The sequence below is a fragment of the Streptosporangium nanhuense genome, assembly GCF_059358815.1.
The window spans coordinates 173,014-287,848 of sequence record NZ_JCADBG010000001.1 but is presented as its reverse complement, the minus strand read 5'-3'; the positions used below and the strand labels follow the sequence as shown (position 1 = coordinate 287,848).

Genomic DNA, 114,835 nt, shown 5'->3' with positions numbered 1-114,835 from the left:
CGCGAGGACCTCCCGGGAGCCGACGTCGAGCCCGTCGGTGAAGTGGGCGCGGAAGAGGGCGTAGAGCGCCTCCTCCCCCTTGCCCTGCTCCCCGGCGAGCTGGATGAGACGGTGCGCGTCGAAGGTGTTGGCCTGGATCGAGTGGTCGAAGTCCAGCGCCAGCCCGTCCTCGGCGGCGACCCCGGTCACCCGGTCGAACATCTGGGCGGCCTGCGCGGCCCCGCCGAACTTCGCCGCGGCCCACTTGAGCGTGAGCTCGCCGTCGGACTTCGCGTCCGGCGCGAGCTGGAACGGCCTGAACTCGACCTCCACCTCCCCGCCCTTGGCCCGGTAGCGCTCCACGGCGCGGGCGAAGCGGGTGTGGCCGATGTAGCACCACGGGCAGACGACGTCTGAGTAGATTTCAACCTTCACACCACGCTGCAACCGGCGCGGGGACCCACTGATTCCTTCCGCGCTCAGGGACGTGGAGACGGACACGGAGGCGTGGAACACCGGACGGCGCCCGTCGCCCGGCCTCCGAAAGGTCAGTACGGCAGCAGCCTTCCCGACGGGCTCCGCAGGTCCAGCGCGGCTCGGGCCGAACGGCGCGAGCGCCTGCGGATTCGCATCTGGCGCTTCGCCCGGGACTCCTGCCGGATGCGCGTACGGGCGTGACCCGCCGATTCCTGTGATGTGCCGTCGTACGGGCGGCGCGGATGGTCCATGGCGTCTACGTCCCCCATGTCCTCTCTGCCCTCCCTGAGGAGAGGCTTTCCTGTCGTGGCCGGTGAGCCGGGTCGCGGGGAGGTTCCTTTTCGGCCTTCTCAGGCCGCGGTGCCGTCTGGACGGGTGGGCACGGCCAGCTCGAACCAGCTGACCTTCCCGGCGGGCGTGCGCTCGCTGCCCCACCGGTCGGAGAGCAGGTCGAGCAGTTGCATCCCGCGTCCCCTCTCGTCGTCCCCGTGGGGTACGCGCGCGCTGGGCAGGGCGGGGTTGGCGTCGTTCACCTCGCAACGCAACGTCCCGTCCCGATAGGAGACGGCGAGCCGGATCGGCCCCCAGGCGTGGCACAGCGCGTTGGTGACGAGCTCGCTGACGAGCAACCGGGCGATCTCGCCCTGCTCGCCGATCCCCCACTCGGCCAGCTGGTCGCGGACGAGCAGCCGGGCCCTGGGCACCGAGGCCGGGACGGCGAAGATCTGCCAGGACGCCGCCCTGCCGTCGGGGCGAGGGAGCGGGACGGCGGCCACGCAGACGGCGGCCACGCAGAGGGAGAGAGCGGTGAACGGTCTCATGCCGCCTTCCCCCGAGGATCGTGACGAGCGGGAGCACCACGTCCGCCGGGCAGAGGTGTCCCGGTGTCCTGGAAGACCACCACACCGTCGCGGAGCCCCCATCCCCGTTCGGGATGAGAGATCACGAGACGGGCCGCCTCACGATCGAGGGCGTCCACGGACGGACGGGCGGGCGGGTGCTGACACACGGTCCTGCTCCGATCTTGATTGGCTACGGAGGGGAACCTCCTGGAACCCCCCGGCGAGCGATCGTCCTCATCCGCTCGTCTCCGGCTCGTCGACGACGGGACCGGCTCCCTTTTCCGAAGGCGACGGCCTTCGCGCGCCCGCGCCCACGTTTACCCCAGCGCGGCCGATTCCGATAGTGAACGGAAGCCCTGTCGACGATCGCACTCATTCGTTCGATGACCTGCGCGTGACGCGGGACCCCTGTCACGCTTCCTCGAACGAGCTACGGTGTTGATTTATAACCACTTATATGTTGATTCATCTTTGTTTACACCCGTATATGTTGAAGGTCGATAGAGATAGCCCCTTGTCCTGGTAGAGCGTTCTTTGCGGTATGGATTCGCCCTGTGCCAGGTAAAAACAGGCGGCGAAGAGGAGTCCCGGGCGATCCAAGGGGCCGGTGCCGTGACGGCCACCACCGGGCCGGCCGGGATCGGCGATCCCCTTACGGACCCTGACACGCAGCGCGAGCACGGTCGACGGGCCAGAGGGAACACGGGGTGTGACCGACATCCCAAGGACGGCTACGGGGTGTAGACGACGGACCAGGGGCGGGGCGTGGGCGATGGGGACGTCACGGGCGCCGCCTGCGACGTGCCGGCGGTGGCGTCCTGGGCGAGGATCCCGGCCGCCAGGGCGGCGAACCTGGCCGCCGCCGGGTGGGCCGACCGCTCCGGCCAGGCGACACAGATCCCTCGCCGGAGCGGGGCACCGGCCAGGGGGCGCCAGGCCAGCCGGGGCTCCCTTCGGGCCATCGCCTCCTGCTCGAACGCCACCCCGTGCCCGGCCAGCACGAGCCCGAGCAGGAACTCCGGGTTGCGGGCGTGCTGGAGGCGTACGGGCGAGAAGCCTTCCGCGCGGCAGACGTCGAGCATGCGGTCGTACCACGCCGGAGAGGTCTCGCGCGGGAAGACGACCAGGTCGTGCCCGGCGAGGTCGGCCAGCGCGATCTCCCACGGCCCCCGTCGAGGTCGTGCCGCCAGCAGGGGGGAGGAACGGGGCAGCACCACGCCCAGCGGGATCTCCACGACGGGCCCGCACCGCAGGCCGGGAACGTCGACGGGGTGGTGCACGAGGCCCGCGTCGAGCTGGGCGGAGGTCAGGCGGCGCAGCTGTTCCGGAGCGGTCAACTCGTGGAGCTCCAGCTGTAGCCCCGGCGTCTCCTCGGTGACGTGCCGCAGCAGGGCGTGCAGCGTCAGGGCCGGGATCTCCGGGGGGACCCCGACCCGGAGGATGCCCAGCTCACCGTCACCGGCCTGGCGCATCGTCGCCCGCAGGCGCTCCTCGCCGGCCAGGAACCGGCCGGCCTCCCCGACGAGGAGCCGGCCCGCCATCGTGAGCTCGATCTGCCTGCGCGAGCGGTCGAACAGCTCGGCACCGAGCTCGCGCTCCAGCCTCTGGATCGACTGGCTGAGCGGCGGCTGCGCGATGCCCAGCACCTCGGCGGCGCGGCCGAAGTGCAATTCTTCCGCGACGACGAGGAAATGTCGCAGATGTCGGGAGAGGTCCACGGCGTCACGATAGGCGATGAGCGATCGTCCGCAGGGTCACGGGGTCACGGGGTCACGGGGTCACGGGGTCACGGGATCGCCGGGCCGAGAGATCGCGGGTTCACGGGTCACGGGATCGCCGGGCCGAGAGGTCACAGAGGCCGGGGTCACGAGGTCGCAGGGGCAAAAGGTCACGGAGTCTCGGAGTCACGGGGGCGTGGAGGTGCGGGGGCGTGGAGGTGCGGGGCTACCGCACGTCACGGACTCGCAGATCCACGGATCCGCGCGTTCGCGGACCCACGGGTTCGCGGACCCACGGGTTCGCGGCGGGTCCTCGGCGCGTCACGAGCCGGCGGCGGGGCTGGATAGCGTTGCGGGCATGTCGGCAGAGGAACGGATAACGGAGATCTTCGCGGCGGCCGGGGTGGAGGGGTGCCTGCACGCGCTGGACGTCACCGGGGGCCGCGAGCTCGCCGTGCGCGCCGACGAGCAGGTCGTGATCGCCTCGATCTTCAAGGTGCTCCTGGTCCTGGAGTTCGCCCGCCAGGCGGCGGCCGGCCAGCTCGACCCGGCCGAGCGCGTCCTGGTGACGGCCGAGGACAGGCTGGGCGGGTGGGGGACCGCCGGGTGCGCGGACGACCTGGAGATGTCGCTGCGCGATCTCGCCCACTTCGCCATGCAGGTCAGCGACAACACCGCCGCCGACCTGCTGATGCGAAGGATCGGCCTGGACACCGTACGGATGCTGGCGGCGGAGCTGGGGCTGGCGCGCACGCGCGTGATCGGCGGGCCCAGGCAGGTGCTGGAGTCGATGCTCGCGGACGTGGGGGCGCGGGACGACGCCGAGTTCGCGCGGATCTTCCCGGCACTGCCCCCCGAGCGGGTACGGGCACTGCGGGTCCTCGACCCCGATCACACAACCTCCAGCACGGCGCGCGACATGACCCGGCTGCTCGGGCTGATCTGGCGGGACGAGGCCGGGCCGCCGGAGGCGTGCGCCGCCGTCCGCGACTACATGGCACGGCAGATCTTCTGGACCCGGATCGCCTCGGGCTTCCCGCCGGGGACGCGGGTGGCCGCCAAGACGGGGACGCTGCCCGGCCTGCACATGGAGGCCGGGGTCGTCGAGCACCCCTCCGGCGAGAGCTACGCGGTGGCGGTGTTCACCCGGACCGGGCAGCTGCCCACCCGGCGCATCGACGTCGACCTGGCGATCGGCCAGGCCGCGCGAACCGCCGTCGACGCGCTCCGGGCCGGGTAGGCCCCGCGCTCCCGGCAGTCCCGTCCCTCCGCACGCCCGGCGAGACGCCCGTCGAGTTCCCTCTCCCCGCGTAGCGGGTGGGTTCCGCCTCCCCTCGTGCCACACGCACCCCCGCCCAGCTGCTCTGATACGCGTTCGCCTATGGGAGACGACGGTCGTGGATCTTGGACGCGGGCGGTCCGGTGGTGGTTGGGTCCTCAGCGGGCCGTACGCGGCCGGCGGTCGTCACCCGCGCAACCGGTGACGACCGCGTGTTCATCCGTACTGAAGCACTGAATCCGTACTTAAGCACTGAATCCGTACTAAATCCGTGCTGCATCCATACCAAGGGGGAGACATGTCCCGATTCGATCGAAGAGGTTTCCTGCGCACCGCGACGGCGGGGGCGGCGGGGGCGGCGCTGGCGGGGGCCGCGCCGGCTCCGGCGACCGCCGGGGCCGCGACCGCGCGTCCGGGCGGGACGAGGACCGCCGCGACGTTCCGCTGGCTCGGCACGTCGGGCTGGCGCGTGGACGCGGGGTCGTCGACGCTCCTCGTCGACCCGTACGTGACGCGGTTCGACACCGGCCTGGCGGCGGGCGCGTTCAAGCCCACGACAGCGCTCAAGGTCGACACCGGGGCTGTCGGCAGGCACACGGGCACCCCGAAGGTGGTGCTGGTGACGCACGCGCACTGGGACCACTTCAACGACGTCCCGCACATCGCGACGTCGACCCGGGCGCGGGTGGTCGGCACCGCCACCACGTGCAACCTGGCACTGGCCTTCGACGTGGAGAAGAACCTGCTCAGCCCGGTGAAGGGCGGGGAGGTCCTGGACTTCGGCGACTACGTCGTCGAGGTGGTGGCGTCGCTGCACAGCCGTAACGCTGACTACTCCATGGTCTTCCCCGGCGTCCGGCTGACCAGGCCGGAACGCAGGCCGGAGAACATCTCCGAGCTGCCCGAGGGCGACACCCTGGCGTTCCAGGTGACGGTCAAGGGCGGCCCGTCGGTCTTCTTCATGGGCGGCAGCGACTTCGTCGAGCGCAACCTCACCGGTCTCGCCCCGGACGTCGCGATGATCCCCACCACCTCGTCGTCGTCCACGTACGACTACGTGCCGCGCCTGCTGCGGGCCCTGGACATGCCGCGCGTGGTCGTACCGGTGCACTGGGACAACTTCGAGGTGGAGCTGCGCAACCCCCCGCAGGCCGACGAGAAGTCGAGGAAGAGCCTCGCCGAGTTCGTCGCGGCGGTGCGCAGGGTCAGCCCCGGGACAAAGGTCGTGATCCCGGACTATCTGACACCGCACACCTTCGGCTGACACCCGCGCTCACGGCCCGCGTCACAGGGCGCGCCGGCGGTCCGCTCTAGGGGGCGGAGGCGATCTCCCCGAGGCGGGCGGCAAGGTGGTCGGGCTCGCCGTCGACCAGGGCGGACACCCCGCGCCACCAGGCGAACCACTCGCCGCTGCGCCACATCCAGTCGATGCGTTCGATGGAGGCGACGACGTCGCCCTTGACGCGCCACACCTCACCGGCCTGCTCGGCGGAGGCGCCGTGGCGCAACGCCCAGGAGTGCAGGATCGCGGCGGCCTCGGCGTCGACCGGTTGCTCGTACGGGTCGGGGTGCTCGTCCAGCCGGTGGGGGCCGAGCCCGGCGGCGACGCCCCAGCTCCACTGGGCCTCGGCGGGACGGGAGTATCGGAGGGAGTCGAAGTCGAGGTTGGAGCCGAGCGTGCCGGCCCCGTCGTCGGCGCGGCGCAGGACCACCGCGTCGAGACGGCCTCCCGCGTCGAAGGAGACCACGACCCGCTGGCCGGGGCGCGCGTCCCTGGGCAGCTCGACCCGGTCCTCGGCCTGCCAGGAGTTGAGGTCGGTGACCGCGGCCGGACGGCCCCAGGTCTCGTCGGCCGCGTCGTCGGCGATCCAGGCGGCGAGCATCTCAAGGACGGTCAGATCGGTCCACGGTTCGATCGCCGTGGCGGTCTGGAGCACCTCCTCGGGCGCGGGCAGCTTGCCCCCGCGCTCCTGCCGCCACCACTCCTCGCCGAGTTCGCGGGTGCCGACCAGCAGGGCGGCCACCGCGGCGAGTTCGGTGGATCTGCGGGTGAGGGGGGCGCCGCGTGCGAGCTCGACGGAACGCGCGACGCGGTCGGCGCCCAGCGCCGCCTTCGCCTCGCCCAGCAGCAGGGCGGCGTCCGGCCGCTCCTCTCCCAACAGCTCGCGGATCAGTCGTCTGGCCTCGGTCCTGGCATCCTCCGCACGTGCATCACGCATACCGACACGGTACGCCGGGAGATCCTTAGGCGCGAGCGTCACCGGGGCGGCACGGCCGTGCCGTCGTCCCGTGGCGTCTCGGCGAGATGCGCCGCCCTTCCCACCAGGTAGGCGGCCACCGCCGCCGTCACCACCTGGTAGACGGCGACGAGCAGCAGGGTTCCGGCGGTCGTCCAGTGGGGGTGACGCAGCCACATGGCGAGCAGGACGAGGTGGAGGCCGAGAACCTGGGGTTTGGTCGCCGCGTGCATGCGCGCCAGGGTGCCGGGAAACCGGACCAGCCCCACCCCGGCCGCGAACGCCAGCCCCGCCCCCAGCAGCAGGCACGCCCCGGCGGCGACGTCCGGCGCGGTCAACGGGCACGTCCCGAGAAGAACCTCACCAGCGAGACCGAGCCGACGAACCCCAGCAGGGACAGCACCAGCAGCACGGGCAGCGCCGAGTACTCCCGGTACGTCGCCGCCTCCGCCCCGATCGCGCACATGACGACGGCGGTGAGCACGTCCAGCGCGACGGCCCGGTCCAGCATCGTGGGGCCGCGAACCAGGCGGTAGAGCGTCATCACCGCGGCGGCGACGAGCAGCACCAGAACGGTCAGGTATGTCACCGTCACCGCGACTCCCCCTCGCGTGTCCTCGTCATCACAGTTCCCCCCGATACGTCATGGTCACCACGCCTCTCCCCCTCTGCACCACGGCCACCGCGCCCCCGCACGTCGCCCGGTACGTCACCGTCATCGCAGCTCCTCCCGGTCGGCGTGGGTGCCGAAGGCGGTCACGATGCGGCCCTCCAGTCGCGTCACGTCCTCCCGGGTGACCCGGGTGACGGTCGGCTCGTCACCCGGGATGCCGAGCACGTGGAGCACCAGCAGCCTCCGCCGGACGTTCGCCTCCAGCACCAGGCTGCCCGGCAGCGCCGACAACGCCACCGTCATCAGCACGGCCATCGTCTCCGACGAGGAGCGCAGCCCGACCTCGACGATCTGGACCGGGGGCGGCGGTCCCGGGCGCAGCGCCCAGAAGGCGACCCGGAGACTGGAGACCACCAGGTCCCACGCGAAGCGGGCGGCGAACAGGAGGATCCCGACGGGGTGGAGCCGGATGCCGGAATCCTGGACCGGCAGCGGCAGCAGCCACACGACGACCAGCCCGGCCAGCAGGCCGCCGAGCACGTTGCCCACGCTGAGATCCCCCCAGAGCAGCAGCCAGACCGCCGTCAGCCAGGCCACCAGCGGCAGTGGCACGGGCCTGCCCAGCACCCGGGGCACCGGGAGCGTCGGGCCCGGCCCCCTCACCGCTCACCGCCGAGCACCGCGGAGAGGTACGGCTCGCGGGCCAGCAGCTCGCCCGCGGCCCGCTCGGCCAGGGCGGACAGCGGCCCGGCCAGCACGGTGTACGACAGGGCCAGCACCACCAGCGCCGCCGTGGCGGCGAGCATCGGCGCCGGCATGGTGACACCGGTGACGACGGCCTCGCCGGTGATCCCCCCGGTGCCCCCCACCCCGCTCTCCCGGCCTTCCGCCTCTTCCGTACCGGCCCCGCCGTTCCCCTCCGCGGGCGTTTCCGCGGGCGGCGCCCCCCAGAAGGCCCTGCTCCAGGTCGTGGCCACCGCGTACAGGGTGAGCAGGCTGGTCAGCAGCCCTCCCGCGACCAGGACCAGGGCCATCGGACGGCCGTCCGCCACCCCCGCCTGGATCAGCCCGAGCTTGCCCAGGAAGCCGGACATCGGCGGTATCCCCGCCAGGTTCATCGCCGGCACGAAGAACAGCACCGCGATCGCCGGGGCCGGCCCCGCCAGGCCGCCGAGCCGGTTCAGGGCGGTGGTGCCGGTACGACGCTCGATCATGCCGGTCACCAGGAACAGGCTCGTCTGCACGGTGATGTGGTGGGCGACGTAGAAGACGGCGCCCGCCATGCCCGCGACGGTGAAGAGGGCGACCCCGAACACCATGTAGCCGATGTGGCTGACCAGGGTGAAGGAGAGCATGCGCTTGATGTCGGTCTGCGCCACCGCTCCGAACACGCCGACCAGCATGGTCAGCAGCGCCGCCCACATCAGCAGGCCGCTCACCGGGCCGCCGGGGAACAGCAGCGCCTCCAGCCGGATGATCGAGTAGATGCCGACCTTGGTGAGCAGCCCCGCGAAGAGCGCCGTCGCGGGGGCGGGCGCGGTCGGGTACGAGTCGGGCAGCCACGCCGACATCGGGAAGATCGCGGCCTTGACCACGAAGACCAGCAGCAGCGTCAGCTCGACCAGCAGCCTGATGTGCTGCGGCAGCACCGAGAACCGCTCGGCCAGCTGCGCCATCGACACGGTCCCGGTCGCGGCGTAGGCGACCGCGATCGCGACGAGGAACAGCAGCGACGACGCCAGCCCCACCACCGTGTAGGTGGCGCCCGCCCGGATGCGGGCCTCGGTCCCGCCGAAGGTCAGCAGCACGTACGAGCCGCCGAGCAGCATCTCGAACCCGACGAAGAGGTTGAACAGGTCACCGGAGAGGAAGGCGTCCGACACCCCGGCGACCATGATCAGGTAAGCCGGATGGAAGATCGACAGCGGGGCCCTGTGCTCCTGGTCGGCCCGGGACTGGGAAATCGAGTAGACCATCACGCAGAGCGTCACCGCGGAGGAGACCGCCAGCATCAGCGTGGAGAGCCTGTCGGCGACGAGCGCGATGCCGATCGGCGCGCCCCAGCCTCCGGCGTGGGCCACCAGCGGTCCGTCCCGGTCGGCGGCCGGAAGCAGGAGCAGCGACACGAGAAGCACCACCGCGAGCGTGCCCACGCTGATGAGCGCCTGGAGCCGTACCAGCTTGCGGCCGATGGCCAGCTTGAGCCCGGCGGCCAGCAGCGGCAGCACCACGGGCACCGGGATCAGCGCCTCCACCGGCACCCCCTCCCCCAGCCCCTCATGACCCGCCCGCTCATGACCCGCCCGCCGCCCGAAGCCTCCCCGCCCCTCGCGAAACGCCCACCGCCCGAGACCTCCACACCCCTCGCGAAACGCCCACCGCCCGAGGCCTCCCCGCCCCTCGCGAGACGTGTCACCGCGCGTTCCCCTCCCGCATCGCGCGGGACGCGATCCCGCATCAGTCCTCCCCCTCCAGGTCGGTGTCGTCCTGCGCCCTGGCCTGCCGTGCCCGGTCGGCGCGGATCGCGGCGCGCATCTGCCTGCGGGCGTCGCTCACACGGGCGCGGAGCCGCCTGCGGATCTCGTGCTCGCGCGCGGCCTGCTCCCGCTCCCTGCGGGCGAACTCGGCGCGCATCTCCCGTACGCGTTCCCTGCGCTCCTCCTTGGAGAGGTCCTCCGCGCGCTGCGCCTCGGCGAAACGCTCGGCGAGCTGTTCGGCGGACAGTCCCTCGTTCTTGTGCTCCTGCAACCAGCGGCCCAGGTCGACGTTGACGTCGAGGATCCGCTGCTCCAGTTCCGCGGCCTCCCTGCGTTCCCGCTCGTGGCGGGCCTCCCGTAGCCGGGCGAGCTCGGCGCGCTGCTCCCTGACCAGCCTCCGGTACGTCTCCAGGCGGTCGAGCACCTCCTGGCTCAGCTCGCCACGCCTGGCCCGCAGCCGCACCCGGCGGTCCTCGGTGTCGTCCTGCACCTCGTCGGCACCGGTGAGCTGCCAGGAACGGTGGACCATCGCGAGCAGGAAGGCCGTGACGCCCAGCGTGATGACGATGGCGGTGAGCACCATGGCCTGCGGCAGCGGGTCGGCCATCCGCTCCGGGGCGGACGTGCCCAGGATCGGCGGCCTTCCCGGCGGCCCGCTCGCGGTGAGGATCAGCAGGTTCACCCCGTTGCCGAGCAGGATGACCCCGGCCAGCAGCCGGACCAGGCTCCTCTCCAGCAGCAGCGTGACCCCGGCGGCCACGAGCGTGCCGGCCACCAGCAGGGGCAGCAGCGGGGCGGTCACCGGTCCTCCCCCTCGTCGATCCGCCGGTCCAGCTCGGCCCCCAGGCTGCGCAGGGCGTCCTGCACCATGCCGACCACCGTGACGTAGACCCCGACGTCGAACAGCAGCACGGTCGACAGGTGAAGGCCGCCGACGAGCGGGACGCTCAGGTCCGCGGCGAGCATGTCCAGCGGCCCGGCGCCGGCGAGCATCCCCCAGAACGCGGTCACCGTGCACAGCAGCAGCCCCAGGCCGATCAGCACCCCGGCGGTGATCCGCGCGGCGGCGGCCAGCTCGTACCGGCCTCCGGCGAAATAGCGCATGACCAGCGCGAGACCGGCCACCATGCCCCCGGCGAACCCCCCGCCCACCGCGCCGTGCCCGGTGAACAACAGGAAGACCGAGACCACCATCACCGTGTGGAAGGTCAGCCGGGCCACCAGCTCGAAGATGACCGCCCGCTGTCCCGGGGGCAGGGTGGCCGCCAGCCAGTACGTCCGGGAGTCGTCGCCGCTCCCCTCCCGCGGGGCCCGCAGCGCGTACGAGTGGCTGCGCAGGAAGACCAGGCCGGTCATGCCGAGGGTGAGGACGACGAGCACGGAGGTCTCCCCCATGGTGTCCCAGGCCCTGATGTCGACCAGGATCGCGCTGACGACGTTGGCGGCCCCGGCCTCCCTCGCGGCCGGGACCATCATCGTGCCGACCGGCGTCGCCTGCCGCGCGTTCATCGCGAGCATCCCCGCCCCGGCCACCACCGCGCCGCTCACGCAGCCGAGGGCGAGCCGCGCCCCGAACGGCACCCGGGGCCGATCCTCCCGGGGGCCGAGGGGAAGCCTGCGCAGCACCAGCACGAACACGACCAGGCTCAGCGTCTCGACGAGGAACTGGGTCAGGGCCAGGTCGGGAGAGCCGTGCACGAGGAACAGCAGCGCCGTGCCGTACCCGGTCAGGCCCGCCACCAGCACCAGCACGACGTGCGAGCGCACCCTGAGCGCGACGGCGGCCGTGGCCATGAGGAGCACGCCGACGACGGGCTGCTCGAAACGCTCCCAGAGCACGACGTCCGGGCGGAGGCCGGGCAGGGGCCCGTACAGCAGCGAGAAGGCCGCGACCCCCGCCAGGGACACGAACGCGATCATGAGGTAGTCGGGCAGCGAGCCGCGCTGGACGACGCCGGTCAGCTGCAGGGAGAAGCGGCCCAGCGCGCGCACCAGGGCCCAGTAGGCCCGGCCGGAGTCCATCACGTGCAGCGCCATCGCCACCCGCACCAGCGCTTCCCTGACCCGGAAGAGGAGCGCGCCCCCCGCCAGCGCGGCGGCCGACAGCAGCAGCGGCACCGGGGCGCCGCTCCACAGCGCGAGGTGGGTGCCGTGGCCGGGACCGGGGAAGGTGCCGGTGTAGCCCTCCATCGCCTCGCCGTACCACCCGGCGAGCGGGGCGACGGCGAGCCCGAGCGCCGACAGCAGCGCGGGCGGCAGGAACATCGCGGCGCCGGTACGGCGCACCGGCACCGGCTCCCGGCCGGGTTCGCTCCCGAAGGCGCCCCACAGGAAACGCGCGCTGTACCCGGCGGTGAGCGCGGAACCGAGGACGACCCCCGCGAGGACCACCGTGTCGGCGGTCCGCCCGGTCAGCAGCGACTCGAAGGCGGCCTCCTTGCCGACGAACCCCAGGAACGGCGGGATGCCCGCCATCGAGGCGGCGGCCCCGGTCGCGGTCGCGAACAGCCACGGCGCCGAGCGCCGCAGGCCGCTCAGCTCGCGCAGGTCACGGGTGCCGGTGGAGCGGTCGACGACACCGACGACCAGGAAGAGGGACGCCTTGAACAACGCGTGCGCGAGCAGCATCCCGACCCCGGCGATCGCGGTGTCACGGGTGGCCGCGCCGAACAGCACGGTCAGGAACCCCAGCTGGCTCACCGTGCCGTAGGCGAGCAGCTTCTTGAGGTCGTACTCGCGCAGTGCCCGCCAGGCGCCGAGCAGCATGGTGAGCAGGCCCAGGGGTACGGCCGTCCAGCGCCACGCGGGGAGGTCCCCGAAGGCCGGGCCCAGGCGGGCGAGCAGGTAGACGCCCGCCTTCACCATCGCCGCGGCGTGCAGGTAGGCCGAGACCGGCGTCGGCGCGGCCATCGCGGCGGGCAGCCACATGCTGAACGGGAAGATCGCCGACTTCGACAGCGCGCCGACCAGGACCAGCACCACCGCCACCGGGACCAGTCCCCCGGCCGGAGGGTCCGCGACGATCCGCGAGACGCGGTACGTCCCCGCGGCCTCGCCGAGGACGACCATGCCGCCCAGCATCGCCAGCCCGCCGAGCGTGGTGACGGTCAGCGCCTGCATGGCGGCCCTGCGGCCGGTCCTGCTCGCGGGGTCGTGGCCGATCAGCAGGTAGGAGAAGACCGTGGTCAGCTCCCAGAACACGTACAGCAGCAGGAGGTCGTCGGCGACCACCAGCCCGAGCATCGCCCCCGCGAAGGCCACGAGCACCCCGGCGAACCGGCCGAGCCCCTCGGCGGTGGCGGCGAAGTAGCGCGAGCAGTACAGCACGACCAGCGCGCCCACGCCGGTGACCAGCGCCATCATGAGCATGGCCGGCGCGTCGGCGCGGAAGGACAGCCCCAGGCCGAGAACGGGTGCCCAGTCGTGGTGCGACTCGACCGGCACCCCGGCCAGGGCGATCCGGAACGTGTAGACGAACCCGCAGGCGGGCGGTACGGCGAGCAGGAGGAAGGCGTCCCGGCCGAAGCGGCGCACCAGCGCCGGGGCGAGCACCGCCGCCACGGCGTGCAGGATCAGCAGCGGCTCCATGTCCCCCCGGGCACCCGTCGTGGTCGACGTATCCCAAAATGCCGGGAGGCACACGTTTCACCGGTCAAGCACGCGGGCCGCTTGACCCGAACACCGCCGGTTCTTCACCGAGGCGTGATCAGCTCCTCGGGGATCGCCCCCTCGGGGATCGCCCTCTCGGGGATCGGCCCCTCGAACCGGCGAGCCCGGTCACCGCTTCCCGCCGCGGAACACCGTCACCGCTTCCCACCGCAGGTCCCAGTCACCGTTTTCCATCGCGGAACGCCGTCACCGCTTCCCGTCGCGGAACGCCGTCACCGCTTCCCGCCGGTCCGGCCGAGCAGCCAGCCGATCACCGCGCTGCCGAGCGCGACGCCCGCGCCCATCCCGAACGCGGCGAGAAGCGACCAGGCGGGCACCCCGGGCCTGGGCCGCTTGGCCGGGCGCTCGAAGACGTGCGCGGATCCGGCCTGGCCGGCCGCGGCCGACGATCCCGGCGCGGCGACCCCGGTGACCTCGGCGAGTGCGGCGAGCGACGTGTCACCGCCCGCCGCGATCCGGGTGAGCACGCCGTCAGCGTCAGCGGCGGCGGGAACGGGCGCGGGAACCTCCCCGGAGGTGAGGTGACTCTCCACGGCGGAGAAGAACTCCCCCGCGGTCTTCCTCGCGACCGACCCCAGCATCCGCTGGCCGACCCCGCCGATCATGCCGCCGATCACGGCCTCGGCGTCGTAGTCGACCCGGGTGCCGCCCTCGACCTCGCTGAGGCGGATCTCCACGGTGGCGTCCACGGTGCCGGGGGCGCCCTGGCCCCGGGCCCTGAGCACGAACCGTTCCGGCGCCTCGGGCTCCGACAGGGCGACCTCGCCCTGGTAGACGCCCTTGATGGAGGCCACCCCCGCGGTGACGGTCATCCGGTAGGTGTCCGGCCCCGTCTCCTCCAGGCGCTCGCACCCGGGGATCGTGCGTACGAGCACGGCCGGGTTCTGGAGCGCTGACCACACACGATCTCTGTCGATGCCGAGCACGGCACTGCCTGCGAGCTTCACACCAAGCACCCTAGGCAATCGCCGGGCGGGCGGATAACAGCAACATCTGCCCGCCGCCCGGACCCGCCCTTGTCAGTGCTGCCCCAGTGCTGTCCCGGTGCTGTCCCGGTGCTGTCCCGGTGTGCTGGCCCGGTGTGCTGGCCCGGTGCACGAACCGAACTCCGGCGTCTGCCGGGACGCGAAACGGGCGGGACAGCGCGGATCAACCGGCCGCGGGACTTCCGGACCGCAGGGGTACCCCCACGTCGTGCAGGTGACGCAACGCCTGCGCGTACGAGCTGACGATCCCGGACTCCAGGTAGTCGACCCCCAGCTCCTCGCAGTACGCCCGGACGATCGGCTGGGCGCGGCGCAGGTTGGGCATCGGCATGCTCGGGAAGAGGTGGTGCTCGATCTGGTAGTTGAGCCCGCCGAGCACGACGTCCAGGACCACGCCGCCGCGCACGTTTCGCGAGGTCAGCACCTGGCGCCGGAGGAAGTCGAGCTTGTCCTCGCCCCTGAGCATCGGCATGCCCTTGTGGTTGGGCGCGAAGGTGCAGCCCAGGTAGACGCCGAAGATCGCCTGATGCACGAGGAGGAAGACCACGGCCTTGACGGGCGACAGCACCGCGAACAGCGCGCCCAGGTACAGCACGGCGTGCACGGCCAGCATCGACGCCTCCACGGCCCGGTTCTTCGTCGTCGGGCGCATCAGCGCCCGGACGCTGGACACGTGGAGGTTGAACCCCTCGAACGTGAGCAGCGGGAAGAACAGGAACGCCTGCCAGCGGCCCACGAACCTGGGCAGCCCCTTGCTCGCGGCGGCCTGCTCGCGCGACCAGAGCAGGAAGTCGGGGTTGACGTCGGGGTCGTGGTCCTCGTGGTTGGGATTGGCGTGATGGCGGGTGTGCTTGTCCATCCACCAGCCGTAGCTCATGCCGATGGCGAGGTTCCCGGCCACCAGCCCGGCCATCTCGCTGGAGCGGCGGGAACGGAAGACCTGGCGGTGGGCCAGGTCGTGGGCGACCAGTCCGATCTGGGCGAACACCACCGCGAGGAAGACCGCCACCAGCAGCTGGTACCACGAGTCACCGAGGGCGAAGAAGGCCGCCCAGCCGCCGACGAAGGACGCCGCGACCAGGCCGAGCCGCGCGGCGTAGTAACCGGGGCGCCGGTCGAGCAGTCCCGCCTGGGCGATCCGGCGCGACAGGCGGGCGAAGTCACTGCCCCGCTCCCCGTCCCCTGGAGCGGCGGTCTCGGGGGCGTCGTTTCCGGGGGTGACGTTCGCAGAAGCGGACGCGGTTGAGTTGGTCACGGTTCTCCTCGATGGGCCGGATCACTCGACATGATCACGTCAGCCGGTGACGCCACAGATCGGCGTCAACCAAACAGGACGACCATCCCAGGATCCCGTGGCCGTCGTGATCCCAAACCCCCGCTCACACCCCAGGTTGTGGTAGTGCTGACCCTACCCCGGCAGATGCCACGATTCAGGAATAATCGCAAGACAGCCACCGTCTCACCCCTCTTGTCCATCTCGGCCCGCTAGGTCGGACTCCCGGCTGCTGGCAGGATGGTCGCCCATGGCATCGGGGACATGTTGGACGATCAGGACAGCGGCGGCGACGGCTCTGATGGTGAGCGCCGGGTGCGCCACGGGCCTCGACGGTGGAGCGGGCCGGGCCGGTGACGGCGCCACCCCCGCGCCGGGCGCCTCCAGCGCGTCGAAGGCCCCCTCGGGCGCGGGTGACCGGGCGGCGAGGCCGGCCGGACCTCCCGGGGTGACGCCCCGGCCGGGCGAGGTGGGCAGGTTCCCCCGCCCCGGCGACGGCCTGCCCCCGGTGATCAGCTCCATCCCCACCAGGCGGAAGGTCGTCTTCCTCACCATCGACGACGGCTGGGAGCAGGACCCCGGCTTCGTGGCGCAGGTGCGCGACCAGCGGATCCCGGTGGCGGCCTTCGTCACCCGCGACGCCGTGGAGGCCAGGGGCGCGGCCGACCCGACCGCCCAGGGCGGCGAATTCCTGGGCGCGGGCAAGTGGAGGTACGTGCGCGACCTGCGCGACGCGGGGGCGACGATCGAGAACCACACGCTCACCCACCCGAACCTCCCCACGCTCGGCTACGAGGGCCAGAAGGCCGAGATCTGCGGCATCTCCAAGCTGATCCGCAGGCACACCGGCACCGCGCCCACCCTGTTCCGCCCGCCGTTCGGCAACCACAACACCCTGACCCGCAGGGCGGCCAAGGCCTGCGGCATCGACGCGCTCCTGCTCTGGACCGCGACCGTGCAGCCGGGCGGGAAGATCGCCTACCAGGTGCCCGACAAGAAGCTCCGCCCCGGCGACATCCTGCTGCTGCACTTCCGCCCCAACCTCGCGCGCGACTTCAGGATCCTCGTCGCGAAGATCAAGCGCCGGGGCTTCGAGATCGGCAACCTCGACGCCTACCTCAGGACGGCGACCCGCTGACGCGATGACCGGCCCGCCCCTCCGAACACCGGGCAGCCGGACGGCCCGCCCCCTGTGCGGGGGGCGGGCCGTCCGGGGATATGTGGTCACTCACTCTCGGCGGTGTAGAGGTACTCCCAGTCGCCGCACCGGGTGGGGTAGGAGCTGTGCTGGCCGATCTGGCAGACCTTGACGCGGACGCTGTCGACCTTGTGCTTGCTGAAGGCGAAGTGCTTGGCGCCGCCGGCGCCGCAGTAGGTGTAGGACTTGCCGTCGTACCACTGGTTGCCGCCGTCGCCGAAGTGGTGGACCGCGAACTTCACGTAGGCGCACTTGCCGCCCTGCTTGTACGTGCGGTGGTCGAGGTCGTACAGCTTGCCCTTGACGTCGACCCGGTTCCGCTTCTGCTGGTGGTCCCACTCGACACCGATCCAGCCGCGGCTCTTGGCCCGGTGGTTGGACGAGAAGTAGGACCCCCAGTTCTCGCTGTAGTCGTAGCCGTAGCCGGTCGCGGCGGTGGCCGCCGCCGGGGCCGCCGTGGTCGCGGCGTGCGCGGTGGCGGGCGCGGCGAGCGCGATCGCGCCGAGGGCGGCCGCGGCGAGCAGGCCGGTGGTGATGCGCTTGATCATGGTTTCTCCCCTTGTCTCCCCGAACCGGCCCTTGCCGATTTCCCCCTGGAGTGACTCATTTGTAGAGGGAGCGGCTTGCAGACCCCCATACCGCTCCTTACGGAGCGCTTGCGAGCCGTTTGCAGTGACTTGACCCGGTCGCCCGGCAGGTCCGGGGGCCGGACGGGAGCCGGACGGGAAGTCGTACGGGAGCCGGACGGGAGCCGGACGGGAAGTCGTACGGGAGCCGGACGGGAGCCGGACGGGAAGTCGTACGGGAGAGGAAAGGGGTGACGGCGGGTCCGCCGCCCGGCGTACCCGGAAATCACTCCGGAGACGGACGCCCGGGAAGGGTGCCCGGACCACCATGGAGTCACGCCCCGGGGGAAGGCGGGCGCGGGGGGCGCCCGGCGCGACGGACGGGTGTCCTTCGGGAGGGGCATCCGGGGAGGGATCCTCGGACGCCCCTTCGGGAGGGGGCCTCCGGACGGGGATCCCCGGTGGCGTGCGGGAGAGCCGGCGCCGCGGGCCACGGAAGACGATCTCGGTCCGGCGGAGAGGTGCGGTCTCCCACCGGGCCGTGTGACGAAGATCGCAGTAGCTCGCGGCGCCCCTCCCACCCATTGCTCTACAAGTCGTAGTACTACTAGAAGTAGAACTACAGGCCGTAGAGCACAAGGCCCGCGAAGGGAACGCGAGGGACGATGGACGCGCTAGACCTGGCCCGGTGGCAGTTCGGGGTGACCACCGTGTACCACTTCCTGTTCGTGCCCCTGACGATCGGTCTCGGCGTCTTCGTGGCCGGGCTGCAGACCGCGTGGCACCGCACCGGCAAGGAGCACTACCTGCGGCTCACGAAGTTCTTCGGGAAGCTCTTCCTGATCAACTTCGCGATGGGCGTGGTGACCGGCATCGTGCAGGAGTTCCAGTTCGGCATGAACTGGAGCGAGTACTCGATCTTCGTGGGCGACGTCTTCGGCGCCCCGCTGGCGCTGGAGGCATTGCTCGCGTTCTTCCTGGAGTCGACCTTCATCGGCCTGTGGATCTTCGGCTGGGACCGGCTTCCCAAGCGCGTCCACCTGGCCACCATCTGGGCCGCGGTCATCGGGTCCAACCTCTCGGCGTACTTCATCCTCGCCGCCAACGCCTGGATGAAGCACCCGGTCGGGTACGAGGTGGTCGACGGCAAGGCCAGGATGACGGACCTGTGGGCGGTGCTCACCAACTCCACCGCGCTCGCCCAGGTGCCCCACGTGATCGCGGGGGCCTTCGTCGTGGCGGGCGGCTTCGTGCTGGCGGTCTGCGGCTACCACCTCCTGCGCGAACGCCGCGCCAGTGGGACCGGCAAGAGCAGCGGGACCGGCGGCGCGAGCATCTGGCGGACCCCGATGCGGGCCGCGCTGCTGATGACGGCGATCGCCGGGGCCCTGGTCGCGGGCAGCGGCGACATGTCGGCCAAGCTGCTGTACGAGCAGCAGCCCATGAAGCTCGCCGCGGCCGAGGGCCTCAGGCACGACACCGCCGGCGCGCCGTTCTCCCCCGTCCCCGGGCTGGAGGTGCCCATGCTGCTCAGCTTCCTGGCCACCGACGACCCGAACGCCGTGGTCCAGGGCACCGAGGACCTGCAGGCCCGGTACGAGGAGCGGTTCGGCCCCGGCGACTACCGCCCCAACCTGCCGGTGGTCTTCTGGTCCTTCCGCGTGATGATCGTCTTCGGCCTGTCCACGGTGGGCCTGTCGGTGCTCGGCCTCTGGCTGACCCGCCGCAGGCGCCGTGGCACCCTCCGTACCCCACGTGAGGTCCCCGCCTGGTTCGCCAGGATCTGCGTGCTCGCGCTGCCGCTGCCGACCATCGCGATGATCTCCGGCTGGCTGCTCAGCGAGATCGGCCGCCAGCCGTGGACCGTCCAGGGCGAGCTGCTCACGGCCGCGAGCGTCTCGCCCGGCGTCAGCCTGGCCGAGGTCGCCGTCTCGCTCGCGGTCTTCACCGCGCTGTACGGCGTGCTCGCGCTGGCCGAGGCGGTACTGCTCACGCGCCACGTCAAGGCGGGCCCCGAGCCCGTCGCCCCCGCCGCTCCCCGCACGCCGCCCTCCCGCGACGGCGACGGCCACGAGAGCGCGGACCCCCGGCTCCAGCCGACCCTCATGTACTGAAGGCGACGACGATGGAACTCACCACCTTCTGGTTCGCGGTCATCGCGTTCCTGTGGACCGGCTACTTCGTGCTGGAGGGCTTCGACTTCGGCGTGGGCATGCTGGCACCGGCACTGGCCGGGAACGAGGCCGAACGCAAGCAGGTCCTGGGCACGATCGGCCCGGTCTGGGACGGCAACGAGGTCTGGCTGATCACCGCGGTCGGCGCCATGTTCGCCGCCTTCCCCGCCTGGTACGCCGGGCTGCTCAGCGAGTTCTACCTGCCGATCGTGCTGGTCCTCGTCGGGCTGATCGTGCGCGGCGTCGGCCTGGAGTGGCGCGGCAAGGTCCGGCACGCCTCCGACCGCGCCTGGTGCGACCTGGGCGTGCTGGTCGGCAGCGCGCTGCCCGCGTTCCTGTGGGGCGCCGTCTTCGCCGACCTGCTGCGGGGCAGCGCGACGGCCGCCCTGGTCGGCGGGGTGTTCTCGCTGTCGGTGTGCGTGCTGCACGGGGCGGTGTTCGTCGCGCTCAAGACCACCGGGCCGGTGCGCGCCCGCGCCAGGCGCGCCGCGATGATCGCCTCCGCGGTGGCGCTGCCCGCCGCCGTGGCGGCCCTGTCGCACATCCCCGTCGCGGGTACGGCGGTCGGCGCCTGGTCGGCGGCCCCCTGGCTGTGGGCGGGCGCGCTCGCCTCGATGGCCGCCCTGGCCGCGGCGGTCGCGCTGACCTGGCGCGGCCGGGAGGGCTGGGCGTTCGCCGCCACGGCCTCGTCCATCGCGCTGGGCTCGGCCGCCCTGTTCGGCGCCCTGTGGCCCGCCCCGCTCCCCGGCCTCACCGTCGCCGAGGCCGCCTCCGGCCCGTACACGCTGGGGGTGCTGACCTGGATCGGCCTGATCGCGCTGCCGTTCGTGCTCGGCTACCAGGCCTGGTCGTACTGGGTCTTCCGCAGGCGCCTGGTCGCCGAGGTCTCCTGAGAACGCCGGCCGCCTCGCCGCCCGTCAGTGCGCGCCCAGCCGGGCGAGCGGCTCGACGAGCTCCCTCTCCTCGTAGGACAGGTGCGACAGGAGCGAGTCGGTCAGCAGGTCCATGGCGGCCCGCAGGGCCTTGTGGCCGTCAGGTTCGGAGACGAAGGCGACCAGTGCCCGGTCGACGCCTTCGAGGACCTCGTGGATGACGTGGTGCTCCTGCTCCAGGCGGTCGACGACGGGCTTCAGCCTGGGGTCCGCGCGGCGCAGGTGAGGGAAGAGGCTCTGGTCCTCGATGGTGTGGTGGGTCGTGACGACCCGGCAGTAGGACTCGCAGTACACGCCGACCGTCCAGTTGTTCTGGCGCATCGTCATCGTGTTGATGTGCGAGCGCGCGATGCCGGGATCCATCGCTCCGGCGGTGACCTCCTCGACGAGCCGCCGGATCTCGGCCAGTTCCTGGCGGAGGTGGTCGTGGACGTCGATGAGGTGGCGTCCGGACGCCTGCTCCTTCGGGGTGTAGGTGCGGGCCGGGTCGGGGGCCGGGCCGGTGGGACGGGCGCTCTCGTCCCACACCCGGACCTCGGAGAGCCGGACCCCGTCGTCCGGGGTCGGCGTGACCCCCAGCGCGGGGATCCCGCCCCCGGTGCGGGCGGGCTCGACGGCGTCCGGCGAGGTGGCCGGTGAGGTGACTACCGAGGCGCTCCGCGCGTCGGTCCCCGTACCCGCCTCTACCGCCCGGGACGGGTCCTCGGTGGCGCGCGCGCTCGCGGCGCGCTCGGCCTCCACCAGCTCGCGTACGCCGGGGACGACCTCGGCGGCGAAACGCCGGATGTCGTCGGGGTCGTCGCTCGCGAGGATGTAGGCGCTCATCCCCTGCTCCAGGGTGAGCTCGGCGAGCTGCTCGACCCAGACGCTCGCCGGTCCCCGCAGGAAGGAGTCGCCGGAGCCGGTGAAGGTCCCGGCGATGTTGTACAGGCGCCGGACGTCGGCCGGTGAGCGCCCCGCGCCGAGAGCGGCCTCGTCGATGATCGCGTTCATGGCCGGGAGCTCGTCCAGGGCGGCGTAGGCGTTGCTGGGCAGCCAGCCGTCCGCGAGCCGCCCGGTCAGGCCGAGCATGCGCTTCTTGTAGGCCCCCAGCCAGATGCCGACGTCGTGAACGGGTGCCGGACCGGGGTGCGCCCCCCAGACGCGGTGGTGGCGGCCGTCCACCCGCACGGCTCCGCCCTCCTCCGCCCAGATGGCCCTGATGACCTGGATGCCCTCCTCCAGCGCGTCGACCCCCTGGGCGGCGGTCAGCCTGGGGCCGCCGATGGCGGCGATGGCGTCCCGGAAGCCGCCCGCGCCGAGCCCGAGCTCGACGCGGCCACCGCTGAGGATGTCCAGGGTCGCCACGCTGCGGGCGAGCACCGCGGGCGGGCGCAGGGGCAGGTTCGCCACGTTCGGCGACACCCGCACCGTCGAGGTGACGGCCGCGATCACCGACAGCAGCGTCCACGTGTCCAGGAACCGTGCCTGGTACGGATGGTCCTGCACGGTCACCAGGTCCAGACCGGCCTGGTCGGTGAGCCTTGCGAGCGCGACGACCCTCTCGGCCTGGTCGGCCGCCGGGGTCAGGAAGGTCCCGAACAGCAGCTCGTGCCCGTAGTCGGCCATGTCTCTCCTCGGTGCGTCATCTCGGATACCCGGATGCCAGGACGTGCGAACGCGTGGCGCCGCGACAGTGCGGCAGGACAGATCGTATGCAAAGCAGATGAATTGTCAAACAGAAGGTCTTTCAGGCGGCCGATCCTGGTAATCTCGGGACATGCCCGTCACCCCACGTTCCGGCGCCGAGACCCCGGACGCCCTGGACACCGACCTGGGCTGGACGCTCGGAGTGGTCTTCCGCTCCTATGTCAGGACCGCGAACGCGCTGGTCAACCACCTCCCCGGCGGCCCGCGCGGCTACCAGGTGCTCGTCGCCGCGGTCCAGGGGCTCCCCGGCGGCCAGGGCGCGCTGGCGCAGCGCCTCGGCGTCGACAAGACGGTCATGACCTACCTGCTCGACGACCTGGAGAAGGCCGGCCTGGTCGAGCGCCGCCCCGATCCCGCCGACCGGCGCAACAAGCGCGTCGTCGCCACCGAGCTGGGCAGGGAGACCTGGACCGACACCCAGTCCCGGCTCGAACACGCCGAGGAGCACGTGCTGGCCCCGCTGGACCCTGCCGACCGCCCGGTGTTCAGGGAGCTGCTGCGGAAGCTGGCCGTCCGCGCCAACAGCCTGGACCCCGAGCACGACACCTGCCGGCTCGTCGAGGAGCTCGACCCCGACGGCGTCCCTCCCAAACCGCGGCGCTCGGCGCGCGGCTGAGCGCCCGGCCTCCGGCGCCTGACGGGCCCGACCGGCCTATCGGCCCGACCGGCCCGACCGGCCCGGCCGATTGACCGGTTCAACCGGCCTGAACGGTTCAACCGACCCGACCAGCCCGACCGGTTCGACCGGTTCGACCGGTTCGACGACCTAGCCGGCGCGCAGCCCGCTGGCGTCCATCAGCACCGACGCGGTGGTGACGGCCAGTCCCTCCACCCCGCCCCCCCGCACCACCGCGCGGGCGGCCAGCCCGTCGAACACGACCGTCAGCTGGTTCGCCAGCGTCTCGGGGTCGTCCGCGCCGCCGAGCGCGGCCTGCCGCGCGAAGAAGTCGGTCAGCGCCTGCTTGTGCGCGCGGGCCACCAGGGCCGCCGGGTGGGCCGGGTCCTTGAGCTCGGTGGCGGTGCCGACGAACGGGCAGCCCCGGAAGCCCGGATCTCCGGCCAGCGCCTCCAGCCGCTCGAAGACGTGCACGATCCGCTCACGCGGGCCCAGCGTGGCCGCCTCACCCGGGAAGTAGTCCGCGAGGATGTCCGCCCCGGACAGCGCCAGGCTCTCCGCGACCAGCTCGTCCTTGGTCTCGAAGAGCTGGTACATCGACCGCTTCGAGACCCCGGCCGCCCGGCAGAGCCGCTCGACACCGGTCGCGGTGATGCCCTCCCGGTAGAAGAGGTCCGCCGCGGCGCGCAGCAACCGGTCGCGAGGGGTGGCCTTCAGGATCGTGCTCACCCTTGAAGGGTACCTTCCGATTTGGCGTTGGAAACCGATCGGTTTACCATGACGGAAACCGATCGGTTTCCAACGCATGGAGGCTCACATGAAGGTCCAAGACGCCGTGGTGCTCGTCACCGGCGGTAACCGCGGAGTCGGGAAGGCCCTGGTCGAGGAGGCCCTGGCACGCGGCGCGCGCAAGGTGTACGCCGCCGCCCGGGACACGAGGACCGTCTCCACCCCGAACGCCGTACCCCTGGAACTGGACGTCACCGACCCCGAGTCGGTCGCCGCCGCCGCCGGGCGGGCCTCCGACGTGAGCATCCTGATCAACAACGCCGGCGTGGACCTCGGCATCGGCGACATCCTCACCCACGACCTCGACGACGTCCGCCGCGAGTACGAGGTGAACTTCTTCGGCCCGCTGCGGCTCATGCGCGCCTTCGCCCCGATCATCATCGGCAACGGCGGCGGTCACATCCAGAACGTCAACTCGGCCCTGGGCCTCCTCGTCGCGCCCGGTTTCGGGTCGTACACCTCGTACGCGTCGACCAAGGCCGCGCTGCTGATGGCGACCAACGGCCTGCGCGACACGCTCCCCGCACGGGGTGTGGAGCTGTCCAGCCTCCACATGGGCTTCACCGACACCGACATCCTGCGGGACCCGGCCGTGCAGAAGAACCCGGCCTCCGAGATCGCACGGAAGGCGTTCGACGGCATCGAGGCCGGAGCGGCGGAGATCCTCGCGGACCCGGTCAGCGTGCAGGTCAAGGCGGCGGCCGCCCTGGACCCCGCGCAGATCTTCTCCCCGGCCGCCGCCTGAGGCGTTCCCCGGCGCCCGCCGCGGATTGACCTCAAGAAGACTTGAGGTTGAAGGATGACCTCCATGGACATCGGAGTGATCCTGCCCTCCCTCGCCGTGCAACGGGAGCAGCGGCTCGACCTGGGCACCGCCGCGCGGCACGCGGAGCGGGCGGGACTGGACGGCGTCTGGCACGGCGACCACCTGGCCACCGGGGCCGCCTCGCTGGACTGCGCCGTGGCGCTGGCCGTCGCGGCGGGGGCGACGACGCGGATCCGGATCGGGGCGAGCGTGTTCGTCCCGGCGATCCGTCCCCTGGCGTGGGTTTCCAAGCAGATCGCGAGCCTCCAGCACGTCTCGGGCGGGCGGCTGGTGCTGGGCGTCGGGTCCGGCGGCGGCGCCGGGCAGTGGGCGGCGGCCGGGGTGCCGTACGGCGAGCGCGGCAGGCGGACCGACACCGCGCTGGAACTGCTCCCGCGCCTGCTGGCCGGGGAGAGCGTCACGCTGGTGGACGAGGCGGCGGAGGTACGGCTCGAACCGGCCGTGACGCCCCCGCCGATCTGGGTCGGCAACGCGTCGGCGGTGGCCGTGCGGCGGGCGGCCCGGCACGGGGACGGCTGGTTCCCCTCGATGGTCCCCCCGGCGGCGGTCGCCTCGGGAAGGACCGTGCTGATCGAGCTCGCCGCCGCCCGCGGACGCCCGGAGCCGGTCGTCGCCGTCGGCGCCACCGGCGTCCTCGGCTCGGCCCCGGGCCTGCCCACCCGCGCCTCCATCGCCTCGGGCGTCACCGGGTACGGCATCCCGCTGGAGGAGGCGATGGAACTGCCCGTCACCGGGGAGCCCGCACGGGCGGCCGAACGGCTGGCCGCCTACCGCGAGGCCGGGGCGCGTCACGTGGTCCTGGGGTTCGCCGGAGGCGACTGGCGCGAGCAGTGCGACCTGCTGGCCGAGGTCCGCGCCCTCCTGTCCTGACCGCCGGAGCGCCCCGGCACCCGCCTTTCCTCCGAAAGCAGGCCCTCGAAAACAGGCCCTCCTCGCGAGAAGGCCCGTGACGGCACGCGTCACCCGCGGGAGGTGTCCCGCCGCCAGGATAGATTCGGGTCAGGCATCACCGGGGCCGACCCGGGCACCGGCCCGGCCGCCTCCCTCGCAATGGACGGACGGCTGCGATGAGCGCGCGTTTCGAGGAGATCGACTGGCGTCCGACGCCGATCGGCGCCATCAGCCTGCGGCGCAGGCGCGAGCCCTCGCTCGGCGTCGACGTCTACGAGATCAAGCTCGACGACGACTTCCTCATGTCGAGCCTGTTCACGGTGGCCGAGATCGAGCTCGCCCGGCTCGGGCTGGCGGCGCTGCCGGGCACGGACCTCGACGTCGCCGTGGGCGGGCTCGGGCTCGGATACACCGCCCAGGCTGTGCTGGAGGACTCCCGCGTGCGCTCGCTCGTCGTGATCGACACGCTCGGCGAGGTGATCGAGTGGCATCGGCGGGAGGTGCTGCCGGTCGGGGCCCGGCTGATGGCGGATCCCCGCTGCCGCCTGGTGCACGGTGACTTCTTCGCGATGGTCGCCGCCGGCCCGGGTCTCGACCCCGAGATCCCGGACCGGCGCTTCCACGCCGTCCTGGTGGACATCGACCACACGCCGCGCCACGTGCTGCACCCGAGCCACGCCGCCCTCTACACCCCCGAGGGCCTGCGCGGGCTCGCCGGGCGCCTCCATCCGGGCGGCGTCTTCGCCCTGTGGTCGGACGACCCGCCGGACCCGGACTTCGGCGCCGTGCTCGCGGAGGTCTTCGCGACCTCGCGGGCGCACGTCGTCACCTTCCCCAACCCCCTGCGGGGCGGCGAGTCGGCCAACACCGTCTACGTCGCGACGACCGCCACCTGACGCCCCGGTACCCGGCCGCCCGGCGGGCGGGCGTGGGCGTCAGCCGGGCTGGTCGCTGTCCTTGTGCGCGCCCCAGCCGTGCCAGCACTCGACCTCGATCCAGGCGCTGACCCGGCTGCGGTTCCGATCCGGATACTCCTTCCCGAGATACTGGCGGGCCAGCCGGTCGATGTCGGTCAGGTCCCTGTCCTCGCGCATCTCGGCGACACGCCCGACGATGCTGACGTGGGTGTACCAGTCCTTCTCGTCGAGCACGGTGAGGGAGACCCGGGGGTCGTCGCGCAGGTGCTCCAGGCGCTTGCGGCCCTCGTCCATGTTGACCAGGATCCGGCCGTCGTCCCAGAGATACCAGGTGGCCGTGGACACCGGCTGGCCGTCGGGCCGGAGCGTGGTGATGACGGCGTGGTTCGGCTTCTTGAGCATGGCGACTGCTTCCTCGGGAAGCGGCGGCTTCGACATGATCGCTCCTCTTCGCCTCGGCGTCCCCTGTGGTGAAGGCGGCGCGTGCGGTTCACGAGATGTCCTTCCACGGTGTCACATCCCGGATGGTGACAGCCCGGCGACCCTACGTAAGTGCCCGCCGCGTCTCCCGCGTCCGCTCCGGATCGGTCCGGCAGCGGGGTCCGGAGGCCGGGACGCCCGTCCCGGGGAGAAGCCGGCCGCCGACATCGAGCGGTTGCGGCCGCGCCTGCCCGAGGGCCGCCGCCCGCGCGCGTGACCTCCGGCACCGCTCGCCCCTGTAGTGCTCTCACCACATCACCGGTGCTCAATACCGCCTGACCGCAACGGAACGTGGAACGCCACCTTTGCGGACCACCCGACCGAATCGGTTCCCAGGTCGGGGCGGGGAGTTCACTATCAGGGGATTGGCGTCGAACTACCGGCTGGAGGAGCCCTATGCCGACGACGCCGCTCGTCCCGGGGGATCCGCAGCAGCTCGGTGAGTACTGGCTGGCCGGGCGACTGGGCGCGGGCGGGCAGGGAGTCGTGTACGAGGCCTACGACCCCACAGGCCGTCGGGTGGCGATCAAGGTGCTCCGGGCCGACTTCAGTGGCCGGTCCGCCCTGCGGGAGAGGTTCGCCAAGGAGCTCGCCGCGGCGCGCAGGGTGGCGGCGTTCTGCACGGCCAGGGTGATCACCGCGGAGCTCGACGGGACGCAGCCGTACATCGTCAGCGAGTACGTGGAGGGGCCCAGCCTGCGGGAAGCCGTCAAGCTGCTGGGCGGATACGGCCCCGACCAGCTGTACCGCCTGGCGACCGGGATCGCGACGGCGCTGACCGTCATCCATCGGGCGGGCGTGGTGCACCGGGACCTGACCCCGAACAACGTCCTGCTGAGCCAGGACGGCCTGCGAGTGATCGATTTCGGCATCGCCCGCATCCAGGACGTGACCGCCTCGACCGCCGGACGCCCCGTCGGCACCCCGGCGTTCATGGCCCCGGAACGCCTGAGCGGTGAGAACGGCGAGGCGGCCGTGGACATGTGGGCCTGGGGCGCGGTGCTGCTGTTCGCCGCGACAGGGCGCCCTCCCTTCCGCGGCGACAACCCGGCGGCGATCGCACACCGCGTGCTGAGCGGCGAGCCGGACTTCTCCGTGCTGAAGGAACCGCTCCGCGCTCTCGTCGTGGCCGCGATGGCGAAGGACCCGCGGGACCGCCCGGACGCCCGGACGGTGCTGCTCGCCCTCGTCGGCGGGCCGGGCGGGCCGGGAGACCCGCTGGCGGAGGGCAGCCTCATGTCCAGGGGTTTCCACCGGCCCCCGGGGCAGTCCGAGCCCTCGCTGGTGGAGCGGGCCGAGCGGGTCTACAGCCGCCTGCTTCCCGCCGACCAGCCCGTCGTACCCCGGATCCTCCTCCGCCTGGTACTGCCCGGCGAGACCGCCGACAGCGCGCTCAGGAAGGCGAACACCCGCGACGTCCTCGACGGCACCATCCCCCGGCCGACGGTGGAGCGGGTGCTGTCGGGATTCGCCCGGGAGGAACTGCTCGTTCACGACGGGCGGACCATCGCCCTGGCCAGTGCCGCCCTATTGCGCGCCTGGCCGCGCATGCGGGAGTGGATCGACACCGACCGGGAGGGGTTGCGCGTTCACAGCCTGCTCGACGAGGCCGTCAAGCTCTGGGAGGCCAATGGCCGCAAGCCCGGCGACCTCTACCGGGGCACCGCCCTGGAGAAAGCGTCGCGCTGGGCGGAGACCGGGCACCTGCTCACCCTCAACCTGCTGGAACGGGACTTCCTCAAGGCTTCGGCGGCCCTGGCGCGGATCCAGGCCAGACGGCGCAACCGGGTCGTCGGAGCCATCGCCGGCCTGCTGTCCGTCGCGCTCCTCGCCGGGGGGATCGCGGTGATCCAGAACACCCGGCGCCGCGACGTCGCGGCGGCCGGGCAGGCACTCGACCAGGCGGAGGCCCGCAGGACCACCGACCCGGTCACGGCGATGCTGCTGAGCGTCGCCGCCTGGGAGCTGTCGCCCTCGGCGCAGGCGAGGGCGGCGCTCCACAGCTCGCTGACGCGGCGGGAGCGGAACGTGCTCCAGGAGCCGTCGGCCACCGGGAACGCCCAGCACGACCTCAGCGGCGACGGCGGGACGCTGGTCGTCGTGGACCGGGGACGGGCGACCCTCTGGGACGTGACCGCGCGCCGCGTCGTCAAGGTCATCGGCGGCGTGACCGGCAGGGTGCGGACGATCGCCCTCAGTCCGGACGGGAAACGGCTCGCCGTCGCGGGGGAGCGGGACATACGGCTGTGGGACGTACGGACGGGAAGGCGTCTCGACGCGTTCGGCGGGCCGGCCCACCGGCTTCGCTTCAGTCCCGGCCGGAACCTGTTGTTCGCCTTCACCCTCGACGGCCGGAGCCAGATATGGGACCTCACGGCCCTGGTCCCGATCATGGACGAGCCCCTGGACCCGCTCGACGTCGAGTTCTCGCCCGACGAGGCCCTGGCGGCACTGACGTTCACCGACGGGCACTACGAGCTGTGGGACAGGCAGCGCGGGCGGTTCCTCCGCAGGCCGGGAGACCTCGTCGCCTTCGGGCCCGGCGGCGGGACCCTCGCGGTGAGCCAGGACGGCGACATCCGGATCTGGGACCTGGTCGCGGAGCGGTGGCGCGGGAAACGGATGGGCGGCGACCGGACGGAACGGCTGAGCCTCAGTCCCGAGGGCGGCTACCTGGCCGCCTACGACGGGAAGGACATCGTCCTGTGGTCACCGGATCACGAGGAGATCCTGAGTTACCCGGCGGGCCCGGTGGAAGGCGATTTGAAGTTCGGCCCGGGGAATCGCACGCTCGGCTATCTGGGGCCCAGCGGGGCGGTGACCGTACTGGACATCGCCGATCTGACCCGTCCCGGACCGTTCGCCACCGGGGTGGAGGCGGGAGCGTTCGCCCCGGACGCACGCCTGGTGGCCGTGCGACGGCGCGGGATCGAACTGTGGGACGTGAAGAGCCGGACCAGGGTCGCGGCCCTGGGGGGCCCGGCCTCGCCACCGGTCGCCCTGGCGTTCGGCGCCGACGGCCGCACGCTGGCCGTGGCGACGTCCTACCCGGCGCGGGTGGCCCTGTGGGACGTCGCCACGGCGAGGCGGAAACGGACGCTGACCGTGAGAGGCGCCGAGGAGATCGACGGGCTCGCCTTCCACGACGACGGCCGCACGCTGCTGATCTCCCCGCTCAGCCCTCAGGACGGCAGGATGAACGCTCAGCTCTGGGACTCCGAGAGGGGAAGACGGACCGGCGATCTCGGCCACGTCGGGGGCTGGACGATGGCCTTTCGCCCCGGCGGCGACACGGTCGCGATCAACGGGCTGGACAGCGCCGTCGTGCGGATCTCACCGAGAAAGATCACGTCCAAGCCGTTCGGCGCCGCCCCCGACGGGGTCCGCGCGCTCGGCTTCAGCCCGGACGGCAAGATCGTCGTCACCGGGTACGCGGAGGAGGGCGTGCACCTGTGGGACGCGGCCGGCCTGCGGCGGATCGCACGCCTGCCGCTGGTGCGGGGAGAGTTCGAAGAGATCAACGTGGCCGCGTTCAGCCCGGACGGCCGGACCCTCGCCGTCGCCGGCCGCAGCGGCGCGATCTGGCTCTGGGACCTCGACGGGCCGACGCCTCTCGGCTGGCCGTCCTCCCGGCACGCGGGCCACGTCCTCGCTCTCGCCTTCAGCCCGGACGGCGACACGCTGCACAGCCTCGGCCAGGACGGGACCCTGCGGGAGCATCCGCTGGATCCCGGGCACCTTGTCGCCGCGGTCTGCGCCAGGGCCGCCGGCACCCTGTCCCAGCACGACTGGGAGGCCCTCATCCCCGGTGCGCCGTACCGGGAGATCTGCTGAACCACCACAGGAAAGGACGGTCCGATGCAGGAGAACGTCAACATCGATCCCGACCCGGTCATCGTGGGCGACGACCGGGTCGAGGTCACCTTCGAGCTCGCGGCTCCCGAAGAGACGGCGGTGAGTGGTCTGCTGCGGCGCCCGGACGGCACGGTGGCGGGGCTCGAATTCAACCGCCAGCCATCGCCCTGCAACTGGGGGACGCGGCATTTCCTCGGCCCGGACGGCCCGTTCGGCGTCTGGAAGATCGAGGTGACGACCGAGGAGGGGCCCGTCACCCAGGAGTTCCACGTCGAGAAGCGGGGGGTGCGACCGGAGAGCCGTTTCCCCGAATTCGACGTCCAGCCGCGGGTGGTTGAGGAGGACGATGACGGCCAGGTGACCGTCACCGGGCTCCTGGAGATCGCCGAACACCCGGAGAGAGCGGAGAGATGGGAGCCGTTCCCCGGCCAGACCGTCCAGATCCAGTTCCGCGAGGAGGACTCGTGTGCCTGGCGGCATGTCACCGACGTGCTGACGGGCGACCGGGGTGAGTTCGCGGTGCGCGCCACGGCGGAGGGGTCCGGCGAATGGCGCGCGGCGTACGCGAGTTCGGATCGCGCGAGCGGCTCCAAGAGCAGGTCCGTGCGAACGTGCAAGGTCAGAAGCACCAAGATAGAACCTTACTCAATAACCAGGGACGGTGAAGTTCTCAAGCACACCGGCCGGCTGATCGCAATAAGAAGGTCGGACGACACGAAAGACAACCACCCTCAAAATAGGGCGATCAAAGCTTATTTGAATGGAAAAGATGCCAATAGGGGAGACATGAACGCCGACCAAAAAGGAAATTTTTTCTTCACAACAAATGTAAAGGCAGGAAAGTGGACGGTTAAATTCGCCGGGGATCCCTGTTACAAGAAATCGCAAAAAAGCAGGAGATGGCCAACCTGACAGCTGAGAACCGGTGCCGGTGATCGCGCGGATTCTCCTCGCCCCGGCTCCGGGATGACACTCGGCCCGTACAGAAGGCGGGCATGTCTCCCGGCACCGGCGGCAAGTCCGGCGGTGTGGATGTCATCGCCGGGCTCGACGGGCGGGCCGGGCCCCGCTCCGGGTCAGGAAGGAGACAAGGGCCCGCGCCTGAAGGCGTTGAGCGTGGTGGCGGTGAGGGCGAGGGCGAGGCCGATGACGGGGGCGGCGGGGACGCCGAGGAGGGCCAGGGCGGTGGCCGTGACACCGGCGGGGACCCACATCCAGGCGGGGATCACGCGAGGTGTGCCGCCCCGGCGGCGGCGCCAGGCCTCGGCGGCCATCGGGACGACGAGCGGGGGCAGGGCGGCGGCCAGCGCCGAGAGCCAGGGCAGGAGATAGAGGTCGAACCGCAGGACGGCCAGCAGCGTGCCGGGGACGGCGACGGCGAGGACGGCCGCGGTCCTGGACAGCCCCGGCACGACCGACCTGACGGCCAGGGCGCCGGAGTAGGTGGTGGTCAGGCTGGGGGCGAAGACCGCCGCGGTGACGAAGAGGTTGCCGAACGCCGCGATGTCACCGGTGCCCGCCAGCGTCGCGACCACGTCGGGCGAGCCGGTGCGCAACCACACCCCGGCCCCGGCCAGGGTGGCCAGCGACGCGGGGACGACCAGCAGCGCCACGCACACCAGCAGGTCCCGCCGCCCGGCGAGGCCGTGGCTGAAGTCCGGTGCCCGCAGCGCGAAGACGGCGACGTACCCGACCAGGACCGACACGTCCGGCAGGATGCCGCGGACGTCGGCGGTGACCGGCAGCACGGGCGGGCTCAGCCTGACCACGCACACCGCCACCAGCGCGAGCGCCGCCAGCGTGGTGACGACCGCGATCCGGTTGCCTGCCCGGCCGGAGGCGTAGGAGGCGGCCAGGACTGCGGCGGCCAGCAGCACCGCGCCCACCGGTCCCGGCAGGGAGGTCACAGTGCCGAGCGAGGCGCCGCCCAGCCCCACGTTGAAGCCGTTCCAGCCGATCATGGCCAGGGTGAGCAGGACGCCCACCGCGGTGCGGGCGGCCGGGGAGAGGTAGGTGGGCGCGACGTCCGTCAGCGTGCCGCCCTCGGTGCGGGACGAGCCCAGGCCCAGCATGCCCTGGCCGTACAGGAGCGCGGCCATGAGCGCGGCGCCGAGCAGGACGGCGACGATCGGCACCGCGCCGCCGTGGCGGTCGGCCATCGCCGCCCCCATGGTGAGGGTCGCCGGCGCGGCGCCCAGCCCGAGCCAGGCCCCGGCCGCCCCGGTCCAGCGGCGACCGGACCGGCCCGGGGACGACGGGACCGGCGGGGAGGACGACGTCATGCCGGGGTGGTGTCGGCCTTGACCGGCGTCCCCCCTGCCGCGCCCCCCGGCGTTCCAGGCGGGCCCTCCGCACTCCCCGGTGTCCCGGTCGGGCCTTTCGCACCCTCCGGCGTCCCGGTCGGGCCTTTCGCACCCTCCGGCGTTCCCGGCGAACCCTCCGCACTCCCCGGTGTCCCGGTCGGGCCCTGCGGCGTCCCTTCCCCGTCCCCCGGTGTCCCGGCCGGGCCGGTGGCCGGTTTCCTGGCGGCGCTGCCGCCGAGGTAGAGGGCTCCCAGGCGGGGGTCCTCGACCAGTTCCGCGGCCGGTCCGGAGATGTGCACCCGGCCTAGGTCCAGCACGCAGCCGATGTCGGCCATCTCCAGGGCGCGGCGGGCGTTCTGCTCGACCAGCAGGACGGCGACCCCGGTCCGGCGCATCAGGTCGATCTGCTCGAAGACGGTCGAGGTCGTCTTGGGGTCCAGGCCCATCGACGGCTCGTCCAGCAGGATCACCTCGGGCTCCAGCATGAGCGCGCGGGCGAACTCCACCTGTTTCTGCTGGCCGCCGGAGAGCAGGCCCGCGATGCTCGTCCAGCGCTCGCCGACCACCGGGAAGATCTCCTTGACCTCCTCGACGCGCCGTTTGAGCCGAGCCTTGTCCCGGACGGTGTAGCCGCCCAGACGCACGTTCTCCTCGACCGTCATCTCGCGGAACACGCTGTGCCCCTGGAGCACGTGGGCCATCCCCCGGCCCAGGAGGTCTTGGGGCGAGGCGCCGGTGACGTCCCGTCCGCCGAGCAGCACCGAGCCCGAGCGCGGGGCGAGCAGCCCGCTGGCCACCTTGAGCACCGTCGACTTGCCCGCCCCGTTCGGCCCGACCAGGCAGACCACCTCGCCCTCGCGGACCGTGACCGACAGCCCGCGCAGCACCAGCGCCGCCCTGCCGTACCCGGCCTCGACGTCGCGCAGTTCGAGCACGGTCTCCTTCGCAGCAGGCATTCCAGACACGTCAGACACCGAGGTAGGCCTCCAGCACTCGGGGGTCGTTCTGCACGACCGCCGGGGGGCCCGCGGCGATGGGGGCGCCGCGGTCGAAGACGATCACGTGGTCGCACATCCCCATGACCATGTCCATGTTGTGCTCGACGACGAGGAACGTCCGTCCCTCCTGGTTGAGCTCGCGGACGAGGGTGATGATCCGCTCGATCAGCGCCGGGTTGACCCCTCCGGCGGGCTCGTCGAGCAGCACCAGCTCGGGGTCGCCCATGAAGACGGCCGCGAGCTCCAGCAGCTTCTGCTGCCCGTACGAGAGGTTGCGCGCCTCGGCCCGCTCCAGGTGGTCGATGCCGACCCGGCGCAGCCAGTGGCGGGCCCGCTCGACCTCCCCCCTGTCGTGGCTGCCGGCCAGCAGCTCGCGCAGGCGGGTACGGCGCACCGCCACCAGCATGTTCTCCAGCACGGTCATCCGGGGGAAGACCCGGCAGAGCTGGAAGGTGCGCCCCAGCCCGGCGTGCGCGATGCGGTGCGGCGAGTAGCGGGTGATCTCCCTGTCCCCGTAGAGGGTCCGCCCGGAGTCGGGCCGGATCATCCCGGTGACCAGGTTGAAGAAGGTCGTCTTGCCGGAGCCGTTCGGCCCGATCAATCCGTTGATCTTGCCGTGCACCAGCTCGACCGTCGCGCCGTTCACCGCGGTCACGCCGCCGAACGCCTTGGTCAGGCCCTCGGTGCGCAGCGAGGTGCCCGGTGAGGTACGCGGTGAGGCGCCCGGTGACGTGTTCGGTGAGGTGCTCGGCGGCGTGTTCGGTGACGTGCTCATCGGACCGCCTCCTGCATCTCCGCCCGCTGCGCGGCGGTCTCCTCGCGGATCGAGGCCTCCGGGGGTTTTCTCAGCCGCAGCAGCCTCGCGGCGGCCGGGATGATCCCCTCGGGCATGAACAGGACCACGAGCACCAGCAGCAGGCCGGTCGCGGTCAGGTGGATCTGCGACTCGCCGAGCGCGACCAGGAAGTACTCCCCGGCGGGGGCCACGATGAGCGCGCCGAGCAGCGGGCCGAACAGGTAGCGGACCCCGCCGAGCAGGCTCATCAGCACCATGTAGGAGCCGATCAGGATCGAGAAGACGAAGATCGGGTCGAGGCTGCGGAACCAGACGGCGTACAGGCCGCCGGCCAGGGCCACGAACAGCGCCGACAGCCCGTAGGCGGCGACCTTGAACGCGACCGTCGGCACGCCGAGCGACTCGGCCTTGTCCTCGTCCTCGCGGATGGCCCGCAGGCCGCTGCCGAACCGGGAGCGGTCGACGAACCACCAGGTCAGCAGGGCCAGGACGAGCAGGAGTAGGAAGATGTAGAAGAACACCAGGTGCGTCTCGCCGCGGTTGAGCTCGCGGAACTGAGCGGGCACCCGCAGGCCGGTGGAGCCACCGGTCAGCGACCGCCAGCCCTGGACCAGCAGGTTCATCATGGAGACCAGGGCAATGGAGACGATCACGAAGGAGGCCCCGCGCACCCGGACCGCCGCGATGCCGACCAGCACGGCGAACAGCGAGACCACGACGGCCGAGGCCAGCAGCGCGAGGACCCAGTTCCACTCGGCCCGGGTGATCAGCAGGCCGGTGCCGTACGCGCCGAGCCCGAAGAACGCCGAGTGGCCGAGGGAGACGTACCCGGTGAACCCGCCGAGCAGGTTCCACGAGGTGGCCATCACCGCGTACATCACGGTGAGCACGCCGGCGTAGAGGAGGTAGGTGTTGGGCGCCAGCCACGGGTAGGCCAGGGTGAGGAGCGCCCCGAGCGCCAGCAACCCGGCCTTCGTCCGGGAGCCCGCCTTAGAACCGTTGCGCAAGGCGACCTCCGAAGAACCCCTGGGGACGCACGACGAGGGTCAGGAAGAGGAAGACGTAGAACATCATCGTGGCCCAGGTGGCGTCGACGGTGACCAGCACCAGGCTCTCGATGACGCCGAGCATGAGCGCGGCGGCCGCAGCCCCCTGCACGCTGCCCAGGCCGCCGACGACGATGATCGCCATCAGCTTGCCGATCCAGGCCCAGTGCGCGGCCGGGAAGAACGGCGTGATCAGGGCGAGCACGGCGCCGCCGACCGCCGCGGTGGCCAGGCCCAGCCCGAAGCCGTACCCGGTGACCCGGTCGGTCCTGATGCCCACCAGCCGGGCGGCCTGCGGGTGCTGGATGGTCGCGCGCAGGGACTGGCCGAAGCGGGTCATCCGCAGCACCACGAAGAGCAGGCCGAGCGTGAGCGCGGCGACGCCGAAGGCGATGATGCGGTCGTAGGGCAGGCGGACCGCGCCGAGCGACAGCGACTGGGTGGCGTACTCCATGCTGATCGACCGGTAGGAACCGGTGTAGACGGTGCCGAGCACGCCCTCGATGATCAGGGCCATGCCGAAGGTGAGCAGCACCGACATCATCGCCATCGTGTCGGAGGCGAGCCTGGAGATCAGCAGCCGCTGGATCGCCACGCCCGCCGCGAAGAACAGCGGGACGGTGATCGGGATGGTGAGCAGCGGGTCGAGCCCGAGGCGGGCGTTGAGCGTGTAGGTGAGGTAGGCGGCGACGATGAGGAACGCCGGGTGGGCGACCATCACCACGCGCATGACCCCGAAGTACAGCGACAGGCCCGAGGAGAGCAGGGCGTACAGGCCGCCGGTCAGCACGCCCAGGGCGAGTCCCTGCAGCAGGAGGGAGCCCGAGGGCATCAGGTCACCAGTCCTTCTTGGGGAAGACCAGCTTGGTGTTCTGCGCCTTGGAGCCCTCGGGCAGCACGATCTGGACCTTGCCGTCCACGTACTGCTGGATCATGTGCGCGGCCTCGGGACGGCCCTTGTCGTCGAAGGAGAGCGGGCCGACGATCGTGTCGAACGTGCCCGCGCGGATGTGGTCCGCGAGCTTCGTCTGGCACGCCTCGGTCGGGTCGACGCAGCCGACAGCCTTGACGGCGGCCTGCACGATCTGGCCCACGGTGTAGCCGTTGGCCGCGTCCTCGTTGGCCTCGCCCTTGAACATCTCCTTGTAGCGCTTGACGAAGGCGTCGTTGCCGGGGAAGCCGGAGGTGAGCGACCAGCCCACGGGCGACAGGATGCCCTCGACCGCGCCGCCGACCGCCTCGGGGAACTCCTGCAGGGTGGGACCGGTGGAGAAGGCCGCGAGCTTGGGCTGGGCGCCCAGTTCCTGAAGGGCTCGGACCAGGCCGACGGAGTCCTCGAACTGGGTGCCGCCGACCACGATGTCCGGCTTGGCGTTGGCGATCCGGGCGGCGATGGGGGCGAAGTCGGTGGTCTCCGGCGGGTAGACCTCGTCGGCCACGGTCTTGATCCCGCCCGCGACGAGCTTGTCGCGCAGGCCGTAGGCGGTGCCCTGGGCGAACGGGTCGTCCAGGGAGGCGTACGCCGCGGTCTTGGGCCGCTTGTCGGCCGGGAGCGCCAGGATGTACTCGGCCAGGTAGTTGTAGTGGTCGCTCGCGATGGCCGGGGCGGCGTAGAACAGGTTCTTGAACCCCTGCTCGAAGACCTCCTTGGCGGCGCCCGCGGGCTCGACGAACAGCATGTCGTAGGACTCGGCGACCTCTGCGGCGGGGATCACCAGGCGGGTCGAGAACGGGCCGAACACCAGGTTGACCTTGTCCTGGGTGATGAGCGACTCGTAGTCGGAGACGACACGGTTGGGGTCGGAGGCGTCGTCCCGGAAGATCAGCTCGACCTTCCTGCCGAGAAGGCCGCCGGCCGCGTTGACCTGGTCGGCCCAGACCTCGTACCCCTCCCGCACACCCTTGCCCGGTTCGGAGAAATCACCGGTCAGCGGCAGGGAGATGCCGACCTTGACCGGACCGGTGCCACCGCTCTCGGCGGCCGGCTCGTCACCGATGCCACCGCAGGCGGAAAGGCCTAGACTGCACATCGCTACCAAAGCAAGGCTTCTGAGGGCGAGGGGAGCCCTTACCATGTCGAACCCTCCAGAGCATGGATCGGTTTCGTCTTCGAAAGCGCTTTCGTAAGCGCTTTCGGTTACCATGGCACGCATTACAGCGACGTGACAAGGGGTGACTTCGCCAATGGAAGAGCGTCCGGCCATCCCGCGTCTGGTGGACGTCGCGCGAGCCGCGGGGGTCTCGCTCGCGACCGCCTCCCGCGCGATGACCGGGAGCAGCGGGGTCAGCTCCACGCTCGCGGCGCACGTCCAGGCGGTCGCGGCCCAGGTCGGCTACGTCCCTAACAGCCACGCCAGGGCCCTCGCCGGCGGGCAGGCCTCCATGATCGGGCTGATCGTCCACGACGTCGGCGACCCCTACTTCGCCGAGATCGCCCGGGGCGTGCTGCGCGAGACCGAGAGCCGCGGCTACATGGCCATGATCAGCCAGACCGAGCGCGACCCGCGCTCCGAGCTGGCGCGCATCCGCACGCTGCGGGCCCACCGGGTCACCTCGATCGTCCTGGCGGGCTCGGGGTACGTCGAGGCGGACACCGAGGTCGACACCGCCGCCGAGCTGGCCTCCTTCAGCTCGGCGGGAGGCCGCGTGGCGGTGATAGGCCGCCACCACCTGCCGGTCGACGCGGTGCTGCCCGACAACCGCGACGGCGCGGAGACGATCATGCGCCACCTGCTGGACCTCGGCCACCGCGACATCGGCGTCGTCGGCGGCCCGGCCAACCTCACCACGGTGGAGGACCGGCTCACCGGCCTGCGCGGCGCCGCCGAGGCACGCGGGCTGAGCTGGGGGGCGATCCCCGTCGTGCACGGCGACTTCACCCGCGAGGGCGGCGCGTCCTCGACCGCGCGGCTGATGCGCGGGCACCCGGAGCTGACCGCGGTCATCGCGCTCAACGACCCGATGGCCGTCGGCGCGCTGTCCTGGCTGCTGCACGACGGTCGGCTGATCCCCGGCGAGGTCTCGATCGCGGGCTTCGACGACATCCCGGTGGCCGCCGACGTCTACCCGGGCCTGACCACGATCCGCCTGCCGATGATCGGCATGGGCCGTCAGGCGCTCGAACTCGTCCTCAAGCCTCCCGCCGCCCGCCCCCGGCGCCGGCGCACCGGCCACGAGCTGGTCGTCCGCGCCTCCACCGGCCCAGTCCCGGCCAGATCCGGAACGGCCCACCTCACCCGCTGAGCCCTCCGGCCTGCCCGAGCCTCTCCGAGCCCGTCGAGCCCGCGCCGAACCCGTTCCGCGCAGTCCTTCCGCACAGCCCTTCCGCCGCACAGTCCGGCGATCGCGACTGTTGACATCCCGATCTTCAGGGTTAACATCTGCGCAGGCCCGAACGTAAGCGCTTTCGCAAGCGCTTACGGATCGCTCACCCCCCGAGAGGATCCGGATGCCCGCTCCGCCCACCCCCCTCCGCCGACTGCTGTCACCGGTGCTCGCCCTGGTCACCGGCCTGGGGTTCGCGCTGGTCGCCACGGCCCCGGCCACCGCGGCCACCGCAGCCCCGGCCACCGTGGCGGCACCCCCCTGTCCCGCCCTCTGCGCCCTGGCCACCTTCGACGACTACGACAACGGCAGCCTGCGCTCGCAGGGAACCTGGCACGTCAACACCCCCGGCGCCGCCGACGGCGCCCTCGCGGGCGACGCGGTGCCGGCGGGTTTCTCCGGCAAGACCCTGATCAACAAGCTCGACGCCAGCTCCCAGCCGGTCCGCTACCGGGGCAACGCCTACGCCACCCTGGGCGACCTCGCCATCGCCGAGGGCGCCACCGGCACCCTCTTCCTGGAGTTCGCCGCCGACGACCTGGCCAGGACCGACGTCAGCCTGGGCCTGAGCGCCGACGAGTCCCCCGGGCTGGGCTTCGACACCACCGGCGACGAGCTCGACCTGGACGACTACGCCGTACAGGTGCGCTTCGACGAGCGGGGTCTCGTCATCAGGGACGGGAGTCAGGACCGCGTCGCCGACAACGTCACCATCGTCCCCGGCGCGGTCCACCGGATCTGGGCCGTGGTCGACACCGCGGCCGACAGCTACCGCGTGCACGTCGCCGCGCCGGGCGGACAGCCGGTGCGGGCCGCCGCGGGCGGCGACGACACCTTCGCCTTCCGGACCGGCGGCTCGGCCCCGCTCGCCACCTTCCTGCACCTGAACGACCCGGAGGACCCGCCGAGTGGGGTGTCCTACGTCGACAACATCCACCTCAACCCCGACGCCGCCACCCTGGACGACCCCACCCCCGCCTTCGACCAGGTCCTCGACCTGGAGGGCTACACCGCGGGCGCGCTGAACGGCCAGGACGGCTGGACCACCTCGGGCGCGGCCGTCGCCGTCGCCGCCGACCCGAGGCGGGCCGGGAACCAGGCGATCCGGATGACCGGCCCGAACCTGCGGGCGCACCGGGCGGTCCCCGCCATCGCGCCGGGCGCGAGCGGCACGCTGTTCTTCCGCTTCCAGCGGACCGGCAACGTCGACACCAGCGCCGGGCTGACCGACGCGGACGCGCCCGCCGCATTCGGCGACTTCGAGGTGCAGGCCAACAACCAGAACTCCGCCACGCTGAACGCCCGCGACCGGGGCGCCTTCGCCGCCGCGGGCACCTGGGCGCCCGACACCTGGCAGTGCGTGTGGCTGGTCGCCGACAACACGACCGACACCTTCGCGATGTACAGCAGGGGCGGCCCGTACGCGGTCACCACCCGGCTGCCGGCGGGCACCGAGCGGCGCTTCGGCTTCCGCAACGGCACCGCCGAGGCGCTGGACCGGTTCGCCGCGATCAACGGCGCGAACAGCACCGCAGCCCTCTACTTCGACGACATCGCGGTCGACACCGGCGGGGTCAACCTGCGGGTGCCCGGCGGCGCCGCCGACGCCTGCGGCGTGACCGACACGAGCGACCTGCCGCTGCCCGACCCGCTGCCCGGCGACCCCGTCGTCACCGGCCTCGGCGTCACCTTGCGGGAGTTCGTCACCATCCCCGCCAGCAACGCCACCGCGCCCCGGGCCCGCATCAACTACGCCGGTGAGATCCCCGACGGCTCCGGCCGGCTCTACGTGCCCGACCTGAACGGCAAGATGTACCTCGTCGTGAACGGCGCCCCGGCGCAGTTCCTCGACGTCGCCGCCGCCTTCCCCGACTTCCGGCTCAACCCCAACCTCGGGACCGGCTTCGGCTTCGTCACCTTCCACCCCGACTACCGGACCAACGGGAAGTTCTACACCGTCCACTCCGAGGCGGGCCCGGCGCTGACCACGAAGACGCCTCACCTGCCGTACCCGTCCGGCACCTCCGTGCACAACGTGATCACCGAGTGGACCGCGACGAACCCGGCCGCGAACGCCTTCGCCGGCACCAGGCGCGAGGTCCTCAGGCTCGGCTTCGACACCTTCCTGCACGGCGTGCAGGAGATCGGCTTCAACCCGACCGCCGAGGCCGGGGACGCCGACCGTACCCTCCTCTACCTCGCCCTGGGCGACGGCGAGGAGACGCCGAACTTCACCACCGGGCCGCAGAACCTGGGCGTGCCGCAGGGCAAGATCCTGCGCATCGACCCGGCGGGCACCGGCGGACCCGGCGGCGGGTACGGCGTGCCGCCCGGCAACCCCTTCGTCGGCCGGGCGGGCGCGCTCGGCGAGATCTACGCCTACGGCCTGCGCAACCCGCACCGGTTCAGCTGGGACCCGGCCACCGGGAAGATGTACGTCGGCATGATCGGCGAGGTCAACATCGACTCGGTCTACGAGGTGCGGCCGGGCGACAACTTCGGCTGGAACGAGCGCGAGGGCGCCTTCCTGTTCAAGAAGTCCGACCCGACCAACGTCTACCCCCTGCCCGCCGACGACGCGAGGTACGGCTACACCTACCCGGTGATCAGCTACGACCACGACACCGGCAACGCGCTGGTCGGCGGCTTCGTCTACCGGGGCGAGGCGGTGCCGGAGCTCACCGGCAAGTACGTCTACGGCGACATCGTCAGCGGCCGGATCTTCTACTCCGAGGTCGCGGAGATGGTCCGGGGCGCCAAGCTCGCCACGGTCAAGGAGCTGACGCTGTTCGACGCGGCCGAACAGAAGGTGACGATGCGGCAGCTGGCCGGCAACGACCGGGTCGACTTCCGCCTGGGCGTCGACGGCGACGGCGAGCTGCTCGTCCTGTCCAAGGCCAACGGCAAGATCTGGCGGGTCACCCGGCCCCCTCAGCACGCCGACTGCGCCGTGGGCACCGCGAAGGTCACCGGCACCGCCGCCCAGGCGAGCTGGGCCCCGCGCACCGCCGCCAAGTGGCGCTTCCCCGGCGACGAGGTGATCCTGGCCGAGGCGGGGACGGCTCCTACCGGACCGCGCCGCCCGTTCGAGTACGCCGTGCTCACCAAGGGCCCGGTCTTCGGATCGGTGCAGATCGACGCCGAGGTCAGGCTGGACGAGAGCGTGAGCGTCGACAACCGGGACGTGATCGTCGTCTTCGGCCACCGGTCCGACACGGAGTACTACTACGTCCACCTGTCACAGGACAACACCATCTACCCGCACAACGGCATCTTCGTGGTGAACAACGCCGACCGGCTCCGTATCGACGACCAGTGGACCGGCACGGTCGGCGCTGCCCCCGCGGTGACCGACGCCGACTGGCACCGGGTCCGCGTCCGGCACTGCGCCGGCACGGGCGAGATCGCGGTCTACGTGGACGGCTCGGCGACCCCGCTGATGACGGCCACCGACGAGACCTTCGCCTCCGGCCGGACCGGCTTCGGCTCGTTCGACAACTTCGGCCGTACCAGGGACTTCTCCGCCACCGGCACCGACCTCACCCCGAACCGGGCCCCGGCCGTCGAGGCCGTGGCCGACCGGACCGCGACGCTCGGCACCGAGCTGACCGTCGCGGTGAGCACCTCCGACCCCGACGGGGACACCCTCACCCACACGCTCGGCCAGGCACCGGAGGGAGCCGTGATCGACGCCGCGACCGGCACGGTGAGATGGACGCCGTCCACCGCGCCCGCGACCCCGGTGCCGTTCGAGGTGACGGTCTCCGACGGGGAGCTCTCGGCGAAGGCGGCCTTCTCCGTCACGGTCGTCGACCCGAGGCTCCACTGCGAGGGGCTCAGGGCCACGATCGTCGGCACCTCCGGAAAGGACGTCCTGCGCGGCACCTCCGGCAGGGACGTGATCGTCGGCCTGGGCGGCGACGACCTCGTCCACACCCTCGGCGGTGACGACGTCGTCTGCGGCGGCGAGGGCACCGACGTCGTCCACGGCGGCACCGGCGCCGACCGCCTCCACGGCGGGACGGGCTCCGACATCCTGTACGGCGGCTCCGGTGACGACACCCTGTACCGCGACCGCAGGACCGACCTGCTCATCGGCGGGACGGGCTCCGACACCCTCACCTCCGAGCCGTGACCCGTTTTCCGGCGAAGTGATCGGAAGCGCGGTGCGGGGATCCCCCGCACCGCGCTCCCGTGGCGGCGTCGCCACGCCCGTTCGCCGGGCGGCGGCCTCGGCCGGTCACGTGCCGGCGGGCAGGCGTGTGTGCCGGGGGACCTTGCCGAACTTGCCGGAGTGGAAGTCGCGGTAGGCCTGTTCGATCTCGGCGCGGGTGTTCATCACGAAGGGGCCGCTGGCGAACACGGACTCGCCGATGGGCCGCCCGGCGAACAGCATCACCCTGGTCTGCTCGTCACCGTCGCCGGTGGCCAGGGTCAGCGTGGTCGCCTCGCCCTGCCGGGACACCGGATCGGACCAGGCGATCTGCCCGGCCCGCACGGTCCGGCCGGCGACCGTCAGCCGGCCCGAGATCACGTACGCGAACGCGCGCTGGTCCCCGTCGAGCAGCTGCCGGTACTCTGTCCTCGGGTCGAGCGTGATCACCATGCCCAGGATCGGCCAGTGGGTGAGCGCCGGCCCGTTCGCCGCCCCGGTCTCCCCCGAGATCAGCTGGACCAGCACACCGTCCTCGGTGTGCACGGCGTGCATGCCGGCCCGCAGGTCCTGGTAGCGGGTGGGTACCAGCTTCTTGTCCGCCGGCAGGTTGACCCACATCTGGATGATGTGAGCCCGCTCCGAGGGCGCGGCGACCTCGCGGTGGATGATGCCCCGCCCCGCGGTCATCCACTGCACGTCCCCCGCCCCGAGCACACCGGCGTTGCCCATGCTGTCGCCGTGCTCCAGGGCCCCGTCCAGGATCAGGGTCACGGTCTCCATCCCACGGTGCGGATGCCAGTCGAACCCCGGCTGGTTGACCAGCTCCTCCCCCATCACCAGGAACGGATCGGTCCAGGCGTTGTCGCCCGGTGCGATGATCATCGCGCTGTGATCGGACATCGCGGTCGCCCCGATGTCCACCTTGTCGAGAACCCGGTCCACCTTCCGGCTCACCGGCGCGCTTTGAGTGGTCATGACGCCCCCTTTCGTGGGTCCTCAAAGCATCCATCCGCCGATCCGGGTTGGCAAAAGACACCAAAGTTACTTACATTTGGGAAGTGACTAATCCGCCCATCGCTCCGGTCGACGAGGAGCAGTGCCACCGCATCCTGCGCGCGATCGACATCATCGGGGTGCGCTGGACCGGGCCGATCCTGCTCGCCGCGGCCCGTGGCGCCCGCCGGTTCAAGGAGTACCGCGCCCTGGTGCCGGGCGTCTCGGATCCGCAGCTCACGCTGCGGCTCAAGCAACTCCAGGACCGCGGGCTCATCGAACGCACGGTGATCCCCAGCATGCCGGTCCAGATCACGTACGCCCTCACGCCCGACGCCGAGGAGCTGATCTCCGCCCTTCAACCCCTGTCGCGCTGGAGCGAGCGACACCTCCCGCCCGCCGACGCGTGACCCGGACGGCTCCCCGCCGCCCTCGCTCTTCTCTCTGAGGCGGACGGGCAACGTCTGGTGACCCTGCGCGGTGTCGACCCGGCCATGACCCCGCCGAAGTACTGGCCGTCTCCGGGGTGGACGGCTGCTCGGGCTCGCCGACGACGGCGACCAGGTGGGAACGCTCGAATCGGTCCCGGTCCGGGCGTACGGGGGTCGGCGTCGTGACTCACGGGCCGACCGCCCTTCTTCTCGCGGGTGGCGGCCTGATTCCTCTGATGCAAGGTCCGCCCGGCCGGTCGAGTGGAAGACTCGGTTGGAACGTGACGACCTCAGGAGTTCAAGGCATGGCGACAGATGCCCTCGGCGAACCGGTTCCGGCAGCAGCCGTACGTGAACAGCGCATCCTCGACCTCCTGGACAGGGCGATCGGTGTGCAGAGCCCGCTGGTACGCAAGAACATCGCCCGGGCCCGCCAGCGAAACCCAGAGGCGACACCCGCACAGGTGATCCGCAATCTGGAGCGAATGTACGTCAGCGCCTTGACCGGGACGGGTGCCGCGGTCGGAGGAGCCGCAGCTGCGCCCGGCGTCGGCACGGGAGTCGCGCTGGCACTGTCGGCAGGCGAGGCTCTCTCGTCCCTTGAACTGAGCACCCTCTTCGCGCTCTCGATCGCCGAGGTCCACGGAGTCCCCATCGACGAGATCGAGCGCCGCCGAACGATCGTGATGGGAATCATGCTCGGCGGGACCGGCTCCGCCACCATTGCCAGGGTCGCCGAGCGTACGGGGCAGCACTGGGGACGTCAAGTTGTCGCCAAGGTGCCTGTCGAGACGTTGCGTCAGATCAACAAGATCCTGGGAAGGAACTTCGTCACGAAGTACGGGACCAAGCAGGGAATTGTCGTTCTCGGCCGAGTGGCACCGTTCGGCATCGGCGCTGTGATCGGTGGCGGTGCCAACGCCGCCATCGCCACTCTGACCGTGAGGGCCGGCCGTCGCGCGTTCGGCCCACCCCCGACGTCGTGGCCGTGGCCGACGCCCAGCACACCGCCAACGTCCGAGAGCTCGCATGGCTGACCCTCGGTGCGCCGAAGGGCGTCGAGCACCCGCATCCGCCGCCGGAGTCGACGGCACCCACACTGCGATCCAGGGAACTCCACAGGCCCGTCACGGAGAGCGCCGGCGACACCGACGTCGGCGATCGCCCCTGACAGGAAGATCCCACAGATGACGATCTTGTCGGCCGACCACTGAAGCATCCGAGTGTTTCCGAAGGCACGTCATATGTTGCACTCGGTCTTCCATTTGGTACGTGCGCCGTCGCCGCACAGGTACGGGTTGCCGTCGCCGGTCGAAGACCTCACGCGCAGTACGCCGGTGTCCACGCGTTCGAGGACGAATGAGTCGCCCTTGCGGGGATGGCCGTTCGCGACATGGCCGGACACCCCCTGGCCCGCCTCGTTCCTGTAGACCACGTCGGCCACCGTGGCGGCCAGACCGCGCGGGTCCATCGTGAAGGTGAGTTCGGCGTGTCCCGTGCACATGCCACCCGCGTTCGGGCAGGGGCCCGCGTTCCACACCTGGGTGCCACGCAGGTCCGAACCGATGGTCAGGACCAGGCCGTGCACCTGCCATCTGCCGACGAACGGCAGGTGACTGCTGTCGCGCCCGCGCGGCAACTCGACCGTGCCGTCGTCGCGGACGACGAGGATCTCGTGTGGGGTACGCACCGTGATGAACCCCTCGGCCGTATCGAGCGCCGGTGTCGTCTCGTCGTACGGCAAGGTCATCGACCACGTCCGGCGCATGTCCGGACGGGCCAACCCCTCGATCAGGGTGCTCCTGGGCTGCTCGCCGACATACTGGTCGGTGGCCACGAACACCCGCGTCCCATCGTGGCTGAAGCCGAGACCGGCCGCGGGCTGCTCGGGAACGGGCCAACTCGCGATCTGCCGCTTCGTGCCGACGTCCACGATCACACCGAGCTTCGTGGCAGTGTTCAGCCACGCCCACGCGACCATGTGCGCCCCGTCGCTGGACAGGCTGCCGATCACGGCGGAGAAGTCCACGTCGATCGCCTCGGGTGCGGCGGGTGGAGCCCACCGCACCCAGTACCCGCCGGCCAGCGCGACGGCGGTACGCCCGTCGGGGGCGAACCCGAGAAAGGTATGCCCTTCGGCCTGCGGCAGCCCACTCGCGTCGAAAGTCGTGCGCCTGCGGGTGTTCAGGTCGTACATGACCGTGGAGAACGAGCCGGCGAGCAGCAACCGATCACCGGCGCGATTGAAGAACAACCCGTTTCCCGAAGCGGGCAGCCGGGCGATCCGCCGGCCGGAGCCGACGTCCCACAAGGTGGCTCGCTCTGTTCCGTCGGAGGCGGCCAGTTTGGCTCCGTCTCGCGACAGCTCCAGCACTTCCACCTCGCCTTCCGGCCGGAATCGGACCACCTCGCGCCGGGTCGCCAGATCCCACACCACGATCAGGTCCGAGCCGTACGCGACGGCGGCCTTGCCGCCTCGGACCTCCGTTCTCGTGGGCGGGGAGACGTACTGCCGACCGATCGCAACGGGAGTCCGCAGGATCGTGTGCAGTTGCCGGGCGAACAGGACGGGGGCCGACGAGGTCCGGATCGGTGACGGAGTGGGCGCCGTGCTGCAGGCGCCGCACAGCGCCAGCACCAAGGCGATGACGGGCGCCGTAGTACGCGACATGGCTTCTCCTATTTGCGAGGGATCAGCGTCGGTTCCCCGGTGTCGGAGTAGAGGTAGTAACTGGCGTACGCGCTGGTGTCGCGGACTGCCACGGAGGATCTCGAGCCGTCCGCGTAGGCGGTCACGGCCAGCGTGAAGCCGTCCCGGTCCACCGTGAGGGACTTCACGGCTCCACCCGTGCTGTACTCGACGACGATGTCGAAGACACACGAGTTGCGAAGCGTGCGCGCCTCCACGGAGACGGGTACCTGCTCGTTGTACGCGAGGGAGATCGATTTGCCGCGGAAATAGTCCGCGCTCCTGGTGCCGATGGGTGCGTAGACCTGCGCACGCGGGTTGGGCCGGTCGAGATCGAAGGCGAGCCTGGGGGTGTCCTGTGGCCCCGCCCCCGGCTGGCGGCGCAGCAACGTTCCGGTCAGTGGCGGTGAGCAGCGCGACTTCAACCACATGCCGGTGACGGTGACGCCGCCTCTGGTGGTGCCGACGAGCATCACGCTCACCGGGAGCAGGAGTGGATCGACCGCCCCACGCGCTCGCATGGCCCGGTCGTCGCCTTCCAGACCGGCGATCTCCTTCGCCTGCGAGGGGGTGAACACCTTCTTGTCGGCAAAGACCCAGTCGCTGCCCTGTAGCGATGACTCGCGCCCCACCCCCAGAACGCGTGCGGTGAGAGCGGGCCCGCTCACGACCACGGGCTGGGAGCGGAGCATCTCGAACGCACCGGAACCGGCCAGGAGGACGACCGCGGCGACGCCGGACGCGATCCGGCGTGACCTGCCCATCCATCTTCTGGTCAGCAGGCGGTGAGTGATCAAGGCCAACAAGCCGGAGGCGATGACCAGCAGCGCCCACAGGAAGGAGTTGGTCTCGTATTCGGTGGCGAAATTGACCAGAACGCCGATGGCGATGGTCAGAAAAGCGGCGATGATCTCCAAGGTGATATTCGTGACGCGTCCTGAGACGTTTTCGTTCCGTGGAATCTGCTGATACGCGTCAGCCCATGCCTCCACCGTCTCATCGACATCGTCCGGAGCCACACCGCCGGCGAGCAGGCAGGCGCGCACGCCGCTGAGGACCAGCTCTCGAGACGGCGTCGCCAGCCGTTTGTCGCCGAACAACTGCCAGGGAGCGCCCAGCTCAGGTACCAGTTCGCGCAGCACGCCGTGCTTTGGCCGACCGGCCCACGTGTGCAGGTCCGCGAGCCGGTCGCGCAGTTCGGTCCAGCCGTCCACTCCGTGCGGGCTGGGTGGTGACACCCGTTGTCTCATGGCACCCCTATTGCGTCTGCGTCTACCTTCTTGTATCTCACGAAAAGGAAGTGCCACTCCCGAAAGTTACCTACTGGAAATGCTTTCCGCCTATCGCAAGTCATCATTTTAAGGTGATATATGATGAAATGAGATATCTTTTTGCGCAGAAAAACGACAAAATGGTCATCCGCGAGACGGCCGTTCCGTCGCGACGGCAGGTGCGTCCTGCCCTCGGCGCATTTCAGCACCCTGGCCGGGATCCGCGCCCGGCGGGCCGTCACGCCGGAGGCCGCCTGCCGGGCCGACCCTGACGGTTCTGCGGGAGACCGGCCCCATCCGCGGTTGCCGCCACAGCGTGGATCAACGGTTCCAGCAAACGAGAGAGGCGGGTACGGAACAACTGACACAACCGTGTCTCACCGAACTTGACGAGTTCCGCAGCGGATCGACCGGATCAATTCCGTCTGCGAGGAGATGGCCGACGACACGGTCCGGTGTTTCCTGAAGGTCAGGGGCTCGCTCGAAGACCGCTTCGCCGTCGGCGTCGTCCAACCGGGCCGCGTCAAGGCCGTGCGGAAGGCGGAGGCCGCGGAAACCCTGCCGACGACGTCTGCTGGTGTACATGAGCGGGTCGCCATCAGGCCGGGCCGAGAAGACCCGGCCCTCGGGAGCCATGACGACGCCGGAGGTCAGCCCGTGGCCGCCCGGCGCAGGTCGAACAGGTCCGACGGGGAGATCGGCATCCTGTCGATCCTGATCCCCTCCGCGTCCTCGATCGCCGAGGCGATCACCGCCGAGACCGGGATCACCCCGGCTTCCCCCGCGCCCTTGATGCCCAGCGGGTTGAGCGGGGACGGCGTCTCCAGGTGGGCGGTCTCGATGTGGGGCACCTCGGTGGCGTACGGCATCAGGAAGTCCATGAAGGAGGCGTTCAGCAGCTGGCCGTGGCCGTCGTAGACCATCTTCTCGTACAGGGCCCCGCCGACGCCCTGGGCGACCCCGCCGTGGATCTGGCCCTCGACGATCATCGGGTTGATGAGCTTTCCGCAGTCGTGGACGACGGCGTAGCGCAGGATGCGGATCTCGGCGGTGAGCGGGTCGGTCTCGACGACGGCCGCGTGCATGCCGGAGGCGAAGGTCGAGCGGATCGGCGAGTAGTAGTCGCGGCCCTCCAGCCCCGGCTCCTCCCCCTCGGCCACCGGCGGCCGGTCGTAGGACGCGGCGCCCGCGAACTGGGTGGCCCTGGCCGCCTCCTCGTCGAAGGCGTAGCGCAGCGGGTTGGACAGCACCGCCACGGTCGCCAGCGGGATCGAGGCGCCGGGGGTGCCCGCCACCCGCACCTCCCCGTCGACGATCTCCAGGTCGCGGGGGTCGGCCTCCAGCGCGTCGGCGGCGATCCGCAGGGCCTTCTCCTTCACCTTCCTGCAGGCCAGCGCGATCGCGTTGCCGCTCATCACCGCGGCGCGCGAGGCGAACGTGCCGACCGCGTAGCCGAACCTGCGGGTGTCGCCGGTGACGACCGAGACCCGCTCCATCGGCACGCCCAGCTCGGACGCGGCGATCTGCGCGAACACCGTCTCGTGGCCCTGTCCCTGCGAGGTGAGGCCGGTGGAGACGTGCACCCGGCCGTCGGAGGTGATCTGGACGTGCCCTCCCTCGTACGGGCCGACGCCGGTGCCCTCGACGTAGCAGCCGACGCCGATCCCGATCGTGCGGCCCTCCTCGGCGGCGCGGGCCTTCATCGCGGGGAAGTCGTCCCAGCCGATCAGCTCCTTGAGCATCCGCAGCGATTCGGGGTAGTCGCCGCTGTCGTAGATCAGCGGGCGGCCGTCCTGGAAGATCAGGCCCTGGTCGTAGGGGAACTCGTCGGGCTGGATGAAGTTGATCGCGCGCACCGCCGTGCGATCTGCACCGAGATGCTCGGCGATGTGGTCCATGGTGCGCTCCATGCAGAACACCCCCTGGGGGCGGCCCGCCCCGCGGTACGGGGTGACCTGCACGGTGTTGGTGTAGATCGAGGAGAACTCGACCCGGTAGGCGCCGATCCGGTAGGGGCCGAGCAGCTGGGTGGAGGTGATGATCGGCACGATGATCCCGTACGGCGTGTAGGCACCGTGGTCGTGCAGGATCTCGACGTCCAGGCCCAGCACCCGGCCCTCGTCGTCGAAGCCGACCCGGACCGACTGCACCTGGGCCCGCTCGTGCGCGGAGGAGACGAAGTGCTCGCGCCGGTCCTCGGTCCACTTGACCTCGTGGCCGAGCGTCATCGCCGCCCACGGGACCAGGATCTCCTCCGGCCACGGGTGGACGATCTTCACGCCGAAGCCGCCGCCCACGTCGGGGGCGATCACCTCGACCTTCGGCAGCGGCAGGCCGAGCTTGGCCGCGATGGCCATGCGGACGCTGGTGGAGGTCTGGGTGCTGGAGTGCACGCGCAGCGAGTGGTCGTCGGCGTCCCAGCGGGCGTGCACGCCGCGTCCCTCAAGCGGCATGGACGCGCTGCGCTCGATGTCGAGCCGGAAGGACAGCGTGTGCGGCGCGGCGTCGATGGCCTCGCGCGCGCCGAGCCCGGCGGCCGAGGGCACCTCCTGGACCAGGTGCGCGCCGACGTTGCCGGGCACGCCCTCGTGGACGAGCTGGGCCGACTGCGCGGCCTCCTCCACGCCGACCACCGGCTTGAGGACCTCGTAGTCGACCCGGATGAGCGCGCAGGCGTCCTCGGCGAGGTAGCGGTCGCGGGCGACGACCATCACGACGGGCTCGCCGACGTGCCTGACGGTCTCGCGGGCCAGCGGGTACGCGGTGCGGCCGTGGGTGAGCGCCGGGTGCGGGATGAGCAGCGGCAGCGGCTCGGCGAGCGCGCCGGGCAGGTCCTCCCAGGTGTAGATCGCCACCAGACCGTCGACCTCGATGGCGGCCGAGACGTCGATGTCGCGGATCCTGGCGTGGGCGTGCGGGGAGCGGACGAACGCCGCCTCCAGCGACCCGGCTCCCAGGTCGTCGACGTAGAGGCCCTTGCCGGTCAGCAGTCTGGGGTCCTCGCGCCGGACGACCGGCTCGCCGAACAGTTTCGTGGTCATGATCGCCTCACCTGACGGCCCGCCGGGACGTGTCCGCCGCCTCGTCCACCCGGGTGTCCGCCATGCCCGTGCGGGGATTCCCCTGGCCCGTGCGGGGATTCGGCGGCTGCGAAGCACCCGCTGTACCCGCTCACGGCTCCTCCGCCATGATCTCGGCCGCGCGGTGGACGGACTTGACGATGTTCTGGTAGCCCGTGCACCGGCACAGGTTGCCGGAGATGCCCTCCAGCACCTCCTCGTCGGTCGGCGCCGGGTTGTCGCGCAGCAGCGCGGTCACCGTGCACAGGAAGCCGGGGGTGCAGAAGCCGCACTGCAGGCCGTGGCACTCGGCGAAGGCCCGCTGCACCGGCGAGAGCGTGCCGTCGCCGCCGGCGAGCCCCTCGACGGTGGTGATCTCGCGCCCGTCCACGGTGACCGCGAACGTCAGGCAGGAGCGGACGGGCTCGCCGTCCAGCAGCACCGTGCAGCACCCGCAGACCCCGTGCTCGCACCCGACGTGCGTGCCGGTCAGCCCGAGGTCGTGCCGCAGGCAGTCGGACAGCAGCCGCCGCGCCGGGACCTCGGCCTGCCGGAGCACCCCGTTGACGGTCAGCGTGATCTCATGCATCCGCGGCCTCCCTGGCGGCGTCACGGAGTGCCTGCTCGGTGAGGACTCCGGCGAGGTGCCGCCGGTAGGCGGCGGTCGCGTGGATGTCGGTCTCGGGATCGACCCGTTCCCGTACGAGCCGGGCCGCCGAGGCCCAGTCGGCCGAGGCGGCCGGGCGGTGGCCGACGGCCTCGGTGACGTCGACGAGCAGCGGGACGAGGGCGAGGCTCACGCACGCCACCGTGGCAGAGGTGATCCTCAGGTCGTCGTCCAGGACGACCAGCGCCGCGATCCCGGCGAGGGCGTAGTCGCCGTGCCGCCGGGCGACCTCGCGGAACGCGGTGCCCGAACGCGGGGGCGGCGCGGGGAAGAACGCGGAGACGGCCAGCTCGCCCGGGGCGACCGCCGACTCCAGCGGGCCGGTGAAGAAGTCATCCGCGCCGACGTCCCTGACGGTGCCGGGCCGCGCCAGCCGTACCGAACCCCTCAGCAGGGTCAGCACGGCGGGCAGCTCGGCGGCGGGGTCGGCGTGGGCCAGGCTGCCGACCACGGTCCCCCGGTTGCGGATCACCGGGTGGGCCACCAGCCGGAGCGCCTGGCGCAGCAGCGGCTGGGCGGCGGCGACCCGCTCGTGCCGTTCCACCTGGGCGTGCCTGGCCAGCGCGCCGACCCGGACGCCCTGCGGTCCGACGTCGACGAACGCCAGCTCCGGCAGCCGGTTGATGTCGACCAGGTGGGCGGGGGCGGCCAGCCGCATGTTCAGCAGCGGGATCAGGCTCTGCCCCCCGGCGAGCACCTTGCCGTGCTCCCCGGCCCCGGCGAGGGCGTCGAGCGCCTCGCCGAGGGAGCGGGGTGCGTGGTAGTCGAACGGGGGTGGCTTCACCCGGCGGCCTCTCGTTGTGACTCGGACACCTCTGCCGGACCGGTGCCGCCCCGCCCCGCGATGACCCGGAGCAGGTGGTATCCGGCCACCACCACGATGGTGCCGAGGGCGATGCCCTCCAGCTTGAAGTCCGAACCGATCATATGCGTGACCGGTCCGATCGCGAGGATGATCCCCGCCCCGATCGGGACGAGGTTGACGGGGTCGGCGAAGTCGACCCGGTTCTCGACCCAGATCTTCGCGCCGAGCAGGCCGATCATGCCGTACAGGATGACGGTGATGCCGCCGAGCACGCCGCCCGGCGTGGCCGCGACCAGCTCTCCGAACTTGGGACAGAGGCCGAACAGGATCGCGATGACGGCGGCGATGTAGTAGGCGGCCGTCGAGTAGACGCGGGTGGCGGCCATCACGCCGATGTTCTCGGCGTAGGTGGTGGTCGGGGAGCCGCCGAAGGCACTGGCGACGACGGTGGCGGCGCCGTCGGCGGCGACCGCCCGGCCCATGTACGGGTCGACGTCGGTCTTGGTCATCTCGCCGACGGCCTTGACGTGGCCGACGTTCTCGGCGAACAGCGCGATCGCGGCCGGTAGCACCAGCAGCACGGCGGAGAACCTGACGTCGGGAAGGTGCGTGCTCGGCAGGCCGAACCAGTCGGCCGACGCCACCTTGTCGAAGTTCACCCTGGGGTGCGTGTCGACCGCGCCGGTGCCGGCGTTGAAGGCGGTGATGTTCCCGAAGACCCTGTCGGCCACCCAGGAGAGGACGAAGCCGATGACCAGGCCGAGCAGGATGCCGATCCTGCCGAGGAAGCCCCTGAAGAGCCCGATGATCACCAACGTCACGACCATCGTGATCAGCGCGATCCACTGGTCCTGCTTCCAGTAGACGTCGGCGACCACGTACGCCAGGCCGAAGCCGATCAGCATGACGACGGCGCCGGTGACGACCGGCGGGAAGATCCGGTGGATCACCCCCACGCCCAGGAAGTGCACGGCCACGCCAAGCAGCGCGAGGACCAGGCCGACGACCAGGATGGCGCCGGTGACGATCGCGTCCACGGCGGGGGTGTCGCCGCCGAAGAGTCCCCGGATGGAGGCCACACCGGCCACGAACGACGCGCTGGTCCCGAGGTAGCTGGGGACCTTCCCCTTCACGATGAGCAGGAACATGATCGTTCCGACGCCCGAGAACATGATGGCGACGTTGGGGTCGAGTCCCATCACCAGGGGGAAGACGAAGGTCGCGCCGAACATCGCCACGACGTGCTGCGCCCCGAACCCGACCATCCGCGGCCACGACAGCCGCTCGTCGGGTCTGACCACCTCTCCCGGGGCGAGTGTCCTGCCGTCGCCGTGTTTCGTCCAACCTGCAACCATCGAGCCCCACCTTTCACCGGGCCGTCGGTCGGTGAACCACCCCGCGGGCTTCCCTCCGGCGAATCCCCTTACAGCTGTTGCGGGCACGTTAGGACGGAAGGCATGCCCTTACACCGTCATGATCTGCCAAATCTGAGCGGCCGACCAGTGGACACCTCGCGCACGGCCCACCTACCCGCCCGGTGAGGATCGCGTACGCCGCGCCCGCCGGCCCGGCTCGTGGACGACGCGCCCTACTTCGCGACCACGTGGATCTCGAAGCCGTCGCCGGTCACCAGCTGACCGTCGCGGATCTTGCAGGTCTTGCGGAGCTCGACCTCCCCGTCCACCAGCACGTTGCCGTCGGCGATGAAGTGCTTGGCCTGCCCGCCCGTCTCGGTGACGCCGCAGTATTTGAGCAGGTCGCACAGCGGGATGTACTCGGTGTCCAGCTCGAAGGTCTCGTTCACGCCGACCAGCTTAGATCCCGCGTACACGCCGGACACATCCCGAGGTGAGCCCGTCAGATCCCGCGCATCCGCAGGACGTGCAGCGCGAGGGTGAGGTTCAGGCGCAGGTGGGCGTCCTCGGTGAAGCCGCCGAGCATGCGCTCCAGCTTGCCGATCCGGTAGCGCAGCGTGTTGTAGTGGAAGTGCAGCCTGCGCGCCGTCTCGGCCACGTTGAGGTTGGTCTCCAGCAGCACCTGCAGCGTACGGCGCAGGTCGGCGTTCTCCGCGTCGTCGTCGGAGGCGAGCGGGCCGAGGGTCTCGCGGACGAAGGCGTGCAGCTCGGCGGTGTCGTTGACCAGGGACAGCAGCCGGTAGACGCCGAGCTGGTCGAAGTGCGCGACCGCGCCGTTGCCGTGGAGCTGGCGGCCCACCCGCGCGGCCTTCAGCGCCTGGCCGTACGCCTCGGGCAGCGCCTCGGCCCCGACGGCGACGCGGCTGGCGCCGGTGGAGAAGGTGGCGGGCAGGGACTCGGCGAAGGCCGCGGCCGCGTCCTTGGCCAGGCGGCCCGCGTCGACGGACGCGTCCACGACGGTGACGACCTCGTGGGAGAACCCGGCCACCGCGCCGCGCGCGTCGTGGCGGCGCATCGCGCCGGTCCAGCAGGTGACCAGGCGGTCCTGGGCGGCCCGCTCGTCGCCCTCGGGGTCGAGCTCGGCCACCAGCACGGTGACCGGGCGCTGCAGGTCCCAGCCGAAGGCCCTGGCCCGGGAGGCGACCCGCTCGGAGCCCCCCGCCCTGCCGGTGAGCACGTCGCGCAGGAAGTCGGCGCGGTACTTGCTCTCGACGGCGTTGACCGCCTCCTGCCGGGTCACCACCAGCGCGGCGACCGTAGCGGCACGTTCCAGAATGCCGACGTCGCCGTCACCGATGGACCCGACCGGGCCGCAGGCGACCATCCTGCCGTGGTGGTGGCCGCCCGCCACGACCGGCACCGAGGTGTGGCGCCCCTCGGGGGCGTCACGCAGCGTGGCCACGTGCTCGACGGGCCCGGCCGCGGCCAGCACGTGCCCCGTCCCGTCCAGCACGGCCACCCCCACGCCCAGCAGCCCGGCGACCTCGGCGGTCACCTCGCGCAGCCCGCCCCCGGCGAGCACGACCTGGACCAGCGCGCGGTGGGCCTCCTCGGCCCTGGCCAGCACGGCGGCCTGGCGGTTGAGGATGTCGGTCAGGACCTGGTTGAGGATGTCGTCGAAGCCGACGTTGTCGGGAAGCTGGATCAGCGGGAAGCCCAGCCGGTCGGCCTGCTCCACCATCTCCTCGGGCAGCTCGTCGAGGTACCGGCCGAGCTTGATGGCGAGCGCGGCCAGGCCGCGCTCGTCGAGGTCGGCCACCAGCCTGCCGAGCGACTGGGGGGTGTTGCGCAGCGGGTAGCCGGTGGTGAGCAGCAGCTCGTGCGGCTTGACCCAGGCCAGGACGTCGGGCACCTCCATCACGTTGAGGCGCTGCACGACGCGGTCCAGGCCCCGCTCCCCCGCGATCAGCCGGGCTCCCGCCAGTGTCGAGACGCCGAGGACCTCGCCGACGGCGACGCCATGGATGATCGTTCCGGTGCTCGCCGGGCGCACGGGGGGTTCCATGAGGTGATTGTGACTGATGGACACGTCTGTCAGGAAGAGCCAACCTTTGGGCAGACTGTTGGCAGCTTTCTCCGTACGGCCTGTGTCCACGCCCGTTCTACCGTCTGCTCAATGGATGGGGGAGTCCGTGAGCGAGCGAACCGCTGGAGAGAGCACCTTCACACCCACCGGGCCGGCCGAGGAGCGCTCATGAGCGTTGGAACGCACCCAAGGGCGCGGCGCGTGCACGTACGGACGCACAGGACCGGCGCGGCCAGCACCGCCCTGCGCCAGATGCTGGAGGCGCCCCGCCGCCCGGCGCGGGTGCTGGCGGCCTTCCCCGCCGGCGTCTACCTTGAGGTACGCACCGAGCTGGAACCGCAGGTCATCGCGGTGGTGACCGGGGAGGCCACCCGCCTGCCCAACGCCATGGTGGTCACCGGCCCGATGCCGAAGGTCGCGGTGGGCGACGAGGCGTCCGTCGGCGACGGCTCGATCGACATCGGGCGGCTCAGCCTGCGGGCCCACCGCTGGTGGAACCCGGCCCCGCCGCTCGGCGCCGTGGACGCGGCGCGGCTGGCCCGCTCGCTGCCGGCGATGGCGGAGCTGTGCGAGCGGTCGCCGAGGCGTCCCGGGCTGGAGGGCAACGGCGCGGCCGCGCTGCTGGCCCAGGGTTGCGCCGAGGGCTCGCTGCTCAAGAGCGTGGTGGCGGCCGAGCAGCTCGTCGGCCTGGGTCCCGGGCTCACGCCGAGCGGCGACGACGTGCTCGCGGGGCTGCTGGTCGCGCTGCGCCACCTGGGCGGGGCGACGGGGGCGGGCCGGGCCGTCTGGCTGGCCGACTGGCTGGCCGCGGCGGTCACCTTCGACGTGCGTGGCAGGACCACCCCCATCTCGGCGGCGCTGCTGCACTGCGCCGCCCGGGGCGAGGCCAGCGGCGAGGTGCTGGCCGTGCTGCGGGGCGTGGCGGGACGGCAGTCCCTGGAGCCGGCGCTGCACCGCCTCCTGCAGCTGGGTCACACCTCCGGGGCGGACCTGGCGTGGGGGCTGCGGATCGGGCTCGCGGCGGTGATCGATCTGGAAGGCGGGGGCGATGGCGAGTACTGATGTGGTCCGGACGCGCACGGGGGTCTACCACGACTCCGTGAGCCTGATGCGGGTCAGCCGCGCGGCGTCCGCGCTGCCCGGCGTGGAGGTCGCGGTGGTGGCGATGGCCACCGAGCTCAACCTCGCGATCGCCGCCGAGCTGGGGTTCGGCCTTCCCCGGGCGAACCCCGCCGACCTGCTGATCGCGCTGCGCGGCGAGGCGGACGCGCTGGAGGCCGCGTCCGCGGAACTCGACGGGCTGCTGGCCGCGCTGTCGGCCCCGTCCGCGGGCGGTGGCGGCGGCGCCGAGCGCCCCCCGCGCACCGTCCGCGCCGCGGCCCGCGAGCGCGCCGCCACCCTGGCCCTGGTCTCGGTGCCGGGCCCGTACGCGTTCGCCGAGGCGCTGGACGCGGTCGAGGCGGGCCTGTCCGTGATGATCTTCAGTGACAACGTTCCGGTCGAGCAGGAGGTGCTGCTCAAGAGGCGCGCCGCCGAGCGCGGCGTGCTGGTCATGGGCCCCGACTGCGGCACCGCGGTGGTCGGCGGGGCGGGTCTGGGCTTCGCGAACGTCCTGAGGCCGGGCCCGGTCGGGCTGGTGGCCGCCTCGGGGACCGGCGCCCAGCAGGTGACCTGCCTGCTCGACCTGGCCGGGGTGGGGGTGTCCCACGTGCTGGGGGTGGGCGGGCGCGACCTGTCCTCGGAGGTGGGCGGGCTGTCCACCCTGCGGGCCCTGGAGTCCCTCGACGCCGACCCCGCCACCGAGCTGATCGTCCTGATCTCCAAGCCCCCGGCCCCCGAGGTCGCGCGGGCCGTCGAGGAGGCCGTCGCGAGACTCGGCACGCCGGTCGTGACCGCGCTGCTGGGGCCCGGCCGGCAGGACCTGACCTCGGTGACCGAGGCCGCCCTGCGCGCCCTCGGCGTCCCGGTCCCCGCCTGGCCCTCCTGGCCCGCCCCCGGAACGACCGATGTGCCTCCGGGGGGAAACGTGCGGGGGATCTACTCGGGCGGGACGCTGTGCGTGGAGGCGCGGCTCATCGCCGGGACCGGCGAGTTCACCGACTTCGGCGACGACGCCTACACGGTCGGCCGGGCCCACCCGATGATCGACCCGACGCTCCGCCTGGAGGCCCTGGCGGAGGTGCCGCCCGGCGACGTCGTCCTGCTCGACGTGGTGCTCGGACACGGCGCCGACCCCGACCCCGCCGCCAGGCTCGCGCCCGCGATCGCCGAGGCCGTCGCGAGAGGGGTCACGGCGGTGGTCGCGCTGGTCGGCTCCGAGGGCGACCCGCAGGGGCTGGCCGCGCAGGCCGGGGCCCTGAACGCGGCGGGCGCCACGGTGTTCACGTCCAACGCCGAGGCCGCCGGGTACGCCGCGAGGGCGGCCACCGGGATCGCCGCGAACGCCCGTTGACCGTTCGCCCGGAACGGGTTCCAGGTTCAAGGAGATTTCGATGACGTTGTCCATGCTTTCCGGCGAGCCGGAAGTGATCACGGTGGGGGCCGACGTGCTCGGCGAGGCGCTGGACGCGCAGGCCGTCCCGAAGGTCCGGGTGGACTGGCGCCCGCCGATGCCCGGCACCGAGGCCGACCTGGCCAGGGTGCTGGCCGACCCGCGCAGGGCCGGTGCCAACGAGACGGCCGTGGGCCGCCTGGTCTCGGCGCGGCCGCAGCTCGTCGGGGTGCGGCCCGCGCACGAGGTGCTCGACCTGCCGGAGGGGACGTTCCTGCACGCGGGACCGCCGATCGAGTGGGAACGGGCGTCGGGCCCGCTGCGGGGGGCGCTCATCGGGGCGATGCTGCTGGAGGGGCTGGCCGCCGACGCCGAGGAGGCCGAGGAGCGGCTGGCCGCCGGGCGGGCCCGGTTCGACTCCTGCCACCACCACCGGACCGTCGGGCCGATGGCGGGCGTGGTCACCCCGTCGATGTGGATGTTCGAGGTCCGCGACGCCGAGCACGGCGGCACCGCCTACTGCTCGCTCAACGAGGGCCTGGGCAAGGTGCTGCGCTACGGCGCCTACGGGCCCGAGGTGCTGGAGCGGCTGCGCTGGATGGCCGAGGTGCTCGGCCCGGTGCTCCAGGCCACCCTGCGGCGGAGCGGGCCGCTCGACCTCAGGTCGCTGGCCGCGCAGGCCCTGCAGATGGGCGACGAGCTGCACAACCGCAACCGCGCCGCCACCTCGCTGCTGGTGCGCGAGCTCGCCCCCGACGTGGTGGAGGCCGCTCCCGGCCACGCCGCCGAGGTCCTGCGCTTCGTCAACGGCAACGACCACTTCTTCCTCAACGCGGGCATGGCCGCGTGCAAGGTCAGCACGGACGCCGCGCGGGACGTCCCCGGCTCCACGATGGTCGTCGCGATGGCCCGCAACGGCACCGACTTCGGGGTCCAGGTCTCCGGGCTGGGCGACCGGTGGTTCACCGGCCCCGCGGGCGTGCCGGACGGCCTCTATCTGGGGGCGTACGGCCCCGACGACGCCAACCCCGACATCGGCGACTCGACGATCACCGAGACGGCGGGGCTGGGCGGCTTCGCGATGGCCGCGGCCCCGGCGATCGTGCGGTTCGTCGGCGGCGATGTGTCGGACGCGATGGCGGCCACCCGGTCCATGTACGAGATCACCCTGGCCGAGCACCCCGCTTACCAGATCCCGGGGCTGGACTTCCGGGGCACGCCGGTCGGCGTCGACGTCACGCTGGTCGCCAGGACGGGCCTGCTGCCCACCGTGAACACCGGCATCGCCGGGCGGGTGGCCGGGACCGGACAGGTCGGCGCGGGCCTGGTCAGCCCGCCCGCCTCGGCCTTCACCTCGGCGCTGGCCGCGCTGGCCGAGGCAGCCGATCGTGAACATCGGACGTCTTAAAGATCTTTCATCTATTAAGATTGGGTAAAGCTGACAATCTGTCCATCCGCCGGTAGCATTCGGCGACGTCAGAGCGCGGGCGCAGGCTCAGTGATCTGAAGAACACCGATCCTGACAAATACCGTCACGTGCTTTCTCAGCATGCAAACTTCCATGACCAAATGCCATCTCGCTATCGTGTCCACCTCACGAAAGCGCTGGTTGTGGGGAACGGGGAACGATGACCGATCGCTTGCTCGGGAGAAACCCCCAGGGTCCTGAGGGCGGCGATTCCGGCGGCGGAACACCGGAGGGCCAGGGCAGGCTGGTGGGCAGGCGCTACCGCCTGGTGTCGCCGGTGGGCCGTGGCGGGATGGGCATGGTGTGGCACGCGCACGACGTCCTGCTCGACCGTGACGTCGCGGTCAAGGAGCTGATCCTCCCCTACGGGCTCGACCACGCGGGCACCCAGGGAGCCCACCGGCGGATGCTGCGCGAGGCCCGCTCCGCGGCCCGGCTCAGCCACCCCGGCATCGTCACCGTCCACGACGTCGTCGAGGAGGACGGCCGCCCCTGGATCGTGATGGAGCTGGTCCGCGCCTGGTCGCTGGAGCAGGCCGTACGGCAGAGCGGGCCGCTGCCGGTGGTCCAGGCCGCCGAGATCGGCGTCCGGGTGCTCGACGCGCTCCGCCACGCCCACGCCGCCGGGATCATGCACCGCGACGTCAAACCGGGCAACGTGCTGCTCACCTCCGACCGGGTGGTCCTCACCGACTTCGGCATCGCCGCCATCGAGGGCGACGTCGCGATCACCCAGACCGGCCTGCTGATGGGCTCGCCCGCCTACATCCCGCCGGAGCGGCTCTCGGGCCAGCCGGTCACGCAGTCCTCCGACCTGTGGTCCTTCGGCGCCACCCTGTACGCGGCGGTCGAGGGGCGGCCCCCCTACGAGGGACCGGACGCGGTGGCCGTGCTCGGCGCGATCCTCACCCAGGAGCCCAGCCGCCCGCAGCGGGCCGGCGCCCTGATCACCGTCATCGAGGGCCTGCTCCGCAAGAACCCCGCCGACCGGATGAGCGCCTCGCAGGTGTCCGACCTGCTCGACCGGGTGCTGCGCAGCCACGGCTCCAGCACCCCGAACCGCGCGCCCACCCCCTCCGGCCCCGCGCCCTCGTCGATGCCGGTCCCCGGCGACTCCATGCCGATCCACCTGATGCCCCCGCTGGACGCGCCGTCGGGGCCGATGCCCTCCCGGATCATCGAGACGCCCTCCGGCCCGATCCGGGTGCCCTACGGCTCGGGCAACGACTCCTCCGGCGGCCACCCGCTCCCCTACGACGCGCTCGCCGGCCCGTCGGGGTCCCACCGCGCGGACCTGCTGTCCTTCCCCGGCCCCGCCTCCGCCTCCGGCGGGTTCCCGCGGGCGGGCGGTCCGCCGGACGGCGCGGCCACCGGCCTGACCGGCGGGCACCAGCGCGGCTACGACGCGCTGCGCATCCCGGCGACCGGGCCCGACGGCAACCCCTTCGACCCGCTGACCAGCTTCTCCGGCGACCTGCCCGTCGCCGCGCCGCCGGCTCCGCCGTCCACGCCACCGGCCGCACCGCGGCGCGGCGGGCAGAGCGAGGCCTCCCGGGCCCGCGAGGCGGCGCTCTGGCCCACCCCCTCCTCGCAGGAGGCCTCCTCCCGCTCCTCCGTACGCGACTCGCAGACCATGACCTCCCCCAGCCGGAGCGGGGGGCGCGGGAACGCGCGCCGCGCGCCGGGAAACGACGGCGGCGGTCCCGACCTGCGCCTGCTGATGCTCGGCGGGGGCGGCGTGCTGGCCATCGTGGTCGCCGGGCTGCTCGTCTTCCTGCCCGGCGGGAACTCCGATCCCGCGGCCCCCGCGGCCCCGTCCGCGGCGATCTCCGCGGCGGCCGAGCCGGTGACGCCCGACGGGCCGAGCGAGGTCCCCGAGGGCTTCCGGCTGGAGAACGCGGCCGGTGTCTCGGGCGCGGTGCCCGACGGCTGGACGGTGAAGGAGGGCCCCGGCGGAACGGCCACCTTCTCCGGGCCCAGGGGCGGCGGGCAGAGCCTCGTCGTCGCCAAGGTGGCGGTCGCGGAGCCGGTGCTGGCGCTCAGCAGGGCGAGCAAGAAGGGCCTGGACGAGTACACCGAGGTCGGCGTGACGACGGTGAGCTACCGTGCCTGGAAGGCCGCGGACTGGGAGTACACCTACGTCCAGCCCAACGGCGTCCCGATGCACGGGCTGACGCGCTACGTCGCCGTCAACGGCCTGACCGCCTACCAGATCACCTTCAGGGTCCAGGACCTGGACTGGGAGAAGAACTCCGAGATCCTCCAGACGTTCTTCGCCACCTTCGTGCCGGTCGACTGACCCCGCCGGGTCGTTCATGCTCCTTCGGTGAAACGGCCTCGTGGTGCGGTCATGGGTGATGGCAGACTTCGCTCGTGACCGCGAACCCCACCAACACCGCGAAGCCCGGCAATCCCCCCGGCGAGGAACGGATCGCCCTCGTGCGGCGGCGGACGCTCGCCGTCCTGTCCGCCGCCCAGATCAGCGGCGGGATCGGGATCGCCGTGGGGCTCACCTTCAGCTCGGTGACCGTGGAGGAGCTCTCCGGCTCCACCGCGCTCAGCGGGCTGGCCGGCACCGCGACCGTGCTGGGCGCCGCGCTGCTGGCGCTGCCCACCGCGAGATCCTCCGGCAGGGGCGGCCGGAGAGCCGGGCTCGCCCTGGCCTACGGGTGCGCCCTGCTCGGCTGCCTGGTCTCTCTGCTGGCCGTCGGCCTGGAATCGTGGCCGCTGCTGCTGGCCGGGCTGGTGCTGTTCGGCGCGGCCAGCGCGGGTGGCCTGGCCTCACGCTACGCCGCGACCGACCTGTCCCCGCCGGGGCATGCGGCCCGGCACCTGTCGCTGGTGGTGTGGGCCACCACCGTCGGGTCGGTCGCCGGGCCGAACCTCGCGGAGCCCGCCGAACGGTTCAGCGCCGGGTTCGGGCTGTCGGCGGGCAGCGGCCCGTTCGCCCTCGCCCTGCTGAGCTTCGCGATCGCCCTCGGCATCATCGTGGTCGCCCTGCGCCCCGATCCGCTGCTCCTGGCCCGCGCCGCGCTCCCTGCCCCGGACGCGGCCCCGGACGCGGCCCCGGACGCGGCCCCGGACGCGGCCCCCGGTTCCGGCACGACCGGCTCTCCGGGAAAGGGCGGGGGCACCTTCCGCACCGCCTGGCGGGTGCTACGCGGGACGCCCGTGGCGGGCCGCGCGCTGGTCGCGATCGCGGTCAGCCACACCGCGATGGTCTCGATCATGTCCATGACGCCGGTCCATCTCGACCACGGCGGCTCGACGTACACGGTCATCGGCATCGTGATCAGCCTGCACATCGCGGGGATGTACGTCCTGTCGCCCGTGGTCGGCTGGCTGGCCGACCGGGCCGGCAGGACGACGGTGCTGGTGCTGGGGATGGGCCTGCTGCTGGCCGCCGCCGCCCTCGCGGGCGGCGCCGGGGCTCACGACGTCACGCGGGTGACCGCCGGCCTGGTCCTGCTCGGCCTCGGCTGGTCGTGCGGGCTGATCTCCGGCTCGGCGATGCTCAGCGAGGCCGTGCCGCTGGAGCACCGCACCCCCGTGCAGGGTCTCTCGGACCTGCTGATGAACGTCTGCGGCGCGACCGGCACCGTGATCGCCGGGGTGATCGTCGGCAGCCTGTCGTACGGCGTGCTCGGCGCGGCCGTCGCGGTCATGGTGACGGTCACCGGCGCCTGGCTGGCCCTGGCCCGCGCCTGAGCCACGGCCGGGCCGAGGCTTGGGTCTGGACCTGGACCGACCCCGATGTTCCGGGGTTGTCGCCGGGCGTCACTTGGCGTCGGCGTAGCACCTGACCGGGACGGCCTGCATGGGGAAGCGCACCGGGGTCGCCCCGAACAGCAGCCGGGTCGCCTCCTCCGCGGCCTTGCCGACCGCCGCGACGACCTCGCCGGCCTGCTCGGCCGGGCAGTGCACCATCACCTCGTCGTGCTGGAAGAACACCAGCCTGGCCGGGTCGGGCAGCAGGCCGCGCAGCACGGCCATCAGCGTGAGCGCCCACTCGGCCGCGGTCGCCTGGACGACGAAGTTGCGGGTGAACCGGCCGCGGTCGCGGGCCGCGCGGGCTCCCTCGGGACCGGAGACCAGCTTCCGCCAGCCCTCGGAGGGCGGGGGCGAGGTGCGGCCCAGCCAGGAGCGGACCACCTTGCCCTCCTCGCCCGCCCGGGCGGCGTCCTCCACGAACCGGTGGGCGAGGGGGAAGCGCTGGCGCATCACGGCCAGCAGCCTGGCCGCGTCTCCGCTGGTGCCTCCGTACATCGCCGACAGCATGGCGAGCTTGGCGTTGTCGCGCTCGCCGCCGAACGCCTTCGCCAGCGCCCGGTAGAGGTCGGCCTCCCCGGCGGCACTGGCCAGGCCGCCGTCTCCCGCCATGGCGGCCAGCACCCGCGGCTCCAGCTGGGCCGCGTCGGCGACGACGAGCGTCCAGCCCTCGTCGGCCACGACGACCTGGCGCATCAGCTTGTGGATCTGCAGGGCCCCGCCGCCGTTGGTGGCCCAGCGGCCCGTCACCACGCCGCCCACGACGTACTCGGGCCGGAAGCGGTGGTCGCGCACCCACTGGTCGGCCCAGGCCCAGCCGTGGAAGCTGTAGAACCTCGCCATCTCCTTGTAGGCGAGCAGGGGCGCGACGCCCGGGTGCTCGACCCGCTTGATGTCGTGGGCCCGGGTGGAGGCGACCGGCACGCCCGCCGCCTTGAACGCCCTGACGATCTGCTGCGGGGAGTCTGGGTTGAACGGGGTGCCGAAGGCGGCCGCCACCTGGTCGGCCAGGGCCTGGAGCTTGGCCGGCCGCATGCCGTGCACCGGGCGCGGGCCGAGCAGGCCGGTCAGCAGCTCGTCGTGCACGTCCCGCCGCCAGGGCATGCCCTCCCGGGCCATCTCCGCGGCGATCAGTGCCCCGGCGGACTCGGCGGCGACCAGCAGCCGGAACCGCCTCGGGTCCGCGGTGGCCTCGACGCGTCGCAGCTGGCCGGCGTAGACCTCGGCGACCAGGTCCGCGTCCGGCGGGGGCGCCTCCTCCTCGAAGAGGGTGGCCTGCCTCGCCTGGGTGCCGTGGTGGTCGTCGGGCACGGGAAGGCCGTGCAGCCGGGCGTGGGCCGCCCGGACGGACCTCGGCTCCCCGAAACGCCCCTCGTGGGCCAGGAGCAGGCCCTCGGTCAGCACCAGGTCGTGGCAGCGCGCCAGCCGCACCCCCGCGGCGAGCAGCGCGGGGTAGACCTCCCGCGTGTCGGCCCAGACCCAGCGCGGGCTCCGGGCCTCCAGCTCGCGGGCGGCCGAGACCAGATCGGCGACGGCCCCGGCGGGCCCGTCGTCCACGCGCAGCACGCCCCCGCCCCCGGGGGCCGCCGCGACAAACACGTGCATACGACAACCCTGCCACGCCGGTACGACATTCTCGATCAGACGAGCGGTATGGCGATCTCGTCCTCGATCGGGGGTTCGATCTCCTGCTGCAGGCAGCCGGTGGCCGCGAAGCAGCGGATCGTCAGGACCTCGGGGGTCACCGAGATGTGCAGGAAGCTCTTGAAGAACGGCGGGGTGTCCCAGTCGGACAGCTCCGACAGGTAGCGGTGGAAGGTCCGGCCCACGGGCAGCCGCAGCGGCATCGGCCAGCCGCCGAGGATCCGGGCCGCCCACCTCATCCGCCGGGTGATCGGAACGGTCGGGGTGTCGTCCCGCACCGGGGTGTTGCCGATCCGGCGGGACATCAGCGCCGCGCTCTCGTCGGGGGTGAGGTAGAGCCAGCGCATGCGCAGCCGGTCGCTGTAGAGCCTGCTGTAGAACGACAGCGAGTCGCCGCGCAGCGGGTAGCAGCGGTAGTCGTCCTCGTGCAGGCCGCCGACGGTGACCCTCGGGATGGTGTGGGTGGCGTGCATGAAGGCCCCGGAGCCGCCCGCCACGAGATACTGGATGGTCCGGTCGCCGACCTTGATCGGGAAACGCTGGTAGTTGTGCACGTCGCCGCCTATCGCCGCGACGTAGTTGTGCGCCGGGTCGGTGACGATGTCGTCGATGGTGCCGCCGCCGGCCAGCTTCGACGGCTTGTAGTCGTTACGGGTGTAGATGGGCTTCCCGGTGATCAGCACCTTGGGCCGGGGGTCGCGCGAGACCGTGCGCAGCCAGTCGGCCTGCTCCCTGTCGATGTCGCCGCGGATGCCGGTGTCCACGCCGACGACGAGCAGCCCCGGCGTCTCCATCGCCCAGTAGGGGGCGGGCTGCACGACCCGCTGCTCGGGCCTCGCCCGCCGCTCGCGCGCCCTGGCCAGCCGGGCCTCGTCGATCTTCTCCGGCTTGCGCCAGAGCAGGCCGCGCAGCCCGGAGGGCGACAGCTTGAAGCCCTCGTTCTCGGCCTCCAGCGCCGGGGCGTCGCAGAAGACGCGCATGAAGCCGCCGAGCCCGTCGTACCAGTCGTGGTTGCCGGGGATCGCGTAGATCGGCGCCCGGTAGTCCTGGTACGGGCGGAAGAACTTGTCCTCGTACTCGTTGCCCGAGCCGGTGGGGTAGATCACGTCACTGGCGACGACCGCGAAGGCGGTGCCCTCGCCGATCTTGAGCATGCCCGGCACCACGGCGTACTGCGAGGCGTCGCCCTCTCCCGTGTCGCCGAGGACCAGGAAGGAGAACTCGGGGCCGACGTCCATCGGTACGCGGAAGGAGGGGTCGACGCCCCGGTCGCGCTGGGAGCCCACCCAGCGCGCCCGCACCTGGCCCGAGGGGTCTCCGAACAGGATCGCGAGGACCTCGTTCCGCGACCGCCAGATGGTGCGCGGGTTCAGCCAGGAGAAGGTCTCCTTGCTGGGCAGCAGGTCCGTGAAGGTGCCCGTCTGGGCGCAGGACCAGCCCGCGCCCTCCTTCGACACCCGGGAGGATGCCTCACGCCCGCGTTCCGCCTGTCCTGTGTCAACCATGCCTCATATCTTGGCAATGATCTTAAAGGGCCGCACGCCCTCTTCCACTATCTCGCCCGGGCTCCCCGGACCGTCCGCCCTCTGGAATATAGTTCTACCGTGTACGCCTACTGGGAGACCGTTCCGACCAGGTGGAAGGACAACGACGTCTACGGCCACGTCAACAACGCCGTCCACTACTCGATGATGGACACGGTGATCAACACCTGGCTGATCAGGACCGCGGGCCTGGACATCCACGGCGGCGACGCCATCGGCCTGTGCGTCGAGTCGCACTGCGTCTACCGGGCCTCGGTGTCCTTCCCCGAGGCCGTGCGGGTCGGGCTGCGGGTCGGCCACCTGGGCCGCTCCAGCGTCCGCTACGAGCTGGGGCTGTTCCGCGAGGACGGCGAGACGGCCGTGGCCGAGGGCCACTTCGTGCACGTGTTCGTCGACCGGGAGACCCGCAGGCCCGCCGGGATCCCCGGGCCGCTCCGCGAGGCCATGGAGAAGCTCGTGGTCACCGGCTGAACCTTTCCGCCCGGGCGTCACGGGCCGAGCCTCCCGGGCCGGGCCTCCCGGGCCGGACGTCATGAGCCGGGCGTCGCGGGCCGGACGTCATGAGCCGGGCGTCGCGGGCCGGACGTCATGAGCCGGGCGTCGCGGGCCGGGCCTCCCGGCAGGACCTTCAAGGCCGAACCCTCCGGGCCGAGCCTCCCTGGTGGGGCCTCCCCCGCCGGACCGGCGCCCCTGCCGGACTCCCGATCACCTCTCCGGGGGGACGAGAACACCAGGGTTGAGGATTCCCCCGGGGTCGAGCCTGTCCTTGATCCCGCGCAGGATCTCCACGCCCAGGTCGCCGATCTCGGTCGCGTAGGCCTCCCGGTGGTCGCGGCCGACGCCGTGGTGGTGCGAGACGGTGCCTCCCGCCTCGACGATCGCCTCGTTGACCGACCGCTTGGCCGCCTCCCACTGCCCGACGGGGTCCTCGCCCTGCGCCGTGACGACCGTGAAGTACAGGGAGGCGCCGGTGCCGTACACGTGGGAGATGTGGCACATGACCAGCGGCGAGCCGAGCGAGGCGTGCAGCGAGAGCCGTACGGCGTCGTAGAGGCGGGGCAGGCTGGACCAGAACCCGGCCGTCTCCAGCGTCTCGACGGTCGCCCCGGCGGCGAGCAGCGAGTCGCGCAGGTAGGGCGCGGAGTAGCGCCCGTGGGCCCACGACTCCCCCGGCTCCGCGCCGAGGGGAACGCCGCCGAGCCCCGACAGCACGGCCGCGACCCGCTCGCGCAGGGCGGGCACCTCGGAGAAGCCCTCGTACCCGGCGATCGCCAGGCAGCCCGCGCCGTTCGGCGAGGCGCCGATCTCGCCGGGGCGGGCCAGGCCGACCATCGTCTCGGTCTCGTCGGACAGGCGCAGCACGGTGGGCACGGCGCCCTCCTGGACGAGGTGTCGCAGGGCGGCCGACCCCTCGGCGAACGACGCGAACCGCCACCCCTCGTAGGCCCGCTCGGCGGGGGCGCGCCGGACGCGGAGCCGCAGGGAGGTGATCACACCGAAGGCCCCCTCGGAGCCGAGGATCACCTGGCGCAGGTCGGGCCCGGCCGCCGACTTGGGCGCCCGGCCGAGTTCGAGGGTGCCGCGCGGGGTGGCCACGGTCATGCCGACCACCATGTCGTCGAAGCGCCCGTACCCGGCCGAGGCCTGGCCGCTGGAGCGGGCGGCGGCGAAACCCCCAAGCGTGGCGTACTCGAACGACTGCGGAAAGTGACCTAGGGTGAATCCGTGCCCGGCCAGAAGCCGCTCGGCCTCCGGGGCCCGCAGGCCCGGCCCCATCTCGGCGACCATCGACTCGGCGTCGACGGCGACCAGCCCGTTCAGCCTGGCCAGGTCCAGCGCGACGACGCCGGCGAAGCCGTTCCGGGTCGCGACCAGGCCGCCGACCACCGAGGTCCCGCCACCGAACGGGACCACCGCGACCCGGTGCGCGGCGCAGGCCGCCAGCACCTCCAGCACCTCCCGGTGGGAGCCGGGCAGCACCACGGCGTCGGGAGCGTCGGAGCCGTCCCCGGCGCGCATGCGCATCAGGTCGGGGGTGGACTTGCCCCGGGTGTGCCGGACGCGGGTCTCGTCGTCGGAGCGCACGTGGTCGTCGCCGACGACGCCGCGCAGCTCCGCCAGTACGGGCGGGGGAAGGGTCGCGGCGGGCAGCCGCACCTCGCCGAGCTCGGCGGCCCGCTCCTGCCGGGGGCGCACGCCCAGCACGTCCTGGAGAAGTTTTCTGACCGGTTCCGGCAGGTCGGCGGCCTTGCCGGGGTCGCCCCAGCCGGACCAGAGCATGGGATCGGCGGCACTCGTCGGGTTTTCCACCCTTACACTGTGACACATGACGTCTATTCGTCACAATGCGGACGTAGAGAGCGACAACCGGGTGCTGGACGCCGCCCGCGAGGCGATCCTCGCGGTGGGGGTGCGGCGCACCACGCTCACCGACGTGGCACGCAGGGCCGGGCTCTCCCGTATGACGATCTACCGCCACTGGCCCGACGTGCGCACCCTCGTCGCCGACCTGATGACCCGCGAGTGGGTGCGCGTCGCGGACCGGTTCGCGACCGGCGACCCGGTCACCTCGGCGGTGGCGGTGGTACGGGCACTGCGCGGCCACCCGCTCTGGCGGAAGATCGTCGAGGTCGACCCGGAGCTGCTCCTGCCCTACCTGCTGGACCGCAGGGGCGCCAGCCACGAGGCCATGCTCACGCTCGTCGAGGCCTCGATCGTCCGAGGCCAGGAGGGGGGCACCGTGCGTCCCGGTGACCCGGCGAGGCTGTCCAGGGCCGTGCTGCTGACCGCCCAGTCGTTCCTGCTCTCCGGCCCGACCATGCTCGACCCGGCCGGGCCGGACGACCCGGCCGGGCCGGCCGGCGTGAACGACCTGGACGACCTCGACGCCGAGCTCGCCACGCTCCTGGAAAGGTACCTGCGACCGTGAACTCCTCTCTCAACGCCGCCCGCCGCGAGCGCGAGCTGGCCGAGGTGCGCGACCTCGTGGTGGACGTGCTGGTGGTGGGCCTGGGCGCCACCGGCGCCGGGGCCGCGCTCGACGCGGCCTCCCGGGGCCTGTCCGTGGCCGCGATCGACGCCCACGACATCGCCTTCGGGACCTCCCGGTGGAGTTCCAAGATGATCCACGGCGGGCTCCGCTACCTCGCCAAGGGCCAGGTCGGGGTGGCGTACGAGAGCGCGGTCGAGCGCGGCCACCTGCTCGGGCGCATCGCGCCGCACCTGGTCAGGGCCCATCCCTACCTGCTGCCGCTGGTCCCCGAGGTCTCCCGCCGCCACGCGGCGCTGGTGATGACCGGCTACCGCGTCGGCGAGGGGCTGCGCGTCGCCGCGCGCACGCCCCGCCACCTCCTGCCCGGCCCCTCGCGGATCTCCGCCGCGCAGGCCCTCGCCCTCGCCTCGCCGCTGAGCTCACGGGGGCTGCGCGGCGCCCTGCTGTCGTGGGACGGGCGGCTGGCCGACGACGCCCGCCTGGTCGTCACCGTGGCCAGGACGGCCGCCGCCCTGGGGGCGAGGATCCTGACGCGCTGCCGGGCGCTGGAGCTGTCCGGCGACGGCGCGCTGGTCCGCGACGAGCTCACCGGGGACACCTTCACCATCCGAGCCAGGACGGTGGTCAACGCCACCGGCGTCTGGGCCGCCGGGCTGCATCCGGGCATCCGGCTGCGCCCCTCGCGCGGCACCCACCTGGTGCTGCGGCCGGAGACACTGCCGGGCCTGGCCGCGGGACTGCACGTGCCGATCCCCGGGGAGAGCAACCGCTTCGCCCTGGTCCTCCCCCAGCCCGACGGGCGGGTCCACGTCGGCCTCACCGACGAGCCGGTGGACGGCCCCGTCCCCGACGTCCCGCCGGTGCCGGAGGAGGACGTGACCTTCCTGCTGGCCGTCCTGAACTCCGTGCTGGAGGAGCCGATCCGGCGCCAGGACGTGGCCGGGACCTACGCGGGGCTGCGGCCGCTGCTCGCCGCCGACGGCCGCACCGCCGACCTGTCCAGGAAGCACTCCCTGCTGACCACGCCGGACGGGATCGTGACGATCGTGGGCGGCAAGCTGACCACGTACCGCCGGATGGCCGAGGACGCGGTCGACCGGGCCGTGTCACTGGGCCGCCTCGACGCGGGCCGGAGCCGTACGAGGGAGCTGCCCCTCGTCGGGGCCGTCCCGGCGAGCGGCCCCGACGGCGCGGGTGGCGCGGGTGGCGGGCAGGGCGCGGACGGGGATCGGGACCGGGAGGCGGGCCGGCTGCTGGAGAGGTACGGGAGCGAGGCGGGCGCCGTGCGGGCCCTGATGGCGGAGGACCCCTGGCTGGCCCAGCCCGGGCCGACCGGGGTCACCGGGGCCGAGCTCGTCTGGGCGGTCAGGCACGAGGGCGCCCTGGACGTGGACGACCTGCTCGACCGGCGGACCAGGATCGGCCTCGTCCCGCAGGATCGCGAGGCGGCCCTTCCCCTGGCCCTCACCGCGCTGGCCTACTGACCTCCCGCACCCGCCGCACCGGCCCGCCGCCCCCCTGCCGCTCGCCGCGTACGGCCTGCCGGCACGCCATCACCCGCCGCGCACGCCCGCCGACACGCCACCGCCCGCCGCGATCGGCGGACCGACGCCCCCGCCGCTCGCCGCGCACGGCCTGCTGACGCTCTCGCCCGCCGGAAACCGGGAAAGCCGCCCCGACACGGGCGCATCATCGTCACACGCCTGTGATCGTTTCACTCTCGCCACTCCGATTTGCCTGTTAGGTTAGTCTTACCTAAGTCAGAGCAAGGAGAGAGTGTGAGCACGGGGAGCGGCGTGAGCAGGGCGGACATGGCACCCAAGGGGTGCGCGCACCCGCCGGGCTGCCACACCGGCGAACTGCCGGTCTACGCCAGCGCGACCGTCGGAGCCCGCTTCTGGCTGCTCATCGAGCACCCCGGCCCATGGGCCTCCCACCTGGAGGACTGCAGCCTCCCCGAGGACGTCCACATCCTTATCAAACGCGCCACGCGGCTCGGCATCCGGCCCCAGCTGATCCGTCGTCCCGACCGCAGGAACCCCGCGGCCACCGGCATCCACGTCATGGTCGCCGACTCCGGTTCCGCGGAGCCGTGGATCGCCGAAGGCGTCATCGCAGGTCCGGACGATCTTAACCTTGACAGCGTGGTGGCCGGAGTGGTCCCGGAGTCCTGCATACTTGTGAGTGAGCCGGTTTTTCTGGTCTGCACGCATGCCAAGCGCAACGCGTGCTGCGCCCGCATTGGACTACCCCTAGCTCGGTCCTTGGCAAAAACATTGCCGGACACAGTATGGGAAACATCACATGTTGGCGGCGATCGATACGCCGCCAACCTCGTGTGCTTGCCACACGGGCTTTACTACGGCAGCATGTCTCAGGCTGCTGCGATCGCGGCAGCCGACGCGTACCGGTCCGGCGAGGTCATCCTCGACCGTTTCCGGGGACGCGCAGGCATCCCTGAGCCACTGCAGGCCGCTGAGCATTTCATCCGCATTCATACGGGTGATCTCTCGGTTGGCGGAGTGGCCGTGGAATCCTCCAGGTTGGACGGCGCCGTCACCGAGGTATTTGTGCGCGGTAGTGGCGCTCGTTTTCGGGTAGTGGTTGAACCCATGACGCTAACAACGCCATGTGGTACGGCTTGCGCCGATACGATCACTACCTACCGGCTGGTCACGCTGGACAGGGTCACCCCTGTGCGGTACGCCACGTCCGCCCTGACCTGACCTGAGGGAACATCACGGCCAATCCAGGCGTTGGACCCAGGGACGTCACAAGCGTCTAATGCGGCATTAACCAGAAATACCTCTCACTATAAGGTGGTTTTCTCATGTCTCAGGTACGTCGGCAGACCGCCCGGCCTCGGCCCAGCTGGGGCTGGCAGGATGACGCCGCGTGCCGGGGCGAGGACCTCGTGCTCTTCTTCGGCCCCGACGGCGAGCGCCAGCCAGAGCGTGACATCCGCGAGCGCAAGGCCAAGGCGATCTGCGCCCAGTGCCCCGTTCGCGCGGAGTGCCTGGACTATGCGCTTTCCCGTCCGGAGAAGTACGGCACCTGGGGCGGTCTGAACGAGGACGAGCGCGCCTCCGAGCGTCGCCGTCGTATGCGCCGCGCCGCCAGCGCCGGCATCAGTGCCGTCGCCTGAGCAGTACCTCCACCCGGCTTCCCCCGCACGTGTGATCTCGCGCACCCCCTGCGAGATCACACGTTGTCGTGTCGGGCCCCGCTCGTGCGGCCCCCGGGACGGGCGACCGCACGGCGGGCTTTCCCCACGGTTCAGGGCCGGTTACGGCCCGCCTTCCGCATCTCCTTGGTGATGCTCTTCCACTTTCCCTGAAGCTCCTTGCGGAGCCGCGCGTCGCTCCTGGACGCCATCCACGCGGCCTCCCGCTGAAGCTTCTGCCAGCTCTCCAGCCTCCGCTCGGCGAGCGTGCCGTCCTCGATCGCGGCGATCACGGCGCAGCCCGGCTCGCTGTCGTGGCGGCAGTCGCCGAACCGGCACCGCTCGGCGAGCTCCTCCAGGTCCGAGAAGACCATGTCCACGCCCTCGCCCATGTCGTACAGGCCGACGCGGCGGATGCCCGGCGTGTCGATGATGAGCCCGCCTCCCGCGAGCGGGATGAGCTCGCGGTGGACGGTGGTGTGACGGCCCCGGCCGTCTCCGGCCCTGACCTGCTGGGTCTCCATGACCCCCTGTCCCGCCAGCGCGTTGACGAGCGTCGACTTGCCCGCGCCCGAGGCGCCGAGCACCACCGCGGTGCGGGTGCCCTCGAGGTATCCGCGGACGACGTCGACGCCCTCGCCCGTGACGGAGCAGATCGGGTGCACGTCCACCCCCGGCGCCGCCGAGGCGACCTCCTCCATCAGGAAGTCGAGGCCCTCGCCGATCAGGTCGGACTTGGTGACGAGCACAACGGGACGGCCCCCGCTCTCCCAGGCGAGCGCGAGCAGCCGCTCGATCCTGCCCAGGTCGGCGGTGTCGGTGGCGTGCAGGGCGGGTTCGGCGACGAAGACGACGTCGACGTTGGCGGCGAGCACCTGCCCCTGGGAGTCGCCGGAGAGCCCGCCCCTGGAGACCCTCGCGACGCCGCCGCGCACGAACGCGGTGCGCCGGGGCAGCAGCGCCGCCAGCTCGAAGCGGCCCTCGGCCAGGTGACGGAGCCCGACCCAGTCGCCGACGCAGGGCAGCGCCACGGGGTCGGCGGCGGCCTCGCGCCGCACCCTGGCGCCGTAGTCGGCCCGGAGATGACCGGAGGCCGTCAGCACCTCGGCGGCACCGCGGTCGACGCGGGACACCCGGGCCGGGGTCAGGTCCACGGGAAGCTCGGCGGCGAAGGAGTCGTTCCAGCCGAGCGCGGTGAGAGCGGACGCGGATGAAGAAGAGACGATTGACGAAGACGACGAAGACAACGTAAGCACCCTTGTGAAAAGGTCGGGTGCCCTGCGCGAATCGGCTAGGCGGGCACCCGGAGGTTGATGGACGGCAGGCTCACCAGAAAGACCCGCATAGTCCTCACCTCCTGTCGCCTCGGTGCCGTACGTCTCCCGGACGGCGTCGTCGGGAGAACTTTAGCGCAGTGACTCCCGTCCGGCGCAAACACATTTACCAGGTTTCCATCACGCGAGAACGCCCGGCCGGGAGATCCCGGCCGGGCGTTCTCGTCCTGCCCGATGTGATCGATCAGCGCGTCACGGCGCCTTCGGTGCCCTCACGGGCCCGCCGATCTCGGCCCCGGAGAGGGGCGCGGCTCAAAGGCCCGGGGCGGGGAAGTGGGAGGTGAGCTCCCTGACCTCGCCGTGGACCCGGGTGATCACGTGCTTGGCCTCTTCCTCGTCCTTGGCCAGGGCGGTGACGACCTGGTCGATCCAGGCGCCGATCTGCCGCATCTCCGCGACGCCCATGCCCCTGCTGGTCACGCCCGCGGTGCCGATGCGGATGCCCGAGGGGTCGAACGGCTTGCGCGTGTCGAAGGGCACGCTGTTGTAGTTGGTCTCCAGCCCGGCCTTGTCGAGGGCCTGGGCGGCGGGCTTGCCGCCGATGCCCTTGGGGGTCAGGTCGAACAGGATGAGGTGGTTGTCGGTGCCGCCGGAGACCAGGTCGAAGCCCCGGCCCAGAAGCTCCTCGGCCAGCGCCTGCGCGTTCAGGACCACCTGGCGGGCGTAGTCCTTGAAGTCGTCGGTCGACGCCTCCTTGAGCGCCACCGCGATGGCCGCGGTGGTGTGGTTGTGCGGGCCGCCCTGCAGGCCGGGGAAGACGGCCTTGTTGAGGGCGGTGGCGTGCTCGTCGGAGGTGGCCATGAGCATGGCGCCCCGGGGACCGCGCAGGGTCTTGTGGGTGGTGGTGGAGATGACGTCCGCGTGGCCGACCGGCGACGGGTGGGCGCCACCGGCCACCAGGCCCGCGATGTGCGCGATGTCGGCGGCCAGCACGGCCCCGACCTCGCGGGCGATCTCGGCGAAGGCCGGGAAGTCGATCGTGCGCGGGACCGCGGTGCCGCCGCAGAAGATCAGCTTGGGACGCTCACGGAGGGCGATCTCACGCACCTCGTCCATGTCGACGCGGCCGGTGTCCTGACGCACGCCGTAACGGACCGGGTTGAACCACTTGCCGGTGGCCGAGACCGACCAGCCGTGGGTCAGGTGGCCGCCGAACGGCAGGCCCATGCCCATGACGGTCTCGCCCGGCTTCAGGAAGGCCAGGTAGATCGCCAGGTTGGCGGGCGAGCCCGAGTAGGGCTGCACGTTGGCGTGGTTGACACCGAACAGCGCCTTGGCCCTGTCGATGGCGAGGGTCTCGACCTGGTCGATGACCTGCTGGCCCTCGTAGTAACGCTTGCCGGCGTAGCCCTCGGAGTACTTGTTGGTCAGGACGGTGCCCGTGGCCTCGAGGACGGCCTTGGAGACGTAGTTCTCCGAGGCGATCAGCTTGACGGTGTCGGACTGCCGCCGCTCCTCGGCCTTGATGAGCTCGGCGATCTGCGGATCCACGCTGGAAAGAGCGCTCATGCGCCTTCACTCCCCTGTCATCGTCGACATAGCGCGAAGACCCAGGCGCTCGGCCTCCTCGCTTTTCGCTCCCCGGTGGTCTCTCCCACCTTATGCGCCAGTCGCGCTTAGACGATAGCGGACTGGGCCCCGCGCCCGGCTCGACCTGCGCCCTCGACAGGCCAGAGCCGGTCGACCTCGGCGTTGAGCGTGGCGCCGATGAGCACGGCCAGCGCGGTGATGTAGAGCCACAGCAGCACGGCGATGGGGGCGGCGAGCGAGCCGTAGATGGAGACCGGCGAGAACCAGGCGGCGAGGACCGCGCGCAGCACGGCGGCGCAGATGATCCAGATGACGAGCGCGAGCAACGCGCCGGGCAGTTCGCGCCACCAGCGGGTGCGTACGGGCACGCTCACGTGGTAGAGCAGGGTAAGGAAGATCACCGAGCCGATGACGACCACCGGCCAGTAGAGGATGTCGACCAGCACGGCGTAGTCGGCCGGCAGGGCCCCGCGCAGCGCGCCCGGGCCGAGGACGAGCACCGGCATCACCACCAGCCCGATCAGCAGGCCCGCGAGGTAGAACCCGAAGGACATCAGGCGGGTGCGGATGATGCCGCGCTCCTCGCCGAGGCCGTAGGAGACCGAGATCAGGTCGACGTAGACGAACAGCGCCCGCGAGCCCGACCAGAGCGCGAGCAGGAAGCCCAGGGAGATCAGCGAGACCTGGTTCTCGGGTTTCAGCACGTCCTGGAGGAGAGGGGTGACGACGCTGTCCACGGCGTTGTCGGTGAACAGCAGGTGGGCCTGCTGGTCGATCCAGACGCTGACGTTCTTGACCGTCTCGGGGCCGAACACCCGGGTCAGCTGGCCGAGCACGCCGATCAGGCCGAGCATGAACGGCGGCAGCGACAACAGCGCGAAGAAGGCCGCCTCGCCCGCCAGGCCGGTGACGCGGTAGGTGACGCCCGCGTTCGTGGTGGCGACGATCAGGGTCCACGCGTCGGTGCCGCGGATCCACGACAGCAGCGCCCGCAGCCTGCCCCAGACGTCCGTACCGCGGATCCACGCGATACCGGCACGCAACCGCACCCCGGGCCCGCGCGGAGGGCGCCGCTCGGGCCCGGGCCGATGGGCCGGGGCATCAGTGGACGTCATGCCACACAACGGTATTCCTAGCCGCGCTTGATCACGAGTCGGGCGGGCAACGATCGAATCTCACGCCTCTGCCCGCGGCGCCCGCGACGAAACCTACCGGCGGTGGAACGCATCCGCGTCGTCGGCGTCGACGACGCGCGCGCCCAGCGGCAGCAGGGAGATCGGGATCAGCTTGAGGTTGGCCAGGCCCAGCGGGATGCCGATGATCGACAGGAAGAGCGGGATCGAGGTCAGCACGTGCCCGATCGCCAGCCAGATCCCGGCCACGACGAACCAGATCACGTTGCCGATGGTCGACAGCGCCCCCGCCTCCGGGTCGCGCGCCACGGTCCGGCCGAAGGGCCACAGCGCGTAGCCGGCGATCCTGAACGACGCGATGCCGAACGGGATCGTGATGATCAGGACGCAGCACACGATTCCCGCGAGGACGTAGCCGATCGCCAGCCAGACCCCCGCGAAGATCAGCCAGATGACGTTCAACAAGGTCCGCATGTTTCCGAGCATGTCAGGCGAAAGAAGTCCGGCTCCATCCGGTGTCCCCCCGGGGCCTCCCTGATCGGACCCCTACCCGAGTGGGGGCCGTCCCTTACCCGGCGGTCCCGCGAAGGCCTGGGCGATCGAGGTCCACGTCCGGGCGGTCTCGCCGCGTACCAGCAGGGACGTGTCGGCGAGGTGGCGGCGCCGGACCACCAGGAGGCAGAAGTCGAGCATGGGGCCGCGGACCACGTCGGCGGCGTCCGGGGGCCCGGCCTCCCACGGCGACCCGTCGGGCATGATCAGCTCGACCCGCACCGGGCGCGACGGCGGCTCCAGGCCGCGCACCGCGAAGCCGTACGGCATGGCGCGCACCCCGAGCGTCGCCACGTGCCTGAGCCTGGCGGTCGGCACGCGGGCGACGCCGAGCGCGTCCGCCACGTCCTGCCCGTGGGCCCAGGTCTCCATCAGGCGCGCGGTGACGAAGGACGCGGCCGACATCTCGGGCCCGTACCAGGGAAGCCTGGCACCGGCGTCCAGACGGGCGAAGGCCTCCAGGGCGCGGGCCCGCGCCTCGCGGAACCACTCGCGGAGCCGACCGGCGGACAGGCCGCGCGAGGCCGCGGCGAGCTCGTCCACCGCGGAGTCGCCGCGGGCGAGGAAGGCGGGCAGGGAGGCGCGGAACGCCTCGGGATCGGCGGCGGAGACGGTGGCGGCGTCGTCGAACCAGGCGAGATGGCCGACCTGGTCCCGGACCGCCCAGCCCTCGGCCGGGGTGGGCAGTTCCCACTCGTCGGGGCCGAGCCCAGCGATCATGGTGTCGAACTCGGCCGACTCGGCGCGCAGGTCCACCAGCAGCTCGTCCATCAACCCCATGACGCCTCCCCGTGACAGCCCAGGCAAGGGTAACCGAGGAAAATTCTAGAAGGAACAGCGCACAATGGACGCATGATCTGCGAGGACTGCAAGGAGCGGCGGCACGACGAGTGCCGGGGAGGCTCGTGGTGCGACTGCCAGCACCAGCCCGCCCCCAGGCCCCGGGAGTCGGCGCTGGACTGGCCGCGCCAGGGGTGACCCGCGCCCCGGCGTCGCGTTCCACGCGCCGGGGCCCCGCCAGGACCGGGCGACCGACGCCGGCCGCCCTTGATCCCGGCCGCTCTCGATCCTGACCGTCCTGCCGTCCTGCCGTCCTGCCGCCCTCGCCCCCGGCCGCCCCGCCGCTCCCGACCCTGACCGTCGTGCCGTCCTGCTTCCCTCGCCCCCGGCGGTTTCGCCGCCCTCGGTCCCGGCGCCCCAGCGTCCTCGTCGCCGGCGGTTTCGCCGCCTTTCCGGCGTCTCGCCCCCGGACGGACCCCCGCCGCCGTGCCCGGCACGTGCCGGCGGTCCCATACCTTCGTCCAGATAGTGGACCTGACGTTGGACATCCATGATGCCCGGGGTATCGTCGTAGACATGCCAGCGGACCCGTTGCTCGTCGTGCGACGCCACGTCGACCTTCTGCGTGTCCGCAGTGCCATCTGTTGTGACGTCCGTTAACCGTCGCCCCCTGCTGATTTCACCCAGCTCGGCCGCGTAACAGGCGTCCTCTTCTGAGTAATCAACCCCCGCACTCGACGATGAGGCGGGAGGTGCCGCCCGTGCGCGTCCGGAAATCATTCCATCGAGCCACAATAAGGACGCGCACATGACGACCCCTGCCCGGTCGGCGAATCGACATCACCAGCGCCCGCGCGGCGAAGGTCAGTGGGCTCTCGGCTACCGCGAGCCCCTGAACAAGAACGAGGAGAACAAGAAGAACGACGACGGCCTCAACGTCCGTCAGCGGATCATCGACGTCTACTCCAAGCGCGGCTTCGACTCCATCGACCCCGCCGACCTGCGCGGCAGGATGCGCTGGTTCGGCCTCTACACCCAGCGCAAGCCCGGGATCGACGGCGGCAAGACCGCGATCCTGGAGCCCGAGGAGCTCGACGACCGCTACTTCATGCTCCGCGTCAGGATCGACGGCGGCCGGCTCAACCTGGCCCAGCTGCGCGTCATCGCCGACATCTCCAACCTCTACGGCCGGGGCACCGCCGACGTCACCGACCGGCAGAACATCCAGCTGCACTGGATCGAGATCGAGGCCGTCCCCGACATCTGGGAGCGCCTGGAGTCGGTGGGCCTGTCCACCACCGAGGCCTGCGGCGACACCCCGCGCGTGATCCTGGGCTGCCCGCTGGCCGGGATCGACACCGACGAGGTCCTCGACGGCTCCGCGCAGATCCAGGAGATCTACGACACCTACATCGGCGACCCGGCCTTCTCCAACCTGCCGCGCAAGTTCAAGTCCGCGGTGAGCGGGTGCCCGGCGCACTGCACCGTTCACGAGATCAACGACGTGGCGTTCGTGGGCGTCGTGAACGAGAACGGCGAGCGCGGCTTCGACCTGTGGGTGGGCGGCGGCCTGTCCACCAACCCGATGCTGGGCAAGCGGCTGGGCGTCTTCCTCACCCCTGACCAGGTCGCCCCCGCCTACGGCGGCGTGATCGGGATCTTCCGCGACTACGGCTACCGCCGCCTGCGCCACCGGGCCAGGATCAAGTTCCTGATCAACGACTGGGGTGCCGAGAAGTTCCGCGACGTCCTGGAGAAGGAGTACCTGGGCCACACCCTGCCCGACGGCCCCGCGCCCGAGCAGCCGCGCGGCGGCCGCAGGGACCACGTGGGCGTCTTCCCGCAGAAGGACGGCAACTTCTACGTCGGCTTCGCCCCGAAGGTCGGCCGCCTCGACGGCGACAAGCTGCACCTGATCGCCGACATCGCCGAGCGGCACGGCTCCGGCCGGGTGCACACCACGGTCGAGCAGAAGATGGTCATCCTCGACGTGGCGCCCGACAGGGTCGACAGCCTCGTCGCCGAGCTGGAGGCGGGCGACCTGCGGGTCAACCCCTCCCCCTTCCGCCGCCAGACCATGGCCTGCACCGGGATCGAGTTCTGCAAGCTGGCCATCGTCGAGACCAAGGTCACCGCGGCCGACCTGATCGACGAGCTGGAGCAGCGGCTGCCCGACTTCAAGAGCCCGCTGACCATCAACGTCAACGGCTGCCCCAACTCCTGTGCCCGCATCCAGGTGGCCGACATCGGCCTCAAGGGCCAGCTCGTCGTCAACGACGAGGGCGAGCAGGTCGAGGGCTTCCAGATCCACCTGGGCGGCTCGCTGGGCGTCAACCCCGGCTTCGGCCGCAAGGTCCGCGGCCTGAAGACCACCTCCGAGGATCTTCCCGACTACGTGGAGCGCGTGCTCCGCAACTTCGAGAAGCAGAAGGACGAGGAGGAGACCTTCTCCGCCTGGGTCCAGCGCGCCGACGACGCGGACCTGAAGTGAACGGCCGGCACACCGGTCGGCCGCGGACGAGCGGGACGGGGAGGAACGGATGAGCGAGCGAGCCGTTCCCTTCCACTGCCCGTACTGCGGCGAGGAAGACCTGGAGCCCTACGAAGGCGACGGCGGCTGGTACTGCCGGTCGTGCGTACGCGCCTTCAAGCTGAAGTTTCTCGGAATCGGGGTGCGCTCGTGACGCGCGGCGAATCCAACGGGATGCACGTGACGAACGCGACGGCCCGCGAGGCACGACCTGCCCGCGCGGCGAATGAGGATTGGGTGAGCGAGCGATGACACTGGTGGACATCGAAGTCGGATTACGTCAGCAGCGGGGGACGCTCGATCTGCAGGAGATCGTCGAGTCCGCCGCGCGCTTCCTGGAGGACGCCTCGGCCCTTGAGATCATCCGCTGGGCCGCGGCGACCTTCGGCGACCGGCTCTGCCTCACCGCCTCGATGAGCGACGCCCTGCTGATCGACCTGGTCAGCAGGGTCAAGCCGGGCGTGGACGTGTTGTTCATCGACACCGGCTACCACTTCGCCGAGACGATGGGCACCCGTGACGCCGTCCAGCAGGTCTACGACGTGAACGTGATCGACGTGAAGCCGTCCCGCACGGTGGCCGAGCAGGAGCGCGACCTGGGGCCGCGCCTGTTCGGGCGCAACCCCGACCTGTGCTGCTACCTGCGCAAGGTCGAGCCGCTCAACCGTGCCCTGGAGCCCTACCTCGCCTGGGTCTCCGGCATCCGCCGCGACGAGGCCGTCACCCGCGCCGGCGTCAAGGTCGTCGAGTGGGACGCCAAGCGCCAGATGGTCAAGATCAACCCGATCGCCAGGTGGACGCAGGAGGACGTCGACAACTACATGGCCGACAACGGGGTGCTGATCAACCCGCTGCACTACGACGACTACCCCTCGATCGGCTGCGCCCCCTGCACCCGCCAGGTCGCCCCGGGAGAGGACCCGCGCAGCGGCCGCTGGGCGGGCATGGGCAAGACCGAGTGCGGGCTCCACGTATGAGGTGGCGTGCCACCGGCACGGCCTCCGGGATGCCGCTGGTCGCGGTGGCGCACGGGTCCCGCGACCCGCGCGCCGCCGCGACGGTGGAGGACCTGCTCGACCTGGTACGGGAGGCGCGGCCCGAGCTCCTCGTACGCACCGCCTACCTCGACCACGCCTCCCCGACGCTTCCCATGGCGCTGTCGGGGCTGGCCGAGGCGGCGGTGCTGCCGCTGCTGCTCACCGAGGCCTACCACAGCCGGGTCGACATCCCCGGCGCGCTGGCCGAGGCGACGGCCCGCAGGCCCCTGCTGCGCGTGCGCGCGGGCGCCACGCTGGGCCCGCACCCGCTGCTGGTCGGCGCGCTGGAGCGGCGCCTGGCCGAGGCGGGCGTGGAGCCGGGCGAGCCGGGCACCGCCGTGGTGCTGGTCTCGGCCGGTTCCAGCGACCGGCGGGCCAACGCGACGATCGCCGGGATCGCCGGAGACTGGGCGAGGCTGCGCGGCTGGCGGTCGGTGACCGCCGCCTACGCCTCGGCCGCCGGCCCCACCCCCGAGGAGGCCGTGCTGCGCCTGCGGCGCTCGGGAGCCTCCCGGGTCGTGGTCGCCCCCTACCTGCTGGCCCCCGGCCACTTCGCCGACAAGATCCGCCGGGAGACCCTGGCCGCGGGCGCCGACGCCGTCGCCGACGTGCTGGGCGCCGCCCCCGAGGTCGCGGCGGTGCTGCTCGAACGCTACGAGCGGGCGGCGCACCGGCATCCCGTTCTCGCCACGGCCTGAGGCCCCACCGGGGCGGCCCCGGGCAGGCAGGCCCCCGCTCCGGGCAGGAGCGGGGGGAGCCTTCGGTCGCCTCAGGAACCGCCGGAAGGCGCGGTGCCCTCGTCCCCGCATTCCATCCGGACCATCTCACCGGTCCTGGGATCCAGCTGGCGCACCTCGTCCAGGCACTTGGGGTCCTCGAGCCGGATGACCTCGACCCTCCACTCGGCGGAGAACGGCCGCTGCCGTTCCACCAGGTGGTCGACGTCCGCGGTGCCGGTGAGGTCCTCCGGGTTCGTGACCTCGGCCTTCAGCACGATGCCGGCGATGGTGTGCCGGGAACCGGGCTCACCCTCGAAGTCCCAGAAGAGGGGCGTCCAGGTGTCGTCGTCCTCGCCGTCGTCGCAGGGCCCCGCCGTGACCAGGCGCCCGTCGATCCACAGCGCGGCCCTGTCCGGTGTCCCCCTGCACTCCATCACCACCCTGACGTGTGGAGCGGTCATCGTGAAGGCGAACTCCTCGCGCACCCCGCCCTCCTTGTACAGCCGCGACGACGCGACCCTCTCGCGCATGACGGGCTCCTCCTCCACCGGGCCGGAAACGGTCTGGGGGGTCCTCTCCGGTCGCGCCATCACCCCGGTCCAGACGTCCTCGGGCATCCAGGTGTCCCGGGCCGACGGTGAGGACACCAGGACCGCGGCGAGCCCGAGGACGGCCACCCCGCCCGTCGCGGCCCAGCGGCGGCGGCGCCTGATCACGCGGACGCGCCGATGGACGTCGGCGACGGTCACGCCCCTCTTGTGACCCTCGCCCTCGCTCCCGGCCTCGTTCAGGATCTCGCGCAGCTCGGATTCGGTGATCGTCATCTCAGCTCCCCGCGGTGATGGTGGCGGTCTCGGAGTCCACCCGCAGCTTGCGCAGTGCCCGGCTGGCCTGGCTTCGTACGGTCGCCACCGAGCAGCCGAGGATCTCGGCGATCTGCTGGTCGGGCAGGTCGGCGAAGTAGCGCAGGACGATCACGGCCCGTTGCCTGTCGGGAAGCCCGGCCAGAAGCTGCCGGACGGCCTGGCGCGTGGTCACCGCGTCCGTCGTGTCGCCGCCCGGCGGCTCCGGCAGGACCGCACTCGGCTGCTCTCCCCGCCATTTGCGCCGCCACCAGGTGGCGTGGGTGTTGGTCAGGATTCGGTAGACGTACGGGTCCGGGTTGTCACCCACCCTGCGCCAGGCGAACCACGCCTTGGTCAGAGCCGTCTGCAGCAGGTCCTCCGCCGTACCCCAGTCACGGCACAGCAGGTAGGCCGTCCGCAGCAGGCGGGCCGAGCGTTGCTCGACGTAGTGCTCGAAGTCAGCCCGATCTCGCATCGGGGATCCTCACTGCTCGGTGTATGTCACCGATCACTACGCGCCGGGGATCCCGGGACGTTGCACGTGTCCCGGAGCTCGCTCGCCGGGGGCCCGGAGCCCGGGGGCCCGGGGGTTTCCGTACGGGCGGGAGCGGGGCCGCCCTCAGTGGCGGGGCGGCTGCGGGGGGTGGGGAGGCTGGGGCGGCTGGGGCGGCGCGGGGTGCCAGGAGTGCGGGTGCTGCGGGTGCTCCTGACGGGAGGGGTTCTGGTGGAGACCGAGACCGAGCCCGAGCTGGTAACGGCCCAGGTCGCCGTCGAGCTCGCCGCGCAGCTCGTTCCACTGCTCCCGCCAGGCGGCCCACGCCTTCTTGAGGGGCTTGGCCTTGGAGTCGCCGATCACCTTGACGTCTCCCATGACGACGTAGGCCCTGACCCTGACGAGCGGCGCGTTCGTGCCCGGGGGCGCCTCGATGACCTGGACCTTCTTGTCGCCCATGATGGCGACGCCGTCGAGCTCGACGTCCACCCCGTCCGGGACGATGATCTTCACGTCGCCCATGACCGCAGTGGCCACGATGTCGACCGCTCCCCCGGTGCGGACCTCGGCCTGGCGCAGGTCCAGCACGACGTCGCCCATCACCGCGACGGCGCCGAGCGGCTTGTCGATCCGCCACGAACCGCGCCGCTTGGAGCTGCCCATCACCGCGACGAACCAGCGCCGCGCCCGGCCTCCCTGCTCCGCCGGGAGCGGAGGATAGGCGGCCGCGGGCACCTGGTGACCGCCGGGCAGGTCGGAGGTGACCACCGCCAGCTCGGCCTGGGTGCGGGCGGTGTAGGCCGCCTCGGTGCGCTCGCTCAGCTCCCCGAGGGTCAGGCGGCCCTCGACGGAGGCCACCCGCAACCGCTCGACGCTGGATTCCCGCTCCGCGTCCGAGACCCGCATTTCCCCGGGATCATTCATAACTCACAACATATCGCGAGTTGTCGCGATAGGGGATCCCTCAAAAGAAGGAAGCCCGATAAACACATCGGATGACGCCTTCTCACCGGGCGCGGGACCGGCGTACGGCCGAGCCGGGGAGGCACGCCATATGATCCGGAGGCATGTACCGAGAACTCCTGGACGCGGTGGCGGCCAACGACGCCGAGCGGGCCGAGCGGCTGCTGCGCGACGGCACGAGCGCCGACCCCGAGGGCGCGGAAGAGCCCACCGCCCTGTACCTGGCATCGAACCGGGGCCGCGTGGCCATCGTGCGTGCGCTGCTGGCCCATGGAGCCGACCCCAACCGGATCAGCGGCGGCGAGGACGAGGGGCTGCCCCTGTCCGCCGCCTCCGCCTGGGACCGTGTCGAGGCCCTGGAGGCGCTGCTGGCCGCAGGCGCCGAGGTGTCCGGGCGGGAGGCCGGCGGGTGGACCGCCCTGCTCTGGGCCGCCGCCAACGGGCGGGCCGGGGCGGCCCAGGCGCTGCTCGCCGCCGGGGCGAACCCCGAGGACGCCACCGAGGGCGGCGACACCGCGCTCACCCTCGCCACCCGGCGCGGCGCCCTGGGCGTCGTTCAGGCGCTGCTGCGGGCGGGCGCCGAGGCAGACCGGCCCGACGGCGACGGCGACACGCCGCTGTCCATCGCCTACGACTGGCTGGGCACCCAGCTGGAGAGCGCGCTCCTGGAGCAGCTCACCGAGCAGGTCCCCGAGGACTCGCAGTTCGTCGTGGGCCGCAGCAGGGCCAAGGACGGCACCGACCTGGTGACCGTCGCGGCGGTGGGCCCCGACGGGACCCGCCTGGCCGAGCTCACCTGCCAGCGCGGGCACGCGGCCGTCGCCACCCTGCTGGAGGACGCCACGGGCGAGCGGCTGCCGTTCGACGAGCTGGTCGAGCGGGCGATGCCCTACCGCGACGTCGACGAGGAGGCCGAGACCTGGTGGACCGTGGCGAGCTCGCTGAGCGAACGCGGCGACGGGGAGACCTTCGACGCGGCGGCGCGGCTGTGCTCCAACGAGGACCCGCGCAAGCGTGAGTTCGCCGTCGACGTGCTCGCCCAGTTCGGCTTCACCGAGGACGAGAAGCCCTACCTGGAGGAGGCGCTGCCGGTCCTGCGCCGGATGGCGGCCACCGAGGGCGACGAGCGGGTGCTGCGCTCGGTGCTCGGCGCGCTCGGCCACCACGCCGACCCGCGCGCCCTGCCCGAGGTGCTGGAGATCATCACCGCCGACGGCTGGACCCGCACCCAGGCCGATCCCGCCGCGCTGGCCGCCGTCCTGCCCACGGGCCACGCCGAGGGGCTCGAACTGCTCATCTCCATGACGCGGGACCCCGACGCGGAGGTACGCGACTGGGCCACCATGGGCCTGGCCGGGCTGCCCGAGGACAGCGAGCTGATCCGTGACGCGCTGGCCGCCAGGCTCGACGACGAGGACCTGAACGCGGTCGCCGAGGCCACCCGCGGCCTGGCCACCCGGGGCGACGCGCGGGCCCGGCGGGGCGCCGAGCGCGTGCTCGCCGAGAGCGACGAGGACGACGACTACCTCCGCGACCTGGTCAAGAACCCCTGACGCGCGGTCCGGGCCTCCCGCCCGGACGGCCACCCCGCCCCCGCACCCCGCACCCCGCACCGCGGTCCCGTCCCCGTCCCCGTCTCGGCGTCGTCGAGGCGGGGACGGGCCGTTCGGCGCGGCCGAAACGGATTCGGAGCACTCGGCGCGACCGAAACGCCCGGCACGGCCGGGGGGTGGGGGCCGTCGTCCGTGCCCCTGACCGGCCGGGGCCTCCGCGTACGGCGGGATGAATCTTCGGAGACCAGATGTCCACCTATGGACGAAAATCGGATATAGCGCCCAACCGACGGCGCCAACCCTTCCGAAGGGTGTTGAGATAGGCGCAAAGGCCGGCGACGAGCCGGATGATCCACCGGAGGCCGCACGTGACCCATGACGTCTTCAACCAGGCTCACCCGCTCACCGGGCACGACGTGTCCGCCGACGCCGCCCTGATGGACGGCGTGGCGCGCGAGGGCGCGGGGTGGGCCACCGGGGAACTGCGCCGGCTCGGCCTTCTCGCCGGTTCCGAGCAGGCCCAGGAGTGGGGACGGCTGGCGAACGAGCATCCCCCCGTCCTGCGCACCCACGACCGCTACGGGCGGCGGATCGACGAGGTGGAGTTCCACCCCGCCTGGCACGAGCTGATGACCGTCGCCGTCGACAACGGCATGCACGCCACCCCGTGGTCGAGCGCCAGGCCGGGCGCGCACGTGGCCCGCGCCGCCAAGTTCTACGTCTGGAGCCAGGTCGAGGCCGGGCACGGCTGCCCGATCTCGATGACCTACGCCTCGATCGCCGCGCTGCGCCACAGCCCGGCGCTCGCCGCCGACTGGGAGCCCCTGCTCGCCTCCCGGAGCTACGACTTCGGGCTGCGCCCGCCGCTCGGCAAGCGCGGCGTGCTCGCCGGGATGGCGATGACCGAGAAGCAGGGCGGCTCCGACGTGCGCGCCGGCACCACCCGCGCCGAACCGCAGACCGACGGCAGCTACCTCCTGACCGGCCACAAGTGGTTCAACTCCGCCCCGATGTGCGACGTGTTCCTGGTCCTCGCCCAGGCCCCCGGCGGACTGTCGTGCTTCCTGCTTCCCCGCGTCCTTCCCGACGGCACCCGCAACGCCGTCCAGCTGATGCGGCTGAAGGACAAGCTGGGCAACAGGTCCAACGCCAGCGCCGAGGTGGAGTACCACGGCGCGACGGCCTGGCTGGTGGGCGAGGAGGGCCGGGGACTGCGGACCATCCTGGAGATGGTCAACATGACCCGGCTCGACTGCGTGATCGGCTCCGCGGCCGGCATGAGGCACGGCGTCACGCAGGCCGTCCACCACGCCCGGAACCGGGGCGCGTTCGGCAGGAAGCTGGCCGACCAGCCGCTGATGCGCAACGTCCTGGCCGACCTGGCCCTGGAGTCGGAGGCGGCGACCGTCCTGATGACGCGGCTGGCCGGGGCCACCGACCGGGCCATCGCCGGCGACCAGGCCGAGGCCGCGTTGCGCCGCACCGCGCTGGCCGTGAGCAAGTACTGGATCTGCAAGCGCGCCCCGGTCCACGCGGCGGAGGCGCTGGAGTGCCTGGGAGGCAACGGCTACGTCGAGGAGTCGCAGATGCCGCGGCTGTTCCGCGAGTCGCCGCTGAACGGCATCTGGGAGGGGTCGGGGAACGTCGCGGCACTGGACGTGCTGCGCGCCCTGGGCCGCGAGCCCGAGGCCCAGGAGGCGTTCTTCGCCGAGGTCGCGCTCGCCGCCGGGGCCGACCGGCACCTGGACGCCGCCGCCGACCGCCTGCGCAAGTCCCTGGACGACACCACCGACTTCGAGCTGCGGGCCCGGCGTGTCGCCGAGGACATGGCGCTGGTGCTGCAGGGCTCCCTGCTCGTCCGGCTGGCTCCCGCGGCCGTGGCCGACGCCTTCTGCGTCTCCCGCCTGTCCGGCGACGCGGGACGCGCCTTCGGCACCCTGCCCCCCGGCCTGGACCTGGACGTCCTCGTCGAGCGTGCCTCGTTCTGACCCCTGCCCCCCGGCTTCGGGGACAACGGGGCGCTCCGGGTCACGGCGAGGTGACGACGCCGAGTAGGGTCGGTCATGGCCAACGGTTCATGATCGAAAGGACAAATCGCCATGGCGACGACACGTACCGCGACGACTCAGTGGAAGGGCGCGCTGCTCGACGGTTCGGGCAGCGTCTCCCTCGACTCCTCCGGGGTGGGCACGTTCGACGTGTCCTGGCCCTCGCGCGCCGAGCAGGCCAACGGCAAGACCTCCCCGGAGGAGCTCATCGCGGCGGCCCACTCCTCGTGCTTCTCGATGGCCCTCTCCCACGGGCTGGCCCAGGCCGGCACCCCGCCCCAGACCGTGGAGACGAAGGCCGACGTGACCTTCCAGCCCGGCGAGGGCATCACCGGGATCGTCATCTCGGTCCGCGCCCAGGTTCCCGGCCTGACGGCCGAGCAGTTCCAGGAGGCGGCCGAGACCGCCAAGGCGAACTGCCCGGTGAGCAAGGCCCTCTCGGGCACGACGATCAGCCTCAACGCCGAGCTGCTGAGCTGACCGAGGTCACGCTCTCGCTTTCGCTCTCGCGAGCGGGATGACGGGGTGACGGCGACCGGACCGCTCCGCAGGCGTCCACCACGGGTGGCCGTCCCGGAGCGGGCGGTCGCCTCGAACCGGTCACCGAGGGTGGTCGGCCGCGAGCCGATCACGACGCCTTCGCGGCCACGCGTGTACCGCCGGTCACGCGCGGTCGCGTGGCGTGCACGGAAAAGGGAGATACGGAAAGCACGCCGTAGCCCGGATACGAAACTCCTCAATACCGCCTTAAAGTGACAAGGGCGGAAACACCCTGCACATAGGGGCCTGACCAGAGGAGAATAGGGTCACATGCGCGCAGTCTGGCCGGGAGAGTCCTATCCGCTCGGCGCCACCTGGGATGGCGTCGGTACCAACTTCTCACTGTTCTCCGAGGTAGCGGAGCGTGTCGAACTCTGCCTTTTCGGAGATGACGGCCGCGAGGAGCGCGTCGAGCTGACCGAGGTCGACGGGTTCGTCTGGCACGGCTACGTCCCGGGGATCATGCCGGGGCAGCGGTACGGCTACCGCGTCCACGGCCCCTACAACCCCTCCCAGGGGCACCGGTGCAACCCTTCCAAGCTGCTCCTCGACCCCTACGCCAAGGCCGTCGAGGGTGACGTGAAGTGGAACGAGGCGATGTTCTCGTACCAGTTCACCGATCCGGGCAACCGCAACGACGAGGACACCGCCCCCTTCATGCCGAAGAACGTGGTGATCAACCCGTTCTTCGAGTGGGGCAACGACAGGTCGCCCCGGACCCCGTACCACCAGACCGTCATCTACGAGGCGCACGTGCGCGGGCTCACGATGCGCCACCCCGCGGTGCCCGAGGAGCAGCGCGGCACCTACGCGGGGCTGGGTCACCCGGCGGTCATCGAGCACCTGCTGAGCCTGGGCGTCACCGCGGTGGAGCTGATGCCGGTGCACCAGTACGTGCCCGAGCACGCGATGGTGGCCCGGGGGCTGACCAACTACTGGGGCTACAACACGATCGCCTACCTGGCCCCGCACGCCGCCTACTCCGGCTCGGGACAGCGCGGCGAGCAGGTGCTGGAGTTCAAGGCGATGGTACGGGCGCTGCACGAGGCGGGGATCGAGGTCATCCTCGACGTGGTCTACAACCACACCGCCGAGGGCGACCACATGGGGCCCACGCTGGGTTTCCGCGGCATCGACAACCGCTCGTACTACCGCCTGCACGACGGCGACCGGCGCTACTACCTCGACTACACCGGCTGCGGGAACTCCCTCAACGTCCGCTCGCCGCACGCCCTTCAGCTGATCATGGACTCGCTGCGCTACTGGGTGCTGGAGATGCACGTGGACGGCTTCAGGTTCGACCTGGCCTCCGCCCTCGCCCGCGAGCTGCACGACGTCGACCGGCTGAGCGCCTTCTTCGACCTGATCCAGCAGGACCCGGTGATCTCCCAGGTGAAGCTGATCGCCGAGCCGTGGGACGTGGGGCCCGGCGGCTACCAGGTGGGCAACTTCCCGCCGCTGTGGATGGAGTGGAACGGCAAGTACCGCGACAGCGTGCGCGACTTCTGGCGCGGGAGCGGGTCCGCGCTGCCGGAGTTCGCCTCCCGGCTGACCGGGTCCGCCGACCTCTACGCCATCTCGGGGCGCCGCCCGGTGGCCTCCATCAACTTCGTCACCTGCCACGACGGGTTCACCCTGACCGACCTGGTCTCCTACGACCACAAGCACAACGAGGCCAACAAGGAGAACAACCGCGACGGCACCGACGACAACCGGTCGTGGAACTGCGGGGCCGAGGGCCCGGTGGAGGACCCGGAGATCGTGACCCTGCGCCGGCGCCAGCGCCGCAACCTCCTGGTCACCCTGTTCATCTCCCAGGGCGTGCCGATGCTGCTGGCCGGCGACGAGATCGGCCGGACCCAGCACGGCAACAACAACGCCTACTGCCAGGACAACGAGACCTCCTGGGTCGACTGGTCGCTGGTCAGGAGCGAGGGGGACCTCCTCGACTTCGTCAGGAGCCTGTCCAAGCTGCGACGCGAGCACCCGGTGTTCCAGCGGCGCCGCTTCTTCCACGGCCACAAGGCCGACGACGGGACCCGCGACATCGTCTGGCTCACCCCGGCCGGCGAGGAGATGACGGCCGGCGACTGGCACACCGGCTACGCCAAGTCGCTGACCGTCTTCCTGAACGGCGACGCCATCACCGAACCGGGCACGCGCGGCGAGCGGATCGCGGACGACTCGTTCCTGCTCCTGATCAACGCCCACCACGAGGACATGTCCTTCGCCCTGCCCGAGGCGAGGTACGGCAAGCGGTGGCAGCGCGTGCTGGACACCGCGGACGACGGTCCCGGCGAGGCCCCGTTCGCCTCACCGGGCGCCGAGGAGTCGTGGCCCGCCGAGGCCTCGGTGGAGGTGACCGCGCGCTCGGTGCGGATCCTGCGCTGCCCGCGCCTGTGACGCCGTATCCCCTTGCCCTCGCACTCCCCCGCCCCCGTGTCCCTCAGGGCCCGTGTTGTCAGGGCCCGTGTTGTCAGGGCCCGTGTTGTCAGGGTCCGTGTTGTCAGGGTCCGTGTTGTCAGGGTCCGTGTTGTCAGGGTCTGTGTTCTCAGAGCCCGTGTTGTCAGACCCCGGACGCGACCGCGGCGGTGAGCAGGACGAGGACGAACGTCGTCAACCCCACGGCGCCGTGCAGCAGGACGGCGACCATGGGGAAGCGCTGCTCGGCGCCGCGCGCGTGGCGGCCACCGCCCAGCCAGCGGGTGAACATCGTGAAGCCCAGCAGCGCGGAGGCCGAGAGCACGCCGAACGACAACCAGGCGAAGAGCGGCTCCAGGGTGAGCACGTAGACGACCCAGCAGGCCAGGGCGGAGACCGCCAGGACCGGATGAGCGAAGATCAGCAACGTCGGAAACCTGGTGACCTTGGTCGCCTGCTGTCGCAGCCCTCCCCTGGAGAGCCACACGTACAGCAGGTAGATCCCGACGATCGCGGTGATCAACCATGTCACGATCGCGACAAGCCCCACACAGCCCTCCCGTGTCTCCCAGGATGAATCATGTATCGGGAGCCGACCGAAGTCACTACAAGCCGTCACAACCGTTATCGACCGCACAGGGAAAGCTCACAGACCGCCTCCGCGCGAAGGTGAGGCGGCCGTCGCGCGAGGGCGGGACGACCTACGTGCGGAGGTGGGCAGCCTACGTGCGAAGGCGGGCATAAGGCTCCGCGCGGAGGTGGGCAGCCTACGTGCGGAGGTGGGCAGCCTACGTGCGGAGGTGGGCAGGCGCCGTGCGAAGGTGGGGCAATGCGCCTCATCCATCCTGAGAGCTCGGCCGAGGTCGACCTCGCGCGGGCCTACGCCTACCCGACCGGCCAGTGCCTCCGGATCAACATGGTCGCCAGCGCCGACGGCGGGACCTGGCTGAAGGGATTGTCGGGCGAGCTGTCCGGCAGGGGCGACCGCCAGGTCTTCTGGGTGCTTCGCGGGCTGGCCGACGTCATCGTGGCCGGGGCCGCGACCGTGAGGGCCGAGGGGTACGGCCCGGCACGGTCCAGGCCGTCGTGGCGGGGGCTGCGCGAGGGCCGCCCGGCCGTCCCGCCGGTGGCGGTGATCACCCGCGGGCTCGACCTCGACCTGTCGGGCCCGCTGTTCGCCGAGGCGGAGCCGGACGCGCGGACGATCGTCATCACCTGCGAGGCCGCGCCCAGGGAGCGCCGCGAGGAGGCCGCCAGGCACGCCGACGTGATCGTGGCCGGGGACGAGCGGGTGGATCCGGCGCTGGCGATGCGCGAGCTCGCTGAGCGCGGCCTGAGCCGGGTGCTGTGCGAGGGCGGCCCCAAGGTCAACGCCCAGCTGGCCGCCGCGGACCTGGTCGACGAGCTCTGCCTCACGGTGAGCCCGGTGCTGATCGGCGGGGACGCCGCCCGGGTCCTCGACGGCCCCTCCTCGCTCGCGCGCCTGCGCCTGGCCCACGTCCTGGAGGACGAGGGGTTCCTCTTCACGAGGTACGTCCGGCGGCGCGAAGAGGCCGTGACCCTGTGACCCCGTGACCCCGCGACTCCGCGACTCCGCGACTTTCGCGACCTCGTGCACCGGGACCAACCGGCACCGTGACCCCGGAGCTCGGCGACACCGCGACACCGCGACGGGGCTTCAAGGAAATTCCGTGATCCGCGAGGCCGGAACGACATCCGTATGGACATCACCGTAAAGAAACGATATATCTCGAATATGCCTCGAACCTCTTCCTCCGGTGACGAACTGCGCGCCTCGATCGAGGCCCGCCGCGACCTCGGGCCGGAGTACGAAGACTCCCTCGTCGAGGGTTTCCTGGAGAAGATGGACCAGGAGATCGACAAGCGGGTGGACGACCGGATCGCCGCCCGCGCGCGCAAGGAGAGCCCCGCGGTCCGTCCCTCCGTGGACGCCGGGCAGCGGCTGGCCCTGGCGATCATCTCTCTCGGGCTCGGCGTGCCGGGAACGATCGCGGTGTCCTTCTCCGAACTGGGCGACTCGCTCCTCGGGTTCATCCTGGTGCTCATGTGGGTCGGGATCATCAGCGTGAACGTGTCGTTCACCCTGGGACGACGCCGTCAGGGCTGATCCCCGCCGCCCGCTTCCGCGCAGGGGAACACGCCCGGGAGATCTCCGGTGGCGGGGACGGAAGCGGGTGGGTCCGCCCCGGAGCCGCCTCGGCGGCGGGACCGGGCACTCAACGGGACGGACCGCACAATCACCTGCCGTACCCACCGGTGTCCGGGCGCTGGCGCGCCACCCGAACGGTGGCATCGTGGCCGATCCGCGGCATGCGGGACGACCGACAGATGATCTCACCCCTCAACGGGAGGGTTAATCACCCTCCACATATTTAAAGACGCCAAAACGGTCATCAAAGGATGCTTCGCCCGTCAAGATTTTTCCAGGCGTACCGGCCGGGCGTCCCGCTCCCGCGTCCGCTCCGGCGACCGCATAGGCTGGTGCGATGGACAAGGTGGTAAAGAGCGACGCCGAATGGCGCGTCCAGCTCTCTCCCGAGGAGTTCCACGTGCTCCGCCAGGCGGGGACCGAGCGTCCCTTCACCGGAGAGTACGTCGACACCAAGACAGTGGGCGTCTACAGCTGCCGGGCCTGCGGCACCGAACTGTTCCGGTCCGACACCAAATTCGACAGCCACTGCGGCTGGCCCAGCTTCTACGAGCCGTCGAAGTCCGAGGCGGTGACGCTGATCGAGGACCGCTCCATGGGCATGACCCGTGTCGAGGTCAGGTGCGCGACCTGCGACTCGCACCTCGGTCACGTGTTCCACGGCGAGGGCTACGGAACCCCCACCGACGACCGCTACTGCATCAACTCCGTCTCGCTGAGGCTGGAGCCCGTCGAGTAGGCTGCCGGATCACCCACAGAAGGCCCCGCCGGACCGGCTCTGGCGGGGCCTTCACGCGCTCGGGCAGTCACATCGCCCCATCCGGGAGGTTAGCCGACCACCAGGAGGGGCAAAGCGAGATGACGCCTAGTACCCGCACATCTCCGTAGCGTGTTCGCCTAAGGAGGCCCCGTGCATCTCCGCCACAGATGGGAGATCATCGAGACCATCGGCCGGGTGGTCACCCAGCGCTGCTCGATCTGCGGCAGGACCCGGGTCCGGGTGATCTCGGCGGCACGCCGCGTCGACTATCGCGGACTCGGGTAGGTGAGGCGGCAGTCGGAGTCGTCGGGGCCGAGGATGTTGGCCAGGACCGGGTTGCCGTTCTCCCCGAACTCGGCCTGGACGAAGACCACGGGGCTGGGCACGCCGAGCTCTCCGACGAGATAGTCGACGCCCGCCTCGCAGAGCTTGATCGCCTGCTTCGAGTTGTTCGCCGTATCCGGCAAGTCCGTATATATCCGCAGATAGCCGCCGACCATCCGGATGTCCTTGACCCGCTTGGTCACCTTGCGGCTCTCGAAGTAGGCCACCGCCTTCTTGTCGGTGTGCTTGGAGGGCCCCGAGGCCTCGGTCTCCCTGTCCTTCTGGCGCTTCTTCTCGGTCTTGGCCCGCTGCTTGGCCGCCGCCTCGCTCTCCTTGCCCTTCGCGCCCTTGCCGTCCACCTCGGCGGCGACCACCCCACCGGCCGCGGGAGCCCCGGGCGGCGCCAGGGCGGCCACGCCGCCGGGAACCGGTGCCCGGGCAGTCCCGCCCGCGGGGTCCGCCCCACCGGAGAACCACACGCTCACCCCGAGGGCCCCCACCGCGAAGGCGGCGACGGCCACCGAGATCTCAAGCACGTGCGAGCGCGACTTCTTCCTCCGGCGCCCCCGAGCACGCCGCCTGGACCGTGCCAGACCTTCGCCCCTTTTCACCCATGGCCTCACATAGACAGGTGATTTTCCCCGAGTATGACAAAGCCAAGTAACGGTAAAGAGACCTTCGCCGAATTATTTTTCACCCCGACGCCACAGGGGACACGCCCTTCACCTCGCGAAACTCCCGGAGCTTCCGGGGCTTCCAGGAGCCCTGAGGACTTCCCGAACCCGCGGAGTTCGGGGGCTCGCGGCTTTCACGAAACTCACGGGACTCACGAGGCTCACGGGACTCACGAGGCTCACGGGACTCGCGGGGCGGGCGGGTTCCGCGAGGCTCACGGGACCGGCGTACTCGCGGGGACGGCGGGTTCACGGAGATCACCGCACGGCGCCCCCCGCCGCCGGGCCGGCCCGGCGGCGGCAGAGGAGCGTGCGACAAAGAGCGTGCGCCGGAGGGGCGCGTGACGAAGGGGCGCGAAGGCTACGGCAGCGTCGCGACCAGCTCGCTCAGCGGCTTGCGGACCCCCGTGAAGAAGGGGATCTCCTCGCGGGTGTGCCGCCGGGCCTCGGCGCCGCGCAGGACGCGCATCAGGTCGACGATGCGGTGCAGCTCGTCGGCCTCGAACGCCAGCATCCACTCGTAGTCGTTCAGCGAGAAGCAGGCGACGGTGTTGGCCCGCACGTCGGGATAGTCGCGGGCCATCCTGCCGTGCTCGGCGAGCATCCGGCGGCGGTCGGCGTCGTCCAGCAGGTACCACTCCAGGGAGCGCACGAACGGGTAGACGCTCACGTACGCCCGCGGCTCCTCCTCGGCCAGGAAGGCCGGGATGTGCGACTTGTTGAACTCGGCCGGGCGGTGCAGCGCCATCGCCGACCAGACCGGCTCGGTCAGCTGCCCCAGGCTGGTGCGGCGGAAGCGTGAGTAGGTCTCCTGCAGGTCCTCGGCCGTCGGGGCGTGCCACCAGAACATGAAGTCGGCGTCGGCGCGGAAGCCCGCGACGTCGTACAGGCCGCGGGTGACCACGTCCTTGCGCCCCATCTGGGCCATGAGCTCCTCGACCTCGGCGGCCATGCCCTCGCGGTGTCCCGGGCAGCGCTCCTTCACCCTGAAGACCGACCACATCGTGTAGCGGATCACCTGGTTCAGGTCGCGCGCCTTGGGCCGCGGGTTCCCGTCCGTCATCGTCACCCCTTTGTCAACGAATCGGTGCTGTCCCGCCATTCTCCCGTGGGATCGAGGTGGTCGAGAATCCGGGCCGCCGCGGTGCGGGCGGTGGCGACGCAGGCGGGGATGCCGAGGCCGTCGTAGGCGGCGCCGCACAGGGCCAGGCCCGGCTGGTCGGCCGCGGCGGCCCGGATGCGGGCCACCCGGTCGAGGTGGCCCACCTCGTACTGCGGCAGGGAGCCTCCCCAGCGGGTCACCCGCGAGTCGCGGGGCAGCCCGCGCACGCCCATGACCTCGACCATCTCGGCCATCGCCAGCGCGACCAGCTCCGCGTCGTCGCGCTGGAGCACGGCCTCCTCGCCGATCCTGCCGATCGAGCAGCGCAGCAGGACCAGGTTCGGATCGCTACCGGCCAGGTGCGGCCACTTGACCGAGCTGAACGTGGCGGCCTTGATCGGGCGCCCGTCGACGGCCGGGACCAGGTAGCCGCTGCCGGTCGGCGGCCTGGGGAACGCTTCGCGCGGATAGGCGAGGGTGACGATGGCCATGCTGGCGTACTCGATCCGGGCCAGCTCGGCGGCGGCCCGGGGCACCTCCGCGGCGAGCAGGCGGCTCGCCGCGGGGGCCGGTACGGCGACGATCACCGCGTCGGCCTCGACGGTCTCCGGGGCGGGGACGGGACCGGTGACCAGCAGCCAGCCGTCCTCGGTCCTGCGCAGCTCCCTGACCGTGACCCCGGTCCTGATCTCGGCCCCCGAGGCGGCGGCGACGGCCTCGGGCAGGCTGCCCATCCCCCGGCTCAGGGTGGTGAAGACGGGCCCGGCGTCCTTGGGGGCGTCGTCGGCGATCTCCTTGGCCGCGGTGAGCAGCGACCGCTCGGACCTGGCCGCGATGGCGATCCTCGGCATGGTCGCGTCCAGCGAGAGCCGTTCGGCCCTGCCCGCGTAGACGCCGCCGAGCAGCGGCTCGACGAGCCGGTCGACCACCTCCTCGCCCATCCTGGCCCGGATGTAGGCCGCCACCGACACGTCGTTGGTGACGCGCGTGGCCGGGAGGATGTGGTCCAGCGGCACCCTGGCCAGGCCCGCGGGGCTCAGGACGCCCGACCTGGCCAGCGCGAGGACGTCGGAGGGCACGCCCATGACGTGCCCCTCCGGCATGGGCCGCAGCGCGCCCCTGCTCAGGATGCCCGCCTTGGTGGTGCCGGGAAGCCTCAGCTCCTCGCCCAGCCCCACCATCCTGGCCAGTTCCTTGCCCTCGGGCCGCCGGGCGAGCATCGCCTCGGCCCCCGCGTCCATCGCGACGCCCGCCACCTCGGTGGCGTGGAGCTTGCCGCCGATCCGCGGGGCGCCGTCGAGGACGGTCACCCTGAGGTGCTCGCCACGCCCCCGCAGGTGCCACGCGGCGGCCAGCCCGGCGATCCCGCCGCCGACGACCACCACATGCCTCCGCTTGCCTTCCATGACCCCAGACCGTACCGGTCCCCCCTGCCGCCCGCGCATCCCGCCCGGCGCCCCTGGCGCCCCCGTGACCCGACGGCGCGCAGAACGTGACGCCATCGTGACTGCCCCTCGCCGAACCCGTCCACGGCGGCCCTCGTCATGATGTTCATGAGCAGATTCCGGTACGGCCCGCGCCTGGCGGCCCCCCTGGTGGGCCTGGCGCTGTTGGTGTCCGCCTGCGGGGGCAGCGAATTGCAGAGCACGTCCGGCGCCGCGGCACCCGCCGCCGACTTCGACGCCGGCGGCTCCCGCGTACGTGCCCCCGAGGCGGAGTCGGCCGCCAGGGACGACGCCATGAGCAAGGACGCTGTGTCTCAGGCGTCCCCGGCGTCCCCGGCCGGCCCCCGGGACACCGCCCAGGTGCAGGTGGTCCCCGAGGACCGGGCGATCGTCTACACCGCGGAGATGACCATCAGGGCCAAGGACGTGACCGCCGCGTCGGACCGGGCCCGGCAGATCGTCACCACCGCGGGCGGCTACCTGGCCAGGGAGAGGTCGGACGCCCACTCCAACGGCGAGGGCTCCGCGACGCTGGTCTTCAAGATCCCCCCGGGGAGCTACCCGGGAACGCTCGACCGCCTGGGCAAGGACCTGGGCACGCGCGAGTCGCTGCAGCAGAACACCAAGGACGTCACCGAGCAGGTGGCCGACGTGGAGAGCCGGCTGAAGTCGGCCAGGGCCGCGCTCGACTCGCTGCGCACGCTGCTGAAGCGGGCCAACACCATCGGCGAGGTGCTCGACGTGGAGCGGGAGGTCTCCAACCGCGAGAGCGAGCTAGAGTCCCTCCAGGCCAGGCAGCGGACCCTCGCCTCGCAGACGAGCATGGCGACGCTGACGCTGAACCTGGTCGGCCCGGCGGCGGTGGTCGAGAAGGAGGAGGACGAGCCGTCCGGCTTCCTCGCCGGCCTGCGGACGGGATGGAGGGCCTTCGTCACCGCCGCCAAGGTCGGCCTGACGCTTCTGGGCGTGCTGCTCCCGTGGCTGGTCCTGATCGGCCTGCTCTGGCCGGTGCTGGCCTTCCTGCTCCGCCTGCGCCGCGGCAGGCGGGGGCCGGTCACCCCCGCGCCCTCGGCCCCGGCTCCCGCGCCGGTCGAGGGCAAGCGCGAGGACGAGGACGAGGAGGACGAGGACGAAAGGGACGGCGACGAGGGGCCCGTCCCCGTGAGCCCGAGAAAGGACGGCGCCCCCGAGTGAGTGCCCCCGGCTGAGTGCCCCCGGGTGAGCGCCCCCGGGGATGTGGATCGGCCGGGCGGGTCCCCGGGCGAGCGGTCCCGGGTGAGCGCCCCCGGGGATGTGGATCGGCCGGGCGGGTCCCCGGGCGAGCGGTCCCGGGGAGCGAGCGGGTCAGCGGGCCGGCCCCCGGGGGCGGGCCGGTCAGCGGGCCGAGGCCTCGTGGACGAAGTCGGTGAGACGGGCCAGCTGGTCGGGGTCGGTGCCGGGCAGCACCCCGTGCCCCAGGTTGAACACGTGGCCCTCGGTCTTGGCCGCGCGGGCGAGGATGTCGCCCGCGCGGCGCTCGACGACCTCCCACGGGGCGAGCAGGATCGCCGGGTCGAGGTTGCCCTGCAGCGCCTTGCCCGGGCCGACCCGCGACGCGGCCTCGTCGAGCGGGACCCGCCAGTCGACGCCCACGACGTCGGCCCCCGCCTCGCCGAGCAGGCCGAGCAGCTCGCCGGTGCCGACGCCGAAGTGGATGCGCGGGGCGTCGGAGGCGGCCAGGCCCGCGAAGATCCGGCTGGTGTAGGGCAGGACGAACTCCCGGTAGTCGTCGGGCGAGACCGCCCCCACCCAGGAGTCGAAGAGCTGGACGGCGGAGACCCCGGCGGCGAGCTGCACGTGCAGGAAGCCCAGGGTGATCTCGGTCAGCCGGTCCATGAGGGCGTGCCACAGGTCCGGCTCGCCGTACATCATGGCCTTGGTGTGGTCGTGGTTCTTGGAGGGGCCGCCCTCGATGAGGTAGGACGCCAGCGTGAACGGCGCTCCCGCGAAACCGATCAGGGGGGTCGCGCCCAGCTCCCCCGTCAGCGCCCGGACGGCCTCGGTGATGTAGGAGACGTCGTCGGGCTCGATCGGGCGCAGCGCCTTGGCCGCCTCGGCGTCCCTGATCGGCGCGGCCACGACCGGCCCGACACCGGGCTTGATGTCGAGGTCGACGCCGATCGCCCTGAGCGGCACGACGATGTCGCTGAAGAGGATGGCCGCGTCCACGCCGTAGCGGCGGACCGGCTGCATCGTGATCTCCACGACCAGCTCGGGGGTGGCGCAGGCGGTGAGCATCGGCACCCCCTCGCGGAGCGCCCGGTATTCGGGCAGCGAGCGACCGGCCTGGCGCATGAACCACACCGGGGTGTGGGAGACGGGCCGGCGGCGGCAGGCACGCAGGAAGGCGGAGTCGGCGGGCTCGGAAGTCACCCCACCAGGGTGCCATGTCAGGGGACCGGTCGGCTCCCCAAGGCCGCCGACCGGTGAGACCAATACGAAATCACCGGCTATTCAATGAGATCGAACCGCACACCACCCGGGCACTACCAAGTGATGACAATGATCGCGTCTTACCGGTTTTGAGAGCTTCGTCCACTGAAATCCGATGTTGGTACGCGGGAGGTGACATCACGCGGAGCGAAGCGATCATGTTTCCGGGTACAGTTCCACCCATCGGCGATCCTGGCCCGGCCCCCGGCTGGTCCAAATGTTCGCCAAGTCACCGCGCGGCATCGATTCCCGCACCACTTTGGGGACACGCCGAGCACGCTGCGCGGAAATGTCGGCGCGACGTGCCAACGTCGGACCACGACCCGACGAAAGGCCCGTGCGATGTCCACCATGTGGAGTTCACCCGAACATCGCGGTGAGCACCGTGCCTCCTGCGCCCGCGGGCGGGTTCCCGAACCACGACCCCACTCCGGCGATCACGGCCGGGACGGGCACCGGGAACGGCCCGGCGCCGGACGGGTCCGCGCCAGGCGCGGTCACGCGCTCTTCCTGGGAGTTCCCGTCGGCGGGGTCGCCTCCGCCCTCCGCAGGCCGCCGGCAGCGGCTTGATCGGTCCCCATGGCTCCTACACACACCCCAGTGGTCCCCATGCGCTCAGTTTCGACCTACGCTTCCGATATGACCGTCGGTGACGCGCCGCCCGCTCCCGCCGCCTTCAGGCGCGCGGTGGCGAGCTTGCGCCCCGCGGAGGTCAGGCCCGAGATCGAGCTGGAGGACATCCCGGCCCCGCAGCGCCTGGCCCCCTACTCGGCCGCGATCGGCGCGTCGGTCTACCGAGACGACGACGAGCTCGCGGTCGGTCGCCTCATCGTGCTCTTCGACCCCGACGGCCAGCGCGGCTGGGACGGCCAGTTCCGGCTCGTCGCCTACGTGCGGGCCGACATGGAGCTGGAGATCACCGAGGACCCGCTGCTCGGCCCGGTCGCGTGGAGCTGGCTCACCGAGTCGCTCGACGCGCACGACGCCGGATACGCCGCCGCCGGAGGCACCGTCACCCGGGCGGTCTCCGAGGGCTTCGGCAACAAGGCCGAGGACCCGGTGACCACCGAGCTGGAGCTGCGCGCCTCCTGGTCACCGTTGCAGGAGGACCTCTCGGGCCATGTCGCCGCCTGGTGCGACCTGATGTGCCTCGCCGCGGGCATACCACCCCTGCCACCCGACGTGGCGGCGCTGCCGCCCCGCCGTCGCGAAGATCCGGAGCCCTTCAGAACGTGACCGATGAGACGACCGTAGTCCCGCTGCTGGAACCTCGCGAGGGAATCCCACCCGTCGTCGAGGACCCGGCCGCTCTCGCACGCGTGGTGCGTGCCTTCGCCGAGGGCACCGGCCCCGTCGCCGTCGACGCCGAGCGCGCCTCCGGCTATCGCTACAGCGGCCGCGCCTACCTGGTCCAGCTGCGCCGCGCCGGCGCGGGCAGCGCCCTGATCGACCCCATCCGCTGCCCCGACCTGTCGGGGCTCGACGCGGCGCTGGCCGACGCGGAGATCGTGCTGCACGCGGCCTCCCAGGACCTGCCGTGCCTGGCGGAGGTGGGCTTCCACCCGCGCGAGCTGTTCGACACCGAGCTGGCCGGCCGGCTGCTCGGCTACGAGCGGGTCGGGCTCGGCCTGATGGTGGAGAACGTCCTCGGATTCAGGCTGGAGAAGGGCCACTCCGCCGCCGACTGGTCCACCCGCCCGCTGCCCGAGGACTGGCTGCGCTACGCCGCGCTCGACGTCGAGGTCCTGATCGAGCTCCGCGACATCCTGTACGAGGAGCTGGCCTCCAGCGGCAAGCTGGCGTGGGCGCGGGAGGAGTTCGCGGCCGTGCTCGCGCACAAGGCCCCCGCCCCGCGCTCCGACCCGTGGCGGCGCACCTCGGGGATCCACAAGGTCCGCTCGCTGCGCGGGCTGGCGGTGGTGCGGGAGCTGTGGACGCTCCGCGACGGGCTCGCCCGCGAGTCCGACGTCGCCCCCGGCCGGGTCCTGCCCGACTCGGCGATCGTCACGGCCGCCCTGGAGCTGCCCCGCACCACCAAGGCGCTCACCGACATCCCGCCGTTCACCGGCCGCAGCGCCCGGCGGCACCTGCGCGACTGGCTGGCCGCGATCGGCACCGCCCGCTCGCTGCCCGACGCGGAGCTGCCGCAGCCCAGCACCCCCGGCGACGGGCCGCCGCCGGCCAACCGGTGGATGGACCGCGACCCGGTGGCCGCCCGCAGGCTGGCCGCCGCCAGGGCCGTGGTGGCCGCGCTCGCCGACGAGCACCACATGCCCGCGGAGAACCTCATCCAGCCCGACGCGGTGCGCCGGCTGACCTGGGAACCGCCCCCGGTCATCGACGACGAGGCGGTGATCGCCCGGCTGCGCGAGCTGGGCGCCCGCGAGTGGCAGATCGGGCTGACCGCCCATCCGATCGCCAAGGCGCTGCTCCGCCTGGAGATCAAGGGGCAGGCGTGAGAGCCCCCGCCTTTACAAAGTAGATCATTAATCGTTCGTCCCCGAGCCCGAGCGGCAACGCCCCGCTCGGGCCGGGCCCTTCGCCTCATGGAACGTTCCAGCTCAGCTCGGGAAGGCCGCCGGAAGGGACCACAACGCGAGCCTTTCCGCCTCGTCCTCCTCCGCGGACGGCTCCGTCCGCACGTAGGGAATGGCGCACCACACCGTCCGGCCCAGCCCCGGGCCGTGCTCGCGGGTTCCCCAGCGCCCGCCGGAGAGCCGGTCGACGATGAGCAGGCCGCGCCCGCGCCTGGCCCCGGGGGGCTGGTCCGCCGGGATGTGCGGGACGCGGGAGGCGGAGCCGGGATCGGAGACCTCGACGTGGACGGAGTCGAGGGTGGCGGTCAGCGTCAGCCCGATCAGGTCGTCGACCAGCCCGTGGTCGGCGTGCTCCACGGCGTTGGCCAGCAGTTCCGAGACCACCTGGACGACGTCCGGCAGAAGGACGTGGTCCGGGCCGAGGGCCTGGCGCGTCTCGCGGCGCGCCTGCCCGACCGACTCGTAGGCGCTGTCCAGAAATACCTCCGCGAGCTTTCCCGTTTCCATGCCCGAAGCCCTCCAGCCGGTCTCACGAATCGCCGTCGTCACGTCCGCCCCCGTGGGGATCCCCCCACAGGACGACTACCCTTCGTGTCCGGCTCGACACGCGCCCGCCCCGCGCTTCCGGGCCCCTGCCGGGCGCCCGGGAGGGAACCCGTGACATTCACCCGCACCGATCTCGATGTCGGCCTCTCCCGGGAATGCGATTCGGTGTGGAGTCCGGCGGGCACGCGACGCCGCCGGATGCCATGAAACCGGCGCGATCACCCTCCCGACGACGCCACGCCTCCGCGAGGCGGGCCCCGGTGTCACCGGCCGCCTTCGTGACCGCGGACACCGGGCGCGTTGCCCGTACCCTCGCGCCGGTGTGGCGGAGGTCACGGGAGAGCGCTTCGACGTGCTCGGATGCCCGGGAGAGCCGTTCCGGGGGAACCTGGTCCCTCTCGTATCCTGGGGCCATGGCGTATCCGGTGACAGAGATGGACGACACCGCCTCCGGCACGTGCGAGCAGGGCCGCGCGCTCATCCGCGACGTGCTCGAACGGATCGGCGACAAGTGGTCGGTGGTCGTCATCTGCCGGCTGGGCGGCACCACCCGGCGGTTCAACGAGCTGCGCCGGATGAGCGAGCCCATCACCCAGCGCATGCTCAGCGCGACACTGCGTGGACTGGAGCGGGACGGCCTGGTGACGCGGACCGTCCACGACACCACCCCGCCGCGGGTCGACTACGCGCTGACCCCGCGCGGGATCAGCCTGCTCCAGGTCGTCCGCGACCTGGCCGGATGGGCGGGAGACAACGCCGCCGGGATCGTGGACTCCAGGACGGCCTTCGACGCCCGATGACCCGGGCGTCCCCGGACTTCCCGAAGGCCGTCCGGCACGGGCGCCGTCGCACCGGCCGTACGGCACAGTCGGCCCGGCCGGGCGACTGCGGGCCCCCGAAGGCCGTCCGGCGCGACGACGGCGTCACGCCCGCGGGGGCGACTCCCCCGAACCCCGTACGAGGAGCTCCACCGGCACCGTCACGCGGCGGACCGGGCGGCCGGGGTCGGCGATGCGGGCCAGGAGCATGTCGATCGCGGTACCGCCGATCGTGGTGGCGTCCTGGGCGACCACGGTCAGGTCGGGACGCAGGCTGGTGGCGAGCTCGGAGTCGTCGAACCCGACCACGGCGACGCCCTCCGGGCCGCCCCGGAGGCAGCGCAGCACCTCGACGCTGGTGGTGGCGTTCCCCGTGACGACGGCGGTCGCCGGGGACGGTCCCGACAGGACCGCGCGGACCGCCGAGGCGATCCGGTCCGGCTCGATCCTGCCGGGGTGGACCATCCCGTCGGCGGGGGCGCCGTGCGCCGCGAGGCAGCCGCGGAAGGCCGCGGCCCGCTCGTGGCCGGTGAAGATGCGCTCGTCGTCGCCGATGTAGGCGATGCGCTCGTGGCCGTGGCGGACGAGGTGCCCGAAGGCGAGCTCGATGCCCGCGACGTTGTCGGAGAGCACGCAGTCGACGTCGAGGCCGTGGACGGGCCGGTCGACGGCGACGAGCGACAGGCCCGCGTCCAGCTCGGGGATCAGGTAGTCGTGCCCGCTCCCTATGGGTTCGAGGATGATCCCGTCGAAGCGGCGCCGGCACATCGACATCACGACGTCGCGCTCCAGCCGCTCGTCGTCCTCGGTCGAGGCGGCCAGGACCATGAGCTTGGCCGCGCGCGCCGCGCGCTCCAGGGCCTGGAGCACGGGGTTGACGTGCGAGAGCTGCCGGACGGCCGCCCCCAGGGTCCCGGTGACGCCCAGGCGCAGCTGGCGGGCCCGCTCGTCCGGCTGGTACTCCAGGCTGGCGATGGCGGCGTGGACCCTGGCGACCAGCTCGGATCCCACGGTGGGGTCCTGGTTGACGACGCGGGAGACGGTGCGCAGCGCCACCCCGGCCTCGCGCGCCACATCGACCATCGTCGGCCGGCGACCTCGGCGCTTGCCGTTCACAGTGCCCTCCATGCCCTCCGTGCCCGCCATACCCGCCATGTCTTCCACACCCTCTTTACCCTCCACGCCCGCCGAGAGGCGACCGGCTCGGTCCGGCGTGACCAACCCGTTGCCGAGCCCCCTCTTGAAACCTGGCGGTAACACCCTACCCTTCGAGATAACGTTATCTCGCCTCCGCTTCACGAACTCGAAGCCGGAGCAAGGAGGGCTGCGCTTTGCGTAGATCAATAGCATTTGGCCTGGTCACCCTGCTCACCGTGAGCGGGTGCGGCATGGGTGCCGAGGCAGGTAGGCCCGCCGCCGGCGGAAACGTCACGCTGAGCTTCCTGGTGTTCGAGACGCCGAACCTCGACGCGGCGTTCTGGGACGCGGCGATCGCGCGGGCGTCCGCGAAGGTCCCCGGCGTGACCATCAAGAAGCTGGTGACGCCGAACGTGGACCGGACCGGCTACGCCAAGCAGCTGGACGCCTCGGGGAACCTGCCGGACATCCTGCAGTCGGTCAACCCCGCCGGGTTCGCGCAGGCCGGCAAGTTCGCCGCCTTCACCGCCGAGGAGCTCAGGAACTTCGTCGCGCCGACCGCGGGCGCCGTCGCGGGCAAGGTCTACCAGCTGCCGTACAACACGCAGGTCATCCCGGTCGTCTACTACAACAGGACCAAGTTCGAAGAGGCGGGCATCACCGAGACGCCGACGACCTACCAGCAGCTGCTGGACGTCTCCGCCCGGCTGAAGGCGAAGAAGATCACCCCGTTCGTGGTCGGCGGCGGCGGCGCGGACACCTGGGCGGACATGTATCCGCTGACCGGCACCGTCGCCACGGACGTCTACGCCAAGACCCCCGACTGGCTGACGCGGCGGGCCGCCGGGTCGGTGAGGTTCACCGACCCCGCCTTCACCTCGGCCGCCCAGAAGGTCGCCGACCTGGCGAAGCGGGGCTACATCGACCCCGCGGGCCTGAGCCGCTCGTACGCCGACACCGAGCAGGCCTTCCGCGACGGCAAGGGCGCCATGTACCCCATGGGCTCCTGGTTCGCGACCTCGGCCGACAACAAGAAGCCGGACTTCGAGATCGGCGCCTTCCCCTGGCCCTCCGACGACGGCTCCCTGGTCGTGCCGACCTTCACCGGCGGCGGCACCTCCGTCAGCGCCACCGCGGCCGACGTCGCCCTGGCCAAGAAGTGGGCGCTCGCCTTCGACGAGGACCGGGCGAACAACGACGCGTTCGTCAAGGCCGACGGCTCGATCCCGGCGATCAAGGGTTACACGCCCCCGGCGGACATGGGCCCCGTCTACAAGGCGACCGTCGAGATCTACGAGCGGGGCATGAGGGAGAACGCCATCGTCAACGCCTTCTCCCAGGAGACCGGCGACGGCTCACTGCCCCCGGGCCTGGCCGACAAGACCGCTGTCGCGGTCCAGGACCTGATCACCGGCGAGAAGCCGACCTCGGAGTTCACGGCCTACCTGGACGACCAGTGGGCGAAGGCGACGCAGTAGCGCCATGACACGCACGCCACACGGGGTGCGCGGCGAGGGCCCGCCCGCGGCGCACCGCCCGTCCTCACCTCCTCCCCAGACCTCCCAGAGCTCGCAGACCTCCCAGGGCTCTCCCTTCCGGGACGGCCCGGCCCTCGCCGTCGTCCCCGTCCGCGACCGGCCCCCGCGCGGCCGGCGGCGGGTGAGAGGCAGGATCACCACCTTCGCCCTGTTCGCCCTTCCCGGGCTGCTGGCGTACCTGCTGTTCGTCCTGGTGCCGATCGGCATGACGGCGTACCACAGCCTGACCAACCGCAACCCGTTCAACCCGCCGACCAGGTGGGTGGGGCTGCGCAACTACGCCGAGCTGCTGGGCGACGCCGAGTTCCTCCGGGCGCTGGCGAACACCGTGGTGGTGACCGTCATCGTGATGGTGCTGGCCAACGTGGGCGGCCTGCTGATCGCGCAGCTGCTCGACCGGCCCACCCGGCTCTACGTCGCGCTGCGGGGGGTGTTCTTCACCCCCGTGGTGCTGAGCTCGGTGGTGGTCAGCGTCATCTGGCAGGTCGTCCTCACCGACGACGGCCTGCTCAACTCCGCGCTGCGCGGCCTGGGCGTCGAGGACCCGCCCGGCTGGCTGTCGGACCCGGGCATCGCGCTCTACACGATCGCGTGGGTCATCACCTGGCAGATGCTCGGCTTCTGCGTGGTGGTCTACCTCGCGGGACTGCAGGGCGTGCCGCGCGAGCTGCAGGAGGCGGCGGCCATCGACGGGTGCGGGCCGCTGGCCCGGTTCCGCAACGTCACCTGGCCGATGCTCGCCCCGGCGCTCACCATCAACACGGTGATGCTGCTGATCACCGGGTTCAAGGCCTACGACCAGATCCAGGTCATCACCAACGGCGGGCCGGGCACGGGGACCACGACCACCATGGCCTTCCAGGTGGTGCAGACCTCCTTCAACGGCAACCGCGTCGGCTACGGCTCGGCGATGGCCACGGTGATGCTCGTACTGGTCGCGTGCGTCTCGGTGCTCGTGCTCCGCGTGCTGCAACGACGTGAGGTGACCCGTTGAACGACACCCGCGTCCCCTGGCTGCGCCCGGTGATCGCCCTGTTCGTCGGCGCCGTGTTCTTCATGCCGCTCTATCTGGTGCTGGTCAACGTCTTCAAGCACGGCGCGGACATCGTGCCCGACCCGGCGGGCCTCCCCTCGCCGCCGACCCTGGACAACATCGCCGCCGTCCTGTCGCGGCCGGACAACCTGTTCGTGTACGGCCTGGTCAACAGCATCGCGGTGACGGCGATCTCGATCACCGCCCTCACGGTGCTGTCGGCGATGCTCGGCCACTACATCGCCCGTTCCCGCCACCTGCTCGCCAAGGTGGTGACGGTCACGCTGCTGTGCGGCCTGCTCATCCCCTCGCCGGTCATCCTCGCCCCGATCACCATGGTGCTGCGGGAGCTGGGCCTGATGAGCACGGCGCCGGGGCTGATCCTGGTCAACCTCGGCTACTACGTGCCGTTCGGGGTGCTGCTCTTCATGGGGTTCGTCAAGTCGGTCCCCCTGGAGCTGGAGGAGGCCGCCAGGCTCGACGGCGCGAGCACCTTCCGCACCTTCTGGCAGGTGGTCTTCCCGCTGCTGCGCCCGGCCTCGGCGAGCGTCCTGATCTTCCTCGGCGTGTGGATCTGGAACGACTTCCTCACCCCGCTGATCGTCCTGGGGCCGGACAGCGGCACCACGGTCACGGTCGGCGTCTACCGGGCGATCGGCGAGCACCAGTCGGACTTCGGCTCGGTCTTCGCCTTCATGTTCCTGGCCACGCTGCCGATCCTGGTCTTCTACCTGGCCCTGCAGAGCAGCTTCGTCAAGGGCCTCACCGGCGGGGCGATCAAGGGCTGAGCAGCCCCTCTTCCTCCGGCAGCCGCCTCGTACCCGCACGCCCTCCCCCGTCCCGACCACGCGAAGGCTCCGAATGTTGACGATCGGCTCCGTGGAGTCCACCGAGCTCTTCACCGGCCCGCACGACGATCCGTGCCAGATCCTGCGCGTCCGCACGGCCGGGGCCGGCCCGTCCGGGCGGCTGGACGTGACGGTCACCGGAGGGGCGCACGGCACGCTGTCGTCGTCTGCGGGCTCCGGGCTTCTTGAGGTGCCGGTGCGTACGGACGCGCCGGCCGGCTCGCGGGTGGAGGTCACCGTCGAGGTGGCGGCGGGGGGCGAACGGGCCGTGGCGTCCGGCACGCTGACCGTGGCCGAGCCCGGCTGGACCGTGCACATGGTGTCGCACTTCCACTATGACCCGGTGTGGTGGAACACCCAGGCCGGCTACACCAGCGAGTGGGACGCCCAGCCCGGCGCCCAGCCCGACCGGATGAGCTTCCAGTTCACCGGCTTCCACCTGATCGACGCGCATCTGGAGCTGGCCCGGCGCGACCCGGACTACCGTTTCGTGCTCGCCGAGGTCGACTACCTCAAGCCGTACTGGGACACCTTCCCGGAGAACCGCGAGGTCGTCCGGCGCCTGATCGCCGAGGGCCGCCTGGAGATCATGGGCGGCACCCACAACGAGCCGAACACCAACCTGACCGGCGCGGAGACCACGATCCGCAACGCCGTGTACGGCATGGGCTTCCAGCGCGACATTCTCGGCGGCGACCCCGCCACCGCCTGGCAGCTCGACGCGTTCGGGCACGACCCGCAGTTCCCCGGCCTGATGGCCGACGCCGGGCTGACGTCGAGCTCCTGGGCGCGCGGCCCCTTCCACCAGTGGGGGCCCAGCCTGACCATGGGCACGTACGACACCCCGCAGGCGGAGCCCGCGGGCATGCAGTTCCGCAGCGAGTTCGAGTGGATCTCGCCGAGCGGCCGGGGCCTGCTCACCGCCTACATGGCCGCCCACTACAGCGCCGGGTGGTCGATGGACTCCGCGGAGACCCTCCAGGACGCCGAGGAGTCGGTCTACCGGCTGTTCCTGCGGATGAGGACGGTGGCCGCCACCCGCAACGTGCTGCTGCCCGTCGGCACCGACTACAGCCCGCCGAACAAGTGGGTCACCGCGATCCACCGCGACTGGAACGCCCGCTACACCTGGCCCCGGTTCGTGAGCGCGCTGCCGCGCGACTTCTTCTCCGCGGTCACCGCGGAGCTGGCGGCCACCGGCAGGCGGCTGTCGCCGCAGACGCGCGACATGAACCCGATCTATACCGGCAAGGACGTCTCCTACATCGACACCAAGCTCGCCCAGCGGGCCGCGGAGAACCTGCTGCTCGACGCGGAGAGGTTCGCGACGCTGGCCTGCCTGGCGGGGGACGCCGCCTACCCCGAGGCCGCGCTGGACAAGGCCTGGCGCCAGCTCGTCTACGGCGCGCACCACGACGCGATCACCGGGACCGAGTCCGACCAGGTCTACCTGGACCTGCTGGCCGGCTGGCGCGAGGCGTTCGACCTGTCGCGGACCGTCCACGACGCCGCGCTGCGGCACCTGTCGGCCCGCGTCGACACCCGGGGCGAGGGCCGTGCCGTCACGGTGTTCAACGCCCTGGCCTGGCCGCGCACCGACGTGGTCCGCGTCACCGTGCCCGCGCCGTTCCACGGTGTCGTGGACGACGCGGGCGAGGCGGTGCCCTCGGCCGTCGAGCACCTCGGGGACGGCACCGCCGAGGTGGTGTTCGTCGCCGCCGGGGTGCCCTCGGTCGGCTACCGCACCTACCGGCTGGCCACCGAGTCCACAGGCGAGGTCTCGCGGTGGCGGACGGTCGACACGCTCACCATCGCCAACGAGTACCACCGGCTCACCGTCGACCCCGAGCGCGGCGGCTGCGTGCGGAGCCTGGTCGACCTGGTGGCCGGGCGCGAGCTGCTCACCCCGGGCGGGCTGGGCAACGAGATCGTGGTGTACGACGAGTACTCCGAGCACCCGGTCTTCCGCGAGGGCCCCTGGCACCTGCTGCCCAACGGCACCTCCGCCGGCTCCGCTTCAGCCCCCGCGCACGCGGTCGTCGCCGAGGAGTCGCCGGCCGGCCGGCGCGTCACGGTCACCGGGGCGGCCGGGCCGCTCACCTACACCCAGGTCCTCACGCTGTGGCACGGGATCGACCGGGTGGACTGCGTGACCCACGTCGACACCTTCGACGGCGACGACAAGCTGGTGCGGCTGCGCTGGCCGTGCGCCGTCGCCGGGGCGCTCCCCGTCTCCGAGGTGGGGCACGCAGTCGTCGGCCGCGCGTTCGCCCACCCCGACGTCGACACCGCCCGCCACCCGTGGACCCTCGACAACCCGGCCTACCAGTGGTTCGGGCTGAGCTCGGCGGCCAGGGTCGCGCTGCGCGACGCGGACGGGGTCTCCGCGGGGCTGCGCGCCATCGGGATCGCCGAGATCGTGGTCCCCGAGGAGGACGACACCGCCCGGCTCGGGCGGCCGCTGGCCGTCGCCCTCGCCCGGTCGGGGGTGACCGCGACCTGCTCGTACGCGGCCGGGAACCGCTACGGCCTGCTGGCGTTCGACTCGAACCTGCCGGACGTGCGGATCGCCGTCGGCGGCCCGGAGCGGAACGCGTTCACCGCGGCCGTCCTGGCGGCCGCCGGTGACCGCTACCGCGAGGAGTTCGACCGGCAGTTCGCGACCGGCGGCCGGGCGCTGCTGTGGATCCCGGCGGGCCGGGGCCCGGCCGAGCTGTTCGTGCCCGACGCCGACCTGCGGGCCCCCGCGGACCTGCCGGTGCTCGTCATCGCGGCGCACGACGTCGAGGAGGCGCTGGCCGGGGTCGTCGCGGACCTGGCCGACTCCCGGATCGAGGTGACGCAGCCGCGCGAGCTGTCGGGGGAGGGCTTCCTCGACGACCGCACCGTGGCCGTGCTGAACCGGGGCGTGCCCGGCTTCGCCGTCGACACCGAGGGGCGGATGCACCTGTCGCTCATGCGCTCGTGCACCGGCTGGCCATCGGGGGTCTGGATCGACCCGCCGAGGCGCACGGCGCCCGACGGCAGCGGGTTCCAGCTCCAGCACTGGAGCCACTCCTTCGACTACGCGCTGGCCGGGGGCGAGGGCGACTGGCGCGAGACCGGCCTGGTGGCCAGGGCGCACGACTTCAACCACCCGCTCCGGGCCGTCGTCGAGGACGCGCACCCCGGCCCGCTGCCCGCCTCCGCGTCGCTGCTGTCGGTCGAGCCTCCCTGCGCGGCCGTGCTCGCCGCGTTCAAGGCGGGCGGCAACCCGGCCGCGCGCGGCGGCGGGCGCGCCGCCGACCCCCGGCGGGGCGTCAGCGCGCGGCTGTACGAGCCGCACGGCCGCCACGCCACCCTGCGCCTGAGATCGCACGTCCCCTTCGTCCAGGCGGCCGTCGCCGACCTGCTGGAGGTGGAGGGCAGCGCGGCCAAGACGCTGGACGGCGTCCTGCACGGGGAGATCGGCCCCGGCGGCGTCACGACGTACGCCCTGCAGCCGCAGGTCGCGGAGCTGGGCACGGGCGGTGAGGCGCTGGGTCCTTCGGCGGAGGTCGCGCAGCCGGTCTTCTCCCGTTACTGGCTGCACAACAGGGGGGCGGCGCCGCTGGGCCACCAGCCGGTGAGCGTCAGCCTGCGGCCGTCCGGCGAGCCGGGGGGCGGGTCCGGGCTGCTCGTGACGCTGGCCTCCGACCTCGTCGACACCGACGCGGAAGGCCGTCTCAGGATCGTGGTCCCGCCCGGCTGGGACGCCGACCCCCGCGACAGGCCGGTGCTGCTGGGCCCCGGCGGCTGGACCTCCTTCGAGGTGGGCCTCACCCCCGCCCCGGACGCCGGCGCGGGACCGCACGTGGTCGCCGCGCGGCTCGCCTACGGCGGCCAGGTCCACGAGGACGTCCTCTTCGTGGACGGGCGCGGCCGTCCGGTACCGGGCGGGCAGGCCGGGCCGCTGGAGGCCGAGCTGCCCGGGGAGGGCCTGACCCTCGCACCGGGAGGGAGCGGGCGGCTCACCGCCGTACTGCGCAACCACGCCGGTTTCGGCATCAGGGGCGAGGCTCAGGTGATCAGCCCGTGGGGGACGTGGGACGCGGTGCGGACGGCGTCCCATCCCCTCGCGGTCGCGGCGGGCGGCGGCGCGGAACTCCACGTCGACGTGACCGTACCGGCCGGGGCCAGGGCGGGATCGTGGTGGGTGCTGCTCAAGTGCATGTGGTTCGGCAGGGTCTCGTACTCCCCGGCGGTGCCGCTGCGCGTGCGGGCCGCCGGATGACCGCCGCCGGCGCCGGGGAGACGCCCCTGACCGGTGCGCGGATGTCTGAGGCCGCCGTACGCACCGGAGGGACCACCACGCACGTCCACGGGATGTCCGAGGCCGCCGTACCCACCGGAAGGAGCGGCGCGCACGACCACGGGACGCCCCCGGCCGCCGTACCCGCTGGAAAGACCACCGCGCACGTCCACGGGACGTCCGCGGTCGCCGCCTGGGTCGGGGGGACGCCCGTGACCGTGGCCCGGGTCGAGGAGCGCGTCCGGCTGCTGCGGGCGGGGCCGCGCGGCCCCCTGCTGCCCGCCGACGGCACGACCGAGGGCCGCCAGCTGCGCCGCTGGGCCGTCCAGCTGCTCGTCACCGAGCGGGTCGTCGCCGACGAGGCGGCCCGGCGCGGCCTGGCGGCGGCGACGGCGACGGCCTGCGGCCCGCCGCTGGAGCTGGACGCCACCGCGCGCCTGGAGCTCGGGAGCGTGCTGGCCGCCGTCCTGGCGGCCGACCCGCTCGCGCAGGCCCTCTACCGGGAGATGACCTCCGGCGTCACCGTCGGCGACCGCGAGGTGGCCGCCTACTACGCCGCCAACCAGGACAGGTACCGGGGCCGCCCCGCCCGCATGGTGACCCACCACCACGACGACCGGCCGGTCAACGGCGGCCGCCGCTACCTGGTGCGCCAGGGCGAGTTCGCCGAGGCGATCGACAGGGCGCTGTTCGCGGCGCCCGAGGACGCCGTCGTGGGCCCGATCGAGCGCCACACCTTCGTCACGGGCCCGCTCCAGGCGGGCACCGTCACGCTCCTGCGGGCCGCCCCGCGCATCAGGGCCGACCTGCTGGAGGCCGCCCGCCGCCGGAGCTTCGCGCTGTGGGCGGACGCGCGGTGCGCGCGGGCGGTCCTCCTGCCGGGCTTCGAGCACCCCGGTGACATCCGCCAGCCCGACCACACCCACCGGCACTGACCCCCGAGGCCCCGCCGCCTCAAAACCCCGAAGCCCCGAAGCCTCGCCGCCCCGAAGCCTCGCCGCCTCGAAGCCCGAAGCCGACCCGATCCCCGACGACCAGGAAGGAGCCGCCGCAGACCCGTACCCACCGCCACCGGCCCGGCGGCGACGAGCCCCGGGATCAGCGAAGACACCACGAAAGGGACACCCCCCGTGAGCGGAACAAGGCACCCC

Annotated in this window: 100 protein-coding genes and 1 riboswitch (2 of these 101 running past the window's edge); of the genes, 48 read left to right on the top strand and 52 right to left on the bottom strand. The window is 72.0% G+C overall.

Going from position 1 to position 114,835, the window contains the following annotated elements:
- The 5 genes from AC5L38_RS01190 to AC5L38_RS01170 form a co-directional block, all read right to left on the bottom strand.
- A protein-coding gene (locus AC5L38_RS01190; RefSeq protein ID WP_495240843.1) for a DsbA family oxidoreductase crosses the window boundary here: on the bottom strand, nt 1-414 show its 5' portion. Its footprint begins 285 nt before the window's first position; the window shows 414 of its 699 coding nt (coding positions 1-414); it begins with the start codon at nt 412-414; its stop codon lies off the left edge, out of view.
- Between the two features lie 113 nt (nt 415-527).
- Nucleotides 528-725, bottom strand: a complete 198-nt coding sequence (locus tag AC5L38_RS01185) for a hypothetical protein (protein WP_495240842.1) — start codon at nt 723-725, stop codon at nt 528-530.
- Between the two features lie 81 nt (nt 726-806).
- Nucleotides 807-1,277, bottom strand: a complete 471-nt coding sequence (locus AC5L38_RS01180) for an ATP-binding protein (protein WP_495240841.1) — start codon at nt 1,275-1,277, stop codon at nt 807-809.
- Entirely contained in the window at nt 1,274-1,465 is a 192-nt protein-coding gene (locus AC5L38_RS01175; RefSeq protein ID WP_495240840.1) for a DUF5999 family protein, read from the bottom strand. The genes AC5L38_RS01180 and AC5L38_RS01175 overlap by 4 nt, the downstream gene beginning before the upstream one ends.
- A gap of 564 nt (nt 1,466-2,029) precedes the next feature.
- Entirely contained in the window at nt 2,030-3,016 is a 987-nt protein-coding gene (locus AC5L38_RS01170) for a LysR family transcriptional regulator (RefSeq protein ID WP_495240839.1), read from the bottom strand.
- Between the two features lie 358 nt (nt 3,017-3,374).
- On the opposite strand from AC5L38_RS01170, the gene AC5L38_RS01165 reads away from it, so the two are divergent.
- Both AC5L38_RS01165 and AC5L38_RS01160 read left to right on the top strand, forming a co-directional pair.
- Nucleotides 3,375-4,256, top strand: coding sequence for a serine hydrolase (locus AC5L38_RS01165; RefSeq protein ID WP_495240838.1), 882 nt, complete (start codon nt 3,375-3,377; stop codon nt 4,254-4,256).
- 337 nt (nt 4,257-4,593) lie between these two features.
- Nucleotides 4,594-5,559: an MBL fold metallo-hydrolase gene (locus AC5L38_RS01160; protein ID WP_495240837.1), complete on the top strand. Its 966-nt coding sequence runs from the start codon at nt 4,594-4,596 to the stop codon at nt 5,557-5,559.
- Nucleotides 5,560-5,605: 46 nt separating this feature from the next.
- Here the strand turns inward: AC5L38_RS01160 and AC5L38_RS01155 are convergent, their stop codons facing one another.
- The 9 genes from AC5L38_RS01155 to AC5L38_RS01115 form a co-directional block, all read right to left on the bottom strand.
- Nucleotides 5,606-6,514 carry a hypothetical protein gene (locus AC5L38_RS01155; RefSeq protein WP_495240836.1) on the bottom strand — a complete coding sequence of 303 codons (909 nt, stop codon included), beginning with the start codon at nt 6,512-6,514 and terminating at the stop codon, nt 5,606-5,608.
- Between the two features lie 38 nt (nt 6,515-6,552).
- A complete protein-coding gene (gene mnhG, locus AC5L38_RS01150; RefSeq protein ID WP_495240835.1) occupies nt 6,553-6,870 on the bottom strand; it encodes a monovalent cation/H(+) antiporter subunit G in 318 nt (105 codons plus the stop codon).
- A complete protein-coding gene (locus AC5L38_RS01145; RefSeq protein WP_495240834.1) occupies nt 6,867-7,127 on the bottom strand; it encodes an MrpF/PhaF family protein in 261 nt (86 codons plus the stop codon). The genes mnhG and AC5L38_RS01145 overlap by 4 nt, the downstream gene beginning before the upstream one ends.
- A gap of 120 nt (nt 7,128-7,247) precedes the next feature.
- Nucleotides 7,248-7,781, bottom strand: coding sequence for a Na+/H+ antiporter subunit E (locus tag AC5L38_RS01140; RefSeq protein WP_495240833.1), 534 nt, complete (start codon nt 7,779-7,781; stop codon nt 7,248-7,250).
- A gap of 23 nt (nt 7,782-7,804) precedes the next feature.
- Nucleotides 7,805-9,400: a Na+/H+ antiporter subunit D gene (locus AC5L38_RS01135; protein WP_495240832.1), complete on the bottom strand. Its 1,596-nt coding sequence runs from the start codon at nt 9,398-9,400 to the stop codon at nt 7,805-7,807.
- Nucleotides 9,401-9,602: 202 nt separating this feature from the next.
- A complete protein-coding gene (locus tag AC5L38_RS01130) occupies nt 9,603-10,424 on the bottom strand; it encodes a Na(+)/H(+) antiporter subunit C (RefSeq protein WP_495240831.1) in 822 nt (273 codons plus the stop codon).
- Nucleotides 10,421-13,210, bottom strand: coding sequence for a Na+/H+ antiporter subunit A (locus tag AC5L38_RS01125; protein WP_495240830.1), 2,790 nt, complete (start codon nt 13,208-13,210; stop codon nt 10,421-10,423). Before AC5L38_RS01125 ends, AC5L38_RS01130 begins: the two co-directional genes overlap by 4 nt.
- A 293-nt stretch (nt 13,211-13,503) precedes the next feature.
- Entirely contained in the window at nt 13,504-14,238 is a 735-nt protein-coding gene (locus AC5L38_RS01120) for an SRPBCC family protein (protein WP_495240829.1), read from the bottom strand.
- A gap of 202 nt (nt 14,239-14,440) precedes the next feature.
- A complete protein-coding gene (locus AC5L38_RS01115; protein WP_495240828.1) occupies nt 14,441-15,532 on the bottom strand; it encodes a fatty acid desaturase family protein in 1,092 nt (363 codons plus the stop codon).
- A 268-nt stretch (nt 15,533-15,800) separates the two neighbouring features.
- Here AC5L38_RS01115 and AC5L38_RS01110 point away from each other — a divergent pair, with 268 nt between their 5' ends.
- Complete coding sequence (locus AC5L38_RS01110; protein WP_495240827.1) at nt 15,801-16,688, top strand: polysaccharide deacetylase family protein; 888 nt, start codon at nt 15,801-15,803, stop codon at nt 16,686-16,688.
- 86 nt (nt 16,689-16,774) lie between these two features.
- Here the strand turns inward: AC5L38_RS01110 and AC5L38_RS01105 are convergent, their stop codons facing one another.
- Nucleotides 16,775-17,296 carry a hypothetical protein gene (locus AC5L38_RS01105; protein WP_495240826.1) on the bottom strand — a complete coding sequence of 174 codons (522 nt, stop codon included), beginning with the start codon at nt 17,294-17,296 and terminating at the stop codon, nt 16,775-16,777.
- A gap of 683 nt (nt 17,297-17,979) precedes the next feature.
- Here AC5L38_RS01105 and AC5L38_RS01100 point away from each other — a divergent pair.
- Together AC5L38_RS01100 and cydB are read left to right on the top strand one after the other, a co-directional pair.
- Nucleotides 17,980-19,428, top strand: coding sequence for a cytochrome ubiquinol oxidase subunit I (locus AC5L38_RS01100; RefSeq protein WP_495240825.1), 1,449 nt, complete (start codon nt 17,980-17,982; stop codon nt 19,426-19,428).
- Between the two features lie 11 nt (nt 19,429-19,439).
- Nucleotides 19,440-20,381: a cytochrome d ubiquinol oxidase subunit II gene (gene cydB, locus AC5L38_RS01095; RefSeq protein ID WP_495240824.1), complete on the top strand. Its 942-nt coding sequence runs from the start codon at nt 19,440-19,442 to the stop codon at nt 20,379-20,381.
- A gap of 24 nt (nt 20,382-20,405) precedes the next feature.
- On the opposite strand, the gene AC5L38_RS01090 is transcribed toward cydB, so the two are convergent.
- Nucleotides 20,406-22,028: an LLM class flavin-dependent oxidoreductase gene (locus tag AC5L38_RS01090; protein WP_495240823.1), complete on the bottom strand. Its 1,623-nt coding sequence runs from the start codon at nt 22,026-22,028 to the stop codon at nt 20,406-20,408.
- A gap of 151 nt (nt 22,029-22,179) precedes the next feature.
- Between AC5L38_RS01090 and AC5L38_RS01085 the strand changes: the two genes are divergently transcribed.
- Complete coding sequence (locus AC5L38_RS01085) at nt 22,180-22,725, top strand: MarR family winged helix-turn-helix transcriptional regulator (protein ID WP_495240822.1); 546 nt, start codon at nt 22,180-22,182, stop codon at nt 22,723-22,725.
- Between the two features lie 150 nt (nt 22,726-22,875).
- Here the strand turns inward: AC5L38_RS01085 and AC5L38_RS01080 are convergent, their stop codons facing one another.
- Entirely contained in the window at nt 22,876-23,454 is a 579-nt protein-coding gene (locus tag AC5L38_RS01080; RefSeq protein ID WP_495240821.1) for a TetR/AcrR family transcriptional regulator, read from the bottom strand.
- An 88-nt stretch (nt 23,455-23,542) separates the two neighbouring features.
- Between AC5L38_RS01080 and AC5L38_RS01075 the strand changes: the two genes are divergently transcribed.
- From AC5L38_RS01075 to AC5L38_RS01065, 3 genes are all read left to right on the top strand, one after another.
- Nucleotides 23,543-24,259: an SDR family oxidoreductase gene (locus tag AC5L38_RS01075; RefSeq protein WP_495240820.1), complete on the top strand. Its 717-nt coding sequence runs from the start codon at nt 23,543-23,545 to the stop codon at nt 24,257-24,259.
- A 63-nt stretch (nt 24,260-24,322) separates the two neighbouring features.
- The gene (locus AC5L38_RS01070) at nt 24,323-25,210 is read left to right on the top strand and encodes an LLM class flavin-dependent oxidoreductase (RefSeq protein ID WP_495240819.1); all 888 of its coding nucleotides are present in this window, start codon (nt 24,323-24,325) and stop codon (nt 25,208-25,210) included.
- Between the two features lie 197 nt (nt 25,211-25,407).
- The gene (locus AC5L38_RS01065) at nt 25,408-26,127 is read left to right on the top strand and encodes a polyamine aminopropyltransferase (protein ID WP_495240818.1); all 720 of its coding nucleotides are present in this window, start codon (nt 25,408-25,410) and stop codon (nt 26,125-26,127) included.
- 39 nt (nt 26,128-26,166) lie between these two features.
- Here the strand turns inward: AC5L38_RS01065 and AC5L38_RS01060 are convergent, their stop codons facing one another.
- The gene (locus AC5L38_RS01060; protein ID WP_495240817.1) at nt 26,167-26,586 is read right to left on the bottom strand and encodes a PPOX class F420-dependent oxidoreductase; all 420 of its coding nucleotides are present in this window, start codon (nt 26,584-26,586) and stop codon (nt 26,167-26,169) included.
- 438 nt (nt 26,587-27,024) lie between these two features.
- Here AC5L38_RS01060 and AC5L38_RS01055 point away from each other — a divergent pair, with 438 nt between their 5' ends.
- Together AC5L38_RS01055 and AC5L38_RS01050 are read left to right on the top strand one after the other, a co-directional pair.
- The gene (locus AC5L38_RS01055) at nt 27,025-30,462 is read left to right on the top strand and encodes a serine/threonine-protein kinase (protein ID WP_495240816.1); all 3,438 of its coding nucleotides are present in this window, start codon (nt 27,025-27,027) and stop codon (nt 30,460-30,462) included.
- Between the two features lie 24 nt (nt 30,463-30,486).
- Nucleotides 30,487-31,395, top strand: coding sequence for a hypothetical protein (locus AC5L38_RS01050; protein WP_495240815.1), 909 nt, complete (start codon nt 30,487-30,489; stop codon nt 31,393-31,395).
- A 164-nt stretch (nt 31,396-31,559) separates the two neighbouring features.
- Here the strand turns inward: AC5L38_RS01050 and AC5L38_RS01045 are convergent, their stop codons facing one another.
- The 6 genes from AC5L38_RS01045 to AC5L38_RS01020 are packed head-to-tail and all read right to left on the bottom strand — an operon-like array spanning nt 31,560 to nt 37,656.
- Complete coding sequence (locus AC5L38_RS01045) at nt 31,560-32,765, bottom strand: purine-cytosine permease family protein (RefSeq protein WP_495240814.1); 1,206 nt, start codon at nt 32,763-32,765, stop codon at nt 31,560-31,562.
- A complete protein-coding gene (locus AC5L38_RS01040) occupies nt 32,762-33,742 on the bottom strand; it encodes an ABC transporter ATP-binding protein (RefSeq protein WP_495240813.1) in 981 nt (326 codons plus the stop codon). The genes AC5L38_RS01045 and AC5L38_RS01040 overlap by 4 nt, the downstream gene beginning before the upstream one ends.
- A 10-nt stretch (nt 33,743-33,752) precedes the next feature.
- Nucleotides 33,753-34,559 carry an ABC transporter ATP-binding protein gene (locus AC5L38_RS01035; RefSeq protein WP_495240812.1) on the bottom strand — a complete coding sequence of 269 codons (807 nt, stop codon included), beginning with the start codon at nt 34,557-34,559 and terminating at the stop codon, nt 33,753-33,755.
- Nucleotides 34,556-35,587 (bottom strand): branched-chain amino acid ABC transporter permease, encoded by a 1,032-nt coding sequence (locus tag AC5L38_RS01030; protein WP_495240811.1) that lies wholly within the window; start codon nt 35,585-35,587, stop codon nt 34,556-34,558. Before AC5L38_RS01030 ends, AC5L38_RS01035 begins: the two co-directional genes overlap by 4 nt.
- Nucleotides 35,571-36,458 carry a branched-chain amino acid ABC transporter permease gene (locus tag AC5L38_RS01025; RefSeq protein ID WP_495240810.1) on the bottom strand — a complete coding sequence of 296 codons (888 nt, stop codon included), beginning with the start codon at nt 36,456-36,458 and terminating at the stop codon, nt 35,571-35,573. The genes AC5L38_RS01030 and AC5L38_RS01025 overlap by 17 nt, the downstream gene beginning before the upstream one ends.
- Nucleotides 36,459-36,462: 4 nt before the next feature.
- Entirely contained in the window at nt 36,463-37,656 is a 1,194-nt protein-coding gene (locus AC5L38_RS01020; protein ID WP_495240809.1) for an amino acid ABC transporter substrate-binding protein, read from the bottom strand.
- A gap of 154 nt (nt 37,657-37,810) precedes the next feature.
- On the opposite strand from AC5L38_RS01020, the gene AC5L38_RS01015 reads away from it, so the two are divergent.
- Together AC5L38_RS01015 and AC5L38_RS01010 are read left to right on the top strand one after the other, a co-directional pair.
- Nucleotides 37,811-38,869 (top strand): LacI family DNA-binding transcriptional regulator, encoded by a 1,059-nt coding sequence (locus AC5L38_RS01015; protein ID WP_495240808.1) that lies wholly within the window; start codon nt 37,811-37,813, stop codon nt 38,867-38,869.
- 205 nt (nt 38,870-39,074) lie between these two features.
- On the top strand, nt 39,075-43,085 hold the full coding sequence (locus AC5L38_RS01010; protein ID WP_495240807.1) for a PQQ-dependent sugar dehydrogenase: 4,011 nt from the start codon (nt 39,075-39,077) through the stop codon (nt 43,083-43,085).
- Nucleotides 43,086-43,190: 105 nt separating this feature from the next.
- Here AC5L38_RS01010 and AC5L38_RS01005 read toward each other — a convergent pair whose 3' ends face one another.
- Complete coding sequence (locus AC5L38_RS01005; protein ID WP_495240806.1) at nt 43,191-44,081, bottom strand: pirin family protein; 891 nt, start codon at nt 44,079-44,081, stop codon at nt 43,191-43,193.
- A gap of 83 nt (nt 44,082-44,164) precedes the next feature.
- Between AC5L38_RS01005 and AC5L38_RS01000 the strand changes: the two genes are divergently transcribed.
- Both AC5L38_RS01000 and AC5L38_RS00995 read left to right on the top strand, forming a co-directional pair.
- Nucleotides 44,165-44,509, top strand: coding sequence for a winged helix-turn-helix transcriptional regulator (locus AC5L38_RS01000; RefSeq protein ID WP_495240805.1), 345 nt, complete (start codon nt 44,165-44,167; stop codon nt 44,507-44,509).
- Nucleotides 44,510-44,835: 326 nt separating this feature from the next.
- On the top strand, nt 44,836-45,567 hold the full coding sequence (locus AC5L38_RS00995) for a hypothetical protein (protein ID WP_495240804.1): 732 nt from the start codon (nt 44,836-44,838) through the stop codon (nt 45,565-45,567).
- A gap of 203 nt (nt 45,568-45,770) precedes the next feature.
- Here AC5L38_RS00995 and AC5L38_RS00990 read toward each other — a convergent pair whose 3' ends face one another.
- The 8 genes from AC5L38_RS00990 to AC5L38_RS00955 form a co-directional block, all read right to left on the bottom strand.
- Nucleotides 45,771-47,201 carry a WD40 repeat domain-containing protein gene (locus AC5L38_RS00990; protein ID WP_495240803.1) on the bottom strand — a complete coding sequence of 477 codons (1,431 nt, stop codon included), beginning with the start codon at nt 47,199-47,201 and terminating at the stop codon, nt 45,771-45,773.
- An 8-nt stretch (nt 47,202-47,209) separates the two neighbouring features.
- Complete coding sequence (locus AC5L38_RS00985; RefSeq protein ID WP_495240802.1) at nt 47,210-48,433, bottom strand: hypothetical protein; 1,224 nt, start codon at nt 48,431-48,433, stop codon at nt 47,210-47,212.
- A gap of 707 nt (nt 48,434-49,140) precedes the next feature.
- Nucleotides 49,141-51,531, bottom strand: coding sequence for an aerobic carbon-monoxide dehydrogenase large subunit (cutA, locus tag AC5L38_RS00980; protein ID WP_495240801.1), 2,391 nt, complete (start codon nt 51,529-51,531; stop codon nt 49,141-49,143).
- 130 nt (nt 51,532-51,661) lie between these two features.
- The gene (locus tag AC5L38_RS00975; RefSeq protein WP_495240800.1) at nt 51,662-52,138 is read right to left on the bottom strand and encodes a (2Fe-2S)-binding protein; all 477 of its coding nucleotides are present in this window, start codon (nt 52,136-52,138) and stop codon (nt 51,662-51,664) included.
- Nucleotides 52,131-53,000: an FAD binding domain-containing protein gene (locus AC5L38_RS00970; protein WP_495240799.1), complete on the bottom strand. Its 870-nt coding sequence runs from the start codon at nt 52,998-53,000 to the stop codon at nt 52,131-52,133. Before AC5L38_RS00970 ends, AC5L38_RS00975 begins: the two co-directional genes overlap by 8 nt.
- A complete protein-coding gene (locus tag AC5L38_RS00965) occupies nt 52,997-54,376 on the bottom strand; it encodes a uracil-xanthine permease family protein (RefSeq protein WP_495240798.1) in 1,380 nt (459 codons plus the stop codon). The genes AC5L38_RS00970 and AC5L38_RS00965 overlap by 4 nt, the downstream gene beginning before the upstream one ends.
- Before the next feature lie 233 nt (nt 54,377-54,609).
- Nucleotides 54,610-54,825 carry an RNA-binding S4 domain-containing protein gene (locus AC5L38_RS00960; protein ID WP_495240797.1) on the bottom strand — a complete coding sequence of 72 codons (216 nt, stop codon included), beginning with the start codon at nt 54,823-54,825 and terminating at the stop codon, nt 54,610-54,612.
- Nucleotides 54,826-54,878: 53 nt separating this feature from the next.
- Entirely contained in the window at nt 54,879-56,441 is a 1,563-nt protein-coding gene (locus AC5L38_RS00955; RefSeq protein ID WP_495240796.1) for a PucR family transcriptional regulator, read from the bottom strand.
- 189 nt (nt 56,442-56,630) lie between these two features.
- Here AC5L38_RS00955 and AC5L38_RS00950 point away from each other — a divergent pair, with 189 nt between their 5' ends.
- The 5 genes from AC5L38_RS00950 to AC5L38_RS00930 all read left to right on the top strand — a co-directional run bounded on the left by AC5L38_RS00950 (nt 56,631) and on the right by AC5L38_RS00930 (nt 64,129).
- Nucleotides 56,631-57,524 (top strand): oxamate carbamoyltransferase subunit AllH family protein, encoded by an 894-nt coding sequence (locus AC5L38_RS00950; RefSeq protein WP_495240795.1) that lies wholly within the window; start codon nt 56,631-56,633, stop codon nt 57,522-57,524.
- Nucleotides 57,511-58,914 carry an AllF/FdrA family protein gene (locus AC5L38_RS00945; RefSeq protein ID WP_495240794.1) on the top strand — a complete coding sequence of 468 codons (1,404 nt, stop codon included), beginning with the start codon at nt 57,511-57,513 and terminating at the stop codon, nt 58,912-58,914. Before AC5L38_RS00950 ends, AC5L38_RS00945 begins: the two co-directional genes overlap by 14 nt.
- Before the next feature lie 40 nt (nt 58,915-58,954).
- Nucleotides 58,955-60,361 carry a YlbE family protein gene (locus tag AC5L38_RS00940; RefSeq protein WP_495240793.1) on the top strand — a complete coding sequence of 469 codons (1,407 nt, stop codon included), beginning with the start codon at nt 58,955-58,957 and terminating at the stop codon, nt 60,359-60,361.
- Nucleotides 60,362-60,581: 220 nt separating this feature from the next.
- A complete protein-coding gene (locus tag AC5L38_RS00935; protein WP_495240792.1) occupies nt 60,582-62,720 on the top strand; it encodes a serine/threonine-protein kinase in 2,139 nt (712 codons plus the stop codon).
- A 74-nt stretch (nt 62,721-62,794) separates the two neighbouring features.
- Complete coding sequence (locus AC5L38_RS00930) at nt 62,795-64,129, top strand: MFS transporter (protein WP_495240791.1); 1,335 nt, start codon at nt 62,795-62,797, stop codon at nt 64,127-64,129.
- Between the two features lie 69 nt (nt 64,130-64,198).
- Here the strand turns inward: AC5L38_RS00930 and AC5L38_RS00925 are convergent, their stop codons facing one another.
- The gene (locus AC5L38_RS00925) at nt 64,199-65,794 is read right to left on the bottom strand and encodes a bifunctional 3'-5' exonuclease/DNA polymerase (RefSeq protein ID WP_495240790.1); all 1,596 of its coding nucleotides are present in this window, start codon (nt 65,792-65,794) and stop codon (nt 64,199-64,201) included.
- 35 nt (nt 65,795-65,829) lie between these two features.
- Nucleotides 65,830-67,338: a metallophosphoesterase family protein gene (locus tag AC5L38_RS00920; RefSeq protein WP_495240789.1), complete on the bottom strand. Its 1,509-nt coding sequence runs from the start codon at nt 67,336-67,338 to the stop codon at nt 65,830-65,832.
- 99 nt (nt 67,339-67,437) lie between these two features.
- Between AC5L38_RS00920 and AC5L38_RS00915 the strand changes: the two genes are divergently transcribed.
- The gene (locus AC5L38_RS00915; RefSeq protein ID WP_350970487.1) at nt 67,438-67,848 is read left to right on the top strand and encodes an acyl-CoA thioesterase; all 411 of its coding nucleotides are present in this window, start codon (nt 67,438-67,440) and stop codon (nt 67,846-67,848) included.
- Between the two features lie 234 nt (nt 67,849-68,082).
- On the opposite strand, the gene AC5L38_RS00910 is transcribed toward AC5L38_RS00915, so the two are convergent.
- Entirely contained in the window at nt 68,083-69,657 is a 1,575-nt protein-coding gene (locus AC5L38_RS00910; protein ID WP_495241530.1) for an FAD-binding oxidoreductase, read from the bottom strand.
- A gap of 46 nt (nt 69,658-69,703) precedes the next feature.
- On the opposite strand from AC5L38_RS00910, the gene AC5L38_RS00905 reads away from it, so the two are divergent.
- The 4 genes from AC5L38_RS00905 (at nt 69,704) to AC5L38_RS00890 (ending at nt 73,514) form a co-directional block, all read left to right on the top strand.
- Nucleotides 69,704-70,306 carry a TetR/AcrR family transcriptional regulator gene (locus AC5L38_RS00905; protein WP_495240788.1) on the top strand — a complete coding sequence of 201 codons (603 nt, stop codon included), beginning with the start codon at nt 69,704-69,706 and terminating at the stop codon, nt 70,304-70,306.
- Nucleotides 70,303-71,853 carry a glycerol-3-phosphate dehydrogenase/oxidase gene (locus AC5L38_RS00900; protein ID WP_495240787.1) on the top strand — a complete coding sequence of 517 codons (1,551 nt, stop codon included), beginning with the start codon at nt 70,303-70,305 and terminating at the stop codon, nt 71,851-71,853. The genes AC5L38_RS00905 and AC5L38_RS00900 overlap by 4 nt, the downstream gene beginning before the upstream one ends.
- A gap of 294 nt (nt 71,854-72,147) precedes the next feature.
- A complete protein-coding gene (locus AC5L38_RS00895) occupies nt 72,148-73,095 on the top strand; it encodes a ferredoxin family protein (protein WP_495240786.1) in 948 nt (315 codons plus the stop codon).
- A 104-nt stretch (nt 73,096-73,199) separates the two neighbouring features.
- Nucleotides 73,200-73,514, top strand: coding sequence for a WhiB family transcriptional regulator (locus AC5L38_RS00890; protein WP_012893126.1), 315 nt, complete (start codon nt 73,200-73,202; stop codon nt 73,512-73,514).
- Between the two features lie 131 nt (nt 73,515-73,645).
- On the opposite strand, the gene rsgA is transcribed toward AC5L38_RS00890, so the two are convergent.
- The 5 genes from rsgA to AC5L38_RS00865 form a co-directional block, all read right to left on the bottom strand.
- Nucleotides 73,646-74,779: a ribosome small subunit-dependent GTPase A gene (gene rsgA / locus AC5L38_RS00885; protein ID WP_495240785.1), complete on the bottom strand. Its 1,134-nt coding sequence runs from the start codon at nt 74,777-74,779 to the stop codon at nt 73,646-73,648.
- Between the two features lie 339 nt (nt 74,780-75,118).
- A complete protein-coding gene (gene glyA, locus AC5L38_RS00880; RefSeq protein ID WP_495240784.1) occupies nt 75,119-76,375 on the bottom strand; it encodes a serine hydroxymethyltransferase in 1,257 nt (418 codons plus the stop codon).
- A 32-nt stretch (nt 76,376-76,407) separates the two neighbouring features.
- Nucleotides 76,408-76,490: riboswitch (ZMP/ZTP riboswitch) on the bottom strand.
- Nucleotides 76,483-77,511 carry a YihY/virulence factor BrkB family protein gene (locus AC5L38_RS00875; protein ID WP_495240783.1) on the bottom strand — a complete coding sequence of 343 codons (1,029 nt, stop codon included), beginning with the start codon at nt 77,509-77,511 and terminating at the stop codon, nt 76,483-76,485. Its footprint overlaps the riboswitch before it by 8 nt.
- A 93-nt stretch (nt 77,512-77,604) precedes the next feature.
- Nucleotides 77,605-78,003 (bottom strand): YccF domain-containing protein, encoded by a 399-nt coding sequence (locus AC5L38_RS00870; RefSeq protein WP_495240782.1) that lies wholly within the window; start codon nt 78,001-78,003, stop codon nt 77,605-77,607.
- A 72-nt stretch (nt 78,004-78,075) separates the two neighbouring features.
- A complete protein-coding gene (locus tag AC5L38_RS00865; protein ID WP_495240781.1) occupies nt 78,076-78,861 on the bottom strand; it encodes a TIGR03084 family metal-binding protein in 786 nt (261 codons plus the stop codon).
- Nucleotides 78,862-78,933: 72 nt separating this feature from the next.
- On the opposite strand from AC5L38_RS00865, the gene AC5L38_RS00860 reads away from it, so the two are divergent.
- The 5 genes from AC5L38_RS00860 to AC5L38_RS00840 all read left to right on the top strand — a co-directional run bounded on the left by AC5L38_RS00860 (nt 78,934) and on the right by AC5L38_RS00840 (nt 83,126).
- A complete protein-coding gene (locus tag AC5L38_RS00860; RefSeq protein ID WP_495240780.1) occupies nt 78,934-79,059 on the top strand; it encodes a hypothetical protein in 126 nt (41 codons plus the stop codon).
- Nucleotides 79,060-79,669: 610 nt separating this feature from the next.
- Nucleotides 79,670-81,352 (top strand): nitrite/sulfite reductase, encoded by a 1,683-nt coding sequence (locus AC5L38_RS00855; protein WP_495240779.1) that lies wholly within the window; start codon nt 79,670-79,672, stop codon nt 81,350-81,352.
- Nucleotides 81,353-81,401: 49 nt separating this feature from the next.
- A complete protein-coding gene (locus tag AC5L38_RS00850; protein ID WP_012893136.1) occupies nt 81,402-81,545 on the top strand; it encodes a hypothetical protein in 144 nt (47 codons plus the stop codon).
- Between the two features lie 94 nt (nt 81,546-81,639).
- Nucleotides 81,640-82,368 (top strand): phosphoadenylyl-sulfate reductase, encoded by a 729-nt coding sequence (locus AC5L38_RS00845; RefSeq protein WP_495240778.1) that lies wholly within the window; start codon nt 81,640-81,642, stop codon nt 82,366-82,368.
- Nucleotides 82,365-83,126 (top strand): sirohydrochlorin chelatase, encoded by a 762-nt coding sequence (locus tag AC5L38_RS00840; RefSeq protein WP_495240777.1) that lies wholly within the window; start codon nt 82,365-82,367, stop codon nt 83,124-83,126. The genes AC5L38_RS00845 and AC5L38_RS00840 overlap by 4 nt, the downstream gene beginning before the upstream one ends.
- A 71-nt stretch (nt 83,127-83,197) precedes the next feature.
- On the opposite strand, the gene AC5L38_RS00835 is transcribed toward AC5L38_RS00840, so the two are convergent.
- The 3 genes from AC5L38_RS00835 to AC5L38_RS00825 form a co-directional block, all read right to left on the bottom strand.
- Nucleotides 83,198-83,971 (bottom strand): hypothetical protein, encoded by a 774-nt coding sequence (locus AC5L38_RS00835; RefSeq protein ID WP_495240776.1) that lies wholly within the window; start codon nt 83,969-83,971, stop codon nt 83,198-83,200.
- A 1-nt stretch (nt 83,972) separates the two neighbouring features.
- Nucleotides 83,973-84,467, bottom strand: coding sequence for a SigE family RNA polymerase sigma factor (locus AC5L38_RS00830; protein ID WP_495240775.1), 495 nt, complete (start codon nt 84,465-84,467; stop codon nt 83,973-83,975).
- A gap of 144 nt (nt 84,468-84,611) precedes the next feature.
- A complete protein-coding gene (locus AC5L38_RS00825; protein ID WP_495240774.1) occupies nt 84,612-85,409 on the bottom strand; it encodes a DUF1707 SHOCT-like domain-containing protein in 798 nt (265 codons plus the stop codon).
- A gap of 143 nt (nt 85,410-85,552) precedes the next feature.
- Between AC5L38_RS00825 and AC5L38_RS00820 the strand changes: the two genes are divergently transcribed.
- The 4 genes from AC5L38_RS00820 (at nt 85,553) to glgX (ending at nt 91,992) form a co-directional block, all read left to right on the top strand.
- Nucleotides 85,553-87,001, top strand: a complete 1,449-nt coding sequence (locus tag AC5L38_RS00820; RefSeq protein ID WP_495240773.1) for an ankyrin repeat domain-containing protein — start codon at nt 85,553-85,555, stop codon at nt 86,999-87,001.
- 347 nt (nt 87,002-87,348) lie between these two features.
- Complete coding sequence (locus tag AC5L38_RS00815) at nt 87,349-88,989, top strand: isovaleryl-CoA dehydrogenase (protein ID WP_495240772.1); 1,641 nt, start codon at nt 87,349-87,351, stop codon at nt 88,987-88,989.
- Nucleotides 88,990-89,100: 111 nt separating this feature from the next.
- Nucleotides 89,101-89,529 (top strand): OsmC family protein, encoded by a 429-nt coding sequence (locus tag AC5L38_RS00810; protein WP_329083919.1) that lies wholly within the window; start codon nt 89,101-89,103, stop codon nt 89,527-89,529.
- A 330-nt stretch (nt 89,530-89,859) separates the two neighbouring features.
- Nucleotides 89,860-91,992 carry a glycogen debranching protein GlgX gene (gene glgX / locus AC5L38_RS00805; protein WP_495240771.1) on the top strand — a complete coding sequence of 711 codons (2,133 nt, stop codon included), beginning with the start codon at nt 89,860-89,862 and terminating at the stop codon, nt 91,990-91,992.
- Between the two features lie 163 nt (nt 91,993-92,155).
- Here the strand turns inward: glgX and AC5L38_RS00800 are convergent, their stop codons facing one another.
- On the bottom strand, nt 92,156-92,542 hold the full coding sequence (locus AC5L38_RS00800) for a hypothetical protein (protein ID WP_495240770.1): 387 nt from the start codon (nt 92,540-92,542) through the stop codon (nt 92,156-92,158).
- Between the two features lie 297 nt (nt 92,543-92,839).
- Here AC5L38_RS00800 and AC5L38_RS00795 point away from each other — a divergent pair, with 297 nt between their 5' ends.
- The 4 genes from AC5L38_RS00795 (at nt 92,840) to AC5L38_RS00780 (ending at nt 95,225) form a co-directional block, all read left to right on the top strand.
- On the top strand, nt 92,840-93,577 hold the full coding sequence (locus AC5L38_RS00795) for a pyrimidine reductase family protein (RefSeq protein ID WP_495240769.1): 738 nt from the start codon (nt 92,840-92,842) through the stop codon (nt 93,575-93,577).
- Between the two features lie 189 nt (nt 93,578-93,766).
- A complete protein-coding gene (locus AC5L38_RS00790) occupies nt 93,767-94,138 on the top strand; it encodes a hypothetical protein (protein ID WP_495240768.1) in 372 nt (123 codons plus the stop codon).
- Between the two features lie 379 nt (nt 94,139-94,517).
- Complete coding sequence (gene msrB, locus AC5L38_RS00785; protein ID WP_389917571.1) at nt 94,518-94,919, top strand: peptide-methionine (R)-S-oxide reductase MsrB; 402 nt, start codon at nt 94,518-94,520, stop codon at nt 94,917-94,919.
- A 171-nt stretch (nt 94,920-95,090) separates the two neighbouring features.
- On the top strand, nt 95,091-95,225 hold the full coding sequence (locus AC5L38_RS00780; RefSeq protein WP_495240767.1) for a hypothetical protein: 135 nt from the start codon (nt 95,091-95,093) through the stop codon (nt 95,223-95,225).
- Here the strand turns inward: AC5L38_RS00780 and AC5L38_RS00775 are convergent.
- The 3 genes from AC5L38_RS00775 to hemG all read right to left on the bottom strand — a co-directional run bounded on the left by AC5L38_RS00775 (nt 95,207) and on the right by hemG (nt 98,446).
- Nucleotides 95,207-95,800 (bottom strand): hypothetical protein, encoded by a 594-nt coding sequence (locus tag AC5L38_RS00775; protein ID WP_495240766.1) that lies wholly within the window; start codon nt 95,798-95,800, stop codon nt 95,207-95,209. The two genes, AC5L38_RS00780 and AC5L38_RS00775, sit on opposite strands and share 19 nt — an antisense overlap.
- A 499-nt stretch (nt 95,801-96,299) precedes the next feature.
- On the bottom strand, nt 96,300-97,001 hold the full coding sequence (gene hemQ / locus AC5L38_RS00770; protein ID WP_495240765.1) for a hydrogen peroxide-dependent heme synthase: 702 nt from the start codon (nt 96,999-97,001) through the stop codon (nt 96,300-96,302).
- A 2-nt stretch (nt 97,002-97,003) separates the two neighbouring features.
- Nucleotides 97,004-98,446, bottom strand: coding sequence for a protoporphyrinogen oxidase (gene hemG, locus AC5L38_RS00765; protein ID WP_495240764.1), 1,443 nt, complete (start codon nt 98,444-98,446; stop codon nt 97,004-97,006).
- A 147-nt stretch (nt 98,447-98,593) separates the two neighbouring features.
- Between hemG and AC5L38_RS00760 the strand changes: the two genes are divergently transcribed.
- Nucleotides 98,594-99,679, top strand: coding sequence for a DUF4349 domain-containing protein (locus tag AC5L38_RS00760; RefSeq protein ID WP_495240763.1), 1,086 nt, complete (start codon nt 98,594-98,596; stop codon nt 99,677-99,679).
- Nucleotides 99,680-99,859: 180 nt separating this feature from the next.
- Here AC5L38_RS00760 and hemE read toward each other — a convergent pair whose 3' ends face one another.
- The gene (gene hemE / locus AC5L38_RS00755; RefSeq protein WP_495240762.1) at nt 99,860-100,897 is read right to left on the bottom strand and encodes a uroporphyrinogen decarboxylase; all 1,038 of its coding nucleotides are present in this window, start codon (nt 100,895-100,897) and stop codon (nt 99,860-99,862) included.
- 420 nt (nt 100,898-101,317) lie between these two features.
- On the bottom strand, nt 101,318-101,458 hold the full coding sequence (locus tag AC5L38_RS00750; RefSeq protein WP_495240761.1) for a hypothetical protein: 141 nt from the start codon (nt 101,456-101,458) through the stop codon (nt 101,318-101,320).
- A 138-nt stretch (nt 101,459-101,596) separates the two neighbouring features.
- Here AC5L38_RS00750 and AC5L38_RS00745 point away from each other — a divergent pair, with 138 nt between their 5' ends.
- Entirely contained in the window at nt 101,597-102,193 is a 597-nt protein-coding gene (locus AC5L38_RS00745; RefSeq protein WP_495240760.1) for a DUF3000 domain-containing protein, read from the top strand.
- Entirely contained in the window at nt 102,190-103,416 is a 1,227-nt protein-coding gene (locus AC5L38_RS00740) for an HRDC domain-containing protein (RefSeq protein ID WP_495240759.1), read from the top strand. The genes AC5L38_RS00745 and AC5L38_RS00740 overlap by 4 nt, the downstream gene beginning before the upstream one ends.
- 102 nt (nt 103,417-103,518) lie before the next feature.
- Here AC5L38_RS00740 and AC5L38_RS00735 read toward each other — a convergent pair whose 3' ends face one another.
- Entirely contained in the window at nt 103,519-104,001 is a 483-nt protein-coding gene (locus tag AC5L38_RS00735; protein WP_495240758.1) for an ATP-binding protein, read from the bottom strand.
- Between the two features lie 452 nt (nt 104,002-104,453).
- Between AC5L38_RS00735 and AC5L38_RS00730 the strand changes: the two genes are divergently transcribed.
- Nucleotides 104,454-104,840 carry a winged helix-turn-helix transcriptional regulator gene (locus tag AC5L38_RS00730; protein ID WP_495240757.1) on the top strand — a complete coding sequence of 129 codons (387 nt, stop codon included), beginning with the start codon at nt 104,454-104,456 and terminating at the stop codon, nt 104,838-104,840.
- A gap of 123 nt (nt 104,841-104,963) precedes the next feature.
- Here the strand turns inward: AC5L38_RS00730 and AC5L38_RS00725 are convergent, their stop codons facing one another.
- Nucleotides 104,964-105,986, bottom strand: coding sequence for a LacI family DNA-binding transcriptional regulator (locus tag AC5L38_RS00725; protein ID WP_495240756.1), 1,023 nt, complete (start codon nt 105,984-105,986; stop codon nt 104,964-104,966).
- Between the two features lie 203 nt (nt 105,987-106,189).
- Here AC5L38_RS00725 and AC5L38_RS00720 point away from each other — a divergent pair, with 203 nt between their 5' ends.
- The 6 genes from AC5L38_RS00720 to AC5L38_RS00695 all read left to right on the top strand — a co-directional run.
- Entirely contained in the window at nt 106,190-107,473 is a 1,284-nt protein-coding gene (locus tag AC5L38_RS00720; protein WP_495240755.1) for an ABC transporter substrate-binding protein, read from the top strand.
- 4 nt (nt 107,474-107,477) lie between these two features.
- Nucleotides 107,478-108,527, top strand: a complete 1,050-nt coding sequence (locus AC5L38_RS00715) for a carbohydrate ABC transporter permease (RefSeq protein ID WP_495240754.1) — start codon at nt 107,478-107,480, stop codon at nt 108,525-108,527.
- On the top strand, nt 108,524-109,354 hold the full coding sequence (locus AC5L38_RS00710) for a carbohydrate ABC transporter permease (protein WP_495240753.1): 831 nt from the start codon (nt 108,524-108,526) through the stop codon (nt 109,352-109,354). The genes AC5L38_RS00715 and AC5L38_RS00710 overlap by 4 nt, the downstream gene beginning before the upstream one ends.
- A gap of 91 nt (nt 109,355-109,445) precedes the next feature.
- A complete protein-coding gene (locus AC5L38_RS00705) occupies nt 109,446-113,666 on the top strand; it encodes a glycoside hydrolase family 38 N-terminal domain-containing protein (protein WP_495240752.1) in 4,221 nt (1,406 codons plus the stop codon).
- 41 nt (nt 113,667-113,707) lie between these two features.
- Nucleotides 113,708-114,619 carry a DUF7158 domain-containing protein gene (locus tag AC5L38_RS00700; RefSeq protein ID WP_495240751.1) on the top strand — a complete coding sequence of 304 codons (912 nt, stop codon included), beginning with the start codon at nt 113,708-113,710 and terminating at the stop codon, nt 114,617-114,619.
- A gap of 195 nt (nt 114,620-114,814) precedes the next feature.
- Nucleotides 114,815-114,835: the beginning of a discoidin domain-containing protein gene (locus tag AC5L38_RS00695; protein WP_495240750.1), read on the top strand. It continues 2,757 nt past the right edge of the window; 21 of the gene's 2,778 nt are visible here — the first part of the coding sequence; its start codon is at nt 114,815-114,817; its stop codon lies beyond the right edge, outside the window.

Coding starts and splice junctions, on each gene's coding strand:
- AC5L38_RS01185 (WP_495240842.1), bottom strand. CDS start 725: ATGGGGGACGTAGACGCCATGGACCATCCGCGCCGCCCGTACGACGGC.
- AC5L38_RS01180 (WP_495240841.1), bottom strand. CDS start 1,277: ATGAGACCGTTCACCGCTCTCTCCCTCTGCGTGGCCGCCGTCTGCGTG.
- AC5L38_RS01165 (WP_495240838.1), top strand. CDS start 3,375: ATGTCGGCAGAGGAACGGATAACGGAGATCTTCGCGGCGGCCGGGGTG.
- AC5L38_RS01160 (WP_495240837.1), top strand. CDS start 4,594: ATGTCCCGATTCGATCGAAGAGGTTTCCTGCGCACCGCGACGGCGGGG.
- AC5L38_RS01155 (WP_495240836.1), bottom strand. CDS start 6,514: ATGCGTGATGCACGTGCGGAGGATGCCAGGACCGAGGCCAGACGACTG.
- AC5L38_RS01125 (WP_495240830.1), bottom strand. CDS start 13,210: ATGGAGCCGCTGCTGATCCTGCACGCCGTGGCGGCGGTGCTCGCCCCG.
- AC5L38_RS01110 (WP_495240827.1), top strand. CDS start 15,801: ATGGCATCGGGGACATGTTGGACGATCAGGACAGCGGCGGCGACGGCT.
- AC5L38_RS01105 (WP_495240826.1), bottom strand. CDS start 17,296: ATGATCAAGCGCATCACCACCGGCCTGCTCGCCGCGGCCGCCCTCGGC.
- AC5L38_RS01100 (WP_495240825.1), top strand. CDS start 17,980: ATGGACGCGCTAGACCTGGCCCGGTGGCAGTTCGGGGTGACCACCGTG.
- cydB (WP_495240824.1), top strand. CDS start 19,440: ATGGAACTCACCACCTTCTGGTTCGCGGTCATCGCGTTCCTGTGGACC.
- AC5L38_RS01090 (WP_495240823.1), bottom strand. CDS start 22,028: ATGGCCGACTACGGGCACGAGCTGCTGTTCGGGACCTTCCTGACCCCG.
- AC5L38_RS01085 (WP_495240822.1), top strand. CDS start 22,180: ATGCCCGTCACCCCACGTTCCGGCGCCGAGACCCCGGACGCCCTGGAC.
- AC5L38_RS01075 (WP_495240820.1), top strand. CDS start 23,543: ATGAAGGTCCAAGACGCCGTGGTGCTCGTCACCGGCGGTAACCGCGGA.
- AC5L38_RS01070 (WP_495240819.1), top strand. CDS start 24,323: ATGGACATCGGAGTGATCCTGCCCTCCCTCGCCGTGCAACGGGAGCAG.
- AC5L38_RS01065 (WP_495240818.1), top strand. CDS start 25,408: ATGAGCGCGCGTTTCGAGGAGATCGACTGGCGTCCGACGCCGATCGGC.
- AC5L38_RS01060 (WP_495240817.1), bottom strand. CDS start 26,586: ATGTCGAAGCCGCCGCTTCCCGAGGAAGCAGTCGCCATGCTCAAGAAG.
- AC5L38_RS01055 (WP_495240816.1), top strand. CDS start 27,025: ATGCCGACGACGCCGCTCGTCCCGGGGGATCCGCAGCAGCTCGGTGAG.
- AC5L38_RS01050 (WP_495240815.1), top strand. CDS start 30,487: ATGCAGGAGAACGTCAACATCGATCCCGACCCGGTCATCGTGGGCGAC.
- AC5L38_RS01045 (WP_495240814.1), bottom strand. CDS start 32,765: ATGACGTCGTCCTCCCCGCCGGTCCCGTCGTCCCCGGGCCGGTCCGGT.
- AC5L38_RS01040 (WP_495240813.1), bottom strand. CDS start 33,742: ATGCCTGCTGCGAAGGAGACCGTGCTCGAACTGCGCGACGTCGAGGCC.
- AC5L38_RS01035 (WP_495240812.1), bottom strand. CDS start 34,559: ATGAGCACGTCACCGAACACGCCGCCGAGCACCTCACCGAACACGTCA.
- AC5L38_RS01025 (WP_495240810.1), bottom strand. CDS start 36,458: ATGCCCTCGGGCTCCCTCCTGCTGCAGGGACTCGCCCTGGGCGTGCTG.
- AC5L38_RS01020 (WP_495240809.1), bottom strand. CDS start 37,656: ATGTGCAGTCTAGGCCTTTCCGCCTGCGGTGGCATCGGTGACGAGCCG.
- AC5L38_RS01015 (WP_495240808.1), top strand. CDS start 37,811: ATGGAAGAGCGTCCGGCCATCCCGCGTCTGGTGGACGTCGCGCGAGCC.
- AC5L38_RS01010 (WP_495240807.1), top strand. CDS start 39,075: ATGCCCGCTCCGCCCACCCCCCTCCGCCGACTGCTGTCACCGGTGCTC.
- AC5L38_RS01005 (WP_495240806.1), bottom strand. CDS start 44,081: ATGACCACTCAAAGCGCGCCGGTGAGCCGGAAGGTGGACCGGGTTCTC.
- AC5L38_RS00995 (WP_495240804.1), top strand. CDS start 44,836: ATGGCGACAGATGCCCTCGGCGAACCGGTTCCGGCAGCAGCCGTACGT.
- AC5L38_RS00990 (WP_495240803.1), bottom strand. CDS start 47,201: ATGTCGCGTACTACGGCGCCCGTCATCGCCTTGGTGCTGGCGCTGTGC.
- cutA (WP_495240801.1), bottom strand. CDS start 51,531: ATGACCACGAAACTGTTCGGCGAGCCGGTCGTCCGGCGCGAGGACCCC.
- AC5L38_RS00975 (WP_495240800.1), bottom strand. CDS start 52,138: ATGCATGAGATCACGCTGACCGTCAACGGGGTGCTCCGGCAGGCCGAG.
- AC5L38_RS00965 (WP_495240798.1), bottom strand. CDS start 54,376: ATGGTTGCAGGTTGGACGAAACACGGCGACGGCAGGACACTCGCCCCG.
- AC5L38_RS00955 (WP_495240796.1), bottom strand. CDS start 56,441: ATGGAACCCCCCGTGCGCCCGGCGAGCACCGGAACGATCATCCATGGC.
- AC5L38_RS00950 (WP_495240795.1), top strand. CDS start 56,631: ATGAGCGTTGGAACGCACCCAAGGGCGCGGCGCGTGCACGTACGGACG.
- AC5L38_RS00945 (WP_495240794.1), top strand. CDS start 57,511: ATGGCGAGTACTGATGTGGTCCGGACGCGCACGGGGGTCTACCACGAC.
- AC5L38_RS00940 (WP_495240793.1), top strand. CDS start 58,955: ATGACGTTGTCCATGCTTTCCGGCGAGCCGGAAGTGATCACGGTGGGG.
- AC5L38_RS00935 (WP_495240792.1), top strand. CDS start 60,582: ATGACCGATCGCTTGCTCGGGAGAAACCCCCAGGGTCCTGAGGGCGGC.
- AC5L38_RS00925 (WP_495240790.1), bottom strand. CDS start 65,794: ATGCACGTGTTTGTCGCGGCGGCCCCCGGGGGCGGGGGCGTGCTGCGC.
- AC5L38_RS00920 (WP_495240789.1), bottom strand. CDS start 67,338: ATGGTTGACACAGGACAGGCGGAACGCGGGCGTGAGGCATCCTCCCGG.
- AC5L38_RS00910 (WP_495241530.1), bottom strand. CDS start 69,657: ATGCTCTGGTCCGGCTGGGGCGACCCCGGCAAGGCCGCCGACCTGCCG.
- AC5L38_RS00905 (WP_495240788.1), top strand. CDS start 69,704: ATGACGTCTATTCGTCACAATGCGGACGTAGAGAGCGACAACCGGGTG.
- AC5L38_RS00890 (WP_012893126.1), top strand. CDS start 73,200: ATGTCTCAGGTACGTCGGCAGACCGCCCGGCCTCGGCCCAGCTGGGGC.
- glyA (WP_495240784.1), bottom strand. CDS start 76,375: ATGAGCGCTCTTTCCAGCGTGGATCCGCAGATCGCCGAGCTCATCAAG.
- AC5L38_RS00875 (WP_495240783.1), bottom strand. CDS start 77,511: ATGACGTCCACTGATGCCCCGGCCCATCGGCCCGGGCCCGAGCGGCGC.
- AC5L38_RS00870 (WP_495240782.1), bottom strand. CDS start 78,003: ATGCGGACCTTGTTGAACGTCATCTGGCTGATCTTCGCGGGGGTCTGG.
- AC5L38_RS00865 (WP_495240781.1), bottom strand. CDS start 78,861: ATGGGGTTGATGGACGAGCTGCTGGTGGACCTGCGCGCCGAGTCGGCC.
- AC5L38_RS00860 (WP_495240780.1), top strand. CDS start 78,934: ATGATCTGCGAGGACTGCAAGGAGCGGCGGCACGACGAGTGCCGGGGA.
- AC5L38_RS00855 (WP_495240779.1), top strand. CDS start 79,670: ATGACGACCCCTGCCCGGTCGGCGAATCGACATCACCAGCGCCCGCGC.
- AC5L38_RS00850 (WP_012893136.1), top strand. CDS start 81,402: ATGAGCGAGCGAGCCGTTCCCTTCCACTGCCCGTACTGCGGCGAGGAA.
- AC5L38_RS00845 (WP_495240778.1), top strand. CDS start 81,640: ATGACACTGGTGGACATCGAAGTCGGATTACGTCAGCAGCGGGGGACG.
- AC5L38_RS00840 (WP_495240777.1), top strand. CDS start 82,365: ATGAGGTGGCGTGCCACCGGCACGGCCTCCGGGATGCCGCTGGTCGCG.
- AC5L38_RS00835 (WP_495240776.1), bottom strand. CDS start 83,971: ATGACGATCACCGAATCCGAGCTGCGCGAGATCCTGAACGAGGCCGGG.
- AC5L38_RS00830 (WP_495240775.1), bottom strand. CDS start 84,467: ATGCGAGATCGGGCTGACTTCGAGCACTACGTCGAGCAACGCTCGGCC.
- AC5L38_RS00825 (WP_495240774.1), bottom strand. CDS start 85,409: ATGAATGATCCCGGGGAAATGCGGGTCTCGGACGCGGAGCGGGAATCC.
- AC5L38_RS00820 (WP_495240773.1), top strand. CDS start 85,553: ATGTACCGAGAACTCCTGGACGCGGTGGCGGCCAACGACGCCGAGCGG.
- AC5L38_RS00815 (WP_495240772.1), top strand. CDS start 87,349: ATGATCCACCGGAGGCCGCACGTGACCCATGACGTCTTCAACCAGGCT.
- AC5L38_RS00810 (WP_329083919.1), top strand. CDS start 89,101: ATGGCGACGACACGTACCGCGACGACTCAGTGGAAGGGCGCGCTGCTC.
- glgX (WP_495240771.1), top strand. CDS start 89,860: ATGCGCGCAGTCTGGCCGGGAGAGTCCTATCCGCTCGGCGCCACCTGG.
- AC5L38_RS00795 (WP_495240769.1), top strand. CDS start 92,840: ATGCGCCTCATCCATCCTGAGAGCTCGGCCGAGGTCGACCTCGCGCGG.
- AC5L38_RS00790 (WP_495240768.1), top strand. CDS start 93,767: ATGCCTCGAACCTCTTCCTCCGGTGACGAACTGCGCGCCTCGATCGAG.
- msrB (WP_389917571.1), top strand. CDS start 94,518: ATGGACAAGGTGGTAAAGAGCGACGCCGAATGGCGCGTCCAGCTCTCT.
- hemQ (WP_495240765.1), bottom strand. CDS start 97,001: ATGACGGACGGGAACCCGCGGCCCAAGGCGCGCGACCTGAACCAGGTG.
- hemG (WP_495240764.1), bottom strand. CDS start 98,446: ATGGAAGGCAAGCGGAGGCATGTGGTGGTCGTCGGCGGCGGGATCGCC.
- AC5L38_RS00760 (WP_495240763.1), top strand. CDS start 98,594: ATGAGCAGATTCCGGTACGGCCCGCGCCTGGCGGCCCCCCTGGTGGGC.
- AC5L38_RS00745 (WP_495240760.1), top strand. CDS start 101,597: ATGACCGTCGGTGACGCGCCGCCCGCTCCCGCCGCCTTCAGGCGCGCG.
- AC5L38_RS00735 (WP_495240758.1), bottom strand. CDS start 104,001: ATGGAAACGGGAAAGCTCGCGGAGGTATTTCTGGACAGCGCCTACGAG.
- AC5L38_RS00730 (WP_495240757.1), top strand. CDS start 104,454: ATGGCGTATCCGGTGACAGAGATGGACGACACCGCCTCCGGCACGTGC.
- AC5L38_RS00725 (WP_495240756.1), bottom strand. CDS start 105,986: ATGGAGGGCACTGTGAACGGCAAGCGCCGAGGTCGCCGGCCGACGATG.
- AC5L38_RS00715 (WP_495240754.1), top strand. CDS start 107,478: ATGACACGCACGCCACACGGGGTGCGCGGCGAGGGCCCGCCCGCGGCG.
- AC5L38_RS00700 (WP_495240751.1), top strand. CDS start 113,708: ATGTCTGAGGCCGCCGTACGCACCGGAGGGACCACCACGCACGTCCAC.